Genomic DNA, 113,332 nt, shown 5'->3' on the forward strand with positions numbered 1-113,332 from the left:
ACCCCGGCCTGACCTACGAGCCCAAGTGGGACGGCTTCCGCTGCATCATCTTCCGCGACGGCGACGAGGTCGAGCTGGCCAGCCGCGGCGGCAAGACGATGACCCGCTACTTCCCCGAGGTGGTGGAGCAGGCGCGCCGCCAGCTCCCGGAGCGCTGCGCGGTCGACGGCGAGCTCATCGTGATCCGCCGGGACGGCCCCGACGGCCAGCCGCGGCTCGACTTCGAGCTGCTGGCGCAGCGGATCCACCCGGCCGCCTCCCGGGTCAAGCTGCTCGCCGAGACCACCCCGGCCGACTTCGTGGCCTTCGACCTGCTCGCCCTCGACGACGAGCTGCTGACCGACCGGCCCTATCCGGAGCGCCGGGGCCGCCTGGAGAAGGCGCTGGCCAAGGTCCGGCCGCCGGTGCACGTCACCCAGGTGACCACCGACCCGGAGACGGCCCGGCGCTGGTTCGACGTGTTCGAGGGGGCCGGGCTGGACGGGCTCATCGTCAAGCCCGCCGACCTGCCCTACGAGCCGGGCAAGCGGCTGATGTTCAAGGTCAAGCACGCGCGCACCGCCGACGCCGTGGTGGCCGGCTTCCGCTGGCACAAGTCCGGCCCGGTGGTCGGCTCGCTGCTGCTCGGGCTCTACGACGACGCCGGGGTGCTGCACCACATCGGGGTCAGCTCGTCGTTCACGGCGGCCCGGCGCAAGGAGCTGCTGGACGAGCTGGAGCCCTACCGGGAGGTCGGCGGCGACCACCCGTGGGTGCACGGCGACCACGAGCGGGGGCAGCGCATCCCCGGTGGGGTGAGCCGGTGGACCGGCGGCAAGAACCTGGAGTGGGAGCCGCTGCGCCCGGAGCTCGTGGTCGAGGTGGGCTACGACGCCATGGAGGGCGACCGGCTGCGGCACACCGCCCAGTTCGTCCGCTGGCGTCCCGACCGCGATCCGCGCTCCTGCACCTACGACCAGCTCGAGCGCCCCATCCGCTACGACGTCGACCAGGTGCTCCGCGGGGACCCGGCGGCGACCGTCGGCGACGGGCCGGGCCGGGCGTAGCCTGGCGGTCCACACGATCATGGAGGGCTTCCACGTGACCCGCTTCTCCGACCGGATCCGCCGCCGGCCCGTGCTGGCCGGGTTCCTCGCGGCGCTGGTGCTCACCGCGGGCTGCACGCTGCCGGCGTTCGCCCCGCGGGCCGAGAGCGAGGGCGAGGCGGCCGCACCGGGCACCGCGCCGACCTGGCGGGCCTGCCCCGAGGTGCCGGACGAGCTGGTCGGGCGGGGCGCGACGGGCATGCGCTACGAGTGCGCCCGGATCGCCGTACCCCGCAACTGGGGCACCGGGGCGGCGACCGGCGCGACCGCCGGTCCGGGCGCCGGGGAGACCTTCGAGATCGCGCTGATCCGGATCCGGTCGGCCAAGCAGCGCGACCGGATCGGGTCGCTGGTGGTGAACCCCGGCGGTCCCGGCGCCTCCGGCGTGGACACCGCGGTCTACCTGTCCTTCGGGCCGGGGTTCGGCGGGCTGCCGACCGAGGTGACCGACCGGTTCGACATCGTCGGTTTCGACCCGCGCGGGGTGGGCCGGTCCAGCCCGGTGAAGTGCATCTCCGACGCCGAGCTCGACGCCAGCTTCGGCTACGACCCCGACCCGGAGAGCCAGGCGTCCTTCGACGGCTTCGTCGACCTCAACCGCCGGATCGGCCAGCAGTGCGGCGCGAAGTACGGCGACCAGCTCCCCCTCTACGGCACCGAGCAGGCCACGCGGGACATGGACGCGGTGCGCGCGGCCGTCGGTGACGACAAGCTGACCTACCTCGGCTACTCCTACGGCACCCTGCTCGGCGCCACCTACGCGCAGCTCTACCCCCAGCGGGTGCGGGCGCTCGTGCTCGACGGGGCGGTGGATCCGCGGCAGCGGCTCCTGGCCGGCTCGGAGAGCCAGGCGAAGGGCTTCGAGCGGGCGTTCGACAACTTCGCCCGCTGGTGCACGGCGAACGCCGGCCGCTGCCCGATCGCGCCGGACGCCCGGGCCGCGGTGACCACGGCCATCGACAAGGCACGGGTCTCGCCGGTGCGCGGCCGGGACGGCCGGGAGGCCACCTCCGGTTGGGTGTTCTACGCGGTCATCTCCTCCCTCTACACCGAGCAGGGCTGGCAGGAGCTGGCCCGGTCGATCGACGCGTTGCAGGGCGGCGACCCGACCGGCGTGTTCAAGCTCGCGGACGCGTACGCCGAGCGCGAGGACGACGGGCACTACTCCAACATGTTCGACGCGAACATGGCGGTGAACTGCACCGACGAGACCGAGAAGCCGACCCTGGAGCAGATCCGGTCGGTGCAGTCGCAGTGGCGGCAGAAATACCCGCTGTTCGGCCCGGCGCTGGCGGTGGGCATGCTCGGCTGCGTGGAGTGGCCCGGCGGGCGGGACCCGTACCCGACCGGCAAGGCGACCGGCGCGCCGCCGATCCTGGTGCTCGGCACCACGGGCGACCCGGCCACGCCCTACGAGCAGACCCCCGCGCTGGCCGCGATGCTGGGCGTCGGCCGGGTGCTCACCTGGGAGGGCGAGGGGCACACGGCCTACCCGCAGACCCCCTGCGTGACGCGGGCCGTCGACGCCTACCTGGTCTCGCTCACCGTGCCCCGGGAGGGGCTGCGCTGCCCCGCCCGGTGAGTGTGGGCGGGCCGGTCAGTTCCCCGATGGCCGTGGCCCGGTACGGCTTGCTGGCCGGCACGGGGGTCCCCTCGCGCCGGGTGGCCCGCTGACCTCCGGGGGGGGTCGTCACCGGCGGCGGCGCCGGCGCCGCCGTTCCCACGGCGGGGCCGGGCTGGGCGGCTCGGGGCGCACCGGCTCGGGCAGGTCGATGCCCTGCCGGGCGGCCAGCTCCTCCACCAGCGCCCGCAGCCGCCGCACGTCCGCCTTCAGCTCCTCCTGCTCGGCGTGCTCGAAGGCGTCGTCGTCGACGATCAGCCGGCTGGCGAAGTGCGCGGTGATCAGCGGGATGACCAGCAGCACCATGGTGGAGATGAGCAGCGCGGCGAGGAACCGCCCGGCGAAGGAGGTCGGGGAGATGTCGCCGTAGCCGACCGTGGAGGCGGTGACCACCGCCCACCAGACCGAGTCCGCGGCGCTCTTGTGCTCGGCCTGGCTGTAGAGCACGCCGGCCACCACGATCATCAGCAGGTACGAGACGATCAGCGTGCGCGGCGAGTTGGCGAACCAGACCAGCCCCCGGTAGATCCAGCGGAACGGCAACAGCAGGGCGTCCATGCCGCACATGCTGCCCGGTGCCGGCAACCGTATCGTCGGGCGTGACTGTGGGAGGCTGCCCGACGTGTCTGATCTGATCTTCCGGGAGGCCGTCCGGGCCGACCTTCCCGCCGTCATCGCCCTGCTCGCCGACGACGTGCTGGGCAAGGCACGCGACTTCACCGAGGTCGACGAGGCGTACGAGCGGGCGTTCGCCGCCATCGACGCCGACCCGCGCAACCACCTGGTCGTCGCGGAGACCGGCGGCGAACTGGTCGGCTGCCTCCAGATCACGTACATCCCGGGGCTGGGCCGGCACGGCGCCGAGCGGTCGCTGATCGAGTCGGTCCGGGTTCGCTCCGACCTGCGCGGCCGGGGGCTGGGCCGGGAGCTGATGACCTGGGCGATCGACCGGGCCCGGGAGCGGGGTTGCGCGCTGGTGCAGCTCACCACCGACAAGAGCCGCGCCGACGCGCACCGCTTCTATCTCGGCCTCGGCTTCGTGGCCAGCCACGAGGGCATGAAGCTGGCCCTCTGACGGCGGGACCGGCGGCGGTGGCCGCGCCCCTCCCCCGGGCGGGGGAGCCGATTCCCCGGTCGCGGGGAGGGCCCCGGCCGGACCGGTCGGCAGGCTGGAGGCAGTTTCCAGCACCGGGGAAGCCCCATGGCCAGCGACACCGCGTTCCGCACCGCCCATCGTGGTGACGGCCGGCCCGCGCCCGCCTGGGCGGTCCGCGTCGCCCACCTGATCCCGCTGGTGGTCCTGCCGGCCGGGCTGTGGCGGATCGCCCTGGTCGCCGGCCTGCCGATCGGCACGCCGGTCGGCGTCGACCCAGGCCCCGGCGAGAGTGCCTACATCGTCGCGCTGAGCCTGGTCTCCGAGGGGCTGGCGCTGCTCGCGCTCGGCCTGGTCCGCCCGTGGGGCGAGGTGTTCCCGAGCTGGCTGCCACTGGTCGGCGGCCGGCGGGTGCCGCCGCGCCTCACGGTCACCGTCGCCACCCGCCCCGGCCCCGTCGATCATGAGGTTGGCGGCACGACACGCCGTGTCCGACTGCCGCCAACCTCATGATCAGCGAGGCCGGGGCGCGGGTCAGTCCGGGAGGAGGCGGCCGTCGCGGAGGGTCAGGGTGCGGTCGGCCATGTCGATCAGGGCCGGGTCGTGGGTGGCGACCAGGGCGGTCATGCCGCGGGCGTGCACCACGGCGCGGAGCAGGTCCATGATGGACCGGCCGGTCTCCGAGTCGAGCTGGCCGGTCGGCTCGTCGGCGATCAGCAGGTCCGGCTCGTTGGCCAGCGCCCGGGCCACCGCCACGCGCTGCTGCTGGCCCCCGGACAGCTCGTACGGGCGCTGTGCGGCGTGCCCGCCCAGCCCGACCAGCTCCAGCAGCACGGCCACCCGCTGCTCCCGCTCGGCGGCGGGCACCTTCGCCAGCCGCAGCGGCACCCCGACGTTCTCCGCCGCCGACAGGATCGGCACCAGGCCGAAGGTCTGGAAGACGAACCCGACGGTGCCCCGGCGCAGCGCCAGCAGCTCCCGCTCACTCGCGGCGGTCACCTCGTGCCCGGCCACCCGGACCCGCCCGCTGTCCGGCCGGTCCAGCCCGCCGACCAGGTTCAGCAGGGTGGTCTTGCCGGCACCGGAGCGGCCCCGGACCGCGACCAGCTCACCCCGGCCGGCCACGAAGGAGACGTCCCGCACGGCGTGCACGGCGTGCTCGCCCTTGCCGAAGGTGCGGCTCACCCCCTCGACCCGGACCACCTCGTCGACGGCGACCCGGGGCGGTGCCACGGTCAGCTGCTCGGTCATCACTCACTCTCCTCGGCGTGCGCGCGGTCGCCCGGCCGCACCTCGACGTGGTCGGGTTCCAGGTTGAGCCGGACCCGGTCGCGCAGGGACAGGGCGTCCACGAAGGACGCCGGCAGCTGCATCCGCCCCGTCCGGTCGAGCACCGCGTACTCCTCGCTGACCAGCTCGGTGCTGCCGTCGGCGGTGACCCGGGCGGTGCGGCGTACCTCGGAGGAGGTCCGGCCGTCGCGGATCGCGACGGTCCGGCGGACCTGGCCGGCCACGGCGTGGTCGTGGGTGACCACCACGATGGTGACGCCCAGCTCGGCGTTGATGGTGCGCAGCGCGGCGAAGACCTCGGCGCCCGTGGCCTCGTCCAGCTCGCCGGTCGGCTCGTCGGCGAAGAGCACCTCCGGGTCGTTGGCCACCGCCACGGCCACCGCGCAGCGCTGCTGCTCGCCGCCGCTGAGCTGGCCCGGCCGGCGGTCCGCGCAGTACCCGACCCCGACCAGGTCGAGCAGCTCGCGGGCCCGCTCCCGCCGGGCGCGCCGGGAGCGGCCACCGGCCAGCTTCATGGGCAGCTCGACGTTCTCCAGCGCGGTCAGGTACGGCAGCAGGTTCCGGCCGGTCTGCTGCCAGACGAAGCCGACCACCTGGCGGCGGTAGGCGAGCCGGCGCCGGTTCGACAGTGCGAGCAGGTCGTAGTCGGCGACCCGGGCGATGCCGGCGGTCGGGGTGTCCAGCCCGGAGAGGATGTTCAGCAGGGTGGACTTGCCGGACCCGGAGGCGCCGACGATCGCCACCAGCTCACCCCGGTCGATGACCAGGTCGAGGCCCTGGAGGGCGACGACCTCCACCCCCTCGGTCTTGAAGATGCGGACCAGGCCGTCGCAGACGATGTGCCCGCGCAGCCGGTCCCGGCCGCCGGCCCGTTCGGCGGCGCGCTCCGCGGCGCGCTGCTGGAGGGCGGCCAGGTCCGGTACGGCGGACGCTGGCTGTCCGGGGTCGCTGCGCGGCGTCAGACGCGCCGAGCCCGGATGGCCATAGGCGGTCGAGGTCATCTCAGCTCTCCTCTCCGAGCCGGAGCACCTCGCCGAGGCGCATCCGACGGTTGTTCAGGGCCTCGACGGCGACGGCGAAGCCGAGGGCCAGCACGGCGAGGCCCAGCACCCCGGCCACCAGGCCGGGTTCGAAACGTGCCCGCACCGCCACCCCGCCGGTGAAGGCGGGCAGGCCGAGCACGGGGGTGAGCAGCACCGGCAGCAGCGCGCCGACCACCGCGCCGGTGAGCACGGAGACCAGCACGAGCGGGGTCAGCTCCACCAGCAGCAGCCCGCGCCACTGCCGGCGGGACAGGCCCATGGTGCGCAGCCGGGACAGCACCTGCCCGCGGCCGCGCGCCCCGGCCAGCACGGCGAAGGCCAGCGCGAGCAGGCCCAGCACGCCGCCGCCGGCCGCACCGATGGTGAAGCCGAAGACCAGCAGCCCGTTCACGCCGCTGCCGCCCAGCTCGGCGCGGACCGCCGAGCGGGTGGTGACGGTGGGCGGGCGTGGCTGCTCCCCGCCGGTCAGCGCCCCGGCCTGCTGGTAGCGCTGCGCCCCCTCGCCGACCACCCGGGCCACCGCGGCCGGGTCGACCCGGTCGCCGGCGAGGAGGAAGCCGGTGGGGGCGAGCGGGTACGGGGCGTCCGCCGGCAGCGCCGGCCAGGGCAGCACCACGAACCGGGTCACGCCCCGGTCGACGAGCGGGTACTCCTCGACGGTGGCGGCCGTGCGCACCGGCAGCCGGTTGCCCTGCACGTCGAGCCAGGCGGGGCGCCGGCCGGCCGGGTCGGCCAGCCCGGCGTCGGTGAACTCGTCGGCCAGGGCCGCGGAGACCAGCGCCGGAAGCGGCGCGGTGCCGTCGCCCGTGGCGCGCAGCGGGTCGGGGACGGTCACCGGGATGCCCGCGCTGCGGGCCACCTCGGCGAACCGGGCGCCGTCGACCAGCACCACCCGCGTGTCACCGACCCCGCCGAACCGGCCGGCCCGGTCGGCGTACGGGCGCTGGCCGGTCTCCACCAGCAGCGGGGTGACCGCGTGGACGCCGGGCAGCGCGGCGAGCGCGTCGGTGGTGTCCGGGGCGAACCGCTCCCCGTCGACCCGGACGTCCCCGGGCACGGCGTCGGCGGCGGCCCGGTCCCGGCCGTTCTCGATGCCGGCCGCGACCACCCCGCAGAACGCGGCGGTCGCCACGGCCAGCACCACCACGACCAGCGGGCCGGTGGTGGCGGCCCGGCCGGCCCGGGCGGTGCCGAGGAACGCGACGCTGCCCCGGGCCCGGGCGGCGGCCCGGCTGAGCAGCCGCAGCGGCCACGGGTACGCGCGCAGCGCGACCAGCGCCGCGGCGACGGCCAGCAGCACCGGCACCGAGACGAGCAGCGGGTCCACCGAACCGTCGAGGTTGAGCCCGCGCCGGCGGAGCAGGAACGCGCCGAGCCCGGCGACCGCGAGCACGGACACCTCGACGGTGAGCCGCACGGCCGGGGACCGGCCGCCGACCAGGTCGGTCCGGCCGCCGCCACCCCGGCCGGCGGTGAGCGCGGTGACCGGCGGGACCAGGGTGGCCAGCAGCGTGGCGAGCAGCACCCAGCGCAGCTCGGCCCCGTCGCCCGGGAGCAGCCCGCCGAGCAGCCAGCCCACGCCGGCCGCGAGGGGCAGCACCAGCAGCGACTCGGCGAGGCCGCGGCCCAGCACCGCGGCGGTCGCCCCGCCCCGGGCGCGCAGCAGCGCGTACTCGCCCTGACGGCGGCGCGCGGCGAGGCGGGCGGCGAGCAGGATCAGGCCGGCCAGGGTGGCGAGCAGCCCGGCCGCGATGACGGCGAGCAGCGTACGGGCGGCGGCGAGCGACTCGGCGAAGCGGCGCAGCGGGATGTCCACGCCCTGGGTCAGGGTGAGCCCGGCAGGGCGGGTCCGCTCCAGCGCGGCGAGCCCGTCGACCAGGGCGGTGAGCTGGCCGGCGCTGACCCGGTCGGGGGCCACCCGGTAGCGCCAGGCGAAGCTGACCGGCCAGCCGGAGGTGGCGGCCGCGTCGAGGCCGGCCTCGGAGGTGTACGCGACGGAGAGGAACGGTTTGCCGTCCTCCGTGGGCGCGGCGAGGCGCAGGATCTGTGGCAGCGCGTCCCAGATCCCGGCCTGCGGGTCCGTCGGCCGGAACACCCCGACCAGGGCCACCGTGCGCTGCCGCACGGGCTTGCCGTCCTGGTCGCTGACGGACCAGGCGAAGGTGCTGCCGGCGCGGATCCCGAGCGCGCGGGCCACGGTGTCGGCGAGGGCCACCTCGAGGGCGTCGCCGGCACCGGTGCCGCCGGCCGGCCAGCGGCCGTCCACCAAAGTGGCCGCCTCGGTCAGCCCGGTCATGCTGCGCAGGCTGACGTCGATCAGACCCTTGCCGGGGTCCAGGGTCGGCCCGGTCAACCGGCCGAACGCGGTCTGCGCCGAGTACCACCGCTCGCCGATGGTCCGCCCCACGGCCGCCGGCATCCGCGCCTCGACGGTGGCCAGCTCGGCCGCGTGGGTGGCGGCGATCCGGGAGGCGGTCCGGGGCAGCACCGTCGGCTCGGTGGTGTACGTCAGGTCGCGCCGGGCCACCGGCTGGGCGGCCACGTACTCCCGCAGCCCCTGCCCGGTGAGCCGGTCGGCGACCCGGGGCACCGCGGTGATCAGCAGCGCGGTGACCAGGGTCAGGACGGCGAGCAGCAGGAAGTGCCCCCCGTACGCCCGGACCCGCCGCGGCGCACCTGACGGACTCATCGTTCTCCCCCGATCCGGAGCTGTGCGGCGGCCACCCGACGGCGGATGCCGGTGGTGATGAGGGCGGCGAAGGCCAGTGCGGCCAGCAGCAGCCCGACGGCGGTCAGCCCCACGGGCGACCACGGCACGGTGAACACCGCCTCGGGCACCGGCCGGCCGGCGGCCGGGGTGAGGATCACCAGCGGCACCATGGTGGCCGCGACGCCGGCCCCCACCAGCAGCCCGACCCCGACGCCGATGCCGGCCAGGAACGCCTGCTCGGCGAGGAGGGCGCGGGCCAGCAGCCGTGCGTTCGCGCCGAGGGTGTGCAGCACCGCGAACTCGGCGAGCCGGTGCCGGGTGGTGGCCCAGACGTCGACGGCGAGGCCGACCAGGGCCAGCAGCACCGAGCCGAGCGCGGCGGCGAGCAGCCCGGTGCGGGCGCCCCGCCAGTACGGGTCGTGGGCCGCCTCCGCGGCCACCTGCCGGCGGTCGAGCAGCGTGGTGCCACCGAACCCGGCCAACTGCTCGGCCGCCGCGGTGTGCCCGCCGGCGTCGGTCCGCAGCCACCATTCGGCCACCGGCCGGATCGTGCCCTGCTGGCGGAGCAGCAGGTTGGTGGCGGCGGGCAGGTCCAGCAGCATGCCGTCGCCGCTGGTGCCGGGCACGGCGGTGACCTGGCCGACCACCTTCACGGGCAGCGACACCCCGGACAGCGGGAGGGTCACGGTGTCGCCGGTGCGGACGTTCAGCGCCGCGGCGGCGCCGGGGGTGACCAGCGCCGGCACGGGCGGATCGTCCGCGGCGGGCACCACGGCGAACCGGGACGAGGGCTGGCGGGCGAACTCCAGGGCTCCGGCGGGCAGGTCGATCCGGTGGGTGGCGTCGACGTCCGTCCCGGCCACCCGGGCCGGAGCGTGCGGCCCCTCCGCGGTGTCGGTGACCCGCCAGTCGCCGTCGAGCGGCAGCGGCAACACCGCCCCGGCGGCGTCGGTGAGCCGGAGACCGTCGATCGCCAGGCGGTACGTGTAGCCGACCGCCGCGCCGCCGTCGGCCTCGAACCCACCCAGCCGCAGCGGGGCGCCCCCGGCGTCGGGCAGCGGCACGGTGAAGCGCAGCGGGCCGTCGCCCTCGGCGACCGCGAGCGGCACCCGCCACGCGGCCCCGCTGTCGGTGGTGAGCAGTGCGGACACGGCCACCTGCGGGATCGCGAACGGGGTCTCGACCGGGGCGCGGACGGTGCCCGCGAGGGTGTGCGCGCCGGCCGGCAGGACCGGCCCGGCGGGCGCCGCCCGTCCCTTGACCAGCCGGTCGAGCAGGGCCGCGGTGGACGCCCCACCGGCCGCGTCGTCGAGGGTGAGCACCCCGGTCGCGGCGGCGGCGTCGAGGCTCACCACGGTGGCCGGCCGGTCGTCCCGGCCCACCCGGATCTCGTCCCGCCACGCCGGCAGCACCCGGTCCAGCCCGGCCGTGGCGGCCAGCCGGCCGGCCCGGTCCGCGGGCGCGGCGCCGTTCCGCTCGACCAGGCGCAGGTCGGCGCCGACGGTGTGCCGGGCCTGGTCGCCCTGCGACCGTTCCCACGAGGCCACCAGCGACCAGGCCAGGGTGCTGCCGCCGACGGCGAGGGCGAGCAGCAGCACCGGACCGGCGTGCGGCCGGCGGCCGGCCTGCCACATGCCGAACATGGTGGCCGTCCACGGCCGCCGGTCGACGAAGCGTTCGGCGACCCGGGTGGCGGGCGGGAGCAGCCGCAGCGCGATCACCGCGCCGGCCAGCACGCCGATGGTGGGCGCGGCGGCGAGCAGCGGGTCGATGCCGAGCTGCCCGCCGGCCCCGGCCAGCGGCGACGAGTACTGCCGCAGCTGGGTCCAGGCGAGCACGGCCAGCGCCACCAGGGCCACGTCGACGCTGGCCCGCTGCACGGCGGCGCCCCGGGTGGGGCGGGACCGGGCCGCCATGTCGGCGACGTACGTGCCGGCCCGGCGCAGCGCCGGCAGCACCATGGCGAGCAGGCAGCCGACTGCGGTGGCGACGGCGACCGTCCAGATCCGGCCCACCGCGCCGTCGGCGAGCCGCAGGTCCCCGCCGAGCCGGTGCACGGCCTGCTCGGTCAGCGCCGGCGCGAGCAGCACGGCCGGGGCCACCACCAGGGTCGCCTCGCGCACGGCCAGCCCGGCGATCTGGCCGCGGGCGGCGCCGCGGGCGCGCAGCAGCGCGGTCTGCGCGCGGCGGTCCTCGTTGAGCAGCGCGGCGACCAGCACCAGCGCGTACCCGCCGAGCACCACGATCAGCAGCAGCGGGGTGAGCAGGGCGGACCGGCCCACCAGGTCGGCCCGGCCGAGCCGGTCGACCAGCCGGTCCAGGTGACTCACGGTCTGCGCGGAGGAGCCGAGCCCGGTGGCCTCGGGGATCTCCTCGGCGACGGTGGCGAGGGCCGCCGTGACACCGGTGAGCCGGCTCGGCTCGACCACGGCGAGGTCGGGGGCGACCAGCCAGGCGCCCGACGTGGAGCCCGGGAAGGTGCGCGCGAAGTCGGCCGGGTCCAGCGCGAACGGCCCGTACGACTCGCTGGTCGCGTCGCCCTGGCTCTCGCCCACGCCCGGCGCGAGCCGCCAGTAGGCGTCGGAGGGATCCCGGGGCCGCCAGGTGCCGGCCAGCACCACGGCCCCGGCCCGCTCGGCGCTGCGGTCGTAGAGCGGCACCCGCTCACCGACCCGCAGGCCGAGCTGGCCGGCGATCTTCTCGGGCAGGGTGACCTGCAGCGGCGTCGCGCCCGGGGTCGGCCACGACCCGCCGGTCAGCTCGGCGTGGCCCGGCAGGTCGGTCAGCGTGGCGAGGCTCGCGAACATCGGGTCGTCGTCGGTGCGGGCCGGCCCGAGGTCACCGGTCAGCTCGCGCCCGGTGCCGTAGCGGGCCGCGGCCACGGTGACCGGGACCCCGCCGAGACCGTCGGCGAACTGGGCGCGGACGGCCCGGTCCCGGTCGGCGTAGGCGGCGGCGTCCCGCCCGCCCGAGCCGCTGACCAGCAGGCTGCGCTCCTCGGCCGGGGCGGCGTCCACCACGGCGTGGGCACCCGCGCCGACCGCCCGGCGGTTGTAGTCGGAGAGCCCGGTGACCAACGCGACCGCGACCAGGGCCGCGATCGCGGCGGCGAGCAGCAGACCACGAGCCTCGACCGCCCGCCTCCACACCAGCTTCATCCGACGTCCTCTCCTGGCCCCGGTGGGCCGACGACCAGGAAGACCAGTCGGGGGGCGGGAAAGGTTCGCGCGCGTTACGTGATCGTTATCCGCGCCCCGGTGCTCAGGTGCGCGGGCGGTCGCGGTCCTTGGAGGGCTGCACCCGCTTCGGCTCGCCGGGCATCTTCGGGTATTCCGGCGGGTAGGGCATGTCGCCCTGCCCGGCGGCGGCGTCCCGCTCGGCCCACTCCAGCAGCGGCGTGATGTCCCACGGGGCGTCGTCGATGCCGGCGTGCGGGTCGCCCCGCTCGGCGAACCGGGCCGGCACGCTACCCAGGTGGAAGTCGTCCGGGTCGACCTCGGTGAGCTCGTCCCAGTCGACCGGGGTGGAGACGGTGGCCCGCCCGTTGGCCCGCAGCGAGTACGCGCAGGCGATGGTGCGGTCGCGGGCCATCTGGTTGAAGTCCACGAAGACCCGGGTGCCCCGCTCCTCCTTCCACCAGGCGGTGGTGACCAGCTCGGGACGGCGCCGTTCCAGCTCCCGGGCGAGCGCGATGGTGGCCCGGCGCACCTCGACGAACGTCCAGCGCGGCTCGATGCGCAGGTAGACGTGCACGCCCCGGCCGCCGGAGGTCTTCGGCCAGCCGGTCACGCCCAGCTCGTCGAGCAGCCCGCGCAGCTCACCGGCGGCGGTGACCGCGTGGCTGAAGTCGGTGCCGGGCTGCGGGTCCAGGTCGATGCGCAGCTCGTCGGGGCGGTCGACGTCGGCGGCGCGCACCGGCCACGGGTGGAACACCACGGTGCCCATCTGCGCGGCCCAGGCCACGTGCGCCAGGTCGGCCGGGCACAGCTCGGCGGCCTTCCGGCCGCTGGGGAAGCTGATCTCGGCGGTCGCCACCCACGGCGGGACGCCCCGGGCCGGCACCCGCTTCTGGAAGAACGCCTCCCCCTCGATGCCCTCGGGGAAGCGCTGCAGGGTGGTGGGCCGGTCGCGCAGGGCCCGCATGATCCCCTCGCCGACCGACAGGTAGTAGTGGAAGACGTCCGCCTTGGTGAAGCCGCGCTGCGGGAAGATCACCCGGTCGGGGCTGCTCAGCCGTACGGTGTGCCCGGCGACCTCGATCTCCTCGACTGCGGCCTTGCTGCCAGCCATTGGGCGACCCTATGCGATGCCACCGACGGCCGACGTACCGTTGTCCGGTGAGTCTTTCCGACAATGAACTGCCCCGCACCGAGGACGAGTGGCGGGTCCGGCTGAGCCCGGAGGAGTTCCGGGTGCTCCGCGAGGCCGGCACCGAACGCCCGTGGACCGGCGAGTACGTCGACACCAAGACCCCCGGCGTCTACCACTGCCGGGCCTGCGGGGCCGAGCTGTTCCGCAGCGAGGACAAGTTCGACTCGCACTGCGGCTGGCCGAGCTTCGACGACGCCATCCCGGGTTCGGTCAAGGAGATCCCCGACAACACGCTCGGCATGCGGCGGGTCGAGATCCGCTGCGCCCGCTGCGACAGCCACCTGGGGCACGTCTTCGAGGGCGAGGGCTTCACCCCGAAGGACACCCGGCACTGCGTGAACTCGATCTCGGTCCGGCTGGAGCCGAAGGCCTGACGGCGGGCGGCCGCCGGCGGGTCAGAGCAGCAGGCGGCTGCCCTGCTCGTCGACCGCGTCGGCGGCCTCGTCGTCCAGCCACACGCCGCCGGTGGCCAGGTAGCGGAAGCGGTACTCGCCCGGGCCGAGCCGCACGGTCACCGTGCGGGTGCCGTCGCGGCGGCCGACCAGCTCGTGCCGGCCGGGCTGCCAGTCGTTGAAGCAGCCGACCACGCTGACGGTGCCAGGCGGGGTGTCCCGGGGCAGGCAGAAGGTGACCCGGGTCTGGTTGCCGAAGAGCTTGTTGCGCTTGATCACGGATCCTCCGGGGTTCGAGGGCGGTCACCAGGCCTAACGCGCGACACGCCGGGGGCGACTCGCCGTCGAGCCGGATCAGGTTCGCCGGTTTCGGTTGCCGGGGCGTGTCCGCTCGTCGACCCTGGGATGACAGGTCCGTTTTCGGGGGGTTTCGTATGGCTACCTGTGAGGTCTGCGGCAACGACTACTGGATGGCGTTCGAGGTGCGCACGGTCAACGGGGCCACGCACACCTTCGACTCCTTCGAGTGCGCCATCCAGAAGATGGCGCCGATCTGCGAGCACTGCCAGACGAAGATCGTCGGGCACGGGGTCGAGGTCTCCGGCCGCTTCTTCTGCTGCGCCCACTGCGCCCGGGCCGTCGAGGGCTCCCAGGGCGCCGAGGTCCGCGACGCGGTGGGCGCCCGCCCCGCCTGAGCCCCGCCGGAGGCAGGCCTACCATCGCGGGATGCCTACCGAGTCCCACCTGGCCGGCTTCGCCGAGCTGGACGCGCGCACCTTCCACGACCTGCTCCGGCTGCGCATCGACGTGTTCGTGGTGGAGCAGGCCTGCCCGTACCCGGAACTGGACGGCCGGGACGTCGAACCGGGCACCCGGCACCTCTGGCTGACCCGGGACGGCGACGTGGTGGCGTACCTGCGGATCCTGGCCGACCCGGGCGGGGTGGCGCGGATCGGGCGGGTGGTGGTGGCCCCGGCCGCCCGCGGGGCGGGCCTGGCCGCCGCACTCATGACCGAGGCCATCGCCGTCGTGGGCGACGGCCCGTGCGTGCTGGACGCGCAGACCCACCTGGTCGACTTCTACGCCGGCCACGGCTTCACGGTCAGCGGTCCCGGCTACGTCGAGGACGGCATCCCGCACACCCCCATGCGGCGGGAGGGCCGGGCCGCCGCCTGAGCGGACATTGACGGATACCGCTTTCCTGTGGCAGCGTGCCAGGCGAGCCACCACGCGAGCCGCGGGAGGGGGCAACTCCCGCGCCGTCCGGGCGTCGTGCACCGACATCCCCACCCCGGAGGCTCATCATGTCCACTCCGTACCGCCGCCGCGTCCCGGTCGCGGCGGCGATCCTGAGCGTCTGCGCGGTCGTCGCGGCGCTGCTCACCACCGCGCTGTCCGGTCCGGCCTCGGCGCACGGGTCGGTGGTCGACCCGGCGTCGCGCAACTACGGCTGCTGGCAGCGCTGGGGCGGCGACTTCCAGAACCCGGCCATGGCCACGCAGGACCCGATGTGCTGGCAGGCCTGGCAGGCCGACCCGAACGCCATGTGGAACTGGAACGGCCTGTTCCGGGAGGGCGTCGCCGGCAACCACCAGGGTGCCATCCCGGACGGCCAGCTGTGCAGCGGCGGGCGCACCGCCAGCGGGCGCTACAACGCCCTCGACGCGGTCGGCGCCTGGAAGACCTCGCCGGTGACCAGCAACTTCCGGATCAAGCTGTACGACCAGGCCAGCCACGGCGCCGACTACATCCGGGTGTACGTGACGAAGCAGGGTTACAACGGGCTCACCGCGCCGCTGCGCTGGAGCGACCTGGAGCTGGTCGGCCAGATCGGCAACACCCCGGCCGGCCAGTGGACGCCGGAGACCTCGGGCGTGTCGATCCAGGTGCCGGCGAACGCGCCGGGCCGGACCGGCCGGCACGTCGTCTACACCATCTGGCAGGCCAGCCACCTGGACCAGTCGTACTACCTGTGCAGCGACGTGGACTTCGGTGGCGGTTCCACCACCCCGCCGACCACGCCGCCGCCGACCACCACCCCGCCCACCACGCCGCCCCCGACCACGACCCCGCCGAGCACGCCGCCCCCGACCACGCCGAACCCGGCCGGGGCGTGCACGGCGACGTACCGGATCACCGGGCAGTGGGGCGGCGGCTTCCAGGCCGAGGTACAGGTGACCAACGGCGGGTCGCCGGTCCGGGGCTGGTCGGTGAGCTGGAACTACGCCAACGGTCAGCAGGTCAGCTCGGCGTGGAACGCCACGGTGAGCACCAGCGGGACGCTGGTCACCGCGCGCAACGCCGCCTACAACGGCACCCTGGGCGCGGGGGCGAGCACGTCGTTCGGCTTCGTCGGCTCGTGGAGCGGGAGCAACCCGGTGCCCGGGATCCTCTCCTGCACGACGGTCGCCTGACCGCCGTCCGGCCGGGGTCGCGGGTCGCGGCCCCGGCCGGCACGGGTCAGACGAGTGGCTCAGACCAGGCAGGTCACGAAGTCGGCGATCGAGCGGCGCCGGCCCGTGTAGAAGGGGACCTCCTCGCGCACGTGCCGGCGGGCCCCGGAGGCGCGCAGGTCGCGCATCAGGTCGACGATGCGGTGCAGCTCGTCGGCCTCGAAGGCGAGCATCCACTCGTAGTCGCCGAGGGCGAACGAGGCGACCGTGTTGGCCCGCACGTCCGGGTACCCGCGCGCCATCTTGCCGTGCTCGGCCAGCATCTCCCGCCGCTCGGCGTCGGGCAGCAGGTACCACTCGTAGGACCGGACGAACGGGTAGACGCAGAGGTAGGCGCGGGCCTCCTCACCGGCCAGGAACGCCGGGATGTGGCTCTTGTTGAACTCGGCCGGCCGGTGCAGCGCCATCTGCGACCAGACCGGGGTCAGCGCCCGGCCCAGCGTGGTGCGCCGGAACCGCAGGTACGCGTCCTGGAGCGCGTCGCTGGACGACGAGTGCCACCAGATCATCAGGTCCGCGTCGGCGCGCAGGCCCGCCACGTCGTAGGTGCCGCGGATGGTGACGTCCTTGCCGGCCAGCTCCTCGAAGAGCGACTCGACCTCGGCGACGACGTTCTCGCGCAGCGACGGGAGGGGGCTGGTGGCCCGGTACACCGACCACATGGTGTAGCGGATGGTCTCGTTGAGCTCCCGCAGCCGGGCCGCGTTGGTCTGCTCCGTCATGCTGCCGATCCTCCCAGTGCAGTGATGATCTCTTCGGCCGCCGTCTCGCCGGAGCGGACGCAGACCGGGATGCCGACGCCGTCGTAGCCGGCCCCGGCCAGGACCAGCGTCGGGTGGGCGGCGCGCAGCGCCGTCCGGGCCGCCGCCACCCGGCCGAGGTGACCGGGCGTGTACTGCGGCAGGGCGCCACCCCACCGCTGCACGTGCCGGGCGACCGGGGTGGGCAGCGGCGTGCCGAGCACCTTCGACAGCTCCCGGTGCACGGTGGCGACCAGGTCGTCGTCGGTGAGCCGGAGGGAGGTCTCCTCGCCGTACCGGCCCACCGAGGCGCGGACGAGGGCGAGCCCGTCGGGCCGGCGCAGGTGCCCCCACTTCGTGGTGAAGAACGTCGACGCCTTGATGAGCAGCCCCTCGGTGGCCGGCACCAGGAAGCCGGACAGCTCCGGCAGCTCCGGCTCGGGCAGGGCCATGGTGACCAGCGCGACGCTGGCGTAGTCCAGCCCGCCGACGGCCGTCGCGACCTCGGCCGCCGGGCCGTCGAGCAACCGGGCGGCCGGGCGCGCCGGCACGGCGAGCAGCACGGCGTCGGCCTCGACGAACTCGGGGTCCCGGGTGGGGCCGACCACCAGGCGCCAGCCGGTCGGGGTGCGGTGCAGCTCGCGCACCGCGGCGTCCCGGCGGATCGTCGCCCCGCTCTCCCGCGCCGCCGCCTCGACAAGCGTGCTCAGCCCACCAGCCAGGGTGCCGAAGACCGGGGCGCCGGGCGCGCGGGGCGCGGCGGCCTGCGCGGCGCGGACCGCGCCGACCAGGGTGTGCTCGACGCGGGCGGCCCGGGCCAGGGCCGGCATGGTGGTGACCAGCGAGAGGTCGTCGGCCCGGCCGGCGTAGACGCCGCCGAGCATCGGGTCGACCAGCCGGTCCACCACCTCGTCGCCGAGCCGGTCGCGGACGAGCGCGCCGACCGACACGTCGGCGTCCGGCGGGAGCAGCGGCGCGCCGCCGTCCCGGTCGGCCGCCGCGGCCGGCCGCGCCACCGCCGCCACCTTGTCCAGATCCCCGGGTACGCCCACCAGCGTGCCGCCCGGGACCGGGCGCAGCCCGCCGTCGACCAGCAGGGCCGCCTGCCCGACGGTGGGGTGCACGATCGCACCGGCCAGGCCGAGCCGGCGGACCAGGGTCACCACGGCCGACTCCCCGCCGGCCGGGTCACGCATGAGGAACGACTCGGCGCCGAACTCGACCGGGCCGCCGGCCAGCTCACCGGTGCGCAGCTTGCCGCCGAGGCGGCCGGACTGCTCGTACACGGTGATCTCGGTGCCGGCGGGGGCGCGGTCGCGCAACCGGACGGCGGCGGCCAGCCCGGTGATCCCGCCACCGACGATCGCCACCCGCCACGGTCGCGCCATGGTCGTCCCTCCCTTACGCGGCCGGCCGCGCGGACAGCTCGTGCACCAGCGCGACCACCCGGGTCAGCACCTCGGGGTCGGTCTCCGGCAGCACGCCGTGACCGAGGTTGAACACGTGGCCGGGGGCCGCCCGCCCCTGGTCGAGGATCCGGCGCACCTGGCCCTCGACGACCTCCCACGGGGCGAGCAGCACGGCCGGGTCGAGGTTGCCCTGCACCGCCCGGTCCGGGCCGATCCGGCGGGTCGCGACGTCCAGCGGCGTACGCCAGTCGACGCCGACCACGTCGGCGCCGGCCTCGCCCATCGCGCCGAGCAGTTCCGCGGTGCCCACCCCGAAGTGGATCCGGGGCACGCCCGCCTCGTTCAGGCCGGCGAGCACGTGGGCCGAGTGCGGCAGCACGTAGCGGCGGTAGTCCGCCTCGGAGAGCGCCCCGGCCCAGGAGTCGAAGAGCTGCACCGCGGAGACCCCGGCGTCGACCTGCACCCGCAGGAACGCCAGCGTCACCTCGGCGAGCCGGGCGCAGAGCGCGTGCCACAGCTCCGGGTCGCCGTACATGAGCGCCTTGGTCTTGGCGTGGGTCCGCGACGGGCCGCCCTCGACCATATAGCTGGCCAGGGTGAACGGCGCGCCCGCGAAACCGATCAGCGGGGTGTCGCCCAGCTCGGCGACGAGGAGCCGCACGGCCTCGTCCACGTAGGACACGTCGTCCCGGCCGATCGGGTTGATCCGCTCGACGTCGACGGCCGTACGGACGGGCTCGGCCACCACCGGGCCGGTGCCGGGCACGATGTCCAGGTCGATCCCGGCGGCGGCCACCGGCACCACGATGTCGCTGAACAGGATGGCCGCGTCGACCCCGTGCCGGCGGACCGGCTGGAGGGTGATCTCGGTGACCAGATCGGGGCGGCGGCACGACTCCAGCATCGGCACGTTGGCCCGGATCTCGCGGTACTCCGGCAGTGACCGGCCGGCCTGGCGCATGAACCAGACCGGGGTGTGCGGGCCCGGCTCGCGCCGGCAGGCGCGGACGAAGGGCGAGTCGGCCGGCCCGCCGCTGCGGGGTTCTCCGTCTCGGGCGGCAGTGCCCGTGGTGTCGGTGGTCATCGCGGCAATCGTGCCACGCGGCCGGGTGGCCCCCGCCGCCACCGTCACCTTTTGTGACCGGCCACCCTCCGCCGCCGGGCGCGGCCGGTGCGCAAGATCGTGACCCTCCGCCCGGCGTGCCGTCACACCGGGCCGGGCGGGGCGGCATAGGCTGCCGTCATGGCCCCCCCGATCGCGCTCCCGGAACCCTTCGCCCGCGCGGTCGCGGGGTTGCGATCGGTGACCTGCCGCCCGGAGATCGTGCTGGAGGAGGTCGGCGCACCGCAGCGCCTGGCCCCCTACGCGTTCGCGCTCTCCGCCGGGGTGCTGCGCGACGGCGACGAGGTGGCCACCGGCCGGCTCATCCTGCTGCACGACCCGGCCGGGCACGAGGCGTGGCAGGGCACCCTGCGGCTGGTGACCTACGTGACCGCCGAGCTGGAGGTAGACCTGGCCAGCGACCCGCTGCTGCCCGGGGTCGGCTGGACCTGGCTCACCGACGCCCTCGACGCGCAGGAGGCCCGCTACCGGGCCATCGGCGGCACGGTCACCCAGACGCTCTCCACCCGGTTCGGCGAGCTGGCCGGGCCGCCCGCCGCGGGCGACATCGAGATCCGCGCCTCCTGGACGCCACTCAGCACCGACCTGGCCCCGCACCTGCTCGGCTGGTGCACCCTGCTGGCGTCGACCGCCGGTCTCCCCCCGCCCGGCGTCACCGCGCTGCCCACCCGCCGTTCCGCCGGCGCCGCCTGACCCCGCGACTTCCGGGATCTCGGCGGGTTGCCGTTCGGAATGAACGACAACCCGCCGAGATCCGCGTGTCCATGCACGGCGAGGGCCGCCCCGAGCGGTCGGAGCGGCCCGTGGTGAGGCCGGGTCAGAGGTAGTTCTCGGCCTCGTCGCAGACCTTGTCCAGGCCCTTGTTGGCGGCGTCGAAGCCGGCCTTGTCGCCCCGGGACGCCGCCACCATGGCCTTGGTCAGCTTGTCCAGGCAGCTCGCGATGACCTTCTTCTGCCGGGCCTGCTCGTCGCGGTCGTTCTTGGTGCCGGTCAGGTCCTGCTCGGTGTCGGCGAGCTTGTCGCGGACCGTCTGCAGGTCAGCCTTCAGCTTGTCGATCTCCTGCCGGTTCGCGGTGATCGTGCCGTCCCGCTGGCTGACCTGCTGCTCGGACTTGTGCAGCTTGCCGTTGGTGGTGACGTAGAGGCCGGTCATCACGCCGCCGAGGACGAGGAGCAGCGCGGCGACGATGCCCAGGATCAGGGCGGCGCGGCCCTTGCCACCGCCGGTCGCGGGCGCACCGTAGGGCGGCACCGGACCGGGCGGGGCCGACATCGGGTAGCCCGGCGGAGCGGACATCGGCTGCGGGTACCCGAGCGCCGAGCCCGCGCCGGAGACCGGCGGGACGGAGGTCGGCGGGGCCGACATGGGCTGCGGGTACCCCGGCGCCGCGCCGGAGGTCGGCGGGGCGGACATGGGCTGCGGGTACCCGGGTGCCGAGCCCGCGCCGGAGGTCGGCGGGGCGGACATGGGCTGCGGGTACCCGGGTGCCGAGCCCGCGCCGGAGGTCGGCGGAGCCGACATGGGCTGCGGGTAGCCCGGCGCGGCGCCGGGGGTCGGCGGCGGCACCGGGGCGGCGCCTGACGGGTACTGCCCGGGAATCGGGGCGGTGGGCTGCGGCAGGGTGGGCTCGGGCTGGGCACCGTACGGGCCGCCGTACACGGTGCCCCCCGGCGGCTGGGGCGGGTAGCCGCCCGCTCCGGTCGGTGGCTGGGACATGGTTCTTCCTCCAGGTTTGCTGGTCCCCCGCGGGGTGGCCCGTAGGGCCGGGGTCTGCGGTCGGCGTGGAGCCACGCCTCGGTGGTGCGGTACGCGGTCACGCCGCCGGCGGCACGCCGGTCAGCAGAGCTTGAACCGGTCGCACGCGGTCTTGATGGGCACCGCCAGGCCGATGCCCTCGGCGTCGCGGGCCTTGGCCGTGGCGATCCCCACGACCTGCTTGGAGCCGTTGATCACCGGCCCGCCGGAGTTGCCCGGGTTGATCGGCGCGTCGAACTGGATCACCGGACCCGAGCCGCCCTCGTCCTTGCGGAACGCGCTCACCACGCCCGTGGTGACGCTGTCCTGAAGGCCCAGCGGGGCGCCGACCACCACGATCTGCTGCCCGGACTTGACCGCGGTGGGCGCCGCGACCAGGCCGGTGAACTTCGCGGTGGTGCGCAGGTGGGCCAGGTCCTTGTCCTTGTCGACCTCGACGATGGTCGCCTCGAACCGCTGGTCGGTGCGCTCCAGGAAGACCTTGCGGTCGCCCGCCGTGAAGACCGACTCCACCACGTGGAAGTTCGTGAGCAGCGTGGTGCCGCCGCCCGCGGGCGCCTTGCCGATGGCGAAGGCCGTGCCGGTGAACTGGCCGGCCCGGACCCGGAACACGCTGGGCAGCACCGCGCTGGCCACGGCCTCCGGGTTGAACGCGGCGCCGGCCTGCTTCTCCAGCGCCCCCGCCCGCCCCTCGAGGCCGTCGAGCCGGCCGGCGGTCGCGCCCTCCGCCTCGGCCAGCCGCCGGTCGGTGGCGGCGAGCCGGTCGTCGAGCCGGTGGATCTGGTACGCCTGCACGCCCGCCACCAGGGCCAGGATCCCGGCCAGCACGAGCGCCACCACCGGCAGCCGGCGGCCTCGCCCGGGACGGTCCGGGTGCCCGGTCGGCATCGCCGGCACCGGCCCGGCGGGTTGCCCGGGGTAGGCCGGACCGGACGTGGGCTGCCCCGGGTAGGCCGGGCCGGAGGTCGGCTGACTCGGGTAGGCCGGGCCGGGGGCCGGGTGGGCCGGGTAGGCCGGGCCGGGCGTCGGCTGGGCCGGGTAGGACGGGCCGGGCGTCGGCTGGCCCGGGTAGGCCGGATAGGCCGAGGGCGCGGGGCTCGCGGCCGGCGGGGCCGCCTGGGCGGCGGCGGGCTGGCCGGCGAACGGCGCCGGGGCGGTCGGCTCTCCCGGCCCGGCGCCCGGCGGTGCCGGCGGCCAGCCGTCGGGGGCCCGCGGAGTCGGCGCGGCCGCGCCGCCCCACTGGCCGCTGTTCGGCGGCGGCGCCCAGGTCGCACCGGGTGCGGAGCCGTAGGTGGCGCCGGCTGCGGTCGGGGCGGTGCCGGGCGGGTAGGCGGCGGGCGTGCCCGGGAGGTGCGCGGTGGGGTGGCCGGCGGGCTGGCCGGGGACGGCGGCGTGGCCGGTCGGTGGGACGATGCGCGGCGGCAGTGGCCCCGGCCGGTCGGCCCCGGCCCGCTCCGGGGCGGCCGTCTCGTCGCCGTCCTGCTCCGGCGGGCCGTCGCCGGCCCCGTACGCGCCCGTCATGATCCTGTCCTCCCCGTGACCGCACCGGTGCCCTCACGGCCCACGGCTCGATGGACCGTACCTGCGTGAACGGGGTTTGTCTCCCCCGTTGTCCGGCCCTGCCATCCCGGCGCAACCCACCCCGCTCAGGACACCTGTCGGACATCCCGCCGACACGCGCCCGACCGGCTGCGCACACCCGATCGCCCGGCGCACTAGGGTTGTCAGGTGACCGACGAACCACCCCTGCGCCGTCGGGCCGCCGAAAGCCGTCCGGAAGAGGCATCGCCGCATCCGTCCTCGGCCGCGCCGGAGCCGGCGGACGCGGGGACCGAACCCACCGCCGGCGGGCCCGTACCGCTGACCGCTCCGCGCGAGGGCACGCCCGCGCCGGTGGCCACTCCGGGCGAGCTCGAGGAGGTCGTGGCCCGCTTCGCGGCCGGCACCGGCCCGGTGGCCCTGGACGCCGAGCGCGCCTCCGGCTACCGCTACAGCCAGCGCGCCTACCTGGTGCAGCTGCGCCGGGCGGGCTCCGGCACGGCGCTGATCGACCCGCTGCCGCTGCCCGACCTCACCGGCCTCGACGGGGTGATCGCCGAGGCCGAGTGGGTGCTGCACGCCGCCAGCCAGGATCTCGCCTGCCTCGCCGAGCTGGGGCTGCGCCCGCGCCGGCTGTTCGACACCGAGCTGGCCGCCCGGCTGGCCGGCTTCGAGCGGGTGGGCCTGGCCGCGCTGACCGAGCAGCTGCTCGGCTACAGCCTGGAGAAGCACCACTCCGCGGCGGACTGGTCGAGCCGGCCGCTGCCGGAGTCCTGGCTGACGTACGCGGCGCTGGACGTGGAGCTGCTCGTCGACCTGCGCGACGCGCTCGACGAGGAGCTGACCAAGCAGGGCAAGTCGGCGTGGGCGGCGGAGGAGTTCGCGGCGCTGGTGCGCAACGGAGCCCGCCCGGGGCGGGTACGCGCCGAGCCGTGGCGCCGCACCTCGGGCATCCACCGGGTGCGCGGCGCGCGGGCCCAGGCCCGGGTGCGCTCGCTGTGGTACGCGCGGGACCAGATCGCCGCGCGGCGGGACGCCGCACCGGGCCGGGTGCTGCCCGACTCGGCCATCGTGGCGGCCGCCGAGCTGGACCCGAAGGACGAGAAGACCCTGCTGACGCTGCCCGGTTTCGGTGGCCGCTCGGTGCGCCGGCTGGCGCGTACCTGGCTGGCGGCCCTGGACGACGCGCGCCAGCTGCCGGACGACGCCCTGCCGGTGACCCCGGTGGTGGAGGGTCCGCCCCCGCCGCACCGGTGGGCGGAGCGCGACCCGGTGGCGGCCGGCCGGCTGGCCCGCTGCCGGGAGGTGGTGGTCGGCACGGCCGGCGCGCACAACCTGCCGCCGGAGAACCTGATCGCCCCGGACTACGTCCGCCGCCTGGCCTGGCAGCCGCCCGAGGAGATCACCGACGACACGGTCGCGGAGACCCTGCGCACCTTCGGCGCCCGCGAGTGGCAGATCACCCTCCTCCTCCCCGCCCTCACGGAGGCCCTTCACCTCCCCCGGTCCTGACCCCTCGCGGTGTGGGATGGGACACACGGGGGGTGGTGTCGGCGTTGGTTACTGACGAGTAGCATCCGGGGAAACGCCAGTGCCGGCTAGGGAGGCTCTCTGTGCCCCGTGAAGTTCGGGATGTCGTCTTCGTCGACGGCGTCCGTACCCCGTTCGGCAAGGCGGGTGGCATGTACGCCAACACCCGCGCCGACGACCTGGTGATCCGCTGCATCCGCGAGCTGATGCGACGCAACCCGCAACTGCCGCCGGAGAAGGTGGAGGAGGTCGCCATCGCGGCCACCACCCAGATCGGCGACCAGGGCCTGACCATCGGCCGCACCGCCGCCCTGCTGGCCGGCCTGCCCAAGACGGTGCCCGGCTTCGCCATCGACCGCATGTGCGCCGGCGCGATGACCGCCGTCACCACCGTGGCCAGCGGCATCGCCATGGGCGCCTACGACGTCGCCATCGCCGGCGGCGTCGAGCACATGGGCCGCCACCCGATGGGCGAGGGCGTCGACCCCAACCCGCGGATCATCGCGGAGAAGCTGGTCGACCCGTCCGCGCTGGTCATGGGCGCGACCGCGGAGAACCTGCACGACCGGGTCCCGCACATCACCAAGGAGCGCACCGACGCGTTCGCGCTCGCCTCGCAGCAGAAGACCGCCAAGGCGTACGCCAACGGCAAGCTCCAGGGCGACCTCGTGCCGGTGGCGATCCGTGACCCGGAGGCCGGTTGGGGCCTGGCCACCACCGACGAGGCTCCCCGGGAGACCTCGCTGGAGAAGCTCGCCACCCTCAAGACCCCGTTCCGCCCGCACGGCAAGGTCACCGCGGGCAACGCGGCCGGCCTGAACGACGGCGCCACCGCCGCGCTGGTGGTCGCCGAGGAGACCGCCCGCGAGCTGGGCCTGCCGATCGGCATGCGGCTGGTGTCGTACGGCTTCGTGGGCGTCGAGCCCGAGGTGATGGGCGTGGGCCCGATCCCGTCGACCGAGAAGGCCCTGCGCATCGCCGGCCTGAGCATCGACGACATCGGCCTGTTCGAGCTGAACGAGGCGTTCGCCGTGCAGGTGCTGGCCTTCCTCGACCACTTCGGCATCGCCGACGACGACCCGCGGGTCAACCCGTGGGGAGGCGCGATCGCCATCGGTCACCCGCTCGCCTCGTCCGGCGTCCGGCTGATGACCCAGCTCGCCCGGCAGTTCGCCGAGCACCCCGAGGTCCGCTACGGCCTCACCGCCATGTGCATCGGCATCGGCATGGGCGGCACCGTGATCTGGGAGAACCCGCACTGGGAGGGTGGAGACAAGTGAGCCTCGCCGCAGCGAACGAGGTCGTCACCAAGGCGCTGCTGCGCCAGGTGAACGTACCGGGGCTGGACCGTCCCGCCGCCCTCATCACCCTGGACAACGGCTTCGACCACACCAAGCCGAACAGCTTCGGCCCGGGCGGCCTCACCAGCCTGGACGAGGCGATCACCGCCGCCCTGGCCGCGGACCCGGCGTTCATCGCGGTCACCGGCAAGCCGTACATCTTCTGCGTGGGCGCGGACATCACGAGCCTGCCGCAGCTGGAGAACCGCGAGCAGGCGCTGGAGATCGGCCGGCTCGGCCACCGGGTCTTCGCCCGGCTCAAGGACAGCGCCGTCCCCACCTTCGCCTTCGTCAACGGCGCGGCGATGGGCGGCGGCCTGGAGCTGGCCCTGCACTGCCACTACCGCACCCTGTCGGCGGGCGCGGCGGCCCTGGCGCTGCCCGAGGTCTCGCTCGGCCTCGTCCCCGGCTGGGGCGGCACCCAGCTGCTGCCGAACCTGATCGGCATCCCGGCCGCGACCCAGGTGATCCTGCAGAACCCGCTGATGCAGAACAAGATGCTCAAGCCGAAGCAGGCGGCGGAGATGGGCATCGCCGACGTGCTGCTGGAGCCGGCCGATTTCCTGGAGCGGTCCCTCGAGTGGGCCGCCGGCGTCGTCCGGGGCGAGGTCACCGTGACCCGGCCCGAGGTCGACAAGGACATGTGGGCGGGCGTGCTCTACTTCGCCCGGCAGACCCTCGACCAGCGGCTGCACGGGGCGGTCCCGGCCGCGTACAAGGCGCTGGACCTGCTGGAGACCGCGAAGGACGGCGACTTCGCCGCCGGCACGGCGGCCGAGGACGAGGCGCTGGCCGACCTGGTCTTCTCCGAGGAGCTGCGCAGCGGCCTCTACGCCTTCGACCTGATGCAACGGCGGGCCAAGCGCCCGGCCGGCGCGCCGGACAAGGGCCTTGCCCGCCCGGTCACCAAGGTGGGCATCGTCGGCGCCGGTCTCATGGCCAGCCAGCTCGCGCTGCTGTTCGCCCGCCGCCTCCAGGTGCCGGTCGTCCTGACCGACCTGGACCAGGCCCGCGTGGACAAGGGCGTCGGCTACGTGCACGCCCAGATCGAGAAGGCCGTCAGCAAGGGCCGGATGGACAAGGGCACCGCGGCCAAGCTGTACGGGCTCGTCAGCGGCTCGGTCGACAAGTCCGTCTTCGCCGACGCCGACTTCGTCATCGAGGCGGTCTTCGAGGACCTCGGCGTCAAGAAGCAGGTCTGGGCCGAGCTGGAGAAGATCGTCACGCCGGAGGCGGTGCTCGCCACCAACACCTCCAGCCTGTCGATCACGGAGATGGCCGCCGACCTGGAGCACCCGGAGCGGGTGGTCGGCTTCCACTTCTTCAACCCGGTCGCCGTGCTGCCGCTGCTGGAGATCGTCCGCGGCGAGCGGACCGACGACGCCACCCTCGCGACCGCCTTCGCGGTCGGCAAGCAGCTGAAGAAGTCGAGCGTGCTGGTCAAGGACGCCCCGGCGTTCGTGGTCAACCGGCTGCTGACCCGCTTCCTGGGCACCGTGTTCGCCGCCGTCGACCAGGGCACCCCCCTCGACGTGGCGAACAGCGCGCTGGACCCGCTGGGCCTGCCGATGCGCCCGCTGGCCCTGCTCCAGCTGGTCGGCCCGGCCGTTGCCTACCACGTGGGCGGCACCCTGCACGCCGCCTTCCCGGACCGGTTCGGCGTCAGCGAGAACCTCAAGCGGATCGCCGACTCGGGCCAGCCGATCGTCGTCGACGACCAGGTCAACGAGGAGGTCGCCAAGCTGCTCGTGGTCGGCGACCAGCCGCTCACGGCCGAGCAGGTCCGGCAGAACGCGCTGGACGCGCTGGCGCAGGAGATCCGGCTCATGCTCGACGAGGGCGTCGTCGCCGAGGCGCAGGACATCGACCTGTGCATGATCCTCGGCGCCGGCTGGCCGTTCCACCTGGGCGGCGTCACGCCGTACCTGGACCGGACCGGCACCGCCGAGCGGGTCACCGGCCGGCGGTTCCTGCCGCGCGGGGCCGCCAGCCTGCGGTGACAACTCCAGCTGGGGGCATCTGACGCCGCGCCGCGACCTGGAACCGTCAGGCTGATTCCTCGCTCCGCCACGATCGCGGTGGCCGGCCGTCCTACTCGGACGGTTCGGCCACCGCGATCGGCGTTCTCCGGCCGGCCGCCGGCCACCGGGCGGCCACCCTGAGTCCACCGGCACGACACCCCGTCCGGCCGGCCCGGTCACAACCGGGTTCCGGTTTCGTCACGTCGGCACCGGCCGGCCGGTGCCGCGTCGGTGCCGCTCGCTACGATCACGCGTCCGGATTTCTGAGGAGCTGCCAACATGTCCCAGCCGCCGTCCAACCCCTACCCCGGTTCCTACCCCCCGCATCAGCAGCAGCCCGGCGGCTACCAGCCGCCGCAGCAGCCCCAGTACGGCGGCGGCTACCCGCCGGCTCCGCAGCAGCAGCCCCAGTACGGCGGCGGCTACCCGGAGAGCGGCCAGCCCGGCCAGCAGTACGGCGGCGGCTACCCGGAGCCCGGCCAGCCCGGCCAGCAGTACGGCGGCGGCTACCTGGAGACCGGTCAGCCCGGCTACGGCGGCGCGGCCCCGCTTCCGCCGAAGAAGAAGTCGAGCGTCGGCAAGATCCTGCTCATCGTGCTGGCCGTGGTGCTGGTGCTCTGCGTGGGCGGCGGCGTCGCCCTCTGGCTCGGCGTCAAGGACGAGGTCGGCGACGTGGTCACGGCGACCAAGACCCGCCTGGTCGAGCCCCCCACGCTGGCCGGCCGGCCGAAGATCACCGAGCCGGAGCTCCAGTCGGCCGCCACGCAGATGAAGTCGGAGATCGCCAAGGACGTCCCGAACGCCACCAGCACGGTCGGCGCGTTCTACGGCGAGCCGGCGAAGAAGGACATGGTCATGATCGCCGGCGCGTCCGGTGTCATCGCCGACCCGCAGAAGGAGATGGCGGACGCCATCACGGCGATCACCCCTCAGCTGGGCGCCAAGGAGTTCAAGACGGTCGACGCCGGCCCGATGGGCGGCGAGGCCAAGTGCGGCGACGGCAAGGCCGATGCCATCCCGGTGGCCGTCTGCATCTGGGCCGACAAGGGCAGCCTGGGCATGGTGGTGGTCTACTTCAAGTCCGCCGCCGAGGTCCAGCCGGAGTTCGTGACCATGCGCGGTGAGATCGAGAAGCAGGGCTGAGCCCCGCAGACCCGGTGGACCGGGCCCCCACCCGAGGGTGGGGGCCCGGTCCGCGTTTCACCGGTCAGGCGGACGCGGCCCGCTCCGCGGGGCTGCGGCAGACGCAGAACTCGTTGCCCTCGGGGTCGGCGAGCACCACCCAGCCGGTGCCGTCCGGCCGGCGCTGGTCGGCGACCAGGGTGGCGCCGAGGTCGCGCAGCCGCGCCACCTCCTCGTCCCGGGTCCCCTCGGCCGCGTGCACGTCGAGGTGGAACGCGCCCTTGCCGTGCCGCTCGCCCACCGAGACGAACAGCAGGTCGGGGCCGTGGCCGTCGGGCGCGGCGAGGACCGCCTCCGGGTCACCCGGGTAGTCGTCGTCGTTCAACTTCCGGTCGAGCGCCCGGGCCCACCAGCTCGCCAGGGTGTACGGGTCGTCGCTCTCGACGGTGACGCAGTGGATCTGTGCACTCACGGTGCTTTCCTCCTGGGTCGGAGTGCGCCCCGCCGGAGTGAAGGAGTCAGCGGCGACTGCGGGGCGCGGGACGGTTCACGGTGGACATCGACCACACCCCCTTCCACGTCTCGGGCTGACGCCGCTGATCATGTCACCACCCGGCGGCGGGGACAAGCCGGCCCGGCCCCGCGAGGCGGGACCGGGCCGGACGGGTGCCCGGGTCACGGGCCGACGAAGACCGCCTTCGCCCGCCAGTCGACGCCGTCCACGGCCGGGCCGCTGCGCACGGTGAACGCGGCGGCCGGCGTGCCGCCCGCCCAGTCGGTGGCCGACAGGTCGCCGGTGCTGCGGTTGACCTTGTAGAGCGTGCTGCCGGCCAGGAAGACCGACCCGGCGTCGGCGAAACCGCTCACCCCGGCGACGGTGAACTTCTCCGCGCCGACCACGCCGCTGTCCGGGGCAAACCAGCGCCAGAACAGGCCGCCCTGCCCGGCGAGCGTGTAGTAGAGCCGCCCGCCGCTGTAGAACATGCCGGTGACGTTGGGGATCTCGGGATAGAAGTTGTTGGTCACCCCGGCGTACGTCTGGCCGGCCGGGCCGGAGTCGGTCTCCACGGCGTCCCAGTAGGCGTCGTGGTAGGGGTCGACCGCCGAGGCGGCGCCGAACGTGGACCCGTTGAAGGTCCGCCGCCACAGCGACCCGTTCATCCCGTAGAAGAGCGTGCCGCCGACCCAGAACGCACCCCGCGCGGTGGACCACGCGGTGCCGTCGGGCACGGCCACCGGGGCGGCCGCGCCGGCCGTGGTGCCGCCGTCGTACGACCGGACCTGCACCTCGTTGCCGGTGCCGGCGGGCGGGGCGCCGGTCTTGACGATCTCGATGCCGTCGACGAGCGGGTTCTCCACCACGTGCCGGAAGTCGACGCCGACCGAGCCGTCGCTGACCACGGTGAAGGCGCGCATGGTGCCCACGTTGTGCCCGACGCTGCCGGACAGGTCGAGGTCGTCCAGGACGGTCGTGCCCTCCACCGCCACGTCGAAGACCCGGGATCCGGGGGCGGCGGTGCCGTCGTACCGGTTGGCCAGGTAGAGCCGGACCTGGACCTCGGTGCCCGCCGGCACCGGGAACTGCCAGCTCATCTCCGCGTCGCCGGCGGGGTCCCAGCGCTCGTCGGCGTAGAGCGCGGCCGGGGTGCCGGCCGGCACGGTGCCGTCGACGCTGCCCACCGGCGCGAACCCGGCGGTGCTGCTCCCGGCGTTGTGGTACGCGCTGGGGTTGCCACCGTCGTCGGCCGCCCAGTCGGGCCCAGTGTCGGTCGAGGCGAGCAGGGGGCCGCCCGCGTTGACCCGGTACAGCACGTTCGTCGGCGCCGGGACGCCCGCCTGGTAGACGTTGCCCGGGAGGGTGGCCGTGGTGGTCGGGTGCGGCGCCGCGCCGCCGGTCAGCGGGAAGAACGCGATCCGCTCCCGCCGGTACTGGAAGTTGCCGATCCACGAGGTGTCCGAGCCGACCCAGAGGCCGGCCGGGGTGACCAGCATCTCGGAGGCGCCGATGCCGCGCGGGTGCCGGCCCGGGTTCCAGGACAGCGGCAGGCCGGTGCGCGGGTCGAGGGCCGCGATGCTGGCCCGGCCGACGGCGCCGGCCTGGGCGGAGTCGCCGCCGAAGCTGTTGTTCAGCCAGCGGAAGTGCCCGCCGACGTAGACCGCCTGCTCGCTGATGCCGACCGAGAGGTAGGTGTCTCCGCCCGTGTAGTCGACCCAGGTGGGCTGGAGGTCGGTGCCGGTGGCGCCGGCCTCCCAGCGGGCGGCGGCGTCGCAGAGCGTGCCGCCGTTCGGCGCGCCGGTGGTCACCACCACGAAGTAACTGCTGTCCGGGGCGAACGCGAGGTCCCGCATGTAAGAGTCGAACGCCCACCAGGCGCAGCGCGGGGTGTACCGGTTGGTGTTCCAGTCGGCCACGGTGGCCGCGGTCTCGCCCAGGTCCAGCTTGACGATCTGGTCGTGCAGCACCCCGTCGGCCTTCTTGAAGTTGCCGATCACCACGAGCTTCGTGCCGTCCGGCGAGACGGCCAGCTTCTCGGCCCCGACGCCGGCGTTGGAGCCGCTGACCCCGTCGTAGTTGTGGTGCTCGGTGAGCGCCGTGGTGAGGTAGCCGTCCACCGCGCCGGTGCTCGCGTTGAGTGAGGCGAGGCCGCCGCGCGGGTTGGGGTTGCCGGCCGTGGTGAAGATGCCGCCGACCAGCAGCCGCCCGCCGGCCAGGGCGATGTCGTTGACCAGCCCATTGAACGCCGGGCCGGCGAAGCTGGTGACCACCGCGCCGGTCGCGACGTTGAGCAGGGCCACCTTGCGCCGGGTGACCCCGTTGACGGTGTTGAACTTGCCGGCCACGAAGACCGTCCCGGCGGTGGGTCCGGCGACCACCGCGTACACCTCGTTGTCGACGGTCGGCGCGAAGGCGGTGTCCACCGCGCCGGTGGCCTTGTCGAAGGCGAGCAGGTAGGTGCGGGGGATGTCCACATCGGTCCCGCGGTTCTGCACCCGGGTGAACGAGCCGGCCACGATGATCTTCGTGCCGGCGTCGTGGATCGCGTTCACCGTGCCGTCCATGATGTCCGGCGAGGCGGTGGAGGGCGTCGCCCTGACCAGCGTGCCGTGGTCGGGCGCGGCGCCGGCCGGACCGGCCGGGGCCAGCCCGGCGGCGGTGAGCGCGACGGCGGCGAGGGCCACGAGGACACGGCGCGTGAGGGCCGAGGGTGGGGTCACTGGCAGCTCCGGAGACTGGTGCGGACAGGCGTGTCGCAGCACTCACCCTGGGCCACCGGTCACGCGCCGTCCAGCACCGGCCACGCTTTCTGCCCGACCACCGCACCGCTCCCGCCCGACCACCGGCGGCGACCGGACGGGACAGCCGGGCCGGACGCACGAACAGGTGATCGCCGATGGTGGTTCGGCGGGCGGCGGCCGTCGGGTCGGCGGTCCGGCGCGTACCGTCCGGTCGGCCGCACGGACGCCGATCGGGTCTCAGGTGGCCGCGGGAGCGTCGGCCGACGGCAGGGTGACGGTCACCTCCAGGCCGCCACCCGGCTGGGCGACGGCCTTCACGGTGCCGCCGTGCGCGTCGCAGACCGCGCGCACGATGGACAGACCGAGGCCGGAGCCGCGGGCGCCGGTGCGTTCCTGCCCGCCGCGCCGGAACGGCTCGAACAGCCCCGGCACGTCGGCGGGCGCCACCTCGAAGCCGGTGTTCCCGACCACCAGCCAGGACCGCTGCCCGTCGGTGCCGGTGCGCACCCAGAGCCGGCCGTGGAGGTGGTTGTAGCGGACCGCGTTCTCCACCAGGTTGCCGGCGAGCCGGTCGAGCAGGCCCGGGTCGCCGACCACCGGGGCGGCACGCAGCGAGGTGTGCACCTTGAGACCGATCCGCTCGACCTCGCGGGCCATCGCGGAGAGCGCGTTGCCGGTGCCCACGGCCAGGTCGAACTCGGTGCGCCGGGCCAGCCGGCCGCCGGTCTGCGCCTCGCTGCGGGCCAGCACGAGCAGCGCGTCGACCAGCCCGTTGGCGCGTTCCGACGCCTCCCGGACCACACTGGCCATCCGGCGGTACTCGGCGAGGTCCGCCTCGTCGTCGCTGAGTGTCACGTCGATCTCGGTACGCATCACCGCCAGCGGCGTGCGCAGCTCGTGCGAGGCGTTGGCCACGAACCGTTTCTGCGCCTCGAACGCGGCGCTGATCCGGTCCAGCATGGCGTCGAAGGTCTCGGCCAGCTCGGCGACCTCGTCGTTCGCGCCGGACCAGCCGATCCGCTCGTCCAGCGTGGTCTCGCCGAGCCGGCGGGCGGTGGCGGTGACCTGGTGCAGGGGGCGCAGCGCCCGGCCGGCCACCGCGTACGCCCCGGCGACCCCGACCATGCCGATCGCCACCAGCGCCACCAGGGCCTTGACCAGCAGCTCGCGCTCGTCGGTGGGGCGCAGCGCGTCCCGGACCAGCAGCCAGGCCAGCAGCACGAGGACCGCACCGGCACCGACCAGCAGCACCCCGTTGAGCAGGGTGAGCCGCAGCCGCAGGGTGGGCCGCAGCCGGGACCGGCCGGTCACGCGGCGGCCTCGCCGATCCGGTAGCCCGCACCGACCACCGTCTCGATCAGCGGCGGGTCGCCGAGCTTCTTGCGCAGCGTCATGACGGTGACGCGGACGATGGTGGTGAACGGGTCGGTGTTGGCGTCCCAGACCCGTTCCAGCAGCTCCTCGCTGGAGACCACCGCGCCGCGCGCCTTGAGCAGCTCGGCCAGCACACCGAACTCCTTGTTGGTGAGGTCGACCGGCTCGCCGCCGCGGGCGACCACCCGGCGGGCCGGGTCGAGCACCAGGTCGGCCACCTCCAGCACCGGCGGGGCGGCCGGGGTGGCCCGCCGGCCCAGCGCCTGCACCCGGGCGACCAGCTCGTCGAACGCGAACGGCTTCGGCAGGTAGTCGTCGGCGCCGAGCTGCAGCCCCTCCACCCGGTCGGCGACGGTGACGCTGGCGGTCAGCATCAGCACCCGGGTCAGCGCGCCGGAGGCGGCCAGGTCGGCGCAGATCCGGTCGCCGTGCACGCCGGGCAGGTCCCGGTCCAGGATCACCACGTCGTAGCGGGTCACGAAGGCGGCCTCGTGCCCGGCGTCGCCGTCGTAGGCGACGTCCACGGCCATCCCGCGCTTGCGCAGCCCGCGCGCGATCGCGTCGGCGAGGTTCCGCTCGTCCTCGACCACCAGTACCCGCATCCCGGCCTCCCACCTCGTGACCTCCCACAACCTAGTGCGGGCAGCCAAGCGTCCCTCGCGCGCCGTCGTTGCAAAAAATCTTCAGGTACGCGATGCTGCCCGGCGGCGAGCGACAACGCCCCGGCCACCGGCCGCGGCCCGACCCCGACGGGAGCCCGCATGACCGCTGTCGACCCCGGCCGGGACGTGACGTACCACCGCTTCCGCTTCCCGGTGGACCTGCACCTCGGGACCGCCGACGGGGTGGCCGCCGGCCCGGACGGGCTGGTGCTCGGCACGCCGGCCGACCGGCTGGACCACACCGACCCGCACTCCGGCGACACCGCCGGCTACGACGCGGCGACCTGGACCTCCCCGGTGGTGCCGATCGGCTTCGCCGCCGCCGAGCTGGTCCCCTCCTGGACCGCCGAGGCCCCGCCCGGCTGCTGGCTGCGGGTGGAGCTGCGCGGCTGGGCCGGGGACGCCGCCACCACCGGCTGGTACGAGCTGGGCCGGTGGGCCGCCGACGAGACGGCCATCCACCGGTCCTCCGTGCCGGGGCAGGCGGACGACGCGGCCTCGGTGGCGGCCGACACCCTGCGCGTGACGGGCGCGACGGTCACCGGCTGGCAGGTCCGGGTCACCCTGCTCCGGCGTCCCGACGCGCCGGCCGGCCCGGTGCTCCGCACGGTCGGCGTGGTCGCCTCGGCCGGCGGGCGGACCAGCCCCGGCACGCCGGCCACCCGGGCGGGCGCGCCCGGCGCACCGGACGGCGGGCCGGTCGCGGCGCCGGTCCCGGCCGGCACGGAGGCGGGCGGGGCCCGGGGCCGGGTGCTCGACGTGCCCCGCTACGCGCAGCGGCTGCACGCCGGCGGCGAGACCCGCTGGGGCGGTGGCGGGGACTCCTGGTGCAGCCCCACCTGCGTCTCGATGGTGCTCGACTTCTGGGGTGCCGGCCCGACCCCGGACCGGTACGCCTGGGTCGCCCCGCCCGGCCCCCGGCCGGTGGTGGTGCACGCCGCCCGGCACTGCTACGACCACGCGTACGCGGGAGCCGGGAACTGGCCGTTCAACACCGCGTACGCGGGGCTGCACGGGGTGGACGCGTTCGTGACCCGGCTGCGCTCGCTGGCCGAGGCGGAACGGTTCGTGGCCGCCGGCATCCCGCTGATCGTCTCGGCGGCCTTCCAGCGGGGGCAGGTGCCCGGGCTGGACTACGACACCCGGGGGCACCTCATCGTGCTCGTCGGCTTCACGGCCGACGGCGACCCGGTGCTCAACGACCCGTACGCCCCGGACGACGAGGGGGTCCGCCGGACCGTGCCCCGGGCGGCGTTCGAGGCCGCGTGGCAGGGCGGCAGCGGCGGCGTCGTCTACGTGGTGCGCCCGGAGTCGGTGCCGCTGCCGCCGGCGCCCGCGCAGGCCAACTGGTGACCCGGCCGCCCGGTTGAGTCAGCGGCCCACCCGCCAGATCACCAGCCCGCCCGACGGCTGCAGGCAGACCAGTGCCGTGCCCGAGTCGGCGCACTCGTCCCAGGACCCGGGCAGCACCGCCCGGATCCGGGCCTCGCCCGCCGCGACGTCCAGCGTGCCGACCAGCGTGCGGTCGCCGGTCAGGCGGCGCAGCCCGAGCAGCTGGCCGCTCTCGACGCCCACGGTCCGCCAGCGGCCGAGCCGGGCGAGGGCTCGGCCGGTGACCGGGTCGAGCACGGACAGCTCCAGTTCCAGCCCGACGCCGGGCTCGGCGCCGAGCAGCCGGCCGCCGAAGGGCGCCATCCCGATCCACTGGTCGTCCACCCAGCCCGGTCGACCGGTGGCGGGGTCGAGGGCGCGTACCCCGCCGACCTGGTCGCGGATGCACACCATCCCGGCGCACTCGACGAACCACACCCCGGCGCGGGGCTCCACCGGCACGTCCCAGCGCCGGTCCAGCCGGTCCAGCCCGTACGCCGTGACCGTGCCCGGCGCGCCGTCGACCAGCAGCAGGCCGGCCACCACCTGGGTGAACCGGTAGGAGACCCGGTCCGCGGCGGGCGGCACCCGGCCGGCGCGCACCAGCGCCCCGGAGTCCGCGTCGTGCACCTCCACCCGGCCGTCCGGGGTGACCAGCACGATCTGCGTCACCCCCCGGTCGCCCGTCCGGTACGCCACCCCGTTGCTGGGCAGCGGCAGCGACCAGCGCACCGCACCGGACGCCGGGTCGACGGCCAGGACGGTGCCCGTCCCGGCCGCCCGCGGCGTCTCGAACAGCACCCCGCCGGAGGCGGTCGACACCGCGTAGCCGGACTGGCGCCAGCGCACCGCGCCGGTCCCCGGGTCCAGCAGGGTGGAGAGGGTGTCGCCGGCCCCGGCGGGGCTGCTCGTCACCAGCAGCCCGCCGGCCACCGTGCCGAGCCCGAGGACGTGGTCTCCCGCGGTCAGGGTGAACCGCCACAGCGGCTCGCCGCCGGGCAGCCGGTGCCCGGTGACCACCCGGCCGCCCAGGCCGACGGTGCCCGGGCCGTCGGCCACCACCAGCCGGCCCGCCAGGACCAGGAAGATGGCGCCCTGCGGGGCGGGCACCCGGAGCCCCGCCGGTGGCCGGGCCGGCGGGGTCCCGCCGGCCAGGGTCAGCAGGGCGAGGCAGCAGACCGCCACGACCCGGGCCACCCGGCCCGGCGGCCGGGCCGGCGCCCGGGAAGGCTCGTCGGCCTCCTCGCCGTGCCGCATCTCCCCCAGCTCGATGACGGGACTCACGGCAGCCGCCACAGTCCGAAACCGCCGTTCGTGTGGCGGCAGACGAGCAGCTCCGCGCCCGTCCGGCAGTCGCCCACGGCGCCGACCAGCACGTCGCGCACCTCGGGGCGGCCGGCGGCCGGGTCCAGCTCGGCGAGGAGCAGGCGGCTGTTCCTGATCCGCCGGACACCGAACAGCCGGCCGTCGAACTCGTCCTGCTGCACGACCTCCCAGACACCGAGGTCGGCCACCAGCCGGCCGGTGGCCTCCTCGATGACCGCCAGGCCGGTTCCGGCCCCGGTGTCCGGGGCGATGCCCGTCGCGACCAGGAGCCGGCCGCCGGTGGCCGACAACGCCCCCACCCACCGGTCGTCGGTCCACCGCACCTCCCCGGTGGCCGGGTCGAGCCCCCACATCCCGCCGGTCTGCCCGCTCGCGCAGAGCAGGCCGCCGCACCGCTCCGCGTAGCCGACCAGCGGGAGCGCGGCCGTCCAGCGCCGCCGGAGGGTGTCCAGCTCGTAGGCGGTGACGGTGCTGCCCCCGTCCCCGACCACCAGCAGCATCCCGGCGGCGAGCAGGGTGCGCTGCCGGGTGGGCAGGTCGCCGGGGCGCAGGTCGCGGGCGACCCGCCGGGCACCGCTGACCGCGTCGTAGACGGTGGTCTCGCCCGCGGCCGGCAGGTAGACCAGCCGGTCCACGCCGGACGGGCCGAAGCTGAGTTCGACGTCGTCCGGCGTGCCGGGCGCCGACCACAGGGTCCGGCCGTCGCTCACCGCCACCCGGCGGATCGGCTGCCGGTCCGTCACCTCGGGGACCTGCATGAGCAGCGCCTCGCCGGCCGGGAAGCCCACTCCGGGCTGGACCCAGGTCACCCGGCCGGTGCGGGCGTCGAAGGCGGCCGTCTCGTACGCGGAGTCGCCGGCGGTCCGCCCGACGAGCAGGACGCTGCCGTCCTGCTCCCACACGGAGATGGCCGAGCCCGCCCCCGGCAGCGCGGTCCGCCACAGTGCCCGGGGTGGACCCTCGCCGGCCCGGTACGCGACGAGCTGCCGGCCCACGCCGCGCTGCGGGTCCGCCGGATCGACCACGTACACCCGGTCGCCGGAGACGAACGCGACGGACGCGGGGCCGCCGGACAGGGTGCGCGCGGCGGGCAGCGCCGGGGGCGCCGCGGCGGCGAGGGTGACCAACGCCACCAGCAGCACCGCGACGCTCCGAAACGGACGACCGGCGGCCCGCGGGCGACGCCGCGCCGGGTCCGGTGGGGCGTCGTCGCGCAGCTCACCGAGATCGATGACGGCCACGACCACCCCCTCCCCACGCCGCGCCCCGGCGTCTCGGCCGAAACCGGTACGAGACGTGCCGCCTGTACGATGGCCCGTCGTGGCCGTGCCGGTGGTGGACCCCTCGCTGAACTCCTCGCCCGTCGAGGCCGAGCCCGTCGTGGCGGACCCGCCGCGCCGGCCCCGTCGCCGGCCGGCCCGCGCCGACGTGCTGGCCATCGGAGCCTATGCGGTGCTCGGGGTTCTCGTCTGCCTCAACTACTGGGGCGACGTGGAGCACCGGGTCTCCTCGCACCTGCCGACCGACCACAGCTGGTTCGAGTGGCTGTTCGCGCACGGCGCGTACTCGGTGCGCCACCTGGAGAACCCGCTGTTCACCGCCCGGCAGAACGCGCCGGACGGGGTGAACATGATGGCGAACACCTCGCTGCTCGGGGTCACCCTGCCGCTGGCGCCGCTCACCCTGCTGCTCGGCCCGCAGGTGATGTACGCGCTCTACCTCGGCGCGGCGCTCTCGGCGACCGCGGCCACCTCCTACTGGGTGCTGTCCCGGCACCTGGTGCGCTCGCGCGGGGCGGCCTTCGTCGGCGGCGCCTTCCTCGGCTTCGCCCCGGGCATCGTGCACCACGCCAACGGGCAACCGAACTTCGTCTCCAACTTCCTGCTCCCGCTGATCGTGGCCCGGGTCCTGCGGCTCGGCGAACCGGGCCGGTGGCGGCGCAACGGGATCGCGCTGGGCCTGCTCGTGGCGTACCAGATCTTCATCAACGAGGAGATGCTGCTGCTCACCGCGCTGGCCTGCCTGGTCGTCGTGGTGGCCTGGGTGGTGCAGCGACCGCGCGCGGCGCGCGAGCGGGCCGGCGCGTTCCTCGCCGCCGGCGGCGTGGGCGGCGGGCTGGCCCTGCTGCTGACCGCCTACCCGATCTGGTTCCAGTTCAACGGGCCGCAGTCCTACCGGGGCCTGCAGGGCGGGGTCTTCCACAACTGGGGCGAGGACCTGATGGCCTTCGTCACCTTCGCCCGGGACACCGTCGCCGGTGACGAGGCCGTGGAGAAGACCATCGGGCTGACCGAGCAGAACACCTGGTTCGGCTGGCCGCTCGTGCTGGTCGCGCTGGTCGCTCTCGTGCTGCTGGTGCGCCGCTCGCTGCCGGCCCGGATCCTGGCCGTGCTCGTGGTGGTCTTCTCGGTCGCCGCGATCGGCCCGAAGGTGCGCTTCGACGGCGTGGAGACCACCGTCGACGGCCCCTGGGCGTACGTGCCGGACGACCTGCCGCTGGTCGAGATGATGATGCCGACCCGGCTGAGCCTCGTGGTGGCCGCCGCGGTCGGCGTGCTGCTCGCGCTGGCCTGGGAGGCGCTGTCCGGGCGCGGCCGCCCGCCGGTGCCCGCCCAGCGCACCGGATCGGCCCCGCCGCGATTCCGTCGTTGGCTGCGCCCCGTCGGGTACGCCGCCATCGTGGCCGCGCTGCTCCCGCTGTTCCCGCGCCCGCTGCCGGCTCAGCAGATCGACCCGCCGCCGCACTTCATCATGGCGGGCGGCTGGCGGCCCTACGTGCCGGACGGCCGCACCCTGGTGCCGGTGCCGATCCCGAGCAACGTGCACGGCCTGCCCACGCTGCGCTGGAGCGCGCTGACCCGGCAGGAGTTCCCCATCCCGGGCGGCTACTTCATCGGCCCGAACGAGGCGGGCGAGGGCGTCTTCGGCGCACCGAACCGGCCGACCAGCACCCTCATCTACGCAACCATGGACGCGAACAAGGTCCCGCCGCTGACCGAGGAGAACCGCCGCCAGGCCCTGGACGACCTGCGCTTCTGGAAGGCGTCGGTGGTGGTGCTGGGCGCGAACCCGCGCGAGGCGGTGCTCCGCGACCTGATGACGGCCCTGCTGGGCCCGCCGCAGCGCGTGGACGACGTCTGGCTCTGGGACGTCCGCGACCGCGTCTGACGGCCGACCACGGGGAAAGTCAGCCGGTCAGGGGACGGACGTCCCACAGGTGGGCGCCGGGGACGTCGCGGCCGGGGCCGACCAGTGCGTCCACCGTGGCGCGGACCGGGTCGCCCGGTGTCGAGTCGGCCTGCACGAGCACCGCGGCCCGCCAGTGCCGCAGGTCCGCGACGGCCTGGCGGCGTTCCGCGTCGCCGATCGGCGGCACCTGGCCGGTCTCGGCGGCCCGGCGCAGCAGCAGTGAGGTGGGCAGGTCCGGCGCACCCCAGTGCGCCGTGGGGTCGGCGGCGGCGCGGGGGCCGATGAAGTAGCCGCCCGGCGCGTCGAAGGCCAGCCCGGTGCGCGCCGACCAGAAGGTGGCCGGGCTGACCGCCGACCCGGTGACCGGGGGCACGGGCACCAGCGTCCGCCCCGGCGGCACGTACTCCCGCCAGCCGCCGTCGGCCACGAAGGCCGGCACCGGGACGACCGGCACGGTGCGGATCGGGGTCGGGGTGAGCGGCAGCAGCGCGGCGGCGACCGCCCCCGCCCAGGGCGCCCAGGTCCGGGCCGCGCGGCGCCGGACCCGGTCGAGGGCGAGGGCCAGCAGCACCCCGAGCACCGGTACGCACACCAGCGCGAACCGGGCCGGCACCACGAGGTCGAGCAGGGGCACCCGGGCGAGCAGCCGGTACGGGCCGGGCAGCCCGGTGTCGTGCCGGTTCACCACGACCGTGGTGCCGAGGGAGAGCAGCGCGAAGACCAGCCCGCAGGCCGCCAGGGCCCGGACGAGGGGCCGCCGCCACAGCCGGACCACGATGAGCACGGCCAGCAGCGGCAGGAACGGGCCGAAGAAGGAGTTCTCCTCGGTGGGGTTCGGCGAGAGCAGCCCGGCGTGGTAGCCGTCCCCGGCGACGGTCTGCCGGGCGGCCGTGGCGTAGGACGCCAGGTCCAGTCGGTAGCCCCGCGCGTAGAAGGGCATCCCCGTGTAGTGGCCGGGGCCGCGGAACTGGACCCAGAGCGGGTAGGCCAGCAGCACCCCGGCGACCAGCGCGCCGATCCCGAGCCGGCGCGCCACCACGGGCGCCAGCCGGCGCGCCCCGGCCCGGTCCGCGAGGGCGTACGACCCGGCGAACACACCGGCCGCGAGGGCCAGGAAGACCAGCACCTCCTCGCCGAGGAAGACCTGGTACGCGACGGCCAGCCCGAGCAGCACCCCGTCCCGGCGGACCCGGTCGGCGGCCGGCCGGAACACCAGCCCGAGGATCACCGGGACCAGGAACTGGGCGGCCATGTGCAGGTGCGCCCCGGCCTGCGACACCAACCCCGGGGCGAAGCCGCAGAACAGTCCGCCCAGCGCCGCGGCGATCCGGGAGCGGACCAGCCGGCGGGCGAGCAGCGCGTACCAGGCGGTGGCGGTGCCGGCGATGCAGAGCACCACGGCGACGAGGAAGGCCACCTGGGAGCCGAACAGCGCGGTGACCGGGGTGAGCGGCACGCCCAGCCCGAGCACCGAGGTGTTGGCCATCAGGTTGACCCCGTCGGGGACGTTCAACGCGGTGCTGTGCAGCGGGTTCTCCGCGCCGGTCACCGCGCGGGCGGCCCGCGCCAGCATCCACTCGAAGAGCATCTGGTCGCCGGCCTGGTGGAACAGCCGGTCGGGCCGGCGCCACTGGCCGGCGGTGAGCAGCACGGCCAGGCCCAGGTAGCCGGCGACCACGAGCGCGTCGACCGGGCGCGGCCGCCACCGGCGCCGGGGCGCGGGCTCGGGGCGGTCCGGGCCGGTCAGGCGGACTGGCTGGTCAGTGTCCGGACGTCCCACAACCACACGTCCAGCTCCTGCCGGGCGGGCCCGACCAGCTGCTCCACGGTGCGGCGCAGCGGCTCGGCGTTCTGCTCGTTCAGCGGCAGCACCACGATGGCGGCCCGCCAGTGCCGGAGCTCGTCGAGGAAGCGGCGGCGCTGCCGGTCGTCGAGCTTCGGCGTACGCCCGGTGGCCTCGACGTCGGCGAGCAGCTCGCCGATGCCGCTGGGCCGGCCACCGAAGCGGCCCGGGTCGCCGGTGACCCCGTTGCGGGGGGCGAGGAAGTAGCCCCCGGGGATCTTGAAGGCCAGGTCGGTGCTGGCCGCCCAGCGCATCGGGTCGGTGTTGCCCATGGCCGGCACCGGCACGGAGACCAGCGTCTGGTCCGGCCCGACGTACTGCCGCCAGCGGTCGGCCGTGATGAACTTCGGCACGGCCGGGCGGGTGGTGACCCGCAGTGGCATGGGCGCGATGGGCAGCAGCGCGAACACCAGGCCGGCGGCGGTCAGGGTACGCATGGTGCGCCGCTCCACGACCCGCAGCGCCGCGGCCCGCTGGACGGCCAGCGCCAGCAGCACCCCGACGACCACGGTGGTGATGAGGCCGAACCGGGTCGGGACCACCGCGTCCAGCAGCGGCAGCTTCACCAGCAGCTCCCACGGGCCGGTGATCAGGTCCCGGTCCCACCAGGAGACCCGCTCGCCGAGGGAGAGCACGGCGAAGAACAGCCCGGTCGCGGCGAGTGCCCGGACCACCACCTCCCGGCGCAGCCAGACCACGATGCCGACGGCCAGCAGCGACAGGCTCCAGCCGAAGAAGGCGTTCTCCTCCGAGTAGTTCGGGGCGAGATTGACGTTGGCCCGCTCGTTGCCGCCCAGCGTGGGCGAGCCGGGCGTGAAGAACGCGGCGATGTCGTTGCCGTAGTCGCGGACCGTGTCGCTGAGCCCGTGGTACGCCATCGGCCCGGCGAACTGCACCCACAGCGGGTACGCCAGCAGCGCCCCGGCGAGCACCGCGCAGACGGCCAGCCCGGCGCCGAGCGGCCGCCACGCGGCGGCCCACCGCTCGCGCTGCTGCACCACCACGGCGACCAGGAACACCCCGCAGGCCAGCGCCGTGAAGAGCAGGATCTCCTCGTTGACGAACGCCTGCGCGGTGACCAGCAGGGCCAGCAGCGCGCCGTCGCGGACCGGCCGGGTGGAGCGGGTCAGCACCAGCACCCGCCACACGATGAAGGGCAGCAGGAACTGGCTGATGATGTTGGGATGCCAGTTGGCGTGCGACAGCATGGCCGGCGAGAACCCGCAGAACCAGCCGCCCACCGCGGCGGCCAGCCGGTGGCGCACCAGGTGCCGGGAGAGCACCCGGTACCAGGCGGCGGCCGTGCCGGCGAGGCCCAGCGTGACCAGGGTGACGAACGAGACCGCCGGTCCGAACAGGAGGGTCACGGGCACCATGGGGATGCCGAGGGCCAGGATGGCGGTGTTCGCCATCAGGTTGACCCCGTCGGGATAGTTGAACTGCTCGGTGAAGAACGGGAACTCGCCGTGCAGCACCACCCGCACCGAGTGGGCCAGGAAGAACTGCACCTGCGCCGGGTCGCTGCTGTAGAGGGCGGCCACCCGGCCGGCCGGGTCGGCCCAGATCCCGCTGGTCACCCAGAGCGCGGCGAGCAGGAACACCCCGTACACGGCGAGGTCCAGGCGGCGCGGCGTCCACCGCCACCGCCGCCGCGCGGCCGGCGCGACGGTCTCCGCGTCGCGGGCGGTGACCGGCGGTTCGTCCACCATGACGGAGAGCGGTCCGCCCGAGGCGTCGGCGTCCGGGGTCGAGTCGCCACGGGGCTCGGCAGGCGTCACAGTCGGCGGAGTCTACCGGAGCCGGAAAATGGCGTACGAATCGCACGTCCCACCGTCCTCAATGGTCATCGTCCGAAAGGGTGAGGCGGGCGCGGCCGGGTGACGGGTCGTCTCGTACCATGTGGGCTTCCGGACACGACCAGCGATGGGATACAGGGGGCGTACAGCGTGGCTTCAGCCCGACGCGGCACGACGGCCACCGCGCTGCTGGCCCTGCTGCTCACCGGTTGCGGCCCGGTCGCCGGGCGGCAGCCCGCGACGCTGCCGGTCGGCTACGACAGCCTGGACGGCACCCTCAAGGTCTGGCCGGCGCGGGGCAGCCTGGCCCGCGACGCCGCCGCCACCGCGGGGATCACCGACGCCGTCCGCGACTGGCGCTCCCCCGTCGACGACCGGGCCCACCTGTCCTCCTCCGGCATCCTCTACTCCGGCGAGGTGGCGGGGTCGCCGCTCGCCCTGGTCGCCGCCGACGTGCCCGGTGAGGCCGCCTCCTGGCTGCTGCAACTCGACCGTGACGGGCAGCGCTGGCGGGTGGCCCACGCCACCGAGTACACCGACCCCGGCTACCTGGTCTACTCCGACGTGCTGCCCGTTCAGCAGCCCACCGGCCGCCGTTACCTCACCTCCGCCCGCGTGGAACGCCTGCTCGGCCCCGACGGCACGGCCCTCCCGGCGGCCGACGGCATCACCGGGCCGGTCGCCGTGCCGCCCTGCCAGGCCGTGGCGGTGACCGCGACGCTGCGGCCCACCCGCTCGCTGCCGCGCGGCCGGGCCGCGGACCGCGTCCTCGACCTGGGTACGGCCACCGCGGCGCCCCGGTATCCACTGGTGCGCGACGAGACGGGGTCGGGGAAGCGGGCGCTGGCCGGGCTGGACACGTGTGTCCTCGCGGGCGAGCGGGGGCCGTTCGGGAGCGTGCCGCGGCGGATCGGCGACCGGCAGGCGCCCCGCTCGGCGCCGGAGTCGTGGCCCATGTCGAAGATCGCGGTGCGGTCGCTCGGGTCGGTTTCTCCTGGTGGCGGCGAGCCGGGCGAGCTGGAGCAACTGACCTGGGAGAGCGCCACCGGGACGATGACCGCCGTGGTCTACCGGCCGGCCGGCGGTGGCGCGCCGGTGGTCTCCCCCGCCGACCGGTCCACGACGCTGCAGGCCTACTACCTGCCGGTGCCGGGGCAGCCCCTTGCCGTGTTGAGCTGGCGGACGCGGGACGCGTCGTTCGCCGCGCCTCCGGGGACGACGCGGCTCGTGGACCGGCCGGGCCTGGTGGTCGTGGAGCAGCCGGGGCGGAAGCAGACGTTCAGCCTGGCGGGCACGGAGAAGACCTGGTACCGGTCCGTCGGCGGCCGCTGAGCCTGGCCTCGGCTGGCTCGCTGCCGGCGTCTCGCGCCAACCGAAGGGCCGACCCGTCGCGATACGCGGACCGTATTGACGCCCTCACCCACCGGGAGCAGATTCCAGGATGCACCCGGCCGGCGCGGCCGGGGCGTCCCGGAAGGACGGTCTGCCATGAACAGGATCAGGTCCACCGGTAAGGCTCGACTCGCCTCGGCGGTGGCGCTGCTCGCGCCGTCGCTCCTGCTCGCCGCCGGGCCGGCGCCCGCGCACGCCGCCGACACGACCACCCGGATCCTCCGGGCCCCGCTGGACCTATCCGTCGTCCTGCCCTGCGCCAACGGCGGCCTCGGCGAGGTGGTCGACTTCGACGGCACGATCTCCGAGGTCTACCACGTGACCGTCGACGGGACCGGCGGGTTCCACGTGCACATCGTCGAGACCCAGTCCAACGTGCACGGCATCGGCGCGACGACCGGCGACCGGTACGTCAGCACCCGGGTCAACCTCTTCGTCTACAACCAGGGCTCCGGCGGGCTGCCGATCACCTCCACCCAGGAGCTGGTGTTCAAAATCGTGGGGCCGGGGCCGGGCAACGACGCCACGCTCCGGATCAGGAACCACACGACCCTCAACGCCGACGGCACGGTGACGGTCGCCTTCGACACGTTCTCCGCAGAGTGCGAGCCCACCGCACCCTGACGGCCCGTCGTCGGTTGCGGTGGGGGGTTCGGGGCAGCCCGACCCGCTCCGGGCGGTCAGGCTTGATCCCTGCGCGGGTCGGCTGCCCCGAACCCCGCGCTGATCGATGTCCGTCCGTGGGTTGCGGCTTCACCCTTCGGCGATCTTGGTAGGAAATGGCCCCCATAGGGGCCGTTTCCGTCCAAGATCTTCCCCGGTCGCCTCCTACACGAGGAGGCGGAGGGGATTCCTAGGCGCTGTCGCTCACACCACGCCATGCAGGCGCTACGGATCAACCGGACGACGGCGCAGGAAACTTCGGATGTCGTCAAGGCCGTCGAGCGCACGACCATCGACGTCCGACGAATCCGCCGCCGCACGCATCGCCAAGGACTCTGCCAGGGCCAGTGCCTCATCACTGAGGTGCCCGAAGCGCCGAGCGGTATGTCCCAGGCACAGACCGGCCAGTCCGAGGAGGGGACTGCCCGCCACGGCCCGGGTCCCGACCTCGACGCACCAGTACTCCACGAACGCCTGGTCATCGTCGTTCAACGCGATCCCCACCAGCACGCTTGCGGCCTCGCCCTCATGGGAGCGATCGCGCAGGGCCCGCTCCAACTTCTCGGCTACGCCCTCATGGGGTAACGCTGGAGGATTCTCGAAGCGCCGGTGCGAATGCATGGCGCAGAAGATTACGCCCCAGCCGCACGAACGTTCATCACTTCAAGCCGCATGCAGACGTACCTGGAGTTGTCTGGGCCCGCCCGGCTCTCCCCGTCCGGATTCCAGCCGTGTCTGGTGTAGAACGCTCGCGCGCGGCTGTTCCGCCCCCATACTTCGAGGAGACCGGTCGGCAGGGAAAGGTCCTCCAGGTATCGCACGAAGAGCGCGTGCAACCTGCTGCCGATGCCCTCTCCCCACCTGCCCGGGACGACGTGAATCTGGTACAGCTGGCCTACCGCATCGCCGTCCACCTCCGTCGACAGCGGAGGACCCATGGCGGCGATACCGATGATGCGGCCGTGGACGGTGGCCCTCAGGACCCTCTTGCGGGGTGATTCGATCGCTGCCGCCCAGCCGGCTCGCTGTTCCCGCGCCAACGTGGGATTCACGATCGATTCGGAGGCCAGTCCGCCTGCTCCGTAATAAGCCAGACGCGCCTGCGTGTGCACGTCGATGATTCCGTCCAGATCGGCGAGGGTCGCATCCCGCACGTCCATTGAGCGGCCCCGGCGCAGATCCATGCATCGACATTACTAGTTCACACGTGCGCCGAGTGGTTGCCGGAGGCGCGACAGCCCTCGATGCCGAACGGGCGGCCCTGCGCGAAGCAGGACCGCCCGTTCTACGTAGCTGAGGTCAGTTCTTGGCGGTGGCCTCGTCGGCGGCCGTCTCGACGGACTGCGCGTCCAGCCCCGAGATCCACCCGGTGACGTCCCGCGCCACGTCCTGAGCCGTCAACCCGAGGTCCGCGAGGATCTGCGCCCGCGTCCCGTGCGGGTGCCAGTCCGCCGGCACACCGAGATCCTTGACGGGCACGTGAACGTCGGCGTCGCGCATGGCCTGAGCGAGCGCGGAACCCACGCCCCCGACCCGCACGCCGTCCTCGACGGTCACCACGAGCCGGTGCCCGGCCGCCAGCTCGACCAGCTCAGCCGGCACGGGCCGCACCCACCGCGGGTCGACAACGGTCACGCCGTACCCCTGCTCGGCGACCCGGGTGGCGACCTCCATGCCGAGGCCGGCGAAGGAGCCCACCGCGACGAGCAGCACGTCGGTACGCGCCGACTCCGCCAGCACGTCGACCGGGCCGACGCGGCGCACGGCCGGCAGGTCGGCGGCCACGGTGCCGGTCGGGAAGCGCAGGATGGTCGGGCCGTCGTCCACGGCCACCGCCTCGCGCAGCTCCTCGCGGAGGGTGGCCGAGTCGCGGGGCGCCGCGATGCGCAGGCCGGGCACCACACCGAACACCGACATGTCCCAGATGCCGTAGTGGCTGGGCCCGTCGGGGCCGGTGATGCCGGCGCGGTCGAGCACGAAGGTGACCGGCAGCTTGTGCATGGCCACGTCGAGCAGGACCTGGTCGAACGCGCGGTTGAGGAAGGTGGCGTAGACAGCGACCACCGGGTGCAGGCCGCCCATGGCCAGGCCGGCCGCCGAGGTGGCGGCGTGCTGCTCGGCGATGCCCACGTCGTAGACCCGGTTCGGGTGTTTGCGGGCCAGGGTGGCGATGCCGGTGGGCTCGGCCATGGCGGCGGTGATGCCGACCACGTCGGGGCGCTCGTCGGCGATGGCGACCAGCTCGTCGGCGAAGACGTGGGTCCACTTCACCGACGGCGCGGCGAGCAGCTTGCCGGTCTCGATGTCGAACGCGCCGCCCGGGCCGTGCAGGCGGTCCGCCTCGTCCTCCTCGGCCGCGCGGTAGCCGTAGCCCTTGCGGGTGACCGCGTGGACTATCACCGGGCCGCCGAAGTTCTTGGCGGCGCGCAGCGCCGACTCGATCGCGGGGACGTCGTGGCCGTCGACCGGGCCGACGTACTTGATGCCCAGGTCCTCGAACATGGCCTGCGGGGCGACCGCGTCCTTGATGCCCTTCTTGACCGCGTGCAGCACCTCGTACATCGGCTTGCCGACCAGCGGGGTCGAGCCGAGGGCCTCCTTGACGGTGTCGAGCACCTTCTCGTAGCCGGGGTTGAGCCGCAGCGACGAGAGGTGGTCGGCGAGACCGCCGATGGTCGGCGAGTAGGACCGGCCGTTGTCGTTGACCACGATCACGAGCGGGTTGCCGGCGGTGGCGATGTTGTTCAAGGCCTCCCAGCACATGCCGCCGGTCAGGGCGCCGTCGCCGACCACGGCCACCACGCTGCGCTTCTCGCCGCGCAGCGCGTACGCCTTGGCGAGGCCGTCGGCGTAGGAGAGGGCGGTGGAGGCGTGCGAGTTCTCGATGAGGTCGTGGTCGCTCTCCGCCTGGCTCGGGTAGCCGGAGAGGCCGCCGCGCTGGCGGAGCTTGTCGAAGCCCTCCTGCCGGCCGGTGACGATCTTGTGTACGTAGGCCTGGTGGCCGGTGTCGAACAGGAGCCGGTCGCGCGGCGAGTCGAAGACCCGGTGCATGGCCAGCGTCAGCTCGACCACGCCCAGGTTGGGGCCGACGTGCCCGCCGGTGCGGGAGACCTTGGCGACCAGGAAGTCCCGGATCTCGGCGGCGAGGATGTCCAGCTGCTCGGCCGTCATCCGCTTCACGTCCTGCGGGCCGCGGACGGTGCCCAGCAGCCGACCGTGGTTGGCCGTGCCCTCTTCAACACTCATGACCGAAGAGTCTATCGGCCACCCGACAGCCCGCAGCCCGGCCGTGGATCTTCCCAGGTCAGGCTCCCGATCAGGGGGTGACGACCAGTCGGCGGGGCGGATCCGCCGGCACCGCGGCGAACGGGGGCCCGGAGGGGGTCCAGGAGCCCAGAACGGCCGCCCGGGAGGCGCCGGTGACGGAGGGGATGGCCCCGGGCAGACCGTGCCACGAGAGCCACCCCAGCAGGGCGAACGCGTACGCTTCCTTGGCCTGGGCCGGCACCCCAGCTCGTCGGTGGTGCGCAGCCGCCAGCGCCCCGCGCCGAGCGCGGCGAGCCGGGCCCGGAGTGTGGGATTGCGCACTCCCCCGCCGGCGGCGATGACCTCGGTCACTCCGTGCCGGTCGCAGGCGTCGGCGACCGTCCGGGCGGTCAGCTCGGTGAGCGTGGCCAGCACGTCGTCGGCGGGCACCGGCTCCCCCAGGGCGGCGAGCTGGTCGTCCAGGTAGCCGCCGTGGAACAGCTCCTTGCCGGTCGACTTGGGCGGGGCCGCGGCGTAGTAGGGCTCGGCCAGCAGCAGCGCCAGCAGCCCCTCGTGCACCCGCCCGGCCGCCGCCCGCGCCCCGTCGAGGTCGCAGGGACGGTCCAGGAAGCGCCGGGCCGCGGCGTCCAGGAGGGCGTTCGCCGGGCCCACGTCGTACCCGAGGACCGGCTCCCCGGGGGCGACCACGGTGAGGTTGGCGATGCCGCCCAGGTTGAGCGCCGCGCGCGGAGCGGCGGCCGCCTCGAGCAGCAGCGCGTCGAACGCCGGGACCAGCGGCGCGCCCTGGCCGCCGGCCGCCACGTCCGCCGACCGCAGGTCGTGCAACACGGGTACGCCGACACGGGCGGCCACCCGGGCCGGCGCGCCGAGCTGGAGGGTGCCCCGCACCCGGCCCGCCTCGACCCAGTGGAAGACGGTCTGCCCGTGGGAGACCACCGCGTCGGCCGTGCCGCCGGCCAGCTCGACGCCGGCCGCCGCCGCCTCGGCGAAGACCTCGCCGAGCCGGTTGTCCAGCCGGCAGACCGCCTCGATGGTGGTGGCCGCCGGGGGCAGCAGCGCGCCGATCTGGGCCCGGAGGTCGTCGGGGTAGTCCAGGCTGCGGTGCCCGAGCGGGCGCAGCCGCAGCGTGTCCCCGTCCCGGGTGAACTCGGCCGCCACCACGTCCACCCCGTCGTACGAGGTGCCCGACATCAGCCCGACGATCTTCATCGGGCCAGGCTAGTCAGTTCTCCGGTGGCAGGAACAGGCCGACCAGCTCGACGTGCTGGGTCATCGGGAACAGGTCGAAGCCGCGCAGCGCCGCGAGCCGCCAGCCCGCCCCGGTGAAGGTGCGCACGTCCCGGGCGAAGGCGGCCGGGTCGCAGGCCACGTACGCGACCGCGCGCGGCCCGGCGGCCACGATGTCCCGCACCACCGGTGCGCCCGCGCCGGAGCGCGGCGGGTCCAGCACCACGAGGTCGACGGGGCCGGTGACCCGGCGGCGGGCCAGCGCGGTCTCCACCCGGGCGGCCACCACCTCGACCCGGGGCAGGTCGGCCAGGTTGGCCCGGGCCGCGTCCACCCCGATCCGGCTGGACTCGACAAGGGTGACCCGGGCGTCGCCGACCCGGCCGGCAAGGGCCGCGGCGAACAGCCCGGCGCCGCCGTAGAGGTCCCAGGCGGTCTCGCCGGGGCGCGGGTCGAGCAGGTCGAGCACCGCCCCGACCAGGGTGTCCGCGGCGGCCGGGTGCACCTGCCAGAAGCCGGCCGCGGGCAGCGTCCAGTCGCGGCCGGCCGCCACCTCGCGGACCTCCGCCGGGCCGCGGACCGGGGTGGGAACCCCCTCGGCGTACGCGACGACGCTCACGTCGCCGCCCGTGGAGGCGACCGTCTCGACGGCGTCGGCGTCCGGCCAGGTCGCCCCGCTCGGGGTGAGCACCGGCAGGTCCTGGATGGCCGGGTGGGCGATCAGGCAGCGGTCGATCGGCACCACCTCGTGCGAGCGGTGCTTGAGCAGCCCGGCCCGGCCGGCCGCGTCGACGGCGTACCGGACCCGGGAGCGCCAGCCCAGCGGCCCGCCGGGCAGCGCCTCGACCCGCACGCCGAGGGCGTCGACCTGGTCGTCGGTGAGCCCGCCCAACCGGGTGAGCTGCTCCCGCACCACGGCGGCCTTCCAGTCGAGCTGGGCGGCCGGGGTGACGTGCTGGAGGTCGCAGCCGCCGCAGCGGCCCGGCTTCGCGTACGGGCAGGGTTGCTCGACCCGGTCCGGCGAGGCGGTCAGGATCTCCACGGCGTCGGCGCGGGCGAAGCCCCGGTGCAGCTCGGTCACCTCGGCCACCACCCGCTCGCCGGGCAGCGCGTGCCGGACGAAGACCACCTGGCCGCCGACCCGGGCCACGCAGTGCCCACCGGGGGCGACCGCGTCGACGGTCAGCTCGACCCGTTCGGCCTCCTCCAGCCCGCTGCGGGCCGGCGCGGTCACGGGCGGTCCCCCGCGCCGCTCTCGCCGGGGGGCGCCGAGACCACGGGCGGGACGCTGGGCGGCAGGGTGCTGCGGGGGGCCACCCGGGGGCCGCGCGCCGGGCCGCGGGTGAGGGTGGCGTCCAGCCGGTCCAGGTTCTTGCTGGCGGTCGACGCGAGCTGCCAGGGCACGCTGGTGACCATCACGCCCGGCTCGAAGAGCAGCCGCCCCTTGAGCCGCAGCGCGCTCTGGTTGTGCAGCAGGTTCTCCCACCAGCGGCCCACCACGTACTCGGGAATGAAGACGGTGACCACGTCGCGGGGCGACTCCCGGCGGGTCGACGCCACGAAGTTGAGGATCGGCCGGGTGATCTCCCGGTACGGGGAGTCGATCACGGTGAGCGGCACCGGCAGCTCCCGCCGCTCCCAGTCCGCCTGGAGGTCCCGGGTGTCCTTCTCGTCGACGTTCACGGTCACCGCGGTCAGCGTGTCCGGCCGGGTCGCCCGGGCGTAGGCGATGGCCCGCAGCGTGGGCTGGTGCAGCTTGCTGACCAGCACGATGGCGTGGTTGCGGGCGGGCAGCACGGCCCGCTGCTCGGTCGGCTCCAGCTCCGCGGCCACCCGGTCGTAGTGCCGGCGGATGGCCAGCATGAGCAGGTAGATCACCGCCATGGCGGCGATGGCGATCCAGGCGCCCAGCAGGAACTTGGTGATCAGCACGATGACGAGCACCACGCCGGTCATGGCCATGCCGAACGCGTTGATGGCCCGGGAGCGGACCATCCGGGCGCGCGCCTCCGGGTCCCGCTCGGTGCGCAGGTGCCGGTTCCAGTGCCGGATCATGCCGGCCTGGGACAGGGTGAACGAGACGAACACCCCGACGATGTAGAGCTGGATGAGCCGGGTCACCTCGGCCTGGAAGCCGATGATCAGCACCACGGCGGCGACGGCCAGGAAGACGATGCCGTTGGAGAAGGCCAGCCGGTCGCCGCGGGTGTGCAGCTGGCGGGGCAGGTAGCGGTCCTGGGCCAGGATCGAGCCGAGCACCGGGAAGCCGTTGAAGGCGGTGTTCGCGGCCAGGAACAGGATCAGCGCGGTCATCCCGGCCACCACGTAGAGCAGCACCGAGCCGTCACCGAAGACGGTCTCCCCGAGCTGCGCGGTGACGGTCTTCTGCACGTACCCGTCCGGCCCGGAGACGATCTGCGCCGGGTCCTCGACGAACTGGAGGCCGGTGAGCTTGGCCAGCCAGATGATGCCGACCAGCATGCTGACCGCGATGGTGCCGAGCAGCAGCAGCGTGGTGGCCGCGTTCTTCGACTTCGGCGTCTTGAACGCCGGTACGCCGTTGGAGATCGCCTCCACGCCCGTGAGCGCCGCGCAGCCGGAGGAGAAGGTGCGCAGCAGCAGGAAGATCAACGCGAAGCCGGTCACGCTGTGCTCGGCGTGGATCTCCAGCCCGGCGCTGGGCGCCCGCAGGTCGTCGCCCAGGATGAAGATCCGGACCAGCCCGGTCAGCAGCATGCCGCCGATGACGATCACGAAGCCGTAGGTGGGGATGGCGAACGCGGTGCCCGACTCGCGCAGGCCGCGCAGGTTCATGGCGGTGAGCAGCACGACGGCGCTGACCGCGATGAGCACCTTGTGGGTGGCCACGAACGGCACCACCGAGCCCAGGTTCGCCACGCCGGAGGAGACGGACACCGCCACGGTGAGCACGTAGTCGACCAGGAGCGCGCTGGCCACCGCGAGCCCGGCCCGCGGCCCCAGGTTGACCGTCGCCACCTCGTAGTCGCCGCCGCCGGAGGGGTAGGCGTGCACGTTCTGCCGGTAGCTGGCCACCACGGTCAGCATCACCACGACGACCGCGAGCGCGATCCACGGCGAGAAGAAGAAGGCCGACGCGCCCGCGATGGAGAGCGTCAGCAGGATCTCGTCCGGGGCGTAGGCGACGCTGGAGAGCGCGTCGGAGGCGAAGACCGGCAGCGCGATGCGCTTCGGCAGGAGGGTGTGCTGGAGGCGGTCGGACCGGAACGGTCGACCGAGGAGGAGTCGCTTCAGCAGCGAGGTGGGTCTGGCCACAAGCGCCAAGAGTACGACCAGCGCGCGTCGGGCGGTGGGGGTGCCTGATCGCCCCGCCCGCGCCCGCGCGGTACCGTTCGGTCCCCCGCCCGCAGCGGAGACGTGGCAGGCTCGCAGACGACGGGCCAGCGGGCGGCACCGTGGGAGGAGCGGACACCGTGCATGTCGTGATCATGGGCTGCGGCCGGGTCGGGTCGACCCTGGCCCACAGCCTGGAGTCCCGGGGGCACTCGGTGGCGGTGATCGACCAGGACGCGGACGCGTTCCGCCGTCTCGGGCCGGACTTCGCCGGCATCACGGTCACCGGGGCCGGCTTCGACGGCGAGGTGCTGCGCCAGGCCGGCATCGAGCGCGCCGACGCCTTCGCCGCGGTCTCCAGCGGCGACAACTCCAACATCATCTCCGCGCGCCTGGCCAGGGAGACCTTCGGCGTGTCCCGGGTGGCCGCCCGGATCTACGACCAGCGCCGCGCCCAGGTCTACGAGCGCCTCGGCATCCCCACCGTGGCCACCGTGCGGTGGACCGCCGAGCGGATGCTGCGCCACCTGGTCCCCGAGGGCAACGTGGAGATCTTCCGGGACCCGACCAGCACGGTGTCGATCATCGAGGTGCCGGTGCACAAGGACTGGATCGGCCGGTCGCTGCGGCAGCTCGAGGAGGCCACCGGCGCCCGGGTGGCCTACCTGATCCGGTTCGGGATCGGCACGCTGCCCACCGCCTCCACCGTGGTGCAGGAGGGCGACCAGGTCTTCATGCTGGTGACCGACGACATCACCGCCTCGGTCACCTCGGTGGCGGCGGCGCCGCCCGAAGGGGGGCAGTGAGCATGCGCATCGCCATCGCCGGCGCGGGCAACGTGGGCCGGTCGATCGCCCAGGAGCTGATCGACAACGGCCACCAGGTGATGCTGATCGAGCGCCAGCCCAAGATGCTCCGCCCCGACCGGGTGCCGGCCGCCGACTGGGTGCTCGCCGACGCCTGCGAGCTGGCCAGCCTGGAGGAGGCCAACCTGGCCGGCTGCGAGGTGGTCGTGGCCGCCACGGGCGACGACAAGGTCAACCTGGTGGTGTCGCTGCTGGCCAAGACCGAGTTCGCGGTGCCCCGGGTGGTGGCCCGGGTCAACCGGGCCGAGAACGAGTGGCTCTTCACCGAGCAGTGGGGCGTCGACGTCGCGGTGAGCAAGCCGCGGGTGATGGCCGCGCTGGTCGAGGAGGCCGTCACGGTCGGCGACCTGGTCCGGCTCATGACCTTCCGCCAGGGTGAGGCGAACCTCGTCGAGATCACCCTGCCGCCCACCGCGCCCTACGTCGGCCAGCCCATCCACACCGTGCCGATCCCCCGGGACGCGGCGCTGGTGGCGATCCTGCGCGGCAAGCGGGTGCTGGTGCCCAGCCCGGACGACCCGATCGAGGCCGGCGACGAGCTGATCTTCGTGTGCACCGCGGCCGTGGAGGACGAGGTGCGGGCGGTGATCCTCGGCCCGGGCAGCGTCGAGCGCAACCGGGAGCGGGCCTGATCGACCGCTGTCCGGGGGCTCAGGCCCCCGGCAGCGGCGCCGGCGCGGTCTCCCGGGTCACCCGGCGCACCACCCAGACGGTGATCAGCAGCAGCAGCGCGTACGGCGGGTAGCCCAGGGCGAGCCGGGCCACGCCCAGCGCGGTGTCCTGGTGGGCAAGGTAGAGCCCGGCCTGCACGCCGACCTTGGCCAGCCACACCACGCCCCAGAGCACGGTGAGCTGGGTGAAGGTGCGCACGAGCCGCGGGTCGTCCCGCCACTCGGAGCGGCCCTTGGCCACCAGCACCGACCAGATCCAGCCGACGAGCGGCTGCCGGATGGCCGCCGAGAGCAGCAGGGCCAGGCCGTAGCCGATGCCGTAGAGGATGCCGGGCAGGTAGAAGTCGCGCTCGTCGCCGGTGCGCCAGGCGATGGCCGCGCCGATGGCGATGCCGAACAGGCCGTTGACGGCGTGCCGCACCGGCCGGCGCTGCGCGAGCCGCAGCCCGGCGATCAGCAGCGCCACCGCCACCGAGGCGATCACCGCGGGACGCAGGTCGCCCACCACGTTGGCGATCACGAAGACCACCACGGGGATGCTCGACTCGACCAGGCCCCGCCAGCCGCCGAGCTGGTCGGCCATCTGCTCGGCGATGCTGGGCAGCCGCTCGTCCTCCGGCCCGAGTTCCGGCTCGGTGTGCTGTCCGGTCGTCACTTCGGCGACTCCAGCTCGTAGTACGGGTTGTAGATCACCTTGCGGTCGTCCCGTACGGCCACCCGGCCGCGGGCGGTGAGGTGCCGGCCCGGCTCGATGCCGGCGATGTGCCGCCGGCCCAGCCAGACCAGGGTGACCACGTCGCTGCCGTCGTAGAGGTCGGCCTCCAGCGTGGGCAGGTTGGTCCGGGGCGTGTAGACCACGGTGCGCAGCCGCCCGGTGACCGAGACCACCTGGCCGCGCGAGCACTGGCGGGCCGGCATGCCGCCACACTCGGCGCTCTCCCGTTGCAGCTCCTGCGCCTCGATCTCGGCCTCGCTCGCGGTGAGCCGTTGCAGGAACCGCCGCAGCGACACCCGGCTCTCGTCGGTCGTCATGACCTCCGCGTCACCCTCTCCACGCCGGCCGGCTCGCGCCGGCTCTGGGTCGGCCCCGGGGTGCCGGAACCGTCCCGCCAGCGTACGCCGATCCGGCCCCCGGGCGGGACCGGCGTCGGGGCGTAGCGCCACCGTGGCCGCCCACGCGACGGGCCCGGCGTCGTCGACGTCACGCCGACTCCGACCGGGCCCGGATCGCGGTGCTCAGACCTCAGCCTCGCGCTGCTGCGGCGCGAGGCTGAGGGCTCACGCCTCCCGCTGCTGCGGCGCGCCCTCCTGCTGGGCGTGCTGCTCGGCCACCTCGCGGGGCAGTCGCAGCGGCAGCGGCTCACGGACCGGCTTGGCCTCCTGGCCGCGGTCGACGACCAGGCCGTCCAGGCACGCCTCCAGAGGGCCCGCGGCGGCCGGGTTCGTGGCGGCCTCGCCCTGGTAGACCCCGCGCACCATCCAGCGCGGCCCGTCGATGCCGACGAAGCGCAGGTCGGTGATGCCCTCCGGGGTGCGGACCCGGGCGCGCAGCTCGGTGCCGTACTCCCCCTCGACCTCCTGGGCGGCGGCGCCGTCGTTGAACAGCGACTGCCGGATCTCCTCGCGCACCTCGTCCCAGATGCCCTCGGAGCGGGGCGCGGCGAAGACGCCGAGCTGGAGGGCGTTCTGGCCGTGCACCAGCACCACCTGCTGGATCACGCCCTGCGGGTCGGCCTGCACCCGCACCTCGACGTCCGGCACCGCCGGGATCTGCAGGCTGCCCAGGTCGAGCCGGGGCGCGTCGGGCGCCTCGGACACGTCGTAGGGGCCACGGGCCGGCGACTGCGGGGTCTCCTCGTCGAGGACCCCGGTGTCCCGCTCGTCACGCGCGTGCCGCGCGCCCTCGGCCCGCTTACGGGAGAAGATCACTGCGCCCACCCTCCGCTGTTCGCACTCACCCTGCCACCTCTTCCGTCCGCCCGCCCGCCGGAGCCGGGACCAGTCCGGCGTGCCCGCCGGTGGAGCCGTGGCCGCCGGTCCCGCGCCGGGACGCGGGCAGCTCGACCACCGGCTGGAACTCGGCCCGGGCGACGCGCTGGACCACGAGCTGCGCGATCCGGTCGCCCCGGCTGATCTTCGCCGGCGTCTCCCGATCATGATTGATCAGGTTGACCAGGATCTCACCCCGGTAGCCGGCGTCGACCGTACCGGGCGCGTTGAGCACCGTCACGCCGAGCCTGGCCGCCAGCCCCGATCGGGGGTGCACGAGGCCGACGTACCCCTCCGGCAGGGCGATGGCCACACCGGTCGGCACCAGGGCCCGCCCACCGGGCGGCAGCTCCACGTCCGCGGCGGCCACCAGGTCCGCGCCCGCGTCGCCGGGATGGGCGTACGCCGGCAGCGGCAGCTCCGGGTCGAGCTGTCGTACGGGCACGGGTACGACGTCTGTCACGGTGATCCTCTTCCGTCCGGTCCATGCGGGGGTGACCCTGCCATCCTGCCGGTTCGGCGGCCGCCCGCGCGCCGTACCCTCGGAGTGTGCGTCAGTCGTCATCCCCGGCCGCCCCGGTGGCCGCCGCCGCGGCCTACTCGGAGCGTCTCGGGCTGCCCTGGTGGGCCTGGCCGATCGGCCTGGCCCTCGCCGGGCTGCTCGCCGCCGAGCTGTGGATGGGCGCGACCGGCGTCCGGGCCTGGCTGCCGTTCGTGCTGTTGATCCCGGCGGCCGCGGCCACCCTGTGGTGGCTGGGCCGGATCCGGGTCACGGTGCGCGACGGTGAGCTGCGGGTCGACGACGCGCGCCTGCCGGTGCGCTTCATCGCGGACGCGGTGCCGCTGGACGCGGCCGGCCGGCGCGAGGTGCTCGGCGTCGGCGCCGACCCGCTCGCCTTCGTGGTGCAGCGCCCGTGGGTGGGCGGCGCCGTGCAGGTGGTGCTGGACGACCCCGACGACCCCACCCCGTTCTGGGTGGTCAGCTCCCGGCGGCCGGTCGAGCTGGCCACGGCCCTGCTCGCCGCCCGCGACGCCGCCTGACCCGCCCGGCGGTCCCCGGGGTCAGGGGCGTGTGCCGGGCAGTGCGCGAGCCTGGTGGCGCAGGTCCTTGCGGAGCTGGTCACCGAGGGCGCGGGTGGCACGCCGGTTGAGATAGCCGGCCACGGCGGCGCCGGTGAGGAACGGGCCGAGCGTCGTGAGGTTGCGGCCGAACCGGCGCAGCAGGCTGTCGCGCAGCTCGCGGCGGGCGGCGGTGCCCAGCACCGCGCTGACCCCGACCCCCGGCATCATCGGGTTGACGCCCCGCTGGGTGGCCCAGGACTGCACGAGCGACACGGCCCGCTGCGCGCCGCCGGTGGGCAGCGGCACCCGGTGCACCTCGTGCAGCTCGCCGATCAGCTTCAGCTCGATCGCCACCACGGCGACCGTCTCGGCGGCCAGCAGCACCGGGGCCGAGAGCAGGGTCGGGGTGACCGCCCACTCGACCGCGGCCACCCCGCCACCGGCCGCGCCCACGCCGGCGGTGGTCCGGGCCGCGTTGCGGATCAGGCGGTCGGCGAGGGCCTCGTCGTCGAGCCCGGGGAAGTGCTTCCGGAGCGTGGCCAGGTCGCGGATCGGCACGTGCGGCGCGATCTCGGCGACCGTGTCCGCCATCCAGCGGACCGCGGCCTTCGGTTTGAACAGGTCGGAGATGCCGCGGGCGCGGGCCTGGCCGACGAGCCGGGTGAGCAGCTGGCGACGTCGGGCCACGGGCAGGTCGTCGGCGGTCAGCGCCGCGACGGTCGCCCCGAGCTCGTCGGCGTCGGCACTCGGCCGGCCGCCGTCCGCGCCGGGCTGGTCGCCGTCCGCATCCTGCGGTGTCGACTCGGCGGCGGCGCTCGCGCGGGCCTTCTCGTCGGTCGGCCGGGCGGCGCCGTCCCCCTCGGCGCCCGGCCCGTCGGCCCGCTCGCTGCGCTCGCTCACCCGTCCGCCCTCCTGCTCCGCGGCGTTTCAGCCGCCGGTACGAGTCAAGCAGCTTCCCGCCACCGGCGCACGGCGGCTCGATAAGCGGCGGCCCCGTCGAGGAGGCCGCCGCTGGTGTCTCGGGTCGGGGTCAGACGCACTCGCGGCAGATCAGCTCGCCGTTGCGCTCGACCGCCAGCTGGCTGCGGTGGTGGACCAGGAAGCAGCGGGCACACCGGAACTCGTCCTGCTGCATCGGTAGCACCTTGACCGTGAGCTCCTCGTCGGCCAGGTCGGCGCCGGGCAGCTCGAAGCTCTCGGCCACCTCGGCCTCGTCGACGTCCACGGCGCCCGACTGTGTGTCGACGCGCCGGGCCTTGAGCTCTTCCAGGCTGTCCTCGCCGAGGTCGACCTCGTCGCGACGCGGGGCGTCGTAGTCGGTGGCCATCGGTTTCACTCTCCCATATCGATATGGTCGCTTCCGGTTGTAACGCCGGACGACGCTGTTTCGGTTCCGCTGGCCGGCCACCAAATGTGTCGGTCACCCGACCCGACCGTCGTGGGCCGGGACCGCCAGGAAGGAACTCCCCCAGCGAGCGCGGAACCTTACCCCCCCTTTGGGCGAGGCATGTATACCGCCCTCGCGGCAGAGATGTACGCCCCTGCGCCCGAAGTTGTTCCCAATGTGACTCAGGCGACACGAAGATAGGGGTAGTAGTACCCGTTCCCTCGGTGGCGCGCCGGTATGTCGGACTGTTTCCACGCGACAGCCGGACAAGCGTTAACCTCAGCGGCGTACTCGACGGCCGGCGGGCGGACCGACCGCCGGCGGTCGCCGCCACCCAATCACCGTCCGGGGAGCGCCCAGAATGAGTTTTGCGCGAGTGCGGGCACTCGTTGTCGTCGGACTGCTGGCGGCCATCGCCCTGGTCTTCGTCGTGGTCGCGGTGCTCCGCGACACCCAGAGCAAGGCGGGCACCGCCGAGAACTGCCCCGAGGGCTGGCCGATCGCCGACGTGCGGCTGCGCGAGCAGAAGGACGTCAAGATCAACGTCTACAACGGCACCGAGGAGGTCGGGCTGGCCGGCAGCGTCGCCGACGACTTCCGCAACCGCAAGTTCCAGGTCAAGAAGGAGGGCAACGCCCCCAAGGCCGTGGACGACGTGGCGGTGCTGCGCTTCGGCCCCAAGGGCGTCGGCTCCGCACACCTGCTGCGGGCCTACTTCCTGAACAACGCCAAGCTGGAACCGGACCTGAAGCGCAAGGACGACACGGTCGACGTGATCCTCGGCAACGGATTCCAGCAGCTGGCCACCACCACCGAGGTCAACCAGTCCCTGGGTGACCTCGGCTCGCCGCAGGCGCCGGCCGGCACCTGCCCGGGCCCCGTCAAGTAACCGCCGTCACGAAAGGGGTGGCCGCCGGAGCGGCCACCCCTTCTCGTATCGGCGGGACCGGTCACGGGCCGCCGGAGGCGTCCAGGGCGGCGAGCCGGGTGTGCAGCGGCTCGTGCAGCGCGGGCGGCGCGGCGAGCACCAGGTCCGGACCGGGCGGCCGGCCCGACAGCCCGGTCACCAGCAGCCCGGCCTCGCGCGCGACCAGCCCGCCCGCGGCGAGGTCCCAGGCGGCCAGCCCCTTCTCGTAGTAGGCGTCCACCCGGCCCTCGGCGGCCAGGCAGAGGTCGAGCGCGGCCGCGCCCATCCGGCGGATGTCGCGCACCTGCGGGATCAACTCGGCGACCACCCGGGCCTGGTGCGCCCGGCGCCCGGCGTCGTAGCCGAACCCGGTGGCCACCAGCGCCTGCCCGAGGTCCGTCTCGGCGGAGCAGCGCAGCCGCTGCCCGTCCCGCCAGGCGCCGCCGCCCGCGGTGGCGGTCCACTCGTCGCCGGTGACCACGTTGCGCACCACCCCGGCGACGACCTCGCCGGCCACCTCCGCGGCCAGCGAGACCGCGCAGTACGGCAGCCCGTAGAGATAGTTGACGGTGCCGTCGATCGGGTCGACGATCCAGCGCACCCCGTCCTCGGCGGCCGGGCCGGTCTCCCCCGCGCCGTACTCCTCGCCCAGCACCGCGTCGCCCGGGCGCCGCGCCCGCAGCGCCTCCAGCACCTGGCGCTCGACCGCCCGGTCGGCCGCCGTGACCACGTCGGTGACGGTGCTCTTGGTCGCGGCGACCGAGACCCCCTCGGCCCGCATCCGGTGCGCGGTGGCCGCGGCGTCCCGCGCGACCTCGACGGCGATCGTGAGCAGTTCCTGCGGCGTGGGCGCCGAGGCGATCATGTTCGTCCCCTTCCGGCACGATCCGGACCGGCCGGTTCGTGCGCGGGTATCATCCTTACAAAGTCCACAACTGTGCCTAATCAGTGGTCCGTACGGCCGGTCCACCGTGCGGCGCAGGATGATCGCCGCAGACGGCGTTACAATTCACCCTGCCCCACGCGCCACGGACCGCCAGCGACCGGTCGGCCCGGGACACGGGGGTCCCTCAACGACATCGCCCGGCACGGCGTTCCGCACTGCGCCGGACGACCCGGCCGTGCTCGCTCTTCGCCTCCGGAAGGTCATTCGTGACAGAACCACGCCAGACCGGCGCCGACGTTCGCTCGCTCACCGACACCCTGATCGCCCACGCGCAGAGCGCCGGCGGCCAGCTCACGTCGGCCCAGCTCGCGCGCACCGTCGAGTCCGCCGAGGTGACCCCGGCCCAGGCCAAGAAGATCCTCCGTGCGCTCTCCGAGGCGGGCGTGACGGTGGTCGTGGACGGCTCCGCGAGCACCCGCCGCCGGGTCGCCGCCGCCCGGTCCGCCACCCCGGCCTCCCGGGCCACCACCGCCAAGACCACCAAGAAGGCCGCGGCGCCCGCCCCGAAGCAGGCGCCGGCCGCCGAGGAGGCCCCGGCACCCGCCCCGCGGAAGGCGACGGCCCGGAAGGCCGCCGGCACCACCGCCGAGGTGGCCGCCAAGGCCGCCGCCCCGGCGAAGGCCACCAAGACCACGCGGGCCACCAAGGCCACCGTGGCCGCCAAGACGGCGGCCGCGAAGCCGGCCAAGGACGCCCCGAAGGGCGAGGGCGCCGAGGGCGAGATCGACCCCGAGGAACTCGCCGCCGAGATCGAGGACGTGGTGGTCGAGGAGCCGGCCGAGCTGACCCAGGCCGCCGAGGCCGACGCGGCCAGCTCCGCCACCGACAACGACTTCGAGTGGGACGACGAGGAGTCCGAGGCACTCAAGCAGGCGCGCCGGGACGCCGAGCTGACCGCCTCCGCCGACTCCGTCCGGGCGTACCTGAAGCAGATCGGCAAGGTGCCGCTGCTCAACGCCGAGCAGGAGGTCGAGCTCGCCAAGCGGATCGAGGCCGGCCTCTACGCCGCCGAGCGGCTGCGCGCCGCCGACGAGGGCGAGGAGAAGCTCACCCGCGACATGCAGCGCGACCTGCTGTGGATCTCCCGGGACGGCGAGCGGGCCAAGAACCACCTGCTGGAGGCCAACCTCCGGCTGGTCGTCTCGCTGGCCAAGCGCTACACCGGCCGCGGCATGGCCTTCCTCGACCTCATCCAGGAGGGCAACCTCGGCCTGATCCGCGCGGTCGAGAAGTTCGACTACACCAAGGGCTACAAGTTCTCCACCTACGCCACCTGGTGGATCCGCCAGGCCATCACCCGCGCCATGGCCGACCAGGCCCGCACCATCCGCATCCCGGTGCACATGGTCGAGGTGATCAACAAGCTCGGCCGGATCCAGCGCGAGCTGCTCCAGGACCTGGGCCGCGAGCCCACCCCGGAGGAGCTGGCGAAGGAGATGGACATCACACCGGAGAAGGTGCTGGAGATCCAGCAGTACGCCCGGGAGCCCATCTCGCTCGACCAGACCATCGGTGACGAGGGCGACAGCCAGCTCGGCGACTTCATCGAGGACTCCGAGGCCGTCGTCGCGGTCGACGCGGTGTCGTTCTCGCTGCTGCAGGACCAGCTCCAGCAGGTCCTCCAGACGCTGTCCGAGCGCGAGGCGGGCGTCGTGCGCCTGCGCTTCGGCCTCACCGACGGCCAGCCCCGCACCCTGGACGAGATCGGCCAGGTGTACGGCGTGACCCGGGAGCGCATCCGGCAGATCGAATCCAAGACCATGTCCAAGTTGCGGCACCCCTCGCGTTCCCAGGTGCTCCGCGACTACCTGGACTGACCGCCACGCGTCAACCAGACGTGTCGGTTTGATCACCAGCCGTAGAACACTCTCCGGTGACCTGACGGTTGCCCGTTTGTGATCGTTGACGTGGCACCCTTGGTGCACGGCACACTGTCTTCCACGCCAGGTGTGACCTCCGTCCCCGACGGGCACACAGGGAAGGCAGGGCCCGAGAAGGGTGTTGCACGATAGGTGAGCAACCGAAGAGAGTGTTCATCGGTGACGACCAGAGGAGGAAGGCGATGACCCCGACCCTCACGCCGCCGCCCGAGACGGTGAGCCCCCCGGCCGCCGATGAACGGTGCGACCGCTGCAATGCTGCCGGCAAGCTCCGGATCACTCTGGCGGGTGGGAGCGAGCTGGTGTTCTGTGGGCACCACGCGAACAAGTACGCGGAGGATCTCGTGAAGATCACCGTGCGCTACGCGTCGGACCCGGAGTTCAGCTGGCGTGGCGCCGATCTGATGGCGAACTGAGTAAGGAATCCGCAACTCGACATAAAGCCGGCCGGAGGTCCCCAGGGACCTCCGGCCGGCTTTTTACGCACCCACCCGCCACCCGCCTCGCCCCCGCTCGCCCCCGCTCGCCCCCGCTCGCCCCCGCCTCGCCCCGTCGATCATGAAGTTGGCGGCAGTTTCAGAGATCCACATCGCCGCTAACCTCATGATCACCCGGACCGGGTGAGGGGGCCGGGGGGGCCGGGGGGCCGGGGGCCGGGGGGGTGGTTTAGAGGGTTTGGACCGTGGCGATGCGTTCTTCCAGTTGTTCGATCGTCGCCTGGGCGCTCGGGGGGCCGCCGCAGAGGCGGCGCAGCTCGGCGTGGATCTTGCCGTGGGGCTGGCCGGTGCGGTGGTGCCGGGCGGCCACCAGGGCGTTCAGCTGCCGCCGGAGGGCCACCCGACGCTGGGCCGCACTCATCGGCGGCGGGGCCGCCGACGGGGCCGCAGCGGCCGGCTCAGCGGTCCGCTGGGCGGCCCTGCGCCGCTGCGCGGCGAGCTGCTCGGCCTGTCGCTTGGTGAGCAGCATGGAGACCTGGTCGGCGGTGAGCAGCCCGGGCAGGCCGAGGTATTCCTCCTCCTCCGGGGTGCCCGCCTGGGCGGCGGTGCCGAACGACGCGCCGTCGAAGATCACCTGGTCCAGCTCGGCGGTCGCGGAGAGCGCGGCGAAGCGCTTCTCCAGCTCGCCGCTGGCCTGGTCGTCCCGCTGGGCACGCTCCAGCAGGTCGTCGTCGAAGCCGTCGGAGTCCTTGGGCTTGCCGAGCACGTGGTCCCGCTCGGCCTCCATCTCGCTGGCCAGGCCCAGCAGGTGCGGCACGCTGGGCAGGAAGACCGAGGCCGTCTCGCCGGGCCGGCGGGCCCGGACGAACCGGCCGATCGCCTGCGCGAAGTAGAGCGGGGTGCTGGCGCTGGTCGCGTAGACGCCGACGGCCAGCCGGGGGATGTCGACGCCCTCGGACACCATCCGCACCGCGACGAGCCATCGTTGCTCGGAGGCCGCGAACGTCGCGATCCGCGCGGAGGCGCCCTGGTCGTCGGAGAGCACCACGGCGGCCTTCTCACCGGTCACCTGCTCCAGCAGCTTGGCGTAGGAGCGGGCCACCTGCTGGTCGCTGGCGATCACGAGGCCGCCGGCGTCGGGCATGCCGTTGGCGCGCAGCACGGTCAGCCGGGCGTCGGCGGCCCGCAGCACCTGCGGCATCCAGTCGCCGGCCGGGTCCAGCGCGGTACGCCAGGCCTGCGCGATGAGGTCCTGCGTCATCGGCTCGCCCAGCCGGGCGGCCAGTTCCTCGCCCGCGTTGGTGCGCCACCGGGTCTCCCCCGAGTACGCCAGGAAGAGCACCGGCCGGACCACGCCCTCGCGCAGCGCGTCGGAGTAGCCGTAGACCGAGTCGGCGCGGGAGCGGAGCAGCCCGTCCCCGCCCCGCTCGTAGCTGACGAACGGGATCGGGTTGTCGTCGGAGCGGAACGGCGTGCCGGTGAGCATCAGCCGGCGTACGGCGGGTTCGAAGGCCGCCTTGACGCCGTCGCCCCAGGTGCGGGAGTCACCGGCGTGGTGGATCTCGTCGAGGATGACCAGGGTGCGCCGGGTCATGGTGCGCCGCCGGTGCACCTGCGGCGCCATGCCCACCTGGGCGTAGGTGACGACCGCGCCGTGGAAGTCGGCCGCGGAGTGCAGGTCGGCGTTGCGGAAGGCGGCGTCGAGCTGGATGCCGACCCGGGCGGCGGACTCGGCCCACTGGGTCTTCAGGTGCTCGGTCGGGGCGACCACGGTGACCGCCTCGACGGTGCCGTCGTTCAGCAGCTCGGCGGCGATCCGGAGGGCGAAGGTGGTCTTGCCGGCGCCGGGCGTGGCGACCGCCGTGAAGTCCTCGGTGCGGCGGCGCAGGTACTCCACCATCGCCTTGCGTTGCCAGGCACGCAGGGGTGGGAACGTGTCGAGCGCCGGCAACCGCGGTGCCACGCGTAGCTCCTCTCCGACCGCACGACGGCGGACCCCGGCCGAGGGCCACGGGTGCCGCCGCCCATGAAAACGCCCTCGCGCATCCGGTGCCGCGAAGGCCGACTCAGCATAACCAGCGGGGGCGTTCCGCCCCACTCGACGCCACGCTGGTCACATCCGCCCACCCCGCCGCGCGACGGCTCAGAGCTGCGGTCCCCGGGCGCCGGTGCGCGGCGGCCGCAGCGCCGGCACCGGGGCGGACCAGCGCCGCCGCAGGGACACCAGGCGCAGCGCGAAGACGAAGACGGCCGCGGCGGTCAGCGGCACCGCGGTCGCCGCCCCGTACGCCGACAGCAGCGCCACGGCGATCGAGCCGGCGAGCGCGGCCACGGCGTAGATCTCCCGGCGCAGCACCACGGGGATCTCGCCGGTGAGCAGGTCGCGGCCCAGCCCGCCGCCGATCGCCGTGAGCATGCCGATCATGCAGGCGCCGACGGCCGGCACGTGGGCGTCGAGGGCCTTGAGCGTGCCGGTGACGGTGAACAGGGCGAGACCGGCCGCGTCGAGCACCAGCACGGTGGTGCGCAGCCGGGCGAACTGGGGATGGAGCCAGAAGATGGCGGCGGCGGTGACCGCCGCGGTGACCGCGTACCGCCAGTCGCCGAAGGCCAGCGGGGGCACCTCGTCGATGACCAGGTCGCGGAAGATCCCGCCGCCGAGGGCGGCCACGACGCCGACGAAGACCACCCCGAAGAGATCGAGCCGTTTGGCCACCGCCGCGGAGGCGCCGGAGGCCGCGAAGACGGCCACGCCGGTGAGGTCGGCGAGGAGCAGGGCGGTGGAGGTGGTCACCGCCGCAGGTTACGCGGGCGGCCGGATCGGCCGCCCGGGATCACTCGGCGTACGAGTCGTAGATCTCCTTGCACTTGGGGCAGACCGGGGAACCCGGCTTGGCCGCCTTGGTGACCGGGAACGTCTCGCCGCACAGGGCCACCACGAAGGTGCCCATGACGGCACTCTCCGCGATCTTCTCCTTGCGGACGTAGTGGAACATCTCCGGGCCGGTGTCGGCGTCCTTCAGCTCGGGACGCTCGAGAACCTCTGTACTCACGACTACACCTCCAACGGTCCAGTTTTGCAGGTCGATCCGGCCCGGTCCACCTGGGCCCGCGCCGGAAGCGGCCCGTACCGTAGCCGAAGTGACCAACTTTCACATCAGTCTCGGCACCGAGGTGGCCGGCGCCCTGCGCGACGGGCGCCCGGTCGTCGCCCTGGAGAGCACCATCGTCTCGCACGGCCTGCCCCGGCCGGACAATCTTCACGTCGCGCGCCAGATCGAGCAGGCGGTACGGGACGCGGGGGCCGTCCCGGCCACCATCGGGATGGTCGCCGGTGAGCTGATCGTGGGGCTGGACGACGCCCAGCTCACCCGCCTCGCCACCGTCGACGGGGTGAGCAAGCTCTCGGTGCGCGACCTCGCCGTGGCGGCGGCGACCGGCGCCGACGGCGCCACCACGGTGGCGGCGACCAGTGCGGTGGCCGCGGCGGCGGGAATCGGGGTCTTCGCCACCGGCGGGCTCGGCGGGGTGCACCGGGAGGCGGCGCAGACCTTCGACGAGTCGGCCGACCTGGTCACCCTGGCCCGGACCCCGATCGCCGTGGTCTGCGCCGGCGTGAAGTCGATCCTCGACGTGGGCGCCACCGTGGAACGGCTGGAGACCCTCGGGGTCAGCGTGGTGGGCTACCGCACCCGCCGCTTCCCCGGGTTCTACCTGACCGACGCCGGCTTCGACCTGGACTGGTCGGTGGAGTCGCCGGAGCAGGCGGCCGACGTGCTGACCGCCCGCCGGGAGCAGGGCGTGCACCGGGGCGGGCTGATCGTGGCGAACCCGCTGCCGGTCGACGAGCAGCTCGACCCGGCGCTGCACGACCGCACCCTGGCCGCAGGCCTGGAGATGCTGGCCCGCGACGGGGTGACCGGCAAGGCCGTGACCCCGTTCCTGCTGGCTCACTTCCACTCCGCCACCGAGGGCGCCAGCCTGGCCGTGAACGTGCGGATCATCCTGCGCAACGCCGACCTGGCGGCGCGGATCGCGGTCGCCGCGGCGGCCCGCCGCACCGTCACCTCGGCATGAGCCCCGAGCCGCGCATCGTCGTCGTCGGCGACGTGATCACCGACGTGCTCGCGGTGCTCTCCGGCCCCCTCGCCACCGGCTCGGACACCGCGGCCGGGATCCGGTTCAGCGGCGGCGGCCAGGCGGCGAACACCGCGGCCTGGCTCGCCGGCCAGGGGGCGGCCGTCACGCTGGTCGCCGCGGTCGGCGATGACGAGACGGGCCGCGAGCGGGTCGCCGAACTGGAGCGGGTCGGGGTGACCTGCGCGGTGGAGCGCCACGAGGGCTACCCGACGGGCAGCGTCATCGTGCTCACCCACGACGGGGAGCGCACCATGGTCAGCCAGCGCGGGGCGAACCTGCGGCTGACCACCGGGCACGTCGACCGGGCCGTCGCGGCGGCGGCCGACGCCGGGCACCTGCACCTGTCCGCGTACACCCTGCTGGACGTCGGGTCGCGCGGCGCGGGCCTGCGCGCGCTGGCCGCCGCCCGCGAGCGCGGGCTCACCACCAGCGTCGACGCGGCCTCCGCGGCGCCGCTGCGGCGGGTCGGCACGGCGTTCCTGACCTGGGTACGCGACGTCGACCTGCTGCTGGTCAACACGGACGAGGCGACGGTGCTGGCCGGCGGGCTGGACCCGGCGGCGCAGGCGCGGGCGCTGACCTCGGTGGCCCGGCGGGTGGTGGTGAAGCGGGGGGCGGCCGGCGCGGTCTGGGTGGACCGGACCGGGCTGGTCGAGACGGCCCCGGCGCCCGGAGTGGCCGTGGTGGACGTGACCGGGGCGGGCGACGCCTTCGCCGCCGGCCTGCTCACCGCCTGGCTGGCCGGCGCGGACCCGCGCACGGCGCTGGCCCGGGCCGGCGACCTCGGCGCCCTGGCGGTCACCACCGTCGGCGCCCGCCCCCAGCCCTGAAACGGCGGACCGGTCCGGGCGGCTGCCGCCCGGGCCGGTCAGGGCTCGGCGTCGATGACCTTGTGGGGGCGCTCCTCGGCGGACAGCGCCATGGGCGGGGTCTCGTCGCGGTGGCGGGGCTGGAACTTCCCGGCCAGGCGGTGCTGCTCCTTGGGCGGGCGGTCGTTGGCCAGCAGCACGGCGAGCCACGGGATGAGCACCATCCCGAGACCGCAGAGCGGCAGCCAGAGCCAGAGCAGCGGCGCCTTGACGCCCATCAGAACCGCACCGATCACCAGGCACACGACCCGGATTCCCATCATCAGCACGTAGCGCTTCTGCCGGCTGGTGAGCTGGTCGTCCTGGCTGCGCGAGGCGTCGGTGATCAGGATCGGCTGATACGCCTGACGCTTCACCACGGACCTCCTCGAGGGGATTACGACTCATCCTGTCACCCCTGACGGATGATCGGCGAAAATCGTGACAAGGCAGTCGCGTGTTACGCACGTGGTACGCTCGCCTCGTGGGCAACCGGTTCAGCTTCTCCGACGAGGCGTTGGCCAACCTGCGGGTCTACGACGTCACGCCCGGGGAAGTCTGGGAGGCCCTGCACAGCACACGGCGGGTCATCCGGCACCTCGGGGACGACGTCATGGTGGTCTACGCGACCGACCACCGGGGGCGGCGCCTCGCGGTGCTGCTGGCCGAGGCCGACGGCACCGACAACGACTGGGACATCCTCTCCGCCCGCGAACTGAGCGACGTCGAGGCCAAGCGCTACGACGACGCGGTGCGGAGGTCACGCCGACGAGGAGGCGGTCACGATGCACCGTAACGAGGCGACGAAGCGGTTCCACGACGGCGGCGACGCGCTCGCCGACCTGATCGACGAGACGCAGCCCGCGGAGCTGCCCACCCCCGACACCGACGTGCCCATGGTCAGCCGCTCGGTGCGCCTCCCGCTGGATACGTACGAGCGGGTCCGGGCGGCCGCCGAGACGCGCGGCATCGGGGTGACCACCCTCATGCGCCAGTGGATCGAGGCCGGTCTGGCCGACCTCGACGACTCGGCCACCGTCTCCCTGGCCGACGTGCGCCGGGCCCTGGCCGCGCTGTCCCGCCCCACCGCCGCCTGAGCGTCAGGCCTCCGGGCCGCTGCTCTCCGGCCCCGTCCGCCCCAGCGGGGAGGCCGACATCTCCCGTGGGCGACCCCGGCTGCGCCGCGCGTCCAGCAGCGCCACCACGGCCAGCACGGCGGCCACCAGCCACAGGGCCCGCACGGCGGGACCGTGCGCCAGCAGCGGCACGAGCAGGAGCAGCACGCCGGCGCCGAGGATCCGGGGCAGCGAGACGCGCCCGAAGATCTCGTACTCGAAGCGGGCCCGGCCGGCCAGGAAGATCAGCGGACCACCCACCACGAAGAGCAGCAGGCTCGGGTCGGACCGGTGGAACGGCTCGGCGATGACCACCTCGTAGCCGACCGCCGCCGTGAGCACGCCGAGCACGATGACCAGGTGGGTGATCGTGGCCGACGTGCCGAGCCGGCCCGGCACGGGCGCCAGCCGCAGCGCCTCGGCCAGCAGGTGCCCGGCCCGGTGGAAGTAGATCCGCCAGAGCAGCGCGGTGGTGACGAAGGCGACCACGAAGGCGCCCGCGCCCTCGCCGGAGAACTTCTCGCCGCTGTAGGTGACCCCGATGACCAGGATGGACTCGCCCAGCGAGATGAGGAAGATCTGCTGGTAGCGCTCGGCCAGGTGCTCGCCGGCGATCCGCCAGCCGAGGATCGGCGAGGAGCCGAGCCGGGGCAGCGGCCAGCCGGTGAACAGGGCGGCGTAGTCGACGATCAGCGCGAGCGCCCAGAGCGGCAGGCGCGTGTCGTCCGGGCCCAGCGCCCCGGCCAGCCAGAGCGGCGCGGTCGCCGCCGCCCAGGCAGCCAGCCGGAGCGGGACCAGCCGCCGTGGGTGGCCGTGCAGCGCGGCGGCGATCACCAGGGGCCGGCCGAGCATCACGGCCAGGTACGCGAGGGCGAACGGCAGCGCCCGCTCCTCCAGGGCCCGCGGCAGCGCCACCCCCATCACCAGGCTCGCGAACATGGTGCCGACCACCACGGCCTGGATGACGGTCTGCTCCGGCTCGTAGCGGCTGGTCACCCAGACGGTGATCGTCCAGACCAGCCACAGGACCAGGAAGAGCAGCACGGTACGGCCGACCGCGGCGGCCAGCGTCCAACCGGTGGCGGGCAGGCTGTTGATCAGCCGCTGGGAGACCCGGGTCAGCGCGAAGACGAAGACCAGGTCGAAGAAGAGCTCCAGGAAGGTGGCACGTGCGGCGCTCTCCGGCGGGCGCAGCAGCGCCGCACCGCGTTCGTCCACCGTGTCACCCCCGTCCGCCGTCCTGGCTCCCAACGACCGGGCCGCCGCGCCGGTTGCGTGCCCCGGTGGCGGCGGCTCACATGGGCGAGGCGGGGCGCTCCGGCGGGCGGCCCCGCGCCCGCAGCGCGTCGGCGACGGCCATCCCGGTCAGCACCACCGTGACGCCGACCGCGATGCCGAGCAGCGGCAGCCGGCTCAGCAGCGGCACGCCGAGCACCAGGAGCAGCAGGCCGATCGCGCGGGACCAGGAGACCCGGCCGAACACCTCGTACTCGAAGCGGGCGCGGCCGACCACGAAGAGCGCCGGGCCCCCGACGATGGCCGCCACCCGCACCGCGTCGGCGTGTCCCCCGGGCTCGGCGATGGCCACCTCGTAGCCGACCGCCGTGGTGACGATGCCGGCGATCATCGTCAGGTGGGTCCAGGTGGCCGACTGGCCGAGCCGGGCCGGTTGCCGGGCCTCGGCCACCGCCTCGACCAGCACCGAGCCGGCCCGGTGGAAGTAGATCCGCCAGAGCAGCACGGTGGTGGCGAAGGCGTCCACGAGGGCGATCCAGCGCAGCAGCGTGAAGTCGCTGCCGCTGAACCCGACGCCGGCCACGAAGATCATCTCGCCGAGGGCGATGATGATGAACTGCTGGTACCGCTCGGCCAGGTGCTCGCCGGTCACCGTCCACGCCGTGGCCGCCGCCCGGCCCAGCCGCGGCACCGGCCAGCCGGTGACCACGCCCACGTAGTCGATCACCAGGGCCAGCGCCCAGCAGAGCAGCCGCGCGTCCTCCCCGACCAGGCCACCCCCGATCCAGAGCACGGCCGAGACGGCCGACCAGACAAGGATCCGGCTGGACAGGTGCCGCTGGAAGTGCCGGCGCAGCGCCACGGTCAGGTAGAGCGAGCGGCCGAGCTGGATGGCGACGTACCCGGCGGCGAAGCTCAACCCGTGCGGGCCGTACGCGGCCGGCACCGACACGGCCATCACGAGGCTGCCGAACATGGACCCGATCATCACGGCCTGGATGGGTGGCTGCTCGGGGTCGTAGTGGCTGGTGGCCCAGGCGGTCAGCGACCAGACCATCCAGAGCGCGAGCAGCAGCACCAGGGTCTGCGTCAGCTCCAGCGGCAGGCGACCGCCGCCCGCCGCCACGTCGTCGATCAGGCGCTGCGAGACCCGGGTGAAGGCGAAGACGAAGACGACGTCGAGGAAGAGCTCCAGGAAGGTCGCGCGGTGGCTGCCCCCGCCGCCGCGCAGGAGTTCCGCCCCCCGCTCGTCCGTCATCACCCGCCCGTCGCCGCCGCCTTGACGATCATGACAACGAGCCAGGGCGGGCCCGGGTTGCGTCAGCCCTTGGCGGCCTTCGCCTCCGCCTTCATCCGCTGCTTGAACTCCCGGACCCGCCGCAGCGACTCGGGATCGGTCACGTCGGCCACCGACCGGTACGCGTCCGCGTCGCCGTAGCCGCCGGCCGCCTCGCGCCAGCCGTCCGGGGTGATCCCGAACCGCTTGCCGAGCAGGGCCACGAAGATCTGCGCCTTCTGCCGGCCGAAGCCGGGCAGCTCGCCGACCCGGCGCAGCAGGTCCCGACCGTCGGCCGCCTCGGACCAGAGCCGGGCCGGGTCGCCGTCGTAGCGCTCGACCAGGGCCCGGCAGACCTCCTGCACCCGGGCCGCCATGGCCTTGGGGAACCGGTGCAGGGCCGGCGGCGTGGCGAACAGCTCGACGAGGGCCTCCGGGGAGTATTCGGCCAGCTCCCGGGCGTCCGGCTCGTGGCCGAGCCGCTGGGCCAGCACGTACGGGGAGGAGAAGGCCTTCTCCATCGGCACCTGCCGGTCCAGCACCATGCCGAGGAGCAGCGCCAGCGGGCTGCGCGCCAGGAGCTCGTTGGCCTGCGGGTCGATGGGCAGCGAGAGCGTCATGCCCTCCATCCTGCCGCGCCCGCCGCCGCCCGTGTGCGCGACACGGCCCGGTGGACCGGGGTGGGGTCCACCGGGCCGTGCGGCCGCGATCGTCAGTTGACGACGAAGAGCAGCCGGTTCGGCGAGCCGGAGCCGGGGTTGGTCACCTTGCCGGTGGTGGCGTTGCTGGTCAGGTAGCTGGTCACCTGCGCCGGGCTGTACGACGGGTTGGCGCCGAGCACCAGCGCCGCCGCGCCGGCCACGTGCGGCGAGGCCATCGAGGTGCCGCTCAGCGTGCTGCTGGCCGTGTCGCTGGTCCGGTACGCGGAGACGATGCTCGACCCGGGGGCGAAGATGTCCACGCAGGAGCCGTAGTTGGAGAAGGACGAGCGCGCGTCGCTGCTCGTGGTGGAGCCGACGGTGATCGCGGCGGCGGCCCGCGCCGGCGAGGAGTTGCAGGCGTTGGCGGTGGAGTTGCCGGCCGCGACCGCGTACGTGACGCCGGAGTTCACCGAGTTGGTCACCGCGTTGTCGATCGAGCTGCTGGCGCCGCCGCCGAGGCTCATGTTGGCCACGGCCGGCTTCACGGCGTTCGAGGTGACCCAGTTGATGCCGCTCACCACGCCGGTGGTGCTGCCGCTGCCGGAGCAGTTGAGCACCTTCACGGCGATCAGGCGGACGCCCTTGGCCACGCCGTACCGGGTGCCGCCGACCGTGCCGGCCACGTGGGTGCCGTGGCCGTTGCAGTCGGTGTTGTTGGAGTCGACGGTGTTGGTGCCCCAGGAGGCCCGGCCACCGAAGTCGGTGTGCGTGGTCCGGATGCCGGTGTCGATGATGTACGCCCGGACGTTCGAGGCCGTGTTCGGGTAGGTGTAGCTGGCGTTCAGCGGCAGGTTGCGCTGGTCGATCCGGTCCAGGCCCCAGGACGGCGGGTTGGTCTGGGTGGCCTGCGTCGTCACCACCCGGTCCTGCTCGACGTAGGCGACGGCCGGGTCGGCGGCCAGCCGGCGGGCCTGGGCGGGGCTCAGCTTCGCGCTGTAGCCGGTGAGGGCGGCGCTCCACACCGTGCCGACGCTGCCGCCGTAGCGCCTGGCCAGGCCGGCGGCGCGGTCCGGCACGGCGGTGCGGGCGGCGAGGCTGTTCGCGGCGCCGACGGCGTCGTCCTTCAGCACCACGAGGTAGCTGCCGCTGATGGCGTCGGGGGCGGAGGCGTAGCGGACGTCGCCGGTCGGTGCGGCGAGGGCGGGGGTGGAGGCGGCGGCGGTGAGGGCCGCGGCGGCGGCCGTGACGGCGAGCGCGCGCAGCGCGCGCCGCCGGGGAACGGACACGTCGGACATCGTCTGGCTCCCTACCGGGCGCGCCCGGGCTCTCGGTCACCGGGGACGCCCATCGGCGGATGTTGGGGCAGATGGTAGCCATACATCGATGGACATGAAAGAGATAACGGCCGATACCCTGAGCTGGTGGTATGGATCTGCCGGGTGCCGGCCGCACGCCCTCCACGGCGAGGCAGGATGACGACGTGGACCGTCACGACATGCTGCTCTCCCCCGCCGGGGTCGACGCGCTGCGCACCGCACTGACCCGGGCCGGTTTCACCGCCAACGGATTCGCCGACCGGCTCGGGCCGCAGGCCACCGGGGCGGTGGCCCGCAACGACTTCCGCGCCGCGCTGCGCGCCACCGAGGACCGCGACCCGCTCGCCACGCTGATCCGGGTCTACATCTGCGACCAGACCGAGCCGGAGCCGGCCGTGGCCGCCGCGCTCGCCCCGTTGACCGTCGAGGAGGCCCTGGCCGGGGGCCTGGTCGAGCGGCACGGTGACGGGCTGCGCGCCGGCGTCGACCTGGAGCCGTACGGCGACGACTGGTTCGTGCTCGCCGACGTGCCGGCCAGCGCCCGGCCCGGCCGCCCGCTGCACGCCGAGCACGTGCTGGGCATCGGCGGTGCCACCCAGACGCTGATCGGCGCGACCGTCCGCCGGCCCGTGGAGACCGCGCTGGACCTGGGCACCGGCTCGGGCGTCCAGGCCCTGCACCTGTCCACCCACGCCCGCCGGGTCACCGCCACCGACGTCTCCGAGCGGGCGCTGCGCTTCGCCGCCACCACCGCCGCCCTCAACGGGCAGGACTGGGAACTGCTCCGCGGCGATCTGGTCGCCCCGGTGGCCGGCCGCCGGTTCGACCTGGTGGTCAGCAACCCGCCGTTCGTGGTCGGTCCCGGCACCACCACGCACGTCTACCGGGACTCCGGCCGGGTCGGCGACGCGATCGGCGCCGAACTGGCCGCCGCCGCCCCGCACCTGCTCACCGAGGGCGGGACGATGCAGTACCTGGCCAACTGGGTGCACGTCACCGGCGAGGACTGGGCCGAGCGGGTGACCGGCTGGTTCGCCGGCACCGGGCTGGACGCCTGGGTCATCCAGCGCGAGGTGGCCGACCCCATGGCGTACGTGAACCTCTGGGTCACCGACGTCGGCGAGACGGCCGACCCGCAGCGGATGGCGGCCTGGCTGGACTGGTTCGACGCGCACAAGGTGGAGGCCGTCGGGTTCGGCATCGTCTCGCTGCGCCGGGCCGGCCACGACGAACCGGTCGTCCGGGTCGAGGACCTGCGCCAGCGGGTCGAGCCGCCGCTGGGCGACCGCGTCGGCGAGTGGTTCGACCGGCAGGACTGGCTGCGCGCCCGGGACACCGACGGGCTGCTCGCCGCCCGCTACCGGGCCGCCGACGGGCTCCAGCTGCGCCAGGAGGCCACCATGGGCGCCGACGGCTGGGCGGTGGACCGGCAGGTCCTCGCCATGCCGCACGGGCTGCGCTGGTCCGAGGAGATCGACCCGCTGGTGCTCGCCCTGGTCGGCGGCGCGGACGGCCGGCTGCCGCTGCGCGACCAGCTCGCCCTGCTGGCCGCCGCGCACGACGTCGCGCCGGACGAGCTGGCCGAGGCGGCCGGACCCATCGTGGCGCACCTCGTGGAGCGGGGCCTGGTCGAGCCGGTGGCGGACTGATGCGCGCGGTGGTGCAGACGGTGGGCCGGGCGGCCGTGACGGTCGACGGCGAGGTGGTCGGTGCGATCGCGGACGGGCTGCTGGTGCTGCTCGGCGTGACCCACACCGACACCCCGGAGGTGGCGGCCACCATGGCCCGCAAGGTCCACGAACTGCGCATCCTGGACGACGAGCGCAGCGCCGCCGACACCGCCGCGCCGATCCTCGTGGTCAGCCAGTTCACCCTCTACGGCGACGCCCGCAAGGGCAGACGGCCGAGCTGGACCGCGGCGGCCCCGGCGGAGGTCGCCGAACCGCTGGTCGACGCCGTCGTCGACGCGTTGCGCGCCCGGGGGGCCAAGGTGGAGACCGGCCGCTTCCGCACCCACATGCTCGTGGAGAGCGTCAACGTCGGCCCCCGAACCCTCCTCCTGGACCTCTGACCCGCGCTGGCCGTCAGAAGAAGAGGCCGCGGCGGGACAGTGACTGCCGCAGCCAGCCGTCGAGCTGGGCGGTCCAGTCGGTACGGTCGGCCGTGGCGTGGTCGACCGTGAAGCGGCCGAAGGCGTCGTGGCCCTCGGTGAACAGCCCGCCGCGCTTGTCCAGCTCCAGCACCACGTGCATCTGGTGCGGGTCGGTGACGAAGGTGAGTTCGAGCTGGTTCATGGCCCGCGCGTACTGCGGCGCCGGGTGGAACTCGATCTCCTGGTAGAACGGCAGGCTCTGCCGCAGGCCGTAGATGTGGCCGCGCTCGACGTCGGCCCGGGCGAACCGGAAACCCAGTCGCAGCAAGGCCTCCAGCAGCCGTTCCTGGGCGGGCAGCGGGTGCACGGCCACCGCGTCCAGGTCGCCCTTGTCGACCGCCCGGGCCACCTCCAGCTCGGTGCGCAGGCCCATGGTCATCCCGTGCAGGTGCTGGCCGTACAGGTCGGTGAGCGGGGTCTCCCAGGGCACCTGGAAGCGGAACGGCACCTCGTAGCGCTGCCCCGGGTCCAGCCGGAACGCGCCGGTCACCTGGGCCCGGCCGAACTCCTGCGTGGTGTCGTACTCCGAGTCGCCGCTCTCCACCTCGACCCGGGTCACCAGGCCCAGCGCGACATAGCTCACGTCCACCGGGTGGTCCCCGCCGACCACCTGGATCCGGCCCTCCACCTGCCCGCCGGGGCGGCAGTTCGGGTTGGCCAGCACCGTCTCCACCGACGGTCCACCCACACCCATCGCCTGCATGAGCCGCTTGAAGACCACCACGTCCTCCGATCGCCTGTGCGTCACCGGGCCCGCTTGGCCGGCCGCTGGCACGGTAACCGGGGCCGGCAAGGCACAGCCGGCGTTCCGCCCGGATTGCTGTCGGGTCCCCGATCGCCTCACTCCCGTTTCACGCCCCGCCCGCCAAGCTGTTCATCACCGGCACCACCGCGTCGGCGGACGACACGGAACCGGTACGGCACGACGGACACGGGGAGAAATCGAGATGGCCCAGCAGATGATCGAGCACCAGGACATGGACGTCACCCTGACCGACCTGGACGCCACTGACGAGCGCGGCGTCTCCACGGACCTGGTCCGGGCGTACCTGAACGGCATCGGCCGCACCAAGCTGCTCACGGCGGCCCAGGAGGTCGAGCTGAGCAAGCGGATCGAGGCCGGCCTCTTCGCCGAGGAGAAGCTCTCCACCTGCACCCCGGTCTCCGCCGAGCTGCGCGCCGACCTGGAGCTGGTCGCGGCCGAGGGCCGCGCCGCCAAGGACCACCTGCTGGAGGCGAACCTGCGGCTCGTGGTGAGCATCGCGAAGCGCTACACCGGCCGTGGCATGGCGTTCCTCGACCTCATCCAGGAGGGCAACCTCGGCCTGATCCGCGCGGTCGAGAAGTTCGACTACACCAAGGGCTACAAGTTCTCCACCTACGCCACCTGGTGGATCCGCCAGGCCATCACCCGCGCCATGGCCGACCAGGCCCGCACCATCCGCATCCCGGTGCACATGGTCGAGCAGGTCAACCGGATGGTCCGGGTGCGCCGCGAGCTGGCGGTGACGCTGGGCCGGGAGCCCACCGTCGCCGAGGTGGCCACCGCGCTGGAGATCCCGGAGTTCCAGGTGATCGAGCTGATCTCGTACGACCGGGAGCCGGTGAGCCTGGACCAGACCGTCGGCGAGGACGGCGAGAGCGCGCTGGGCGACTTCGTGGCCGCGGTGGACCCCAACGCGGACCCCGGTGACACCGCCGGTGACGGCGAGCTCCGCAACGAGGTACGCATCGTGCTGGCCACCCTCTCCCAGCGGGAGCAGGCGGTGATCCGGCTGCGGTTCGGCCTGGACGACGGCCGGCAGCGCACCCTCGACGAGGTGGGCCGCGAGTTCGGGCTGTCCCGGGAGCGGATCCGGCAGATCGAGAAGGTGACGCTGCTCAAGCTGCGCGACCCGGAGCGGGCCAACCGGCTGGAGGCGTACGCCTGCTGATCCTGAGCGATCCGACAGGCCCCGGCGGCGCGCCGGGGCCTGTCGCGCTTGAAGCGGCGGCCCGCGGCGGTCACCCTGAGGCGATGAACTGGACACTCGAAGTGGTGGTGGTGCCGGTCTCCGACGTGGACCGGGCCAAGGAGTTCTACGCCGACCGGCTCGGCTTCGCCGTCGACCACGACACCGACCTGGGGGGCGTCGGACGGGTCGTCCAGCTCACGCCCCGGGGCTCCGGGTGCTCGATCGTCCTCGGCCGGGGCGTCGTGCCCGAGATGCCGCCCGGCTCGCTGAAGGGGCTGCAACTGGTCGTGCCCGATCTGGAGAAGGCCCGTGCCGAGCTGGTCGAGCGGGGCGTCGAGGTCAGCGAGATCCAGGTGATCGGGCAGAACCCGCGCCCGGTCCCGCACCCGCTGGACAACGTCGGCTTCGTCTTCCTCACCGACCCGGACGGCAACGCCTGGGCGGTGCAGCAGATCTCCGGGCGGGGCTGAGCCTCACAGCCGGCGCGGGCCGGTGTCGGGGCGGGGCGCCTCGGCGCCGGTGCGGACGGTGGCGTGCAGCACCGAGATGCCGTCCGGCCGGGCCAGCACCGGGTTGAGGGTGAGCGACCGGACCCGGGGCTGCTCGTCGGCGAGCCGCCCGACCCGCAGCAGCAGGTCGACCAGGGCGGCCCGGTCCACCGGCGCGGCGCCCCGGTGGCCACGCAGCAGCGGCGCGGCCCGGGGCTCGTCGACCAGTTCGGCGGCGTCCCGGTCGGTCAGCGGCACCGCCCGCCAGGCCCGGTCGCCGAGCAGTTCGGTGGCCACACCGCCCAGGCCGAAGCCGACCACCGGCCCGAACGCCGGGTCCTCCACCAGCTCCACGACGCAGGCCACCCCGGGCGGGACCATCGGCTGGACCAGCACGTCCGCGCCGAAGACCGGGGCCGTCTCGGCGTACGCCCGGCGCAGCGCGGCGGCGTCGGCCAGGTCGAGCCGGACCGCGCCCAGGTCGAGGCGGTGCCGCAGCCCGGGGGCGGCCGCCTTGAGCGCGACGGGCCAGCCGAGCCGCTCGGCCGCCGCCACCGCCTCATCGGCCGAGCCCGCCGGGGCCGACTCGACCACGTCGATCCCGTACGCCCGCAGCAGACCCGCCGGATCCGCGCCGTCGGGGCGCAGCGCGGCCTGCCCGGCCGCCCGGTCCACGCGGTCCAGCTCGGGCAGCACGCCGGGCGGGCGGCGCAGCCAGTCGGCGTAGGAGGTGACCCGGGCCAGGCCCCGGACGGCCTCCTCCACGCTCGGGTACGCGGGCACTCCGGTGGGCACCCGGCCGGCGAGGAAGGTGGCCACCACCGGCTTGCCGGTGGTCCGCGCGTCGGGCAGGGCGGCCGTGAAATCGGCCTCGGGGTCGGTGAGCTGGCCGGGCAGCGGCGGGGCGAAGACCGCCACCACGGCGTCCACCCGCTCGTCGGCGGCGGACGCGGCCAGCGCGGCGGCGTACGCCGCGGCGGTGGCCCGGGGGCCCACGTCGTGCGGGTAGCCGTCGGCCACCGTGAGGCCCTGGGCCGCGCAGGCGGTGGCGGCCAGCCCGGTCAGCGCCGAGGAGTTGCCGACCACGGCGACCCGGCGGCCGGCCGGCAGCGGCTGGTGGGCCAGGAGCACGCCGACGTCGAGCAGTTCCGCGACGGTGTCCACCCGGATCACCCCGGACTGGGCGAAGAGCGCGCTGACCGCCGCGGCGTCCAGGGCCGGCGCGTCGCCGACCCCCGGCGGGCGGGCCAGCGAGGCCAGCGCCACCACGGGCTTGCTCCGGCCGATCCGCCGGGCCAGCCGGGCGAACTTGCGGGGGTTGCCGAACGTCTCCAGGTAGAGCGTGATGACGTCGGTGCCCGGGTCGTCCTGCCAGTACTGGAGCAGGTCGTTGCCGGACACGTCGGCGCGGTTGCCGGCGGAGACGAAGCTGGACAGGCCGAGCCCGCGCCGGGACGCCTCGGCGAGCAGGGCCACCCCGAACGCGCCGGACTGGCTGAAGACGCCTACCCGCCCGGGGGCGGGCAGCACCGGGGCGAGGGTGGCGTTGAGGCGTACCGCTGGGTCGGTGTTGGCCACGCCCAGGCAGTTGGGACCGACCACCCGCATGCCGGCCAGGTGGGCGGCGCGGACCAGGGCGCGCTGCGCGGCGGCCCCCGCCGGGCCGGACTCGGCGAACCCGGCGGAGATCACCACCAGCCCGTGCGCGCCGGCCTTCGCGGCGTCGGCCACCACCTCCGTCACCGCCTCCGGGGCGACGGCCACCACGGCCAGGTCGACGTCCGCGCCGGCGTCGGCCGCCGACGGGTACGCGGGCAGCCCGGCCACGGTCGCCGCGGTCGGGTGCACGGGGACGATCGCGCCGGTGAACCCGGTGTCGCGCAGGTGCCCGAGCAGGGCCGCGCCGACACCCTGGCCGGTGGTGCTCGCGCCGTAGACGGCGATGCCGCGGGGCGCGAGCAGCCGGGCGATCGAGCGGGCCTCGGTGCGGTGCTCCCGGCCGCGCTGCACCTCCAGGGTCGCCTCGGTGGGTGCGATCGGGAAGTTCAGGTGCACCACGCCGTCGGCGTACTGGCGCTGAACCTGGTAGCCGAAGTCGGAGAACACCCGCAGCATGGCCCCGTTGGCCGGGAGCACCTCGGCCACGAAGTGCACGATGCCGTACCGCCGGGCCGCGTCGGCCAGGTGCTCCAGCAGCACCGACCCGATGCCCCGGCCCTGGTACGCGTCCTCCACCACGAAGGCCACCTCGGCCTCGGGCGAGCCGGGGCCGAGCCGCTCGTACCGGCCGACGGCGACGATCCGGTCGCCGGCCAGCACCACGAACGCCTCCCGGTCGCGATGGTCGACGACGACGAACCGCTGGAGGTCCCGCTCCGGGATGCGCGGGTACGGCGAGAAGTAGCGCAGGTAGCGGGTGCGCTCGGAGAAGCGCGCGTGCATGGCCACGATGGCCGCTCCGTCGTCCGGGCGGATCTGCCGCAGCTGGACGGTCGTGCCGTCGCTCAGCAGCACGTCCACCGGTTGCTCGACGGTGGTCACCGGTCGGTCCTCCCCCACCGCCGGATCAGTCGCGCGGGTCGTGCGGGTCGAGCCCGAGCAGCGGGAAGACCGCCTTGCGGGTCGCCGCGACGGCCCGGTCCACGGCGGTCGGCTCGCCACTCGGCTGCCACGGCTCGTGGGACGGGTCGACGTCGTCGGTCATCCGCAGCGGGATCTCGTGCCCGGGGCGCCGCCGCGCCGCCAGGTCCCGCCAGCCCGGCGGGGTGAGCGTGGCCGGGTCGAGCGGCTCACCGGTGGCCACCGCGAGCAGGTGCGTCCAGGCCCGCGGCACCACCTCGACCAGCGCGTACCCGCCGCCGCCGAGGGCCACCCAGCGGCCGTCGCAGAGCTCGTCGGCGAGCCCGCGCAGCGCCCGGTAGGTGGCCCGCTGCCCGTCCACGGAGAGGTGCAGGTCGGCCAGGGGGTCGAGCCGGTGCCCGTCCGCCCCGCACTGGGTGACCAGCACCTGCGGCCGGAACGCCCGCAGCACCGACGGCACGACCGCGTGGAACGCCCGCTGCCAGCCCGGGTCGCCGACCCCCGGCGGCAGTGGCACGTTGACGGCCGAGCCCTCCGCGCCCGGACCGCCGGTCTCGTCGGGGAACCCGGTGCCGGGGAACAGCGCGAGCGGGGTCTCGTGCAGGCTGACGGTGAGCACCCGCGGGTCCCGGTAGAAGATCTCCTGCACCCCGTCGCCGTGGTGCACGTCGACGTCCACGTACGCGATCCGCTCCGCGCCCAGGTCGAGCAGGCGGGCGATGGCCACGGCCGGGTCGTTGTAGACGCAGAAGCCGGAGGCCCGGGCCGGCATGGCGTGGTGCAGCCCGCCGGCCACGTTGACCGCCCGCCGGGCCTCGCCGCGCCAGACCGCCTCGGCGGCCGCCACGCTCGCGCCGGCGATCAGCGCGCTCGACTCGTGCATGCCGTCGAAGACGGGGTTGTCCGACGTGCCGAGGCCGAAGCCGGCGAAGAGCGGGTCCCGGGGTGCGGCCCGGACGGCCTCCAGGTAGCGCGGGTCGTGCACCCGGGTCAGCAGCGCGTCGTCGGCCGGCTCCGGCTTCACGAGCCGGACCCCGGGCCGGTCCAGCACCCCCAGCTCGCGGGCGAGCGCCATGGTCAACTCGACCCGCACCGGGTCGAGGGGATGGTCGCCCATGTCGTACCCGAGCAGGGCCTCGTCCCACACCACCACGGTCTCGTCGGCCATGGGGCCATCGTCGCACGCGGGCTGGGACCGGCCCACCGCACGCAGGGCAGCGGCCCGGGTGGCTATCCGGTGGCGACCGGACGGTCCGGGTCGGCCACCCAGTTGCTCCACGAGCCCACGTACAGGGCGGCGTCCGGGCGGCCGGCCAGGTGCAGCGCCAGGACGGCCTGGGCGGCGGTCACCCCCGAGCCGCAGTACGCGCCGACCGGCGCGCCCGCGGTCACGCCGGCGGCGGCGAACCGCTCGCGCAGCGCCTCGGCGGCGGGGAAGCGCCCCTCGGCGACGTACTCCGGGGCGGGCAGGTTGACCGCGCCCGGGACGTGCCCGGCCACCGGGTCGATCGGCTCGGTCTCGCCCCGGTAGCGCGGGGCGGCCCGCACGTCGAGCAGCACACCGGCGTCGGCGGCGGCCAGCCCGGCGGCCTCCCCCGCGTCCAGCACCGGCAGCTCGCCCGGCGTGACCGTGACGTCCCCGGGGGCGGGCGACGGCGGCTCGGTGGAGACGGGTCCACCGGCCGCGACCCAGGCCGGGAAGCCGCCGTGCAGCACCCGGACCGACCGGTGGCCGGCCCACCGCAGGGTCCACCAGGCGCGGGCGGCCGACATGCCGTCGCCCCCGTCGTACACCACCACGGGGTGGCCGGCCCGGACGCCGGCGGCCCGCAGCGCGGCCTGGAGCGCGGCGGGGTCGGGCAGCGGGTGCCGGCCGGCGGCGCCCGGCCGGCCGCAGAGCTCGGTGTCCAGGTCGACGAAGACGGCGCCGGGCAGGTGACCGGCCAGGTAGTCCTCCCGGCCGGGCGGCCCGGCGAGCCGCCAGCGGACGTCGAGCAGGGTCGGCGGGTCGGCGCGGTCGAGCTCGTCGGCGAGCCGGCCGGGCTCGACCAGGAGGTCTTCGGTTCCGGACATGCGGTCCAGTCAACACCATCCGGGCAGCGACCTCCCGGTTCGGTGTCGGTGGATCGTCGGGGGTCCGGGGTAGCATCGAACGCCGGAGGGACGCTGACGTGAAGCATGACCTGGTCGACACGACCGAGATGTACCTGCGCACCATCCTCGAGCTGGAAGAGGAGGGGGTGCCGCCGCTGCGTGCGCGGATCGCGGAGCGGCTGAAGCAGAGCGGCCCCACCGTCAGTCAGACCGTCGCCCGGATGGAGCGGGACGGCCTGCTCACCGTCGAGGGCGACCGCCACCTGATGCTCACCGCCCTGGGCCGCAGCACGGCGGTGTCGGTCATGCGCAAGCACCGGCTGGCCGAGCTGCTGCTCGTCAACGTGATCGGGATGCCCTACGAGGAGGCCCACGAGGAGGCCTGCCGGTGGGAGCACGTGATGAGCGACGCGGTGGAGAAGCGGGTCTACGACCTGCTCAACCGCCCGACCCGCTCCCCCTACGGCAACCCCATCCCGGGCCTTGAGGAGCTGGGCGACCCGGGCCTGCGCGAGACCGAGACCGCCGAGGGCGAGCGCAACCTGGCGTTCCCGGGCCTCTCCGGGCCGGTCGTGGTGCGGCGGATCTGCGAGAGCGTGCAGACCGACGCCGACGTGCTCCGGCAACTGCACGCGGCGGGCGTCGACCCGGGCGCCACGGTGACGGTGGCCCAGGAACGCGACGGGGTCTCCATCGACCGCTCCGGCGACCGGGTCCGGCTGCCCCGCGAGGTGGCCTCCCGCGTGTTCGTCGCGGCCCACTGACCCGCCCGGCGCGCCCGGCGGTCAGAGCTGCCGGGTGTCGATCACCTTGGCGAGGCTGACCAGCTTGCCGGCCACCTTGTCCGCGTCGGCCGTGGCGGTGCCGCGCGGGCTGGTCCAGCGCAGCGTGGCCAGCCGCCCGTCGCCGGCGAGCCAGCCCACCTCCGCGGCCGGGCCGTTTTTCGCGGTCTTCGGCAGCGTGTGCCGGTAGGCGGCCTTGCCGAGCTTGGTGACCTTCTTCGCGCCCCGGGGCAGCACGTCGAGGGTGAAGCTGGACGTGTCGATCGACGTGTCGGTCACCGTGAGGGTCAACTCGGGCAGCACGGCCCGCTCGGCCCGGACCACGCAGGTGTGAGTGTCACCCCTGTCCATGGCGGCGGCCACGTCGAAGCGGCCGCCGGTGTGCTTGGCGATCACCGCGAAGTCGAGCAGCCGGCACGCCCCGCCGGACGAGGCGGCGGACACCTCGACCGCCTTCGGCTCCGCCGCCGGCACCGCCACCGGCGCGGCCTCCTTGGCGCAGCCGGCGGTCAGCAGTACGGCCGAAGCGGCCAGCCAGGTCCGGGCGCGCACGTGGAGACCTCCGCAGTCGTCGGCGGGTGCCGCCCGCCGGATGTCCGTCGGAAACCGTACGGGTTGCCCCGCTGCGACGGAAGTCCTCAATCGTCCACGTACGGACAGTGCCGGCACCCTCGCCCGCAGCATGTGCCGCGGCGGGCCAGGAAACCGGCGCTGAGCACGAAGAGCCCGGTGGCCGGGTCCAGGTAGCCGGCCTCCCCGGCGGCCAGGGCGGCGGCGTGCGCGGCCAGGATCCGCGCCCGGTCCGGGTGGTCCGGTGACAGCCGCGACGGGTGCGGCTCGGTCAACGGCCGGTCCGCCAGCGGTCGTCGCTCTCCGGTCACCGCGCGAGTCTACGGAGGCCGCCCCGGCGCCGGCTCAGCCGTGCCGGGTGAACGCCTCGGCGACCGCCGCCCGGTCCGCGCCCCCGGCCAGCAGCAGCCGCAGCAGCACCTTGGCCTTGTACGGGTCGAGCAGCCCACCGCAGACCAGCCCGCGCCGCCGCAGGTCGGTCTCCGAGCCGACGGCGCCGTAGGTGTCCCGCAGCACCGGCCCGGCCCCGGTCCGCGAGGCGAGCACCACCGGCATTCGCGCGGCCAGCGCACCCAGCGCCGGGGCGAAAGCGGGCGGCACGTGCCCGACCCCGAAGCCGGCCACCACCAGCCCGTCCAGGCCCGGAGTGAGCGCGTCGAGCAGCGCCGGGTCGTCGTCGAGGGTGACGGTGTGCAGCGCCACCCGGGTGGCGGCGAGCCGGTCCCGGTCCACCGGCGGCAGCGGGGCGTGCCGGGGCGGGCGGGTGAGCAGGCGTACCGCGCCCTCGATGACGTGCCCGAGCGGGCCGGCGTCGGGCGAGGCGAGGGTGGCCGTACTGGTGCTGTGGGTCTTGCGGGCGAAGCGGGCGGCGTGGACCTCGTCGTTGAACGCCACGAGCACCCCGAGGTCCCGCGCGGCCGGCGCGGCGGCCACCCGGGCCGCGGCGAGCAGGTTGGCCGGGCCGTCCGGGCCGGCCAGGGTGGGGTTCCGCATGGCGCCCGTGAACACGAGCGGCTCCGGGTGCGGCCAGAGCAGGTCGGCCAGGAACGCGGTCTCCTCCAGGGTGTCGGTGCCCTGGGTCACCACCACGCCGGTCGCGCCGTCGGCGACCGCCGCGCCGGCGGCGTCCACCAGGTCGAGGACCTGCCGGTACGCCAGCGCGGCGCTGGGCACCGCCTCCACGTCCCGCACGTCGAGCGGGATCTCGCCGAGCCCGGGCACGGCGGCCGTGAGGTCGGCGCCGGTGAGCCTGCTGACCACTCCCCCGGCGCCGGTGCCGGCCATGGCGATCGTGCCGCCGAGGGTGAAGAGCGCGACGGTCACCGGGCGGCCTTCCGGGCGAGGAAGAACGCCTGCGGCCCCCGGTCGAGTTCCTCCGCCTCGCGGACCAGCGTGCCGTGCACGGCCAGCCCGGCCGCCGTGAGCTGCTCCGCGAGCCGGTCCGGCGGCAGCCAGTACACGTCGTAGGAGACGGTGTGGCCGTACGCCTGCTCCAGCCGGATCCGCTCGTCGCCGGCCTTGACCGCGATCAGCAGGTGGCCACCCGGGGCGAGCACCCGGTGGAACTCGGCGAACACCCCGGGCAGCAGGTCCGGCGGCAGGTGGATGATCGAGTACCAGGCCACGAGGCCGGCCAGTGTCGCGTCGGGGATGTCCAGTGCGGTCATCGAGCCGACCTCGAAGCGCAGCTCCGGATAGTTCCGGCGGGCCACCTCGAGCATGCCCGGGGAGAGGTCGACCCCGGAGATGTCGAGCCCGAGACGGCGCAGGTGGGCGGTGATCCGGCCGGTCCCGCAGCCCGCCTCCAGCACCGGCCGGCCAGGGCCGACCAGCTCGGCGAACGCGGCCAGCATCCCGCGGTCGAGCGGGCCCTCCAGCACGTCGGGGATCAGTCGTGCGTAGTCCACGGCGACCGTGTCGTAGGCGGCGCGCGTCTCGGTGAGCCAGGTCGGTTCGATCATGAAAGCCGACCCTAGTCCGCGGCCGGCCCCGGCGGAAATGCCGCGCCGGTCGGCGGTTCGGCGGGATACGGTGCCAGGTCGCACGCCCCGCGACCCCGACGGACAGGCCCGAGCGGTGACCCAGCAACTGACGCCCCCGACGACCGGAACCCGCACCTCCCTGTGGCGGAGCCGGAACTTCCTGCTGCTCTGGAGTGGCCAGACGGTCAGCGAGGTGGGCACCCGGGTCTCCGGGGTGGCCGTGCCGCTGCTGGCCGCTGACGTGCTCGACGCCACCGTCTTCCAGGTCTCCCTGCTCACCGTCCTGGCCTGGCTGCCGTACCTGGTGTTCTCGCTGCCGGCCGGGATGCTGGCCGACCGGGTCGACCAGCGGCGGCTGATGGTCGCGTGCGACCTGGGTCGCGCGGCGCTGCTGCTGTCGGTGCCGGTGGTCGCCCTGGCCGGCCACCTCACCCTGCCCTTCCTGTACGCGGTGGTCGGGCTCTCCGGGGTGCTGACCGTCGCGTTCACCGTGGCGTACCGGAGCCTGCTGCCCGCCCTCGTCCCGCCGGACGATCTGACCTCGGCCAACGCGCGGCTGGAGGTGAGCGAGAACCTGGCCGCCCTGGCCGGGCCGAGCGCGGGCGGCGTGCTCGTCGGCCTGCTCGGCGCGGCCCGCACCTTCGTGGCCGACGCCGCCAGCTTCCTGGCCAGCGCGGTCACGCTGCTGCTGATGCGGCACCGCCCGGCGCCCCGCGCCGGCGGCCGGGTGCCGGTCCGGGCCGCGCTCACCGAGGGGCTCGGGTTCATCCGCCGGCAGCGGATCCTCGCCCTGGTGCTCGCCTGCACCGCGACCTCGAACTTCTTCGTCATGGCCACCCGGTCCATCGAGGTGCCCTACCTGCTGCGCGTGCTGCACGCCACCCCGGCCACCATCGGTCTCCTGTTCAGTCTGGGTTCGGTGGGCGGGCTGCTGGCCGGGGTGCTGGCCGGGCGGGTCACCGCGCTGCTCGGCGGCGCCCGGACCATCTGGGTGTCGATGGCCGTGCCAGGCCCCCTCTACCTGCTCATGCCGCTGGCCCGGCCCGGCTGGGGCGCCCTGCTCTACGCCGTCGGCACGGCGGCGTTCGCGGCCAACGCGGTGCTGTTCAACGTGGCGGCCATGTCCTACCGGCAGCGGGTCACCCCGGCCCGGCTGCTCGGCCGGGTCAACGCCGCGTTCCTGTGGATCTGCTACGGCGCGATCCCGCTCGGCGCCCTGGTCGGCGGCGCCCTCGGCACCCGGCTCGGGCTGCGCCCGGCGCTGCTGGTCTGCGTGCTCGGCATGTGGAGCGCGGCGCTGTTCGTGGTGTTCTCGCCGCTGCGCCGGATGCGGGACTTCGCGACGCCGTGAAAAGAGGCAGGATTTTTCCCGGGCCGCTGTCGAATCCGGCCGCGCCCGTCCGTCGGTGAGGCGGAAGAGGCAAACGACAACCCGAGGAGATCCCGATGGCCCAGTACGCAGTTCTCGTCTACTCGCCCGCCCCGGCCGACCCGATGGACCTGACCCCGGACTACGTGGCCCTGCTGGAGCGCTACGGCGACCAGGTCACCGAGTTGGGCGGGCAGATCCTCACGGGGTTCGCGCTCCAGCCGAGCACCACCGCCACGGCGATCCGCGGCGACCTCGTCACCGACGGCCCGTTCATCGAGGCCAAGGAGGTCGTCGCCGGCTTCTTCGTCCTGGAGGCGCCCGACCTGGACGTGGCCCTGAAGATCGCCAAGCTGAACCCGGCCACCATCGACGGTGGCGTCGAGGTCCGGCCGCTGTTCCAGCCGCCGGCCGAGTGAGCGACGCCGCTACGGTCGCCGCCGAACGCGCCGTGGCGGACGCGCACCGTCGCGAGTGGGCCTTCGTGCTCGCCGCGACGGCGCGCGTCGCCGGCGACCTCGACGTGGCCGAGGAGTGCGTGCAGGACGCCTACCTGGCCGCGCTGGCCGCGTGGGCGCGGGACGGCGTACCCGACAAGCCGGGCGCCTGGCTGACCGCCACCGCGAAGCGCAAGGCGCTCGACGTGCTGCGCCGGGAGAAGGTCTTCCGGACGAAGATGCCCCTGCTCGTCGAACCGGCGGAGGCCGAGATGACGGACGAGCCCGCCGGGGACGCGGTCCCCGACGACCGGCTGCGGCTGGTGTTCACCTGCTGCCACCCGGCGCTGGCCCGGGAGGCCCAGGTGGCCCTGACGCTGCGGCTGGTCTGCGGGGTGGCCACCGGCGACATCGCCCGCGCGTTCCTGGTCAGCGAGACGACCATGGCGGCCCGGGTCACCCGGGCCAAGAAGAAGATCGCCGCGGCCCGGATCCCCTACCGGGTGCCGGAGGCCGCCGAGCTGCCCGAACGGCTCGACGCCGTGCTCACCGTGATCCACCTGCTCTTCACCACCGGGCACACCGCGCCGACCGGGGCCGGCCTGGTCCGTGCCGACCTGGTCGACCGGGCGGTGCACCTGACCCGGATGCTGCTCGCCCTGATGCCGGACGAGCCGGAGGTCCGCGGGCTGCTCGCCCTCCTGCTGCTCACCGACGCTCGCCGGGCCACCCGCACCGACGACTCCGGTCGGCTGCTGGTGCTGGAGGAGCAGGACCGGTCCCGCTGGGACCGGGCGGCCATCGCCGAGGGCAACCACCTGGTCCTGGGCTCGTTCCGCACCGGCCGGGTGGGCCGGTACGCCCTCCAGGCCGCCATCGCCTCGCTGCACGCGGTCGCCCCCGATTACGCCGCCACCGACTGGCCCCAGGTCGTCCGCCTCTACGACGAGTTGCTGAAACGCTGGCCGTCCCCGGTGGTGGCGCTGAACCGGGCGGTGGCGGTGTCCATGGTCGACGGCCCGGCGGCCGCCCTGGCGGACGTGGACCTTCTCGCCGCGGACCCCCACCTGGCCGGCTACCACTACCTGCCGGCCGTCCGCGCCGACCTCCTCCGGCGCCTCGACCGGCCGGCCGAAGCCGCGGACGCCTACCGGACGGCGCTGAACCTGGTCGACAACGAGGCGGAACGGGCCTTCCTCACCGCCCGCCTCACCGAGGTCAGCGAGGCGGGCTGACGGGCCAGCCGCCCCTGCCGGTCCCAACTACGCGCCTGTCGAGTTGAGTCGTTCGTGATGTCGGCTCGTCGCGGCGCCCCGGACGTCGGCACCCCGGACCGCGGCTCGCCGCGACGCCGGTGCTCGCCACTGTCATGATCTACCAGCGGCGACGATCAGGCGGCGGGCCCGGCGTACCGTGCGGCGGGCGTCCCGCCAGGCGATCAGGGCGGTGCGGAGCCGGGGCGAGGTGACCGGCTCGCCCCGGCGGCGGGCCCGCAGCTGACCGATCAGCCAGGCCGGGGCGGCGGCCGCCTCGACCGCCGCGGTCTTGGTGAGCAGGTCGCCGAGGCGCAGCGCGTGCCGGCCGCGGGCCATCGAGGTGAGGCCGAGGTCGGCGAGGGCGGGGTCCAGCCACAGCCACGGACGCCGGGCCGCCCAGGCCCAGTAGCCGGTGAGTTCGGCGCGGGCGGCAGCCCGCACGTCGTCGTCGCCCACCGGCGGGAACACCTCGCCGGGTGGGCGGCCGAAGACGGCGTACCCGTGGCGGACCAGCTCCGCCCGGGTGATGCCGGACAGGATGCGCTGGACGAGCTGCCCGTGCGTCCACGTCGGATGCTTCCGGTGGACGTCCGGGATGGTGGCGGTGTCGACGTGGACGCAGCCCAGGTGCAGCCCGGCGGCGCTGCCCGCGTCGAGGCGGCGGTGCACGGCGACGAGCGCGGCCTCCCGCGCGGCGTCGACCGGCCCGTCGGTCAGCGCCACCAGGTCGAGGTCGCTGACGCCGGGCCGGTAGTCGTCGGTCGCCAGTGACCCGGCCACCAGCAGGTCGGTGACCCAGCCGAGCGCCGCGAGTTCACCGGCGAACTCGTCGACGACCGGCAGCCTCACCATGAGTCCACCCTGGCCTCCGCAGTGAATCTTGGACACTTGTCGTTCGCCCCGAACAGCAAGTGTCCAAGATTGGCCGGCTCCGCCCAGCCCTACCCGAACCAGGTGATGGCCTGGCCGTGGCCGCGGGTCCAGGCCAGCGGCCTCCCGTCCAGCGCCAGCACGTTGTGGAAGCCGCCGCGCGGTTGCTCGGGCAGCGCCGGGTAGCGCAGCACGTCGGGGTCCTCGTTGGCGATCCAGTGGCCGGGCAGCCCGCGCACGACCTCGGCGAACGCCTCCCGCCGGGGCGGCGGCACCTGGTAGAGCACCGAGGTGTGGAACACGACAAGGGTCGCCTCCCGCGGCGCCCGCGCGGCCAGCGCCGGGAGGTCGTCCACGAGGTCGCCCCGCACCAGCAGCGGAGGCTCGGCCGAGGCCACCGCGGCCGCGGCCCGCAACCGCTCGCGGCGGTGCCCGTGCTCCGGCCAGATGAGCGCGTCCAGCCACGCCACGTCGGCCGGGTCGCGCACGTCGAGCGGGTTGAGGTCCAGGCCGGCCCGCCACACCACCTCGGGCCGGCGTGCCGGCGGTGCCGTCCCGCTGATGGCGCAGTCGAGGACCGGCTCACCCGCGCCGAGCGAGTGGTCCCCGTAGCGGTAGGCGTACCGGTCGGGGTAGAGGTTCAGCCCCGCGGAGGCGCCGACCTCCAGCAGGGCGAGCGGTTGGGGCAGCGACGCCAGCACCGGCAGGAGTACGGCACACCGGCCGGGCTCGTTGGTCTGGGTGGCCCGGACCCGCATCTCCGCCTCGACGGCCGGCCAGTTGTCGAGGGCGTACGCGCGGAAGGCGGCCGGATCCTCGACCGGGCCGCCGAGCAGCCGTACCACGCCGAAGAGCAGGTTGGGCTGGCGCTTGGCCGGCGGCAGGGTGTCGATCCGGGTCAGCAGCTCGCCGTCGCGGGCGACCGCCTCTGACAGGCGCTCGTACGCGGGCGACACCCCGCGCGCCTCCCGGGCGGCGAAGGTGGCGTAGCGGTCCACGGTGGTCATGGCCCGAGCATCCCAGCCGCAGGCTGTCCCGGGCGACGTGAGCTTGGTCGCCGTACCGAACGCCGCGAGCGCGGCAGGGGAACCCCTGCCGCGCTCGCGAGCGGTCGTCCGTCAGCTGCAGCCGCTGGTGGAGCCGCAGCCCTCGCAGACGTAGCAGCTACCGGCCGGCCGCATCTTCGTGCCGCAGGTGAAGCAGAGCGGCGCGTCCGCGGCCTTGCCGATCACGGCCTCCAGCAGTTCGGTGCTGGAGCCCACCGACGGCGCCGGCTTGGCGGCGGCCACGTCGGCCACCTCCTTTGCCGGCTGGGCCACCGGGCCGGTCTTCGGCTCGGGCGCTTCGACCGGGGCGGAGGCGGCCATCGCGGTGAGGTCCGCACCGCTCGCCTCCGCCTCCGCCTCGGCCGCGAGCTGGGCGGCCCGCTCCTTGGCCGTGAAGATGCCCAGCTCCGCGCGGCGCTCGTACGGCAGGAAGTCCAGGGCCAGGCGACGGAAGATGTAGTCCATCACCGAGGCCGCCATCCGCACGTCCGGGTCGTCGGTCATGCCGGCCGGCTCGAAGCGCATGTTGGTGAACTTGCTGACGTACGTCTCCAGCGGGACGCCGTACTGGAGACCGATGGAGATGGCCACCGAGAAGGCGTCCATCACGCCGGCCAGGGTCGAGCCCTGCTTCGACATCTTGAGGAAGACCTCGCCGAGGCCGTCGTCCGGGTAGGACGAGGCGGTGAGGTAGCCCTCCGCGCCGCCGACCGAGAACGAGATGGTCTCCGACGGGCGCTTCTTCGGCAGCCGCTTGCGGACCGGCCGGTACTCGACGACCTTCTCCACGACCTTCGCCGGCTCGGCCACCGGCTCCACCGCCTTGTTCGGCTTGGCGGCCGACAGCGGCTGACCCACCTTGCAGTTGTCCCGGTAGATCGCCAGCGCCTTGAGGCCGAGCTTCCAGCCCTCGAAGTAGATCTTCTCGACGTCCTCGACGGTCGCCTGCTCGGGCATGTTGACCGTCTTGGAGATGGCGCCCGAGATGAACGGCTGGACGGCCGCCATCATCCGCACGTGGCCCATCGGCGCGATGGACCGCTCGCCCATGGCGCAGTCGAAGACCGGGTAGTGCTCCGGCTTCAGGCCGGGGGCGTCCACCACGTGACCGTGGTCGGCGATGTGCTCGACGATCGCCTCGACCTGCTCCTCGGGGTAGCCGAGGCTGCGCAGGGCACGCGGCACGGTCTGGTTGACGATCTGCATGGAGCCGCCGCCGACCAGCTTCTTGAACTTGACCAGGGCCAGGTCCGGCTCGACACCGGTGGTGTCGCAGTCCATCATCAGGCCGATGGTGCCGGTCGGGGCGAGCACGCTGGCCTGCGAGTTGCGCCAGCCGGACCTGTCGCCGACCTTGTTGCCGAGGGTCCACTGCTTGGTGGCCTCGCGCTGGATGGCGGTGGCCACGGTGCCGGTCGGCTTGATCGCGTCGTTGGCGGCCGCGTGCTTGCGCATGACCCGCTTGTGCGCCTCGGCGTTGCGGGCGTAGCCCTCGTACGCGCCGACGATGCCGGCCAGCTCGGCCGAGCGGCGGTAGGCGGTGCCGGTCATCAGCGAGGTGATCGCCGCGGCGACCTCCCGCCCCTGCTCCGAGTCGTACGGCAGGCCGGAGGCCATCAGCAGCGCGCCGAGGTTGGCGTAGCCGATGCCGAGCTGCCGGTAGGCGCGGGTGGTCTCGCCGATCTTCTCGGTCGGGAAGTCGGCGAAGCAGATCGAGATGTCCATCGCCGTGATGACGAACTCGACCGACTTGACGAACTTCTCCACCTCGAAGCCACCGTCGGCGCGCATGAACTTCATGAGGTTCAGCGAGGCCAGGTTGCACGAGGAGTTGTCCAGGTGCAGGTACTCCGAGCACGGGTTCGACGCGGTGATCCGCCCGGTCTCCGGGCAGGTGTGCCAGTCGTTGATGGTGTCGTCGTACTGGAGGCCCGGGTCGGCGCACTCCCAGGCGGCCTGGGAAATGGTGCGGAACAGCTTCTTGGCGTCGATCGTCTCGATGGTCTGGCCGTCGAGCCGGCCGCGCAGGTCGAAGCCGCCGCCGTTCTCCACCGCGGTCATGAACTCGTCGGAGACGCGCACCGAGTTGTTGGCGTTCTGGTACTGCACGCTGACGATGTCCGCGCCGCCCAGGTCCATGTCGAAGCCGGCGTCCCGCAGCGCGCGGATCTTGTCCTCCTCGCGCGCCTTGGTCGCCACGAACTCCTCGATGTCCGGGTGGTCGACGTCGAGGATGACCATCTTGGCCGCACGCCGGGTGGCGCCGCCGGACTTGATGGTGCCGGCGGAGGCGTCCGCGCCGCGCATGAAGCTGACCGGGCCGGAGGCGGTGCCGCCGGAGGAGAGCAGCTCCTTCGAGGACCGGATGCGGGAGAGGTTGACCCCGGCGCCCGAGCCGCCCTGGAAGATCCGCCCCTCCTCCTTGTACCAGTCGAGGATCGAGTCCATCGAGTCGTCGACGGCCAGGATGAAGCAGGCGCTGACCTGCTGCGGCGACGGCGTGCCGACGTTGAACCACACCGGCGAGTTGAAGCTGAACACCTGGTGCAGCAGCATCCAGGTCAGCTCGTGCGCGAACACCTCCGCGTCGGCCGGCGTGGCGAAGTAGCCGTACTCCTCACCGGCGGTGCGGTAGGTGTCGACCACCCGGTCGATGAGCTGCCGCAGCGACCACTCCCGCTCCGGGGTCCCCACCGCGCCCCGGAAGTACTTGGTGGTCACGATGTTGGCCGCATTGACCGACCAGGACTCGGGGAACTCCACCCCGCGCTGCTCGAAGTTGATCGAACCGTCCCGCCAGTTCGTCATCACGACGTCGCGGCGCTCCCAGGTGACCTCGTCGTAGGGATGCACCCCCTCGGTCGTCCAGACGCGCTCGATCTTCAGCCCTGCCCCGGCCTTGTTCCGTGACTTGCTGGTCGTCACGCCCTCGCCCCCCTCGTCAGCGCGGTCACCCGCCGCGCCTCGTCCAACTGTCAGAAATCCGTGAAACTCAACTGGTCGCGCCGGCGGCCCCGACCGCCCCGGCACCCTCGCGGGCCTGCGCGGCGGCCCGCAGCGTCTCGATCTCGCGCTCGAAGTCGGCGAGCGAGTCGAAGGAGCGGTAGACGCTCGCGAACCGCAGGTAGGCCACCTCGTCGAGGTCGCGCAGCGGCCCGAGGATGGCCAGCCCGACCTCGTGGCTGGGAATCTCGGCGGCCCCCTTGGCCCGGACGGTCTCCTCGACCTTCTGCGCGAGCAGCGCGATGGAGTCGTCGTCGACCGGCCGTCCCTGGCACGCCTTGCGCACCCCGCCGATGATCTTGGTGCGGCTGAACGGCTCGGTCACCCCGCTGCGCTTGACCACCGCGAGCACCGCCTCCTCGACGGTGGTGAACCGCTTGCCGCACTCCGGGCAGGACCGCCGCCGCCGGATGAGCTGGCCGTCGTCGGCCTCCCGCGAGTCGACCACCCGGGAGTCGGCGTGCCGGCAGTACGGACACCGCATCGCCTGACCTCCTTCATCGACCGCGGCCCGCCGGCCGCCTCCGGGCACGCGTCACCGCGGCGGCACCATCTCTCGATGGCCGCCGCCGGGCCGACGGTACGGGAGTGCGGTCGGTAACCGGACCCAACCTGTAGGCGACTTACGCCCATGTAACCACAACATCTAGGGGTCGACCGTATGCCGTCGCACTAGCGAGGTCAAGTTGAGCGGCGTGTCCGGCGCGTCGCCAGAATCACGCACCCGTCCCACCCCGTCCCCGGCGTACCGAGGAGCCCAACGGCCGTCGGCCGCCGGGGTCACGGGACGCCGGGATGGAACATTCGTTCGAGAGCGACGTACCATTTATCAGAACAGGCGTTCGGAAATCCAGGATTTTGCCGCGACACGCCGACAACATGTCGTACAGATGTTTGAAAATGGCCGATCTCACCTATACGGTCAACAACGACCGGGCGCGGCGGAACGCGGCGGACCGGTCGACAGCACCGCCTGAGCACGCACCACGAGCCGACGAGGCACCCAGCGCCGACCAGGGAGGACGGACGTGACCGAGGACCGGGCCAGCCGGCAGAAGAACCCGCAGCCGATCGACGGGGCGGGTCCGCCGGCGACCCGTCGACCCCGCACCGCGCGCAGCCGGGCGGCCCAGCCCGCCGTGCGTCCGGTCACCCCGGTGGTCAGCAGCTTCCCCGACCCGTCGACGGTCGACCTCACGGCCCGGCAGCGCCGGATCCTGGAGTTCATCCGCACCTGGGTGGAGCGCCACGGCTACCCGCCGAGCGTGCGCGAGATCGGCGAGGCGGTCGGCCTGGTCTCCCCGTCGAGCGTCGCCTACCAGCTCAAGGAGCTGGAGAAGAAGGGCTTCCTGCGCCGCGACCCCAACCGGCCCCGCGCCGTGGACGTCCGGGCCCCGGGCGACGTCGACGACGAGGCCGCCCGCGCCCAGCGTCCCGCCCCGGCCTACGTGCCGATGCTGGGCCGGATCGCCGCCGGTGGCCCGATCCTCGCCGAGCAGGCCGTGGAGGACATCTTCCCCCTCCCCCGCGAGCTGGTCGGTGAGGGCGAGGTCTTCATGCTCCAGGTCAAGGGCGACTCGATGCTCGACGCGGCGATCTGCGACGGCGACTGGGTGGTGGTCCGGCAGCAGCCGACCGCCGAGGTCGGCGACATCGTGGCGGCCATGCTCGACGGCGAGGCGACCGTGAAGACCTACCGGCGGCGCGACGGGCACGTCTGGCTGATGCCGCAGAACCCGGCCTTCGACCCGATCCCGGGCGACGACGCCACCATCATGGGTCGCGTGGTCGCCGTGCTCCGCCGCATCTGAGACCCACGGAAGAGGGGGGTGACCAGTGGTCACCCCCCTCGTTCCTGCGCTCAGTAGCGGTCGCCCCGGTACTCCCGGCCGCCGCCGGAGAACTGGCCGTACTGCTGGCCCCGGTCGCCGTAGCCGCCGTCGCGTGGGTCCCGGCGGTCGTGCTCCCGGCGCGGCGGTTCGGCGCGCCCCGGGCCGTGGCCGCCACCGCCACCCGGCCGGCCACCGCCGTAGCCGCCGCCCGGAGTTCCGCCGCCGTAGACGCCGCCACCCTGCGGGCGGCCACCGCCCTGCTGCGGGCCGCCGCCGTAGACGGCGCCCCCACGGCCGCCGCCGCCCTGCGGGCGGCCGCCTCCGTAGACGCCCCCGGCCGGGCGGCCGCCGTTGGCCGGGGCGCCACCGTAGACCCCACCCTGGCCGCCACCGCCGCCGTAGACGCCGCCGCGCGGCGGGACGTCGGGCCGGTTGGCCGGCGGGTAGCCGGAGTTGCCCGGGAACTGGTCGTCACGCTCGTCGGTGGGCTCGGCCGGCGCCGGCTTGCGCCGGGCCTTCAGGATGCCGAAGATGCCCGCGCCGACCAGGAGCGCGCCGAGCACGCCGAGCGCCGCGATGAGGTACGTGATCTCGTCGAGGCTGAGCCCCTCGATCCAGGACTTCTCGGCGGCCGGCTTGGTCACGTCGTTGCCGCCGTTGGGCAGCGCCTCGGCCCCGGTGGTGGCCGGGGTGTAGCCGAGGACGTCGATCGGGTCCGCGGCGTCCAGCAGGCCGCCGTCGGACACGGTGACGAAGGACCTGCCGTCGGGCGTGTAGGAGATGGCCTCGCCGAACGGGTCCGCCAGGGGGGTGACCCGGGGCTTGCCGGTGGTCAGCGCGGCGACGATGTTGCCGCCGGTCACGTCGAACTCGAAGGCGTCGCCGTAGGTGCGCAGCACCACCTTGCTGCCGTCGGGCGAGCGGGCCGCGCCGGTGACCAGCAGCCGGCCGGGGCCGCCCAGCTTGTTCTCGGTGTTGGTCTTGGGGAGGGTGAGCTCGCCGACCTTCTTCATCGGGATCGGCTCGGTGTCCGCGGTGCTCTTCAGCTTCGCCGTGGGCGTGAAGATCTCCGACTTGCCGGACAGGTCCTTGGTGATGACCAGCGGGAGGTTGTCGTCGCCGACGAGGAGCGCCTCGGCGTCGTGCGGCTCGTTGCCCGGGTAGGTCAGCCGGTGCAGCACCGGCTGCTTCGACCCGCTCAGCGGCATGATCCAGACGGCGACCCGCTCCCGGCGGGTCTTGGCGTCGATGTTGTCGCCGGTGTCGGCGATCCAGAGCGTCTTCCGGTCCGGTCCGACGGCCAGGTCCTCGGTGTCGCGGGGCCCGGGATCGGGGTATCGGACCGGGTCCTTGGCGATCTCGCACTTGGTGTCGAGGAAGAAGATCCGCTTGCGGCTCTCGTCCTCGCTGCCATCGTTGATCACGACATAGCCGGTGCTGGTGGCGACGATGCCGGACAGCTCCCGGAGCCGTTTGTCCTCGATGGTGCACTTCTTCTTGGGAGCCGCGGCCAGCACGGGGGCCGCGGCGGGAGCCGCCAGGGCGAGCCCGGCCGGCGCCACGACCGCGCCGACGAGGCTCAGCGCGATCGTGACCGAGGAGACTGCGTGCCGCATGGCGCCAAGTGTCGCACGACCCGCGTTTCCGGCGGGTGACGCCGGACGGCTCACCGCCCGGCGCCCACCCGCTCCTCGCTGGTCAGCCGGTCACCGGCCCGGTACGGCACCAGCTCGGCGGCCAGCGCCTGACCCACCCGCACGTGCAGCAGCGTGCCCTCGGGCAGGTGCGCCGTGCTCAGCACCTCGCCCTGCCGGTGCACCCGGGCCACCAGGTCGCCCCGGTCGTACGGGAGCACGGCCCGGACCTCGACGGCCGGCCGCGGCAGCCGCTGCTCGATCGCCTCGCGCAGATCGTCGACCCCGCGCCCGCTGTGCGCGGAGACGAGGACCGCCTCCGGCCACAGCCGCTTGAGCCGCAGCAGGGTCTCCTCGTCGGTGGCGTCGATCTTGTTCACCACCAGCAGCTCGGGCAGCCGGTCCGCGCCCACCTCGGCGAGCACCTCGCGGACCGCCCGGACCTGCTCCTCCGGGTCCGGGTGGGTGCCGTCGACCACGTGCACCACCAGGTCGGCGTCGCCGACCTCCTCGAGCGTCGAGCGGAACGCCTCGACGATCTGGTGCGGCAGGTGCCGGACGAACCCGACCGTGTCGGAGAGGGTGTAGAGCCGGCCGTCGGAGGCCGTGGCCCGGCGGGTGGTCGGGTCCAGGGTGGCGAACAGCGCGTTCTCCACCAGCACGCCCGCCCCGGTGAGGCGGTTGAGCAGGCTGGACTTGCCGGCGTTGGTGTAGCCGGCGATGGCCACCGCGGGCACCGCGTTGCGGGAGCGGCGGGCGCGCTTGGTCTGGCGTACCGTCGCCATGCTCTTGATCTCGCGGCGCAGCCGCGCGATCCGGTGCCGGATCCGGCGCCGGTCGGTCTCGAGCTTGGTCTCACCGGGACCGCGCAGGCCCACGCCGCCGCCGGCGCCACCGCCGCGGCCGCTACCACCGGTCTGCCGGGAGAGGGTCTCACCCCAACCGCGCAGTCGCGGGAGCAGGTATTCGAGCTGAGCCAGCTCGACCTGCGCCTTGCCCTCGCGGCTCTTGGCGTGCTGGGCGAAGATGTCGAGGATTAGGGCGGTGCGGTCGACCACCTTGACCTTGGTGCGCTGCTCCAGGTTGCGCAGCTGCGACGGGGACAGCTCACCGTCGCAGATGACCGTGTCGGCGCCGGTGGCGAGCACCACGCCGCTCAGGTCGTCGACCTTGCCCCGACCGATGTAGGTCGCCGGGTCCGGCCGGTTGCGCCGCTGGATCAGCCCCTCGAGCACCTGCGAGCCGGCCGTCTCGGCCAGCGCCGCCAGCTCGGTGAGGCTGTTGTCGGCGTCGTCCTGGGTCCCCTCGGTCCAGACGCCCACGAGGACGACCCGCTCCAGCCGGAGCTGGCGGTATTCGACCTCGGTGACGTCGCTGAGCTCGGTGGAGAGGCCGGGGACCCGCCGCAGCGCCTGCCGCTCCGACAGCTCGAACTCGCCGGTGGTGGCGTCGAGCTCGTCGTCCTCGTAGGGAAGGAAGGTCTCCTGGTCTCGCAAACCGCGACTCCTGTCCGTTATGTCTTTTGCCGGGGCATTTCCGGTGTGCAGAAGCATCCTGACATGTGCCAACGCCCGACGCACCTGCTATATGCCCGTGGCGCTACTAACCGGTAGCGGGGTCGGATGGCGGCCGACCTGGGCGGGCGAGTAGAAATGCCAGGCGAGCCGCTCAGCGCTGACGGAGGAGTTCTACGTGGCCAACACCCGACTGCCGAGTGCCGGATTCTCGATCACGATCCGGATCGCGGTACCCGCGGACGCCTCCTCCATCGGGCGGCTGACCACCGCGGCGGGCGAGGCCGGCGCCATCGTCACCGCGCTGGACGTGGTCGACTCCGACCCGGCCCACGTGATCGTCGACCTCACCTGCGACACCGCCGACGCCAACCACGCCGACCAGGTGGTCGACGCGCTCACCGCGCTCGACGGGGTGGACGTCCGCAAGGTCTCCGACCGGACGTTCCTGCTGCACCTCGGCGGCAAGATCGAGGTCAGCTCGAAGGTGGCGTTGCGCACCCGCGACGAGCTGTCCCGCGCGTACACGCCGGGGGTGGCCCGGGTCTGCCAGGCGATCGCCGAGAACCCGGCCGACGCCCGGCGGCTCACCATCAAGCGCAACACCGTCGCCGTGGTCAGCGACGGCTCCGCCGTGCTCGGCCTGGGCAACCTCGGGCCGGCCGCCTCGCTGCCGGTCATGGAGGGCAAGGCGGCGCTGTTCAAGCGCTTCGGCGGCGTGGACGCCTGGCCGGTGGTGCTGGACACCCAGGACACCGACGAGATCGTGCAGATCGTCAAGGCGATCGCCCCCGCGTACGGGGGCATCAACCTGGAGGACATCGCCGCGCCGCGCTGCTTCGAGATCGAGGCCCGGCTGCGCGAGGCGCTGGACATCCCGGTCTTCCACGACGACCAGCACGGCACCGCGATCTGCGTGCTGGCGGCCCTGACCAACGCGCTGCGGGTGGTGGGCAAGCACCTCTCGGACGTCCGGGTCGTGGTCTCCGGCGCCGGCGCGGCGGGCACCGCGATCATGAAGCTGCTGCTGCGGCAGGGTGTGGGCGACATCATCGCCTACGACCGGCAGGGCGCCCTGCACCGCGACCTGCCGGACCTCAACCCGGCCTGGCGGTGGCTGGCCGAGAACACCAACAAGGAGAACTACTCCGGCGACCTGCCCGGCGCGATCCGGGGCGCGGACGTGTTCATCGGGGTGAGCGCCCCGAACCTGCTGACCGGCGAGGACATCGCCGGCATGGCCAAGGACGCCATCGTCTTCGCGCTGGCCAACCCGGACCCGGAGGTGGACCCGCGGGAGGCCCGCAAGCACGCCGCCGTGGTCGCCACCGGCCGGTCCGACCAGCCGAACCAGATCAACAACGTGCTCGCCTTCCCGGGCGTCTTCCGCGGCATGCTCGACGCGCACGCCGAGGAGTTCACCGAGGAGATGGCGATCGCGGCGGCCCGGGCCATCGCGGACGTGGTCGGCGAGGACAAGATCAACCCGACGGTGATCGTGCCGAGCGTCTTCGACTCGCGGGTCGCCCCGGCCGTCGCCGCCGCCGTGCGCGCCGCCGCCCAGAACCCGGGCGCGACGCCCCCGCCGGCCGCCGACCCGGGCCCGGCCGACCTCCCCGAGATCGCCGCCAACGCCAGCGCCACCCCCTGACCCCGGGCGTCGACCCCGGGAGCAGACGCGTTGATCATGAGGTTGGCCGCCCCAAACCAGGTCAAACCCCACCGCTAACCTCATGATCACCGGGTCGGACGGCGCCCATCGCGCGGCCGGGCGGGGTCAGGCCCGTAGGGTCGCCGGGTTGAGTTCGCCGGTGGCGATCAGGACGGCGGGGCCGGCGAGCCAGCAGGTGTCTTCGGTGATCGTGATGGTGAGGCGGCCGCCAGGCACGTCGACGGTCGTCGTGCCGGTCTCCCGGCCGGCGTCGCGCAGGGCCACGGCGGCCACCGCGCACGCGCCCGTGCCGCAGGAGAGCGTCTCGGCCGAGCCGCGCTCGTAGACCCGCATGAGCACGTGCCCGTCGCTGCCCTCGACCGGCTCGCCCGGGGTGGTGAACTCGACGTTCACCCCGGCCGGGAAGACGGACGGGTCGACGTCGGGCGCCCGGGTGAGGTCCAGGACGCCCAGGTCGAGGCTGGCGGGCAGGGCGCAGACCAGGTGCGGGTTGCCCACGTCCACGGCCGCGCCGGTCAGGGTGAGCCCGCCCACGGTGGCGGTGGCCGTGTCGTACAGCCGGGGGCGGCGCATCTCGACGGCGACGTCGGCGCCCTCGACCCGGGCGCGGACCAGGCCCGCGCGGGTGGCCAGCGGCAGGGTCCCGCCGGACGGGGTGGCCAGGCCGGTCTCCAGCAGGTAGCGGACGAACACCCGGGCCCCGTTTCCGCACATCTCGGCGAACGAGCCGTCGGAGTTCCAGTAGTCCATGAACCACTCGGCCTCGCCGGCCAGCGCGGCGCCGTCCGGGTGCTTGGCGGCGCGTACCACGCGCAGCACGCCGTCGCCGCCGAGGCCGCGCCGCCGGTCGCAGAGCGCGGCGACCAGGCCGGGCGTCAGGTCGAGCGCCCCGTCCGGGTCGGGCAGGATGACGAAGTCGTTGCCGGTGCCGTGGCCCTTGGTGAACTCCACGCCCCCATCATTCCCGATGCTCGGCGACCACCCGCAGCGCCGTGTCGAGAAACTCCGGTGCGGCCGAGTCCAGCCAGTGGATGCGCGGGTCGCGGCGGAACCAGGAGCGCTGCCGGCGGACGAACCGCCGGGTGGCCCGCACGGTCTCCTCGTGCGCCTGCGCCTCGGTCAGCTCCCCGGCAAGGAAGCGCAGCACCTGCTGGTAGCCGAGCGCCCGGCTGGCCGTCCGCCCCTCGGGCAGGCCCTGGCCGACCAGTGTCCGCGTCTCGTCGACGAGGCCGTCGGCCCACATGCGGTCGACCCGCCGGGCGATCCGCTCGTCGAGCAGCGCGGTGTCCAGGTCGACGCCGAGCTGCACGGACGGGTAGTACGGCGTCGGCGCGGGCAGCGACGCGGTGAACGGCGCACCGGTCAGCTCGACGACCTCCAGGGCCCGGACGATGCGCCGTCCGTTGCTCGGCAGGATGCCGGCCGCCGCCACCGGGTCGGCCTCGGCCAGCCGGGCGTGCAGCGGGCCCGGGCCGACCGCGGCCAGCTCGGCCTCCAGCCGCTCCCGCACGGCCGGGTCGGTGCCGGGGAACTCGAACTGCTCCAGCACCGCCCGCACGTAGAGCCCGGAGCCGCCGACCAGCAGCGGCACCCGCCCCCGGGCCAGGATTTCGTCGACGGCCGCGCGGGCCAGCTTCTGGTATTCGGCCACGCTCGCCGGCTCCGTCACCGGCCAGATGTCGAGCAGGTGGTGCGGCACGCCCTCCCGCTCGGCCGGGGTCAGCTTGGCGGTGCCGATGTCCATGCCCCGGTAGAGCTGCATGGAGTCGGCGTTGACCACCTCGCCGTCGAGGGCGTGCGCCAGGGCGATGCTCAGCGCCGACTTGCCCGCCGCGGTCGGCCCGACCACGGCGACGACGGTCACACCCGCTCCCAGTTGGCCACGAAGTAGGCAACGCCGTAGGGGGCCTCGTGGTAGCTCACGTCGCCGCGCCAGTCGCCGCCCGCCGCGCGGACCGCACCGGCCAGCACCTGCCACGGCGCCCGCCCGGCGGCCTTCAGCTCGGCCGACAGCACCGGGTCCAGGCCGAGCAGGGCCTCGGCGTCCGCGCCGGCCAGGGCCGCGGCAACCCCCTCGTCGTACGCGGGCGCGCGCGGGTCGTCGTAGCCGGGCGACCTGACGCCCCGGCAGGCCGAGCCGTCCCCGAGCACCAGCAGCGCGACCCGCCCGTCCGCCTCGCCGACCAGCTCCGCGCCGAGCGCGGCGCACCCGGCCGGGGACGCGTCGCCGGCGACCGCCCGGGCCAGCCGGGGCAGCTCGGTGCCGGACCGGTTCACCAGCCAGGCCCCGATGGTCAGGCTCAGCGGCAGCACGTCGGCGCCCGCACAGTTGACCTTCCAGAGCCGGACGTCCCGGTCCAGCCCGAACGGGCGCAGCGAGCCGTGGTCGGCGGCGCCGAACCGTTCCGTCCGCGGACCGGCGCCCAGCAGCAGGATCACCTCGGGGTCGGCGGCGAGCAGCCGGGCCACGGCCGCGTCGGCGGCGACGCGGAGGTCGTCCAGCTCGGGCGCGGCGGCGCCGGCCACCTCGGGCACGATCAGGGGCGGGTGGGGGCAGACGGCGGCGGCGACCAGGGGCACGGCACCAACCTATCCGTATCCCCCGGTGCGTCCCCGCGCCGATCCGGTCATCGAGGCGCTACGACACCGTATGGTCACGGTCGACGACAGGCGCTCGACACGGACCGGGTCGGACCTGTGACAATGCCGGGAGAACTTTGCTGCGCCGTGGCGGCGATCGCGGGAGGTGTCCCGTCGACGCCGGGAGAACGAGGATGGGCACATGAGCGACTGGACTGCCTTCGGACGGGTGGACGAGGACGGCACCGTCTACGTCAAGACCGCCGAGGGCGAGCGGGTGGTCGGATCCTGGCAGGCGGGGGCACCGGAGGAAGGGCTCGCCCACTTCGCCCGGCGCTTCGCCGACCTGGTGACGGAGGTGGACCTGACCGAGGCCCGGCTCAACTCGGGCGCGGCCGACGCCGGCCACTCGCTGACCACGATCCGGCGGATCCGCACCTCGCTGGCCGAGGCGCACGTCGTCGGGGACATCGACGCCCTGGCCGCCCGCCTCGACAAGCTGGCCGCCGTGGCCGAGGAGAAGGCCGGCGAGGCCCGGGCCGCCCGGGACGCCGCCCGCGGCGAGGCCCTCGCGCGCAAGACCGCCCTGGTCGAGGAGGCGGAGAAGCTGGCCGCCGAGTCGACCGGCTGGAAGACCGCCGGCGACCGGCTCAAGGAGATCCTCGACGAGTGGAAGACCATTCGTGGGGTCGACAAGAAGGCCGACGGTGAGCTGTGGAAGCGGTTCGCCGCCGCTCGCGACGGCTTCACCCGCCGCCGGGGCGCCCACTTCGCCTCCCTGGACCAGCAGCGCAAGCAGGCGCAGGGGATCAAGGAGGAACTGGTCGCCGAGGCCGAGAAGCTCAAGGAGTCGACCGACTGGGGCGCCACCGCCAACCAGCTCAAGGACCTGATGGCCCAGTGGAAGGCCGCGCCGCGCGCCTCCAAGGAGGCCGAGCAGAAGCTCTGGGAACGGTTCCGGGCGGCGCAGGACGAGTTCTTCACCCGGCGCAGCGAGGTCTTCTCGGCGCGGGACAACGAGCAGCGCGCCAACCTGGAGCGCAAGCAGGCCCTGCTCGCCGAGGCCGAGGCGCTCGACGTCGACGGCGACCCGAAGGGCGCCCAGGCGAAGCTGCGGGAGATCCAGGCACAGTGGCACGAGGCCGGCCGGGTGCCCCGCGAGGCGGCCGCCGGGCTGGAGCGCCGGCTGCGCGCCGTGGACGACAAGGTCCGCGAGGTCATGGACTCGGCGTGGCGGCGCACCTCCAAGGAGGACAACCCGCTGCTGGCCCAGATGCGGTCCCAGGTCGCCGAGGCCGAGGAGCGGCTGGCCCGGGCGCAGGCCGCCGGCGACGCCCGCCGGATCAAGGAGGCCGAGCAGGCGCTCGCCTCGAAGCGGCAGTTCCTCCAGCTGGCCGAGCAGGCCGGCTGACCGGACGCGTCCCGGAAGCCCCCGGTCCCGCGACGGGACCGGGGGCTTCCGTCTGTCCGGCCGAGCCTGTTGACGACATCGAGCCGGGCTGATCAGAATGGGCGGCGGAGCCAGGTTCCGGCACCGGCACGAGGGCACCGACGGCTGATCCCCGCCGTCGACGGTCGCCGGTGCACCCCCGCGAGTGGCCGTCCACGTGACACGGCCCGGCGCGCGCTGTCCGCGTACTCGATGACGAGCGGGCCGTCTCCCCCTGGTCCTTCCGCCCGCGGCGCTCGCGCGGCGCGGGCATCCGAAGTGGAGCTCGCCCATGCACCGACCCTCCGCCCTCGGCGGCGCCCTCGCGGCGCTCGCCACCGCCGCGGCCGGCGTCCTCGTCGCCGCCGCCGTCAGCACCACACCGGCCGCCGCGGCCACCGCCGGCACTGGCACCGGCTACCTGCACACCAGCGGCAACAAGATCGTCGACAGCACGGGGGCCACGGTCCGGCTCACCGGCATCAACTGGTTCGGCATGGAGACCGACAACAAGACCTTCCACGGCCTCTGGTCGAGCAACCCGTGGCGCGGCCAGCTCGACACCATGGCCCGGCTGGGTTACAACACGCTGCGCATCCCCTACTCGAACGACGCGCTGAAGCCGGGCGCGACGGCCACCGGCATCAACGACTTCGTCAACCCGGACCTGGTCGGGCTCTCGCCGTTGCAGATCCTCGACAAGGTGATCGACTACGCGGGCGGCAAGGGGATGCGGGTCATCCTGGACCGGCACCGGCCCACCTCGGCCGGGCAGTCGCCGCTCTGGTACACGTCGACGGTCTCCGAGGCCACCTGGATCGCCGACTGGAAGATGCTCGCCCAGCGGTACGCGAACAACCCGACGGTGATCGGCGCGGACCTGCACAACGAGCCGCACGCCGAGGGCACCAACCCGGCGGCCACCGGCGCATGCTGGGGCTGCGGCGACACCGCCCGGGACTGGCGGCTGGCCGCCGAGCGGGCCGGCAACGCGATCCTCGGGGTGCAGCCGAACTGGCTGATCTTCGTGGAGGGGGTGAGCTGCCCGAGCGGCGGCCTGTCGAACGTCTGGGACAACGACCCCAGCAACGACGAGGACTGCGGCTGGTGGGGCGGCAACCTGTCGAAGGCCGGGCAGTTCCCGGTGCGGCTGAACGTGGCCAACCGGCTGGTCTACTCCCCGCACGAGTACGCCACCTCGGTCTACCACCAGGCCTGGTTCGACGACCCGACCTACCCGGCGAACATGCCGGCGATCTGGGACAGGTACTGGGGCTACCTCCACAAGCAGAACATCGCGCCGATCATGATGGGCGAGTTCGGCACCACGCTCCAGGACCCGAAGGACAAGGTGTGGCTGCAGAACCTCATGGCGTACACCGGGACGGGGGTGACCGGGATGTCCTTCACCTACTGGTCGTGGAACCCGAACTCGGGTGACACCGGCGGCATCGCCAACGACGACTGGACCACGATCAACCAGGCCAAGCAGGACATCCTCCAGCCCTACCTGATCCCGCCGACCGGTGGGGGCAATCCCACCCCGACGCCGACCGGCACCGGCTCGCCGGCGCCCACGACGCCGGCGCCGACCGGGGGTTGCACGGCCACGTACAAGCAGGTCAACGCGTGGCAGGGCGGCTTCCAGGGCGAGCTGACCGTGAAGAACACCGGCACCGCCGCGGTCAACCCGTGGTCGGCCACCTGGACCTGGCCGTCCGGGGTGACCCTGGCCAGCGGCTGGAACGCCACCGTCACCCAGTCCGGCACCACGGTCACGGCGGCGGCGCCGAGCTGGGCGTCGTCGCTGGCGCCGGGCGCCTCGGTGACGGTCGGCTTCACGGCCAACGGCACGGCCGCCGCGCCGGGCGCCGTGAAGCTCAACGGTTCCGCCTGCTGAGAACACGACGGCCGGGGCCGCCACGGGGCGGTCCCGGCCGTCGTGCGGTCGGTCAGTGCGCGGCGCAGCCGCCGGTGGAGGCGGGCACCGCGGCCGGCGCGCCGATCGTCGGCAGCCCGAGCAGCACCCCGGGGGTACGCGGGGCGCGCCCCGCCTCGGCCGCGTCGCCGGCGCGGGTACGCCGGTGCGACAGCGGCTCACCGTCGGCGTTGAGGTGGTGCGGGGCGGCGTAGGTGACCGTGGTGTGCACAATGTCGCCGGGCCGGATCTGCCCGGCGAACGAACCGGCGTCGAAGTGGACGAGGCGGCCGTCGCGGGCCCGGCCGGACATCCGGCCGGTGCGCTCGTCCTTGCGCCCCTCGCCGACCGCCACCAGCACCTCGACGGTCTCCCCGACCAGCTTCCGGTTCTCCGCCCAGGTGATCTCCTCGACCGTGGCGATCAGCCGCTCGTACCGCTCCTGCACGACCTGCTTGGGCAGCTGGCCGTCCATGGTCGCGGCCGGGGTGCCGGGGCGCTTGGAGTACTGGAACGTGAACGCCGACGAGAATCGGGCCGCGCGGACCACGTCGAGGGTCTTCTCGAAGTCGGCGTCGGTCTCGCCGGGGAAGCCCACGATGATGTCGGTGGTGATCGCCGCGTCGGGCATGGCCGCGCGCACCTTCTCGATGATCCCCAGGTACTTCTCCGAGCGGTACGAGCGGCGCATGGCCCGCAGCACGTCGTCGGAGCCGGACTGGAGCGGCATGTGCAGCGAGTGGCAGACGTTGGGCGTCTCGGCCATCGCGGCGATCACGTCGTCGGTGAAGTCCTTCGGGTGCGGGCTCGTGAACCGGACCCGCTCCAGGCCGTCGATGTCGCCGCAGGCGCGCAGCAGCTTGCCGAAGGCGTAGCGGTCGCCGAACTCGACCCCGTAGGAGTTGACGTTCTGCCCGAGCAGGGTCACCTCCAGCACGCCCTCGTCGACCAGGGCGCGCACCTCGGAGAGGACGTCGCCGGGACGGCGGTCCTTCTCCTTGCCGCGCAGCGACGGCACGATGCAGAACGTGCAGGTGTTGTTGCAGCCCACCGAGATCGACACCCAGCCGGCGTACGTCGACTCGCGCCGGGTCGGCAGCGTCGAGGGGAAGACGTCGAGGGATTCGAGGATCTCCACCTCGGCGGCGGTGTTGTGCCGCGCGCGCTCCAGCAGCACCGGCAGGGAGCCGATGTTGTGCGTGCCGAAGACCACGTCCACCCAGGGCGCCTTGCGGACGATCTCGCCGCGGTCCTTCTGGGCCAGGCAGCCGCCCACCGCGATCTGCATCCCCGGGTGCCTGTCCTTCACGGGACGCAGGTGACCCAGGTTGCCGTAGAGCCGGTTGTCGGCGTTCTCCCGGACGGCGCAGGTGTTGAACACCACCACGTCGGGCTGCTCGTCGGCCTCGGCGGCGCGCACGTAGCCGGCCTGTTCGAGCAGGCCGGAGATGCGCTCGGAGTCGTGCACGTTCATCTGGCAGCCGTACGTGCGCACCTGGTAGGTGCGCGGGCTGCCCGCGGCTGCGGTAGTCATGACCCGCACAGCGTATCCGGCGGGGCGGGTCGGACCGAACGAGGAGCAGCGGCCCCTCGCCACCGGCTCCGGCGGCTCTCGGACCGCTGCGCCGGGGCCGCCCCTCGCCGCCGGGTCAGGCGGCGGCGAGGGCCGGGGCGACCGAGTCGGGGGCCCACCGGGAGCGGTGGCACTGCGACCAGCCCCGGCAGCGGGGGTCCGCCACGGTGCAGAGCCGCTGGTCGCTGAGGACCTCGCCGTCGTCGGTCTCGACCACGTCGAAGTGCACCGGGCGGATCGTGCCGTCCGGGGCGACCAGCAGGTGCCGCCCGGCGTCGAGGGTGTCGTCGCGCATCAGGCAGTTGCGGTCCAGCAGCCGGGCCAGCGCCGCGATGCTGGGCAGCTCGGGCAGCCGCTCGGGCACCCCGTAACAGTCGACCATGGTTCCGTACACCCCGGGCGCCTCCCACACGTCGCAGACCACCGCGTACGCGGGGAGTCGGGCCGGGTCGGCGACGGCGAGGGGCATCACCACCCGCCCGAGCGCCTCGGCCAGCGCCGGGTAGACCTCCACGGGCGCCGCGCCGTCGATTCTCCAGTTCCACAGCTCGGTCATGCCGCCTCCTCGCTGCGCTCGTCCCACCGGCCTCCGGATCGGGCCTTACTCACGATGGTGGGGTGCATATGACCTCAGCCGGGCGCAAGTTACCGGTCTGTGACCATTACGGGCAGAATTTCCCCGGGCGACCTTGCCCAGAGTAGCGGGAAGGTGACAGTTTATCGGGTATGGTGCCGCCTCCGCGACGCGAACCACCGGTACATGGTGCCGGATTCGCGTATGACGGCGCGGGCTTTCAGCGCACCCGGACGAGACGGTCGCTCGCCGGCAGCAGCTCACCGACCACCGTGCCGCCCGGGACCTCGCCCGCGACCAGCAGCCCGCCCGAGGTCTGCGCGTCGGCCAGCAGCAGCCGCTCCCCCTCGTCGGCCCCGCCGAAGTCGGTCCACGGCGTCACCCAGTCCAGGTTGCGCCGGGTGCCGCCGCTGACGTACCCGTCGCGCAGCGCCTCCCGGGCGCCCGGCAGGTAGGGCACCGCGGCCGCGTCGATCGCCACGGTGAGCCGGCTGGCGCGGGCGAGCTTCGACGCGTGCCCGAGCAGCCCGAACCCGGTCACGTCGGTGCCGCAGCGGATCCCGGCCGCCACCGCCGCCCGCGCCGCGTCCCGGTTCAGCCGGGCCATCGAGGCGACCGCCTCGCCGAACCGCTCCCCGGTCCGCTTGTGCCGGGTGTTCAGCACGCCGACGCCGAGCGGCTTGGTCAGCGACAGCGGCAGGCCCGCCCGGCCGGCGTCCAGGGTGATCAGATCCTCGGGCCGGACCACCCCGGTGACGGCCAGCCCGTACTTCGGGCCGTCGTCGTCCACACTGTGCCCGCCGGCCAGGTGGCAGCCGGCCTCCCGGGCCACGTCCTGACCACCGCGCAGCACCTCCCGGGCCAGCTCCAGCGGCAGCACCTCACGGGGCCAGCAGAGCAGGTTGAGCGCGACGAGCGGGGTGCCGCCCATGGCGTAGACGTCGGAGAGCGCGTTGGCGGCGGCGATCCGCCCCCAGTCGTAGGCGTCGTCGACCACCGGGGTGAAGAAGTCGGCGGTGCTGACGAGGCCGGTGCGCTCGTCCAGCCGGACCACCGCGGCGTCGTCGCCGTGCTCCAGGCCGACCAGCAGATCGGCCGCGCCGACGGCCGGCGCCAGCCCGGCCACCATCGTCTCCAGTTCCCCCGGCGGAATCTTGCAGGCGCAGCCGCCGCCGCGGGCGTAATCGGTCAGCCGGACCGCAGATGTCATCCCCACATGATCTCCGTGAACCGTCGTGACGGCCATTCGGAACCCCCTTTTCGTGACGGAATTCGGACTGACGGGTACGGCGGTGACCGGTGTTACCGCTCCGTGACCATTCGAGTTGCGTTCTGCCACATCACCCCGCCTACAGTTGCCCAACCGGGGGTCTCGCGACCCCGCTTTTCCATATGGACGACAGGGACGGTGGACGACGTGACGACGGGCGAACCGCTGATCGTGCTCGACGGGGTGAACAAGTGGTTCGGCCCGCTGCACGTGCTGGACGACGTCTCGCTCTCCGTCGGGAGGGGCGAGGTGGTCGTCGTGATCGGCCCGTCCGGTTCCGGCAAGTCGACGCTCTGCCGCACCATCAACCGGCTGGAGCCGATCAACTCGGGCACCATCACCTTCGACGGCACCCCGCTGCCCGCCGAGGGCAAGGCGCTGGCCAAGCTGCGCAGCGAGGTCGGCATGGTGTTCCAGTCGTTCAACCTCTTCGCGCACAAGACCATCCTGGAGAACGTCACCCTCGGCCCCGTCAAGGTGCGCCGGGAGAAGCCGGCCGCCGCCCGTGAGCGCGGCCTGGCGCTGCTCGACCGGGTGGGCATCGCCAACCAGGCGGACAAGTACCCGGCGCAGCTCTCCGGCGGCCAGCAGCAGCGGGCGGCCATCGCCCGCGCGCTGGCCATGCAGCCCAAGGCGATGCTCTTCGACGAGCCGACCAGCGCGCTGGACCCGGAGATGGTCGGCGAGGTGCTGGAGGTGATGACCTCGCTGGCCCGCGACGGCATGACCATGGTCGTGGTGACCCACGAGATGGGCTTCGCCCGGCACGCGGCCAACCGGGTGGTCTTCATGGCCGACGGCCAGCTGGTCGAGGAGGCCCCGCCCACGGAGTTCTTCGCGAACCCGCGCAGCGAGCGGGCCAAGGACTTCCTGTCCAAGATCCTCACGCACTGAGCGTCCGTAGTTGGAGTGCGCCGCCCCCGGTGGCTCCGTCGAAGAAGGAGAAGAGTATGCGTTTCAAGCGCGTGGCCGCGGTCGCCGCGGCGGCGACCCTGGCGCTGGGCCTGGCCGCCTGCGGTGGTGACGACGGCGACGAGGGCACCGGCGCGGGCAGCAAGTCCTTCGCCGCCGGCAGCACCATGGAGAAGCTCAACAAGGCCCAGAAGATCAAGATCGGCACGAAGTTCGACCAGCCGGGCTTCGGCCTGAAGGGGCTGTCGGGCAAGCCGGAGGGCTTCGACGTCGAGGTCGCGAAGATCATCGTCAAGGAGCTCGGCATCCCCGAGGACAAGATCGAGTGGGTGGAGACGCCCTCCAAGGTCCGCGAGGACGTGATCGTCAACGGCACCGTCGACCTGGTCGCGGCGACCTACACGATCAACGACAAGCGCAAGGAGCGCATCGCCTTCGCCGGGCCGTACTACGAGGCCGGCCAGAACATCCTGGTGAAGAAGGACGACACCACCATCACCGGTCCGGACTCCTTCAAGGACGGCACCAAGAAGGTCTGCTCGGTGACCGGCTCGACCCCGGCCGAGAACATCAAGAAGTACGTCAAGGACGTCGCCACCCAGGTGGTGCTCTTCGACACCTACGACAAGTGCCGTGACGCCCTGAAGGGCGGCCAGGTGGACGCCGTCACCACGGACAACGTCATCCTGCTCGGCTACATCGCCAAGGACGAGGCCTCCTTCAAGCTGGCCGGTGACAACTTCACCAAGGAGCCGTACGGCATCGGGGTGAAGAAGGAGGACACCGACTTCCGCAACTTCGTCAACGACACGCTGGAGAAGGCGTTCGGCGACGGCAGCTGGAAGAAGGCCTGGGACGACACCGCGGGCAAGTTCGGCGCCGAGCTGGGCAACCCGCCGACCGTCAACCGCTACTGATCTGATCCGTTCGATCTGGAGGGTGGGGAGGAAGTCCGACCCGTGAGTGTGCTCATCGACAAGTTCGACGTCTTCGCGGGTGGATTCTGGCTCACCCTCCAGATCTGCGTGCTCGCCGCGATCGGCGCCCTGATCCTGGGCGCCGTCGTGGCGGTGCTCCGGATCTCCCCGGTGCCGCCGCTGCGGGCGCTCGGCACCGGCTACGTGAACGTCTTCCGGAACATGCCGCTGACCGTGGTGATGTTCTTCGCCGCCTTCGGGCTGCCGGCGCTCGGCTCCAACGCCGACTTCCTGCGCATCCCGGGGCTGGACGCCGTCTTCAGCCGGCTCGGCACGGACCTCCCGTACTTCCGCTTCGCGCTGATCGCCCTGGTGCTCTACACGGCGGCGTTCGTCTGCGAGGCGCTGCGGTCCGGTGTGAACGCGGTCCCCGCCGGCCAGGCCGAGGCCGCCCGGTCGCTCGGCCTCACCTTCGGCCAGAACCTCCGGTACGTGGTGCTGCCGCAGTCCTGGAAGGCCTCCGTGGTGCCGCTCGGCTCGGTGATCATCGCGATGATCAAGAACTCGGCGCTGATCGGCTTCTTCGGCGTGGTGGGTGACCTGTCGGCGACCGCCGACCAGCTCACCGGGGCCGAGGGCTACGCCTTCATCCCCGTCGCCATCGGCATCTCCGTCGGATACCTCATCATGACCGTGCCGCTCGGAGCCCTCCTCGACCGGATCGAGAAGCGACAGGCGGTGGCGCGATGAGCCAGCAGACCAGCGTCCTCTACGACGTCCCGGGTCCCCGCCAGCGGCGGATCACCCTCATCGGCAGCCTTGTCGCCACCGTGGTGGTGCTGGTCGGGGCGTACTTCCTGATCTACCGGCCGCTGGCCGACAAGGGCCAGTTCTCGATGGAGCTGTGGG

At 74.2% G+C, this 113,332-nt stretch carries 101 protein-coding genes and 3 pseudogenes (2 of these 104 cut by a window edge); 43 read left to right on the plus strand and 61 right to left on the minus strand.

Features of this window, described 5'->3' with window-relative positions; translation table 11 throughout:
• Together GA0070214_RS27015 and GA0070214_RS27020 are read left to right on the plus strand one after the other, a co-directional pair.
• Positions 1 to 1,046, plus strand: the 3' portion of a protein-coding gene (locus tag GA0070214_RS27015; protein WP_091269329.1) for an ATP-dependent DNA ligase. It extends 67 nt beyond the left edge of the window; the window shows 1,046 of its 1,113 coding nt (coding positions 68-1,113); its start codon lies beyond the left edge, outside the window; the stop codon is at positions 1,044 to 1,046.
• Between the two features lie 34 nt (positions 1,047 to 1,080).
• Complete coding sequence (locus GA0070214_RS27020; protein WP_377462444.1) at positions 1,081 to 2,667, plus strand: alpha/beta hydrolase; 1,587 nt, start codon at positions 1,081 to 1,083, stop codon at positions 2,665 to 2,667.
• Positions 2,668 to 2,775: 108 nt separating this feature from the next.
• Here GA0070214_RS27020 and GA0070214_RS27025 read toward each other — a convergent pair whose 3' ends face one another.
• Complete coding sequence (locus tag GA0070214_RS27025) at positions 2,776 to 3,264, minus strand: potassium channel family protein (protein WP_091269331.1); 489 nt, start codon at positions 3,262 to 3,264, stop codon at positions 2,776 to 2,778.
• Between the two features lie 64 nt (positions 3,265 to 3,328).
• Between GA0070214_RS27025 and GA0070214_RS27030 the strand changes: the two genes are divergently transcribed.
• Positions 3,329 to 3,781 (plus strand): GNAT family N-acetyltransferase, encoded by a 453-nt coding sequence (locus GA0070214_RS27030; RefSeq protein WP_091269443.1) that lies wholly within the window; start codon positions 3,329 to 3,331, stop codon positions 3,779 to 3,781.
• A 126-nt stretch (positions 3,782 to 3,907) separates the two neighbouring features.
• A complete protein-coding gene (locus tag GA0070214_RS27035) occupies positions 3,908 to 4,312 on the plus strand; it encodes a hypothetical protein (RefSeq protein ID WP_091269332.1) in 405 nt (134 codons plus the stop codon).
• 21 nt (positions 4,313 to 4,333) lie between these two features.
• On the opposite strand, the gene GA0070214_RS27040 is transcribed toward GA0070214_RS27035, so the two are convergent.
• From GA0070214_RS27040 to ligD, 5 genes are all read right to left on the minus strand, one after another.
• Complete coding sequence (locus tag GA0070214_RS27040) at positions 4,334 to 5,050, minus strand: ABC transporter ATP-binding protein (protein WP_091269333.1); 717 nt, start codon at positions 5,048 to 5,050, stop codon at positions 4,334 to 4,336.
• On the minus strand, positions 5,050 to 6,090 hold the full coding sequence (locus GA0070214_RS27045; RefSeq protein WP_091269334.1) for an ABC transporter ATP-binding protein: 1,041 nt from the start codon (positions 6,088 to 6,090) through the stop codon (positions 5,050 to 5,052). Before GA0070214_RS27045 ends, GA0070214_RS27040 begins: the two co-directional genes overlap by 1 nt.
• 1 nt (position 6,091) lies before the next feature.
• Positions 6,092 to 8,821 (minus strand): FtsX-like permease family protein, encoded by a 2,730-nt coding sequence (locus GA0070214_RS27050; protein ID WP_091269335.1) that lies wholly within the window; start codon positions 8,819 to 8,821, stop codon positions 6,092 to 6,094.
• Positions 8,818 to 12,000: an FtsX-like permease family protein gene (locus GA0070214_RS27055; protein WP_091269336.1), complete on the minus strand. Its 3,183-nt coding sequence runs from the start codon at positions 11,998 to 12,000 to the stop codon at positions 8,818 to 8,820. Before GA0070214_RS27055 ends, GA0070214_RS27050 begins: the two co-directional genes overlap by 4 nt.
• A 103-nt stretch (positions 12,001 to 12,103) precedes the next feature.
• Positions 12,104 to 13,132, minus strand: a complete 1,029-nt coding sequence (gene ligD, locus GA0070214_RS27060; protein ID WP_091269337.1) for a non-homologous end-joining DNA ligase — start codon at positions 13,130 to 13,132, stop codon at positions 12,104 to 12,106.
• A gap of 47 nt (positions 13,133 to 13,179) precedes the next feature.
• Here ligD and msrB point away from each other — a divergent pair, with 47 nt between their 5' ends.
• The gene (gene msrB, locus GA0070214_RS27065) at positions 13,180 to 13,587 is read left to right on the plus strand and encodes a peptide-methionine (R)-S-oxide reductase MsrB (RefSeq protein ID WP_091269338.1); all 408 of its coding nucleotides are present in this window, start codon (positions 13,180 to 13,182) and stop codon (positions 13,585 to 13,587) included.
• A gap of 21 nt (positions 13,588 to 13,608) precedes the next feature.
• Here the strand turns inward: msrB and GA0070214_RS27070 are convergent, their stop codons facing one another.
• The gene (locus GA0070214_RS27070) at positions 13,609 to 13,884 is read right to left on the minus strand and encodes an isoamylase early set domain-containing protein (RefSeq protein ID WP_091269339.1); all 276 of its coding nucleotides are present in this window, start codon (positions 13,882 to 13,884) and stop codon (positions 13,609 to 13,611) included.
• Positions 13,885 to 14,039: 155 nt separating this feature from the next.
• Between GA0070214_RS27070 and GA0070214_RS27075 the strand changes: the two genes are divergently transcribed.
• The 3 genes from GA0070214_RS27075 (at position 14,040) to GA0070214_RS27085 (ending at position 16,019) form a co-directional block, all read left to right on the plus strand.
• Positions 14,040 to 14,300: a Prokaryotic metallothionein gene (locus GA0070214_RS27075; RefSeq protein WP_091269340.1), complete on the plus strand. Its 261-nt coding sequence runs from the start codon at positions 14,040 to 14,042 to the stop codon at positions 14,298 to 14,300.
• A gap of 31 nt (positions 14,301 to 14,331) precedes the next feature.
• Positions 14,332 to 14,781, plus strand: a complete 450-nt coding sequence (locus GA0070214_RS27080) for a GNAT family N-acetyltransferase (RefSeq protein ID WP_091269341.1) — start codon at positions 14,332 to 14,334, stop codon at positions 14,779 to 14,781.
• Positions 14,782 to 14,909: 128 nt separating this feature from the next.
• Entirely contained in the window at positions 14,910 to 16,019 is a 1,110-nt protein-coding gene (locus GA0070214_RS27085; protein WP_091269342.1) for a lytic polysaccharide monooxygenase auxiliary activity family 9 protein, read from the plus strand.
• A 59-nt stretch (positions 16,020 to 16,078) separates the two neighbouring features.
• On the opposite strand, the gene hemQ is transcribed toward GA0070214_RS27085, so the two are convergent.
• From hemQ to hemE, 3 genes are read right to left on the minus strand one after another with little or no spacing between them, the layout of a single operon-like run.
• Positions 16,079 to 16,780, minus strand: coding sequence for a hydrogen peroxide-dependent heme synthase (gene hemQ / locus GA0070214_RS27090; RefSeq protein ID WP_091269343.1), 702 nt, complete (start codon positions 16,778 to 16,780; stop codon positions 16,079 to 16,081).
• Positions 16,777 to 18,186 (minus strand): protoporphyrinogen oxidase, encoded by a 1,410-nt coding sequence (gene hemG / locus GA0070214_RS27095; protein ID WP_091269344.1) that lies wholly within the window; start codon positions 18,184 to 18,186, stop codon positions 16,777 to 16,779. Before hemG ends, hemQ begins: the two co-directional genes overlap by 4 nt.
• 13 nt (positions 18,187 to 18,199) lie before the next feature.
• Entirely contained in the window at positions 18,200 to 19,291 is a 1,092-nt protein-coding gene (gene hemE, locus GA0070214_RS27100; RefSeq protein ID WP_091269345.1) for a uroporphyrinogen decarboxylase, read from the minus strand.
• Positions 19,292 to 19,450: 159 nt separating this feature from the next.
• On the opposite strand from hemE, the gene GA0070214_RS27105 reads away from it, so the two are divergent.
• Entirely contained in the window at positions 19,451 to 20,023 is a 573-nt protein-coding gene (locus GA0070214_RS27105; protein ID WP_091269346.1) for a DUF3000 domain-containing protein, read from the plus strand.
• 124 nt (positions 20,024 to 20,147) lie between these two features.
• Here GA0070214_RS27105 and GA0070214_RS27110 read toward each other — a convergent pair whose 3' ends face one another.
• Together GA0070214_RS27110 and GA0070214_RS27115 are read right to left on the minus strand one after the other, a co-directional pair.
• Entirely contained in the window at positions 20,148 to 21,047 is a 900-nt protein-coding gene (locus tag GA0070214_RS27110; protein WP_091269347.1) for a hypothetical protein, read from the minus strand.
• Positions 21,048 to 21,167: 120 nt separating this feature from the next.
• The gene (locus GA0070214_RS27115; RefSeq protein WP_091269348.1) at positions 21,168 to 22,607 is read right to left on the minus strand and encodes a trypsin-like peptidase domain-containing protein; all 1,440 of its coding nucleotides are present in this window, start codon (positions 22,605 to 22,607) and stop codon (positions 21,168 to 21,170) included.
• Positions 22,608 to 22,814: 207 nt separating this feature from the next.
• On the opposite strand from GA0070214_RS27115, the gene GA0070214_RS27120 reads away from it, so the two are divergent.
• From GA0070214_RS27120 to GA0070214_RS27135, 4 genes are all read left to right on the plus strand, one after another.
• Positions 22,815 to 24,137, plus strand: a complete 1,323-nt coding sequence (locus GA0070214_RS27120; protein WP_091269349.1) for a ribonuclease D — start codon at positions 22,815 to 22,817, stop codon at positions 24,135 to 24,137.
• 101 nt (positions 24,138 to 24,238) lie between these two features.
• Positions 24,239 to 25,435 (plus strand): thiolase family protein, encoded by a 1,197-nt coding sequence (locus GA0070214_RS27125; protein ID WP_091269350.1) that lies wholly within the window; start codon positions 24,239 to 24,241, stop codon positions 25,433 to 25,435.
• A complete protein-coding gene (locus GA0070214_RS27130; RefSeq protein ID WP_091269351.1) occupies positions 25,432 to 27,495 on the plus strand; it encodes a 3-hydroxyacyl-CoA dehydrogenase NAD-binding domain-containing protein in 2,064 nt (687 codons plus the stop codon). Before GA0070214_RS27125 ends, GA0070214_RS27130 begins: the two co-directional genes overlap by 4 nt.
• 300 nt (positions 27,496 to 27,795) lie before the next feature.
• Positions 27,796 to 28,659, plus strand: a complete 864-nt coding sequence (locus GA0070214_RS27135) for a hypothetical protein (protein WP_091269352.1) — start codon at positions 27,796 to 27,798, stop codon at positions 28,657 to 28,659.
• A 64-nt stretch (positions 28,660 to 28,723) separates the two neighbouring features.
• Here GA0070214_RS27135 and GA0070214_RS27140 read toward each other — a convergent pair whose 3' ends face one another.
• From GA0070214_RS27140 to GA0070214_RS27155, 4 genes are all read right to left on the minus strand, one after another.
• A complete protein-coding gene (locus tag GA0070214_RS27140) occupies positions 28,724 to 29,110 on the minus strand; it encodes a VOC family protein (protein ID WP_091269353.1) in 387 nt (128 codons plus the stop codon).
• A 203-nt stretch (positions 29,111 to 29,313) separates the two neighbouring features.
• The gene (locus GA0070214_RS27145) at positions 29,314 to 31,854 is read right to left on the minus strand and encodes a malectin domain-containing carbohydrate-binding protein (RefSeq protein WP_091269354.1); all 2,541 of its coding nucleotides are present in this window, start codon (positions 31,852 to 31,854) and stop codon (positions 29,314 to 29,316) included.
• A 258-nt stretch (positions 31,855 to 32,112) separates the two neighbouring features.
• Complete coding sequence (locus tag GA0070214_RS27150) at positions 32,113 to 33,186, minus strand: sensor histidine kinase (protein ID WP_167364339.1); 1,074 nt, start codon at positions 33,184 to 33,186, stop codon at positions 32,113 to 32,115.
• Entirely contained in the window at positions 33,183 to 33,851 is a 669-nt protein-coding gene (locus tag GA0070214_RS27155) for a response regulator transcription factor (protein ID WP_091269355.1), read from the minus strand. Before GA0070214_RS27155 ends, GA0070214_RS27150 begins: the two co-directional genes overlap by 4 nt.
• A gap of 159 nt (positions 33,852 to 34,010) precedes the next feature.
• On the opposite strand from GA0070214_RS27155, the gene GA0070214_RS27160 reads away from it, so the two are divergent.
• Complete coding sequence (locus GA0070214_RS27160) at positions 34,011 to 35,264, plus strand: C39 family peptidase (RefSeq protein WP_091269356.1); 1,254 nt, start codon at positions 34,011 to 34,013, stop codon at positions 35,262 to 35,264.
• An 18-nt stretch (positions 35,265 to 35,282) separates the two neighbouring features.
• On the opposite strand, the gene GA0070214_RS27165 is transcribed toward GA0070214_RS27160, so the two are convergent.
• Both GA0070214_RS27165 and GA0070214_RS27170 read right to left on the minus strand, forming a co-directional pair.
• The gene (locus GA0070214_RS27165; RefSeq protein ID WP_091269445.1) at positions 35,283 to 36,566 is read right to left on the minus strand and encodes an outer membrane protein assembly factor BamB family protein; all 1,284 of its coding nucleotides are present in this window, start codon (positions 36,564 to 36,566) and stop codon (positions 35,283 to 35,285) included.
• On the minus strand, positions 36,563 to 37,849 hold the full coding sequence (locus GA0070214_RS27170) for an outer membrane protein assembly factor BamB family protein (protein WP_091269446.1): 1,287 nt from the start codon (positions 37,847 to 37,849) through the stop codon (positions 36,563 to 36,565). The genes GA0070214_RS27165 and GA0070214_RS27170 overlap by 4 nt, the downstream gene beginning before the upstream one ends.
• 94 nt (positions 37,850 to 37,943) lie before the next feature.
• Between GA0070214_RS27170 and GA0070214_RS27175 the strand changes: the two genes are divergently transcribed.
• Positions 37,944 to 39,776 (plus strand): DUF6311 domain-containing protein, encoded by a 1,833-nt coding sequence (locus GA0070214_RS27175; protein WP_208602935.1) that lies wholly within the window; start codon positions 37,944 to 37,946, stop codon positions 39,774 to 39,776.
• A 19-nt stretch (positions 39,777 to 39,795) separates the two neighbouring features.
• Here GA0070214_RS27175 and GA0070214_RS27180 read toward each other — a convergent pair whose 3' ends face one another.
• Positions 39,796 to 41,583, minus strand: coding sequence for a hypothetical protein (locus GA0070214_RS27180; protein WP_091269358.1), 1,788 nt, complete (start codon positions 41,581 to 41,583; stop codon positions 39,796 to 39,798).
• Entirely contained in the window at positions 41,541 to 43,418 is a 1,878-nt protein-coding gene (locus tag GA0070214_RS27185; RefSeq protein ID WP_091269359.1) for a DUF6311 domain-containing protein, read from the minus strand. The genes GA0070214_RS27180 and GA0070214_RS27185 overlap by 43 nt, the downstream gene beginning before the upstream one ends.
• Before the next feature lie 168 nt (positions 43,419 to 43,586).
• Here GA0070214_RS27185 and GA0070214_RS27190 point away from each other — a divergent pair, with 168 nt between their 5' ends.
• Positions 43,587 to 44,768 (plus strand): hypothetical protein, encoded by a 1,182-nt coding sequence (locus GA0070214_RS27190; RefSeq protein WP_091269360.1) that lies wholly within the window; start codon positions 43,587 to 43,589, stop codon positions 44,766 to 44,768.
• A gap of 156 nt (positions 44,769 to 44,924) precedes the next feature.
• Complete coding sequence (locus GA0070214_RS27195; RefSeq protein WP_139141913.1) at positions 44,925 to 45,452, plus strand: hypothetical protein; 528 nt, start codon at positions 44,925 to 44,927, stop codon at positions 45,450 to 45,452.
• Between the two features lie 264 nt (positions 45,453 to 45,716).
• Here GA0070214_RS27195 and GA0070214_RS27200 read toward each other — a convergent pair whose 3' ends face one another.
• From GA0070214_RS27200 to GA0070214_RS27225, 6 genes and pseudogenes are all read right to left on the minus strand, one after another.
• Positions 45,717 to 46,112 carry a hypothetical protein gene (locus tag GA0070214_RS27200; RefSeq protein WP_091269362.1) on the minus strand — a complete coding sequence of 132 codons (396 nt, stop codon included), beginning with the start codon at positions 46,110 to 46,112 and terminating at the stop codon, positions 45,717 to 45,719.
• Between the two features lie 11 nt (positions 46,113 to 46,123).
• Positions 46,124 to 46,675 carry a GNAT family N-acetyltransferase gene (locus tag GA0070214_RS27205; RefSeq protein ID WP_091269363.1) on the minus strand — a complete coding sequence of 184 codons (552 nt, stop codon included), beginning with the start codon at positions 46,673 to 46,675 and terminating at the stop codon, positions 46,124 to 46,126.
• 115 nt (positions 46,676 to 46,790) lie between these two features.
• Positions 46,791 to 48,737, minus strand: a complete 1,947-nt coding sequence (gene dxs / locus GA0070214_RS27210; RefSeq protein ID WP_091269364.1) for a 1-deoxy-D-xylulose-5-phosphate synthase — start codon at positions 48,735 to 48,737, stop codon at positions 46,791 to 46,793.
• A gap of 70 nt (positions 48,738 to 48,807) precedes the next feature.
• Positions 48,808 to 49,967: pseudogene (locus GA0070214_RS27215) on the minus strand (anhydro-N-acetylmuramic acid kinase).
• 13 nt (positions 49,968 to 49,980) lie between these two features.
• Complete coding sequence (locus tag GA0070214_RS27220) at positions 49,981 to 51,219, minus strand: class I SAM-dependent RNA methyltransferase (protein WP_091269365.1); 1,239 nt, start codon at positions 51,217 to 51,219, stop codon at positions 49,981 to 49,983.
• Positions 51,216 to 53,279: an APC family permease gene (locus tag GA0070214_RS27225; RefSeq protein WP_091269366.1), complete on the minus strand. Its 2,064-nt coding sequence runs from the start codon at positions 53,277 to 53,279 to the stop codon at positions 51,216 to 51,218. Before GA0070214_RS27225 ends, GA0070214_RS27220 begins: the two co-directional genes overlap by 4 nt.
• 158 nt (positions 53,280 to 53,437) lie before the next feature.
• On the opposite strand from GA0070214_RS27225, the gene GA0070214_RS27230 reads away from it, so the two are divergent.
• Together GA0070214_RS27230 and GA0070214_RS27235 are read left to right on the plus strand one after the other, a co-directional pair.
• Positions 53,438 to 54,103: a potassium channel family protein gene (locus GA0070214_RS27230; RefSeq protein ID WP_091269367.1), complete on the plus strand. Its 666-nt coding sequence runs from the start codon at positions 53,438 to 53,440 to the stop codon at positions 54,101 to 54,103.
• A 2-nt stretch (positions 54,104 to 54,105) separates the two neighbouring features.
• Positions 54,106 to 54,795: a potassium channel family protein gene (locus GA0070214_RS27235; protein ID WP_091269368.1), complete on the plus strand. Its 690-nt coding sequence runs from the start codon at positions 54,106 to 54,108 to the stop codon at positions 54,793 to 54,795.
• A gap of 19 nt (positions 54,796 to 54,814) precedes the next feature.
• On the opposite strand, the gene GA0070214_RS27240 is transcribed toward GA0070214_RS27235, so the two are convergent.
• The 4 genes from GA0070214_RS27240 to dut form a co-directional block, all read right to left on the minus strand.
• Positions 54,815 to 55,489 carry a DUF3159 domain-containing protein gene (locus GA0070214_RS27240; RefSeq protein ID WP_091269369.1) on the minus strand — a complete coding sequence of 225 codons (675 nt, stop codon included), beginning with the start codon at positions 55,487 to 55,489 and terminating at the stop codon, positions 54,815 to 54,817.
• Complete coding sequence (locus GA0070214_RS27245; protein WP_091269370.1) at positions 55,486 to 55,866, minus strand: OB-fold nucleic acid binding domain-containing protein; 381 nt, start codon at positions 55,864 to 55,866, stop codon at positions 55,486 to 55,488. The genes GA0070214_RS27240 and GA0070214_RS27245 overlap by 4 nt, the downstream gene beginning before the upstream one ends.
• 246 nt (positions 55,867 to 56,112) lie before the next feature.
• A complete protein-coding gene (locus tag GA0070214_RS27250; protein WP_091269371.1) occupies positions 56,113 to 56,763 on the minus strand; it encodes a DUF3710 domain-containing protein in 651 nt (216 codons plus the stop codon).
• Positions 56,764 to 56,788: 25 nt separating this feature from the next.
• Entirely contained in the window at positions 56,789 to 57,286 is a 498-nt protein-coding gene (gene dut, locus GA0070214_RS27255) for a dUTP diphosphatase (protein ID WP_208602929.1), read from the minus strand.
• An 86-nt stretch (positions 57,287 to 57,372) separates the two neighbouring features.
• On the opposite strand from dut, the gene GA0070214_RS27260 reads away from it, so the two are divergent.
• A complete protein-coding gene (locus GA0070214_RS27260) occupies positions 57,373 to 57,864 on the plus strand; it encodes a DUF3093 domain-containing protein (protein WP_091269372.1) in 492 nt (163 codons plus the stop codon).
• 21 nt (positions 57,865 to 57,885) lie between these two features.
• Here the strand turns inward: GA0070214_RS27260 and GA0070214_RS27265 are convergent, their stop codons facing one another.
• Together GA0070214_RS27265 and GA0070214_RS27270 are read right to left on the minus strand one after the other, a co-directional pair.
• A complete protein-coding gene (locus tag GA0070214_RS27265) occupies positions 57,886 to 58,785 on the minus strand; it encodes a hypothetical protein (RefSeq protein ID WP_091269373.1) in 900 nt (299 codons plus the stop codon).
• Positions 58,786 to 58,915: 130 nt separating this feature from the next.
• Positions 58,916 to 59,212, minus strand: a complete 297-nt coding sequence (locus GA0070214_RS27270; protein WP_091269374.1) for a DUF4193 domain-containing protein — start codon at positions 59,210 to 59,212, stop codon at positions 58,916 to 58,918.
• Positions 59,213 to 59,648: 436 nt separating this feature from the next.
• On the opposite strand from GA0070214_RS27270, the gene GA0070214_RS27275 reads away from it, so the two are divergent.
• Complete coding sequence (locus tag GA0070214_RS27275) at positions 59,649 to 60,161, plus strand: LytR C-terminal domain-containing protein (RefSeq protein WP_208602936.1); 513 nt, start codon at positions 59,649 to 59,651, stop codon at positions 60,159 to 60,161.
• Positions 60,162 to 60,222: 61 nt separating this feature from the next.
• Here GA0070214_RS27275 and GA0070214_RS27280 read toward each other — a convergent pair whose 3' ends face one another.
• The gene (locus GA0070214_RS27280; RefSeq protein ID WP_091269376.1) at positions 60,223 to 61,044 is read right to left on the minus strand and encodes an inositol monophosphatase family protein; all 822 of its coding nucleotides are present in this window, start codon (positions 61,042 to 61,044) and stop codon (positions 60,223 to 60,225) included.
• Positions 61,045 to 61,331: 287 nt separating this feature from the next.
• Here GA0070214_RS27280 and GA0070214_RS27285 point away from each other — a divergent pair, with 287 nt between their 5' ends.
• The gene (locus GA0070214_RS27285; protein ID WP_091269377.1) at positions 61,332 to 62,942 is read left to right on the plus strand and encodes an RNA polymerase sigma factor; all 1,611 of its coding nucleotides are present in this window, start codon (positions 61,332 to 61,334) and stop codon (positions 62,940 to 62,942) included.
• A gap of 245 nt (positions 62,943 to 63,187) precedes the next feature.
• A complete protein-coding gene (locus GA0070214_RS27290) occupies positions 63,188 to 63,421 on the plus strand; it encodes a DUF7455 domain-containing protein (RefSeq protein WP_013284786.1) in 234 nt (77 codons plus the stop codon).
• Between the two features lie 250 nt (positions 63,422 to 63,671).
• Here the strand turns inward: GA0070214_RS27290 and GA0070214_RS27295 are convergent, their stop codons facing one another.
• The 3 genes from GA0070214_RS27295 to GA0070214_RS27305 all read right to left on the minus strand — a co-directional run bounded on the left by GA0070214_RS27295 (position 63,672) and on the right by GA0070214_RS27305 (position 66,495).
• Positions 63,672 to 65,405, minus strand: coding sequence for a DEAD/DEAH box helicase (locus GA0070214_RS27295; protein WP_091269378.1), 1,734 nt, complete (start codon positions 65,403 to 65,405; stop codon positions 63,672 to 63,674).
• A 180-nt stretch (positions 65,406 to 65,585) separates the two neighbouring features.
• A complete protein-coding gene (locus GA0070214_RS27300) occupies positions 65,586 to 66,236 on the minus strand; it encodes a trimeric intracellular cation channel family protein (protein WP_091269379.1) in 651 nt (216 codons plus the stop codon).
• Between the two features lie 40 nt (positions 66,237 to 66,276).
• A complete protein-coding gene (locus GA0070214_RS27305) occupies positions 66,277 to 66,495 on the minus strand; it encodes a DUF3039 domain-containing protein (protein ID WP_030502976.1) in 219 nt (72 codons plus the stop codon).
• Between the two features lie 88 nt (positions 66,496 to 66,583).
• On the opposite strand from GA0070214_RS27305, the gene GA0070214_RS27310 reads away from it, so the two are divergent.
• The gene (locus GA0070214_RS27310) at positions 66,584 to 67,519 is read left to right on the plus strand and encodes a pseudouridine-5'-phosphate glycosidase (RefSeq protein ID WP_091269380.1); all 936 of its coding nucleotides are present in this window, start codon (positions 66,584 to 66,586) and stop codon (positions 67,517 to 67,519) included.
• Positions 67,516 to 68,412: a carbohydrate kinase family protein gene (locus tag GA0070214_RS27315; RefSeq protein WP_091269381.1), complete on the plus strand. Its 897-nt coding sequence runs from the start codon at positions 67,516 to 67,518 to the stop codon at positions 68,410 to 68,412. The genes GA0070214_RS27310 and GA0070214_RS27315 overlap by 4 nt, the downstream gene beginning before the upstream one ends.
• Positions 68,413 to 68,450: 38 nt before the next feature.
• Here the strand turns inward: GA0070214_RS27315 and GA0070214_RS27320 are convergent, their stop codons facing one another.
• Positions 68,451 to 68,807, minus strand: a complete 357-nt coding sequence (locus tag GA0070214_RS27320) for a DUF3099 domain-containing protein (protein ID WP_091269448.1) — start codon at positions 68,805 to 68,807, stop codon at positions 68,451 to 68,453.
• Positions 68,808 to 68,914: 107 nt separating this feature from the next.
• On the opposite strand from GA0070214_RS27320, the gene GA0070214_RS27325 reads away from it, so the two are divergent.
• Both GA0070214_RS27325 and GA0070214_RS27330 read left to right on the plus strand, forming a co-directional pair.
• A complete protein-coding gene (locus GA0070214_RS27325; RefSeq protein WP_244167872.1) occupies positions 68,915 to 69,226 on the plus strand; it encodes a hypothetical protein in 312 nt (103 codons plus the stop codon).
• Complete coding sequence (locus tag GA0070214_RS27330) at positions 69,216 to 69,527, plus strand: hypothetical protein (RefSeq protein ID WP_091269383.1); 312 nt, start codon at positions 69,216 to 69,218, stop codon at positions 69,525 to 69,527. The genes GA0070214_RS27325 and GA0070214_RS27330 overlap by 11 nt, the downstream gene beginning before the upstream one ends.
• A 3-nt stretch (positions 69,528 to 69,530) precedes the next feature.
• Here the strand turns inward: GA0070214_RS27330 and GA0070214_RS27335 are convergent, their stop codons facing one another.
• From GA0070214_RS27335 to GA0070214_RS27350, 4 genes and pseudogenes are all read right to left on the minus strand, one after another.
• Entirely contained in the window at positions 69,531 to 70,763 is a 1,233-nt protein-coding gene (locus tag GA0070214_RS27335) for a low temperature requirement protein A (RefSeq protein WP_091269384.1), read from the minus strand.
• Between the two features lie 76 nt (positions 70,764 to 70,839).
• Positions 70,840 to 72,039, minus strand: coding sequence for a low temperature requirement protein A (locus GA0070214_RS27340; protein ID WP_091269385.1), 1,200 nt, complete (start codon positions 72,037 to 72,039; stop codon positions 70,840 to 70,842).
• Positions 72,040 to 72,101: 62 nt separating this feature from the next.
• Positions 72,102 to 72,686, minus strand: coding sequence for an HhH-GPD-type base excision DNA repair protein (locus GA0070214_RS27345; RefSeq protein ID WP_091269386.1), 585 nt, complete (start codon positions 72,684 to 72,686; stop codon positions 72,102 to 72,104).
• A gap of 92 nt (positions 72,687 to 72,778) precedes the next feature.
• A pseudogene (locus GA0070214_RS27350) lies at positions 72,779 to 73,993 on the minus strand (S8 family peptidase); the annotation flags it as partial.
• Between the two features lie 185 nt (positions 73,994 to 74,178).
• On the opposite strand from GA0070214_RS27350, the gene GA0070214_RS27355 reads away from it, so the two are divergent.
• Positions 74,179 to 75,663 carry a DUF7782 domain-containing protein gene (locus tag GA0070214_RS27355; RefSeq protein WP_208602930.1) on the plus strand — a complete coding sequence of 495 codons (1,485 nt, stop codon included), beginning with the start codon at positions 74,179 to 74,181 and terminating at the stop codon, positions 75,661 to 75,663.
• Positions 75,663 to 76,085 (plus strand): D-aminoacyl-tRNA deacylase, encoded by a 423-nt coding sequence (gene dtd, locus GA0070214_RS27360; RefSeq protein ID WP_091269388.1) that lies wholly within the window; start codon positions 75,663 to 75,665, stop codon positions 76,083 to 76,085. The genes GA0070214_RS27355 and dtd overlap by 1 nt, the downstream gene beginning before the upstream one ends.
• Before the next feature lie 13 nt (positions 76,086 to 76,098).
• Here dtd and GA0070214_RS27365 read toward each other — a convergent pair whose 3' ends face one another.
• Complete coding sequence (locus GA0070214_RS27365; RefSeq protein WP_091269450.1) at positions 76,099 to 76,887, minus strand: sporulation protein; 789 nt, start codon at positions 76,885 to 76,887, stop codon at positions 76,099 to 76,101.
• 226 nt (positions 76,888 to 77,113) lie between these two features.
• Here GA0070214_RS27365 and sigB point away from each other — a divergent pair, with 226 nt between their 5' ends.
• Positions 77,114 to 78,100, plus strand: coding sequence for an RNA polymerase sigma factor SigB (sigB, locus tag GA0070214_RS27370; RefSeq protein ID WP_091269389.1), 987 nt, complete (start codon positions 77,114 to 77,116; stop codon positions 78,098 to 78,100).
• Between the two features lie 83 nt (positions 78,101 to 78,183).
• Positions 78,184 to 78,591, plus strand: a complete 408-nt coding sequence (locus GA0070214_RS27375) for a VOC family protein (RefSeq protein ID WP_091269390.1) — start codon at positions 78,184 to 78,186, stop codon at positions 78,589 to 78,591.
• Between the two features lie 3 nt (positions 78,592 to 78,594).
• On the opposite strand, the gene GA0070214_RS27380 is transcribed toward GA0070214_RS27375, so the two are convergent.
• From GA0070214_RS27380 to GA0070214_RS27390, 3 genes and pseudogenes are all read right to left on the minus strand, one after another.
• The gene (locus tag GA0070214_RS27380; RefSeq protein WP_091269451.1) at positions 78,595 to 81,150 is read right to left on the minus strand and encodes a bifunctional acetate--CoA ligase family protein/GNAT family N-acetyltransferase; all 2,556 of its coding nucleotides are present in this window, start codon (positions 81,148 to 81,150) and stop codon (positions 78,595 to 78,597) included.
• A gap of 25 nt (positions 81,151 to 81,175) precedes the next feature.
• On the minus strand, positions 81,176 to 82,357 hold the full coding sequence (locus GA0070214_RS27385; protein WP_091269391.1) for an acetoin utilization protein AcuC: 1,182 nt from the start codon (positions 82,355 to 82,357) through the stop codon (positions 81,176 to 81,178).
• A gap of 40 nt (positions 82,358 to 82,397) precedes the next feature.
• Positions 82,398 to 83,262: pseudogene (locus GA0070214_RS27390) on the minus strand (sulfurtransferase); the annotation flags it as partial.
• 98 nt (positions 83,263 to 83,360) lie between these two features.
• On the opposite strand from GA0070214_RS27390, the gene GA0070214_RS27395 reads away from it, so the two are divergent.
• Positions 83,361 to 84,047: an iron-dependent transcriptional repressor DtxR gene (locus tag GA0070214_RS27395; RefSeq protein WP_091269393.1), complete on the plus strand. Its 687-nt coding sequence runs from the start codon at positions 83,361 to 83,363 to the stop codon at positions 84,045 to 84,047.
• A gap of 21 nt (positions 84,048 to 84,068) precedes the next feature.
• Here GA0070214_RS27395 and GA0070214_RS27400 read toward each other — a convergent pair whose 3' ends face one another.
• The 4 genes from GA0070214_RS27400 to GA0070214_RS27415 all read right to left on the minus strand — a co-directional run bounded on the left by GA0070214_RS27400 (position 84,069) and on the right by GA0070214_RS27415 (position 86,596).
• Positions 84,069 to 84,617: a hypothetical protein gene (locus tag GA0070214_RS27400; protein WP_091269394.1), complete on the minus strand. Its 549-nt coding sequence runs from the start codon at positions 84,615 to 84,617 to the stop codon at positions 84,069 to 84,071.
• Between the two features lie 86 nt (positions 84,618 to 84,703).
• Positions 84,704 to 84,946, minus strand: a complete 243-nt coding sequence (locus GA0070214_RS27405) for a DUF5522 domain-containing protein (protein ID WP_091269395.1) — start codon at positions 84,944 to 84,946, stop codon at positions 84,704 to 84,706.
• A gap of 34 nt (positions 84,947 to 84,980) precedes the next feature.
• Entirely contained in the window at positions 84,981 to 85,958 is a 978-nt protein-coding gene (locus GA0070214_RS27410) for an asparaginase (RefSeq protein WP_091269396.1), read from the minus strand.
• A complete protein-coding gene (locus tag GA0070214_RS27415; protein ID WP_091269397.1) occupies positions 85,955 to 86,596 on the minus strand; it encodes a class I SAM-dependent DNA methyltransferase in 642 nt (213 codons plus the stop codon). Before GA0070214_RS27415 ends, GA0070214_RS27410 begins: the two co-directional genes overlap by 4 nt.
• 115 nt (positions 86,597 to 86,711) lie before the next feature.
• Between GA0070214_RS27415 and GA0070214_RS27420 the strand changes: the two genes are divergently transcribed.
• The 3 genes from GA0070214_RS27420 (at position 86,712) to GA0070214_RS27430 (ending at position 89,658) form a co-directional block, all read left to right on the plus strand.
• Positions 86,712 to 87,968 carry an MFS transporter gene (locus GA0070214_RS27420; RefSeq protein WP_167364340.1) on the plus strand — a complete coding sequence of 419 codons (1,257 nt, stop codon included), beginning with the start codon at positions 86,712 to 86,714 and terminating at the stop codon, positions 87,966 to 87,968.
• 95 nt (positions 87,969 to 88,063) lie between these two features.
• A complete protein-coding gene (locus GA0070214_RS27425) occupies positions 88,064 to 88,405 on the plus strand; it encodes a YciI family protein (protein WP_091269399.1) in 342 nt (113 codons plus the stop codon).
• A 65-nt stretch (positions 88,406 to 88,470) separates the two neighbouring features.
• Positions 88,471 to 89,658 carry an RNA polymerase sigma factor gene (locus tag GA0070214_RS27430; RefSeq protein WP_091269452.1) on the plus strand — a complete coding sequence of 396 codons (1,188 nt, stop codon included), beginning with the start codon at positions 88,471 to 88,473 and terminating at the stop codon, positions 89,656 to 89,658.
• 132 nt (positions 89,659 to 89,790) lie between these two features.
• Here GA0070214_RS27430 and GA0070214_RS27435 read toward each other — a convergent pair whose 3' ends face one another.
• From GA0070214_RS27435 to nrdR, 4 genes are all read right to left on the minus strand, one after another.
• Complete coding sequence (locus GA0070214_RS27435; protein ID WP_091269400.1) at positions 89,791 to 90,531, minus strand: nucleotidyltransferase domain-containing protein; 741 nt, start codon at positions 90,529 to 90,531, stop codon at positions 89,791 to 89,793.
• A gap of 89 nt (positions 90,532 to 90,620) precedes the next feature.
• Positions 90,621 to 91,556: a DUF2332 domain-containing protein gene (locus tag GA0070214_RS27440; RefSeq protein WP_091269401.1), complete on the minus strand. Its 936-nt coding sequence runs from the start codon at positions 91,554 to 91,556 to the stop codon at positions 90,621 to 90,623.
• Between the two features lie 111 nt (positions 91,557 to 91,667).
• Positions 91,668 to 94,520, minus strand: coding sequence for a vitamin B12-dependent ribonucleotide reductase (locus tag GA0070214_RS27445; RefSeq protein ID WP_208602931.1), 2,853 nt, complete (start codon positions 94,518 to 94,520; stop codon positions 91,668 to 91,670).
• 67 nt (positions 94,521 to 94,587) lie between these two features.
• Positions 94,588 to 95,082, minus strand: coding sequence for a transcriptional regulator NrdR (gene nrdR / locus GA0070214_RS27450; protein WP_091269402.1), 495 nt, complete (start codon positions 95,080 to 95,082; stop codon positions 94,588 to 94,590).
• Between the two features lie 544 nt (positions 95,083 to 95,626).
• On the opposite strand from nrdR, the gene lexA reads away from it, so the two are divergent.
• On the plus strand, positions 95,627 to 96,409 hold the full coding sequence (gene lexA / locus GA0070214_RS27455; protein ID WP_091269403.1) for a transcriptional repressor LexA: 783 nt from the start codon (positions 95,627 to 95,629) through the stop codon (positions 96,407 to 96,409).
• 50 nt (positions 96,410 to 96,459) lie between these two features.
• On the opposite strand, the gene GA0070214_RS27460 is transcribed toward lexA, so the two are convergent.
• Positions 96,460 to 98,046 carry a hypothetical protein gene (locus tag GA0070214_RS27460; protein ID WP_091269404.1) on the minus strand — a complete coding sequence of 529 codons (1,587 nt, stop codon included), beginning with the start codon at positions 98,044 to 98,046 and terminating at the stop codon, positions 96,460 to 96,462.
• Between the two features lie 50 nt (positions 98,047 to 98,096).
• Positions 98,097 to 99,560, minus strand: a complete 1,464-nt coding sequence (gene hflX, locus GA0070214_RS27465) for a GTPase HflX (RefSeq protein WP_091269405.1) — start codon at positions 99,558 to 99,560, stop codon at positions 98,097 to 98,099.
• A 196-nt stretch (positions 99,561 to 99,756) separates the two neighbouring features.
• Between hflX and GA0070214_RS27470 the strand changes: the two genes are divergently transcribed.
• Positions 99,757 to 101,229 (plus strand): NAD-dependent malic enzyme, encoded by a 1,473-nt coding sequence (locus tag GA0070214_RS27470; protein ID WP_091269406.1) that lies wholly within the window; start codon positions 99,757 to 99,759, stop codon positions 101,227 to 101,229.
• A 126-nt stretch (positions 101,230 to 101,355) separates the two neighbouring features.
• Here the strand turns inward: GA0070214_RS27470 and dapF are convergent, their stop codons facing one another.
• Genes dapF through GA0070214_RS31585 form a run of 3 tightly spaced genes read right to left on the minus strand, consistent with a single transcriptional unit; the run spans position 101,356 to position 103,830 of the window.
• On the minus strand, positions 101,356 to 102,201 hold the full coding sequence (gene dapF / locus GA0070214_RS27475; RefSeq protein ID WP_091269407.1) for a diaminopimelate epimerase: 846 nt from the start codon (positions 102,199 to 102,201) through the stop codon (positions 101,356 to 101,358).
• Between the two features lie 7 nt (positions 102,202 to 102,208).
• Positions 102,209 to 103,228 carry a tRNA (adenosine(37)-N6)-dimethylallyltransferase MiaA gene (miaA, locus tag GA0070214_RS27480; RefSeq protein ID WP_091269408.1) on the minus strand — a complete coding sequence of 340 codons (1,020 nt, stop codon included), beginning with the start codon at positions 103,226 to 103,228 and terminating at the stop codon, positions 102,209 to 102,211.
• Positions 103,111 to 103,830, minus strand: a complete 720-nt coding sequence (locus tag GA0070214_RS31585; protein ID WP_139141914.1) for a class III extradiol dioxygenase subunit B-like domain-containing protein — start codon at positions 103,828 to 103,830, stop codon at positions 103,111 to 103,113. Before GA0070214_RS31585 ends, miaA begins: the two co-directional genes overlap by 118 nt.
• A 202-nt stretch (positions 103,831 to 104,032) precedes the next feature.
• On the opposite strand from GA0070214_RS31585, the gene GA0070214_RS27485 reads away from it, so the two are divergent.
• Both GA0070214_RS27485 and GA0070214_RS27490 read left to right on the plus strand, forming a co-directional pair.
• Positions 104,033 to 105,241 carry a DUF349 domain-containing protein gene (locus tag GA0070214_RS27485; protein WP_091269409.1) on the plus strand — a complete coding sequence of 403 codons (1,209 nt, stop codon included), beginning with the start codon at positions 104,033 to 104,035 and terminating at the stop codon, positions 105,239 to 105,241.
• A 310-nt stretch (positions 105,242 to 105,551) separates the two neighbouring features.
• A complete protein-coding gene (locus GA0070214_RS27490; protein WP_091269410.1) occupies positions 105,552 to 107,159 on the plus strand; it encodes a cellulase family glycosylhydrolase in 1,608 nt (535 codons plus the stop codon).
• A 52-nt stretch (positions 107,160 to 107,211) separates the two neighbouring features.
• On the opposite strand, the gene miaB is transcribed toward GA0070214_RS27490, so the two are convergent.
• The 3 genes from miaB to selD form a co-directional block, all read right to left on the minus strand.
• Entirely contained in the window at positions 107,212 to 108,711 is a 1,500-nt protein-coding gene (gene miaB, locus GA0070214_RS27495; protein WP_091269454.1) for a tRNA (N6-isopentenyl adenosine(37)-C2)-methylthiotransferase MiaB, read from the minus strand.
• A 115-nt stretch (positions 108,712 to 108,826) separates the two neighbouring features.
• Positions 108,827 to 109,306: a hypothetical protein gene (locus GA0070214_RS27500; RefSeq protein WP_091269411.1), complete on the minus strand. Its 480-nt coding sequence runs from the start codon at positions 109,304 to 109,306 to the stop codon at positions 108,827 to 108,829.
• Positions 109,307 to 109,544: 238 nt separating this feature from the next.
• Positions 109,545 to 110,534 carry a selenide, water dikinase SelD gene (selD, locus tag GA0070214_RS27505; protein ID WP_091269412.1) on the minus strand — a complete coding sequence of 330 codons (990 nt, stop codon included), beginning with the start codon at positions 110,532 to 110,534 and terminating at the stop codon, positions 109,545 to 109,547.
• Positions 110,535 to 110,732: 198 nt separating this feature from the next.
• On the opposite strand from selD, the gene GA0070214_RS27510 reads away from it, so the two are divergent.
• The 4 genes in view from GA0070214_RS27510 to GA0070214_RS27525 are tightly spaced (at most 56 nt apart) and all read left to right on the plus strand, a layout consistent with a single transcriptional unit that may run on beyond the window.
• Positions 110,733 to 111,488 (plus strand): amino acid ABC transporter ATP-binding protein, encoded by a 756-nt coding sequence (locus tag GA0070214_RS27510; RefSeq protein WP_091269413.1) that lies wholly within the window; start codon positions 110,733 to 110,735, stop codon positions 111,486 to 111,488.
• 56 nt (positions 111,489 to 111,544) lie between these two features.
• On the plus strand, positions 111,545 to 112,423 hold the full coding sequence (locus GA0070214_RS27515; RefSeq protein WP_091269414.1) for a glutamate ABC transporter substrate-binding protein: 879 nt from the start codon (positions 111,545 to 111,547) through the stop codon (positions 112,421 to 112,423).
• A gap of 42 nt (positions 112,424 to 112,465) precedes the next feature.
• Entirely contained in the window at positions 112,466 to 113,173 is a 708-nt protein-coding gene (locus tag GA0070214_RS27520; RefSeq protein ID WP_091269415.1) for an amino acid ABC transporter permease, read from the plus strand.
• On the plus strand, positions 113,170 to 113,332 hold the 5' portion of the coding sequence (locus GA0070214_RS27525; protein WP_091269416.1) for an amino acid ABC transporter permease. 800 nt of this gene lie beyond the right edge of the window; 163 of the gene's 963 nt are visible here — the first part of the coding sequence; the start codon lies at positions 113,170 to 113,172; the stop codon falls past the right edge of the window. The genes GA0070214_RS27520 and GA0070214_RS27525 overlap by 4 nt, the downstream gene beginning before the upstream one ends.

It is taken from the genome of Micromonospora chaiyaphumensis, from assembly GCF_900091435.1.
In the GTDB taxonomy this organism is placed as follows: domain Bacteria; phylum Actinomycetota; class Actinomycetes; order Mycobacteriales; family Micromonosporaceae; genus Micromonospora; species Micromonospora chaiyaphumensis.

Excerpts from the sequence above, each read along its gene's own strand:
- GA0070214_RS27375 (WP_091269390.1), top strand. The coding sequence starts at position 78,184 with ATGAACTGGACACTCGAAGTGGTGGTGGTGCCGGTCTCCGACGTGGAC.
- GA0070214_RS27045 (WP_091269334.1), bottom strand. The coding sequence starts at position 6,090 with ATGACCTCGACCGCCTATGGCCATCCGGGCTCGGCGCGTCTGACGCCG.
- GA0070214_RS27345 (WP_091269386.1), bottom strand. The coding sequence starts at position 72,686 with ATGGAGGGCATGACGCTCTCGCTGCCCATCGACCCGCAGGCCAACGAG.
- GA0070214_RS27085 (WP_091269342.1), top strand. The coding sequence starts at position 14,910 with ATGTCCACTCCGTACCGCCGCCGCGTCCCGGTCGCGGCGGCGATCCTG.
- GA0070214_RS27490 (WP_091269410.1), top strand. The coding sequence starts at position 105,552 with ATGCACCGACCCTCCGCCCTCGGCGGCGCCCTCGCGGCGCTCGCCACC.
- GA0070214_RS27080 (WP_091269341.1), top strand. The coding sequence starts at position 14,332 with ATGCCTACCGAGTCCCACCTGGCCGGCTTCGCCGAGCTGGACGCGCGC.
- GA0070214_RS27435 (WP_091269400.1), bottom strand. The coding sequence starts at position 90,531 with ATGGTGAGGCTGCCGGTCGTCGACGAGTTCGCCGGTGAACTCGCGGCG.
- GA0070214_RS27195 (WP_139141913.1), top strand. The coding sequence starts at position 44,925 with ATGAACAGGATCAGGTCCACCGGTAAGGCTCGACTCGCCTCGGCGGTG.
- GA0070214_RS27105 (WP_091269346.1), top strand. The coding sequence starts at position 19,451 with ATGGCCCCCCCGATCGCGCTCCCGGAACCCTTCGCCCGCGCGGTCGCG.
- hemE (WP_091269345.1), bottom strand. The coding sequence starts at position 19,291 with ATGACCACCGACACCACGGGCACTGCCGCCCGAGACGGAGAACCCCGC.
- GA0070214_RS27245 (WP_091269370.1), bottom strand. The coding sequence starts at position 55,866 with ATGACGACCGACGAGAGCCGGGTGTCGCTGCGGCGGTTCCTGCAACGG.
- ligD (WP_091269337.1), bottom strand. The coding sequence starts at position 13,132 with ATGGCTGGCAGCAAGGCCGCAGTCGAGGAGATCGAGGTCGCCGGGCAC.
- GA0070214_RS27500 (WP_091269411.1), bottom strand. The coding sequence starts at position 109,306 with ATGACCGAGCTGTGGAACTGGAGAATCGACGGCGCGGCGCCCGTGGAG.
- GA0070214_RS27035 (WP_091269332.1), top strand. The coding sequence starts at position 3,908 with ATGGCCAGCGACACCGCGTTCCGCACCGCCCATCGTGGTGACGGCCGG.
- GA0070214_RS27110 (WP_091269347.1), bottom strand. The coding sequence starts at position 21,047 with ATGTCCCAGCCACCGACCGGAGCGGGCGGCTACCCGCCCCAGCCGCCG.
- GA0070214_RS27205 (WP_091269363.1), bottom strand. The coding sequence starts at position 46,675 with ATGGATCTGCGCCGGGGCCGCTCAATGGACGTGCGGGATGCGACCCTC.
- GA0070214_RS27160 (WP_091269356.1), top strand. The coding sequence starts at position 34,011 with ATGACCGCTGTCGACCCCGGCCGGGACGTGACGTACCACCGCTTCCGC.
- GA0070214_RS27425 (WP_091269399.1), top strand. The coding sequence starts at position 88,064 with ATGGCCCAGTACGCAGTTCTCGTCTACTCGCCCGCCCCGGCCGACCCG.
- GA0070214_RS27270 (WP_091269374.1), bottom strand. The coding sequence starts at position 59,212 with ATGGCCACCGACTACGACGCCCCGCGTCGCGACGAGGTCGACCTCGGC.
- dtd (WP_091269388.1), top strand. The coding sequence starts at position 75,663 with ATGCGCGCGGTGGTGCAGACGGTGGGCCGGGCGGCCGTGACGGTCGAC.
- GA0070214_RS27340 (WP_091269385.1), bottom strand. The coding sequence starts at position 72,039 with ATGACGGACGAGCGGGGGGCGGAACTCCTGCGCGGCGGCGGGGGCAGC.
- GA0070214_RS27290 (WP_013284786.1), top strand. The coding sequence starts at position 63,188 with ATGACCCCGACCCTCACGCCGCCGCCCGAGACGGTGAGCCCCCCGGCC.
- GA0070214_RS27280 (WP_091269376.1), bottom strand. The coding sequence starts at position 61,044 with ATGATCGCCTCGGCGCCCACGCCGCAGGAACTGCTCACGATCGCCGTC.
- GA0070214_RS27025 (WP_091269331.1), bottom strand. The coding sequence starts at position 3,264 with ATGGACGCCCTGCTGTTGCCGTTCCGCTGGATCTACCGGGGGCTGGTC.
- miaB (WP_091269454.1), bottom strand. The coding sequence starts at position 108,711 with ATGACTACCGCAGCCGCGGGCAGCCCGCGCACCTACCAGGTGCGCACG.
- GA0070214_RS27055 (WP_091269336.1), bottom strand. The coding sequence starts at position 12,000 with ATGAAGCTGGTGTGGAGGCGGGCGGTCGAGGCTCGTGGTCTGCTGCTC.
- sigB (WP_091269389.1), top strand. The coding sequence starts at position 77,114 with ATGGCCCAGCAGATGATCGAGCACCAGGACATGGACGTCACCCTGACC.
- GA0070214_RS27485 (WP_091269409.1), top strand. The coding sequence starts at position 104,033 with ATGAGCGACTGGACTGCCTTCGGACGGGTGGACGAGGACGGCACCGTC.
- GA0070214_RS27440 (WP_091269401.1), bottom strand. The coding sequence starts at position 91,556 with ATGACCACCGTGGACCGCTACGCCACCTTCGCCGCCCGGGAGGCGCGC.
- GA0070214_RS27330 (WP_091269383.1), top strand. The coding sequence starts at position 69,216 with ATGCACCGTAACGAGGCGACGAAGCGGTTCCACGACGGCGGCGACGCG.
- GA0070214_RS27235 (WP_091269368.1), top strand. The coding sequence starts at position 54,106 with ATGCGCATCGCCATCGCCGGCGCGGGCAACGTGGGCCGGTCGATCGCC.
- GA0070214_RS27075 (WP_091269340.1), top strand. The coding sequence starts at position 14,040 with ATGGCTACCTGTGAGGTCTGCGGCAACGACTACTGGATGGCGTTCGAG.
- GA0070214_RS27115 (WP_091269348.1), bottom strand. The coding sequence starts at position 22,607 with ATGACGGGCGCGTACGGGGCCGGCGACGGCCCGCCGGAGCAGGACGGC.
- hemQ (WP_091269343.1), bottom strand. The coding sequence starts at position 16,780 with ATGACGGAGCAGACCAACGCGGCCCGGCTGCGGGAGCTCAACGAGACC.
- selD (WP_091269412.1), bottom strand. The coding sequence starts at position 110,534 with ATGACATCTGCGGTCCGGCTGACCGATTACGCCCGCGGCGGCGGCTGC.
- GA0070214_RS27155 (WP_091269355.1), bottom strand. The coding sequence starts at position 33,851 with ATGCGGGTACTGGTGGTCGAGGACGAGCGGAACCTCGCCGACGCGATC.
- GA0070214_RS27050 (WP_091269335.1), bottom strand. The coding sequence starts at position 8,821 with ATGAGTCCGTCAGGTGCGCCGCGGCGGGTCCGGGCGTACGGGGGGCAC.
- nrdR (WP_091269402.1), bottom strand. The coding sequence starts at position 95,082 with ATGCGGTGTCCGTACTGCCGGCACGCCGACTCCCGGGTGGTCGACTCG.
- dxs (WP_091269364.1), bottom strand. The coding sequence starts at position 48,737 with ATGAGTGTTGAAGAGGGCACGGCCAACCACGGTCGGCTGCTGGGCACC.
- GA0070214_RS27385 (WP_091269391.1), bottom strand. The coding sequence starts at position 82,357 with ATGGCCGACGAGACCGTGGTGGTGTGGGACGAGGCCCTGCTCGGGTAC.
- GA0070214_RS27415 (WP_091269397.1), bottom strand. The coding sequence starts at position 86,596 with ATGATCGAACCGACCTGGCTCACCGAGACGCGCGCCGCCTACGACACG.
- GA0070214_RS27040 (WP_091269333.1), bottom strand. The coding sequence starts at position 5,050 with ATGACCGAGCAGCTGACCGTGGCACCGCCCCGGGTCGCCGTCGACGAG.
- GA0070214_RS27135 (WP_091269352.1), top strand. The coding sequence starts at position 27,796 with ATGTCCCAGCCGCCGTCCAACCCCTACCCCGGTTCCTACCCCCCGCAT.
- hemG (WP_091269344.1), bottom strand. The coding sequence starts at position 18,186 with ATGGCGCGACCGTGGCGGGTGGCGATCGTCGGTGGCGGGATCACCGGG.
- GA0070214_RS27315 (WP_091269381.1), top strand. The coding sequence starts at position 67,516 with ATGAGCCCCGAGCCGCGCATCGTCGTCGTCGGCGACGTGATCACCGAC.
- GA0070214_RS27515 (WP_091269414.1), top strand. The coding sequence starts at position 111,545 with ATGCGTTTCAAGCGCGTGGCCGCGGTCGCCGCGGCGGCGACCCTGGCG.
- GA0070214_RS27460 (WP_091269404.1), bottom strand. The coding sequence starts at position 98,046 with ATGCGGCACGCAGTCTCCTCGGTCACGATCGCGCTGAGCCTCGTCGGC.
- GA0070214_RS27200 (WP_091269362.1), bottom strand. The coding sequence starts at position 46,112 with ATGCATTCGCACCGGCGCTTCGAGAATCCTCCAGCGTTACCCCATGAG.